The 113,150-nt window shown below is 62.1% G+C and carries 97 protein-coding genes and 1 pseudogene; 45 read left to right on the top strand and 53 right to left on the bottom strand.

Translation table 11 applies throughout. From position 1 onward, the window contains the following. The 8 genes and pseudogenes from ACZ9HU_RS17130 to ACZ9HU_RS17095 all read right to left on the bottom strand — a co-directional run. Window positions 1-95 (bottom strand): annotated as a pseudogene (locus ACZ9HU_RS17130) (electron transfer flavoprotein subunit beta/FixA family protein); the annotation flags it as partial. Between the two features lie 36 nt (window positions 96-131). Further along, on the bottom strand, window positions 132-926 hold the full coding sequence (locus tag ACZ9HU_RS17125; RefSeq protein ID WP_476106713.1) for an enoyl-CoA hydratase-related protein: 795 nt from the start codon (window positions 924-926) through the stop codon (window positions 132-134). Then, entirely contained in the window at window positions 923-2,110 is a 1,188-nt protein-coding gene (bktB, locus tag ACZ9HU_RS17120) for a beta-ketothiolase BktB (RefSeq protein ID WP_476106711.1), read from the bottom strand. Before bktB ends, ACZ9HU_RS17125 begins: the two co-directional genes overlap by 4 nt. A 21-nt stretch (window positions 2,111-2,131) precedes the next feature. Next, complete coding sequence (mmsB, locus tag ACZ9HU_RS17115) at window positions 2,132-3,019, bottom strand: 3-hydroxyisobutyrate dehydrogenase (RefSeq protein WP_476106722.1); 888 nt, start codon at window positions 3,017-3,019, stop codon at window positions 2,132-2,134. 35 nt (window positions 3,020-3,054) lie between these two features. Beyond that, entirely contained in the window at window positions 3,055-3,837 is a 783-nt protein-coding gene (locus tag ACZ9HU_RS17110; protein WP_476106710.1) for an enoyl-CoA hydratase-related protein, read from the bottom strand. Next, window positions 3,834-4,919: an enoyl-CoA hydratase/isomerase family protein gene (locus ACZ9HU_RS17105; protein WP_476106709.1), complete on the bottom strand. Its 1,086-nt coding sequence runs from the start codon at window positions 4,917-4,919 to the stop codon at window positions 3,834-3,836. The genes ACZ9HU_RS17110 and ACZ9HU_RS17105 overlap by 4 nt, the downstream gene beginning before the upstream one ends. After that, window positions 4,916-6,058: an acyl-CoA dehydrogenase family protein gene (locus ACZ9HU_RS17100; RefSeq protein ID WP_476106721.1), complete on the bottom strand. Its 1,143-nt coding sequence runs from the start codon at window positions 6,056-6,058 to the stop codon at window positions 4,916-4,918. The genes ACZ9HU_RS17105 and ACZ9HU_RS17100 overlap by 4 nt, the downstream gene beginning before the upstream one ends. A gap of 6 nt (window positions 6,059-6,064) precedes the next feature. Next, a complete protein-coding gene (locus tag ACZ9HU_RS17095; RefSeq protein ID WP_476106708.1) occupies window positions 6,065-7,561 on the bottom strand; it encodes a CoA-acylating methylmalonate-semialdehyde dehydrogenase in 1,497 nt (498 codons plus the stop codon). Between the two features lie 86 nt (window positions 7,562-7,647). Here ACZ9HU_RS17095 and ACZ9HU_RS17090 point away from each other — a divergent pair, with 86 nt between their 5' ends. Continuing rightward, complete coding sequence (locus ACZ9HU_RS17090) at window positions 7,648-8,538, top strand: LysR family transcriptional regulator (RefSeq protein ID WP_476106707.1); 891 nt, start codon at window positions 7,648-7,650, stop codon at window positions 8,536-8,538. Between the two features lie 27 nt (window positions 8,539-8,565). Here the strand turns inward: ACZ9HU_RS17090 and ACZ9HU_RS17085 are convergent, their stop codons facing one another. Next, complete coding sequence (locus tag ACZ9HU_RS17085; RefSeq protein WP_476106706.1) at window positions 8,566-8,976, bottom strand: nuclear transport factor 2 family protein; 411 nt, start codon at window positions 8,974-8,976, stop codon at window positions 8,566-8,568. A gap of 141 nt (window positions 8,977-9,117) precedes the next feature. Here ACZ9HU_RS17085 and ACZ9HU_RS17080 point away from each other — a divergent pair, with 141 nt between their 5' ends. The 5 genes from ACZ9HU_RS17080 (at window position 9,118) to ACZ9HU_RS17060 (ending at window position 12,861) form a co-directional block, all read left to right on the top strand. Beyond that, window positions 9,118-10,152: an NADP-dependent oxidoreductase gene (locus ACZ9HU_RS17080; RefSeq protein WP_476106704.1), complete on the top strand. Its 1,035-nt coding sequence runs from the start codon at window positions 9,118-9,120 to the stop codon at window positions 10,150-10,152. Window positions 10,153-10,172: 20 nt separating this feature from the next. Then, window positions 10,173-10,541 carry a Rieske (2Fe-2S) protein gene (locus ACZ9HU_RS17075; protein WP_476106702.1) on the top strand — a complete coding sequence of 123 codons (369 nt, stop codon included), beginning with the start codon at window positions 10,173-10,175 and terminating at the stop codon, window positions 10,539-10,541. Window positions 10,542-10,625: 84 nt separating this feature from the next. Further along, entirely contained in the window at window positions 10,626-11,054 is a 429-nt protein-coding gene (locus ACZ9HU_RS17070; RefSeq protein WP_476106700.1) for a nuclear transport factor 2 family protein, read from the top strand. After that, complete coding sequence (locus tag ACZ9HU_RS17065; RefSeq protein WP_476106697.1) at window positions 11,051-12,070, top strand: zinc-binding dehydrogenase; 1,020 nt, start codon at window positions 11,051-11,053, stop codon at window positions 12,068-12,070. The genes ACZ9HU_RS17070 and ACZ9HU_RS17065 overlap by 4 nt, the downstream gene beginning before the upstream one ends. Beyond that, the gene (locus ACZ9HU_RS17060) at window positions 12,070-12,861 is read left to right on the top strand and encodes a ThuA domain-containing protein (protein WP_476106695.1); all 792 of its coding nucleotides are present in this window, start codon (window positions 12,070-12,072) and stop codon (window positions 12,859-12,861) included. The genes ACZ9HU_RS17065 and ACZ9HU_RS17060 overlap by 1 nt, the downstream gene beginning before the upstream one ends. 33 nt (window positions 12,862-12,894) lie before the next feature. Here the strand turns inward: ACZ9HU_RS17060 and ACZ9HU_RS17055 are convergent, their stop codons facing one another. Both ACZ9HU_RS17055 and ACZ9HU_RS17050 read right to left on the bottom strand, forming a co-directional pair. Next, window positions 12,895-13,674 (bottom strand): SDR family NAD(P)-dependent oxidoreductase, encoded by a 780-nt coding sequence (locus ACZ9HU_RS17055; RefSeq protein ID WP_476106693.1) that lies wholly within the window; start codon window positions 13,672-13,674, stop codon window positions 12,895-12,897. 71 nt (window positions 13,675-13,745) lie between these two features. Next, the gene (locus tag ACZ9HU_RS17050; RefSeq protein ID WP_476106692.1) at window positions 13,746-16,019 is read right to left on the bottom strand and encodes a TonB-dependent receptor; all 2,274 of its coding nucleotides are present in this window, start codon (window positions 16,017-16,019) and stop codon (window positions 13,746-13,748) included. A 148-nt stretch (window positions 16,020-16,167) separates the two neighbouring features. On the opposite strand from ACZ9HU_RS17050, the gene ACZ9HU_RS17045 reads away from it, so the two are divergent. Further along, on the top strand, window positions 16,168-17,187 hold the full coding sequence (locus ACZ9HU_RS17045; protein ID WP_476106690.1) for an NADP-dependent oxidoreductase: 1,020 nt from the start codon (window positions 16,168-16,170) through the stop codon (window positions 17,185-17,187). A gap of 40 nt (window positions 17,188-17,227) precedes the next feature. On the opposite strand, the gene ACZ9HU_RS17040 is transcribed toward ACZ9HU_RS17045, so the two are convergent. Then, window positions 17,228-17,989, bottom strand: a complete 762-nt coding sequence (locus tag ACZ9HU_RS17040) for an SDR family NAD(P)-dependent oxidoreductase (protein WP_476106689.1) — start codon at window positions 17,987-17,989, stop codon at window positions 17,228-17,230. A 152-nt stretch (window positions 17,990-18,141) separates the two neighbouring features. On the opposite strand from ACZ9HU_RS17040, the gene ACZ9HU_RS17035 reads away from it, so the two are divergent. After that, window positions 18,142-18,945, top strand: a complete 804-nt coding sequence (locus tag ACZ9HU_RS17035; protein ID WP_476106687.1) for an SDR family NAD(P)-dependent oxidoreductase — start codon at window positions 18,142-18,144, stop codon at window positions 18,943-18,945. 21 nt (window positions 18,946-18,966) lie between these two features. On the opposite strand, the gene ACZ9HU_RS17030 is transcribed toward ACZ9HU_RS17035, so the two are convergent. Further along, a complete protein-coding gene (locus ACZ9HU_RS17030) occupies window positions 18,967-20,601 on the bottom strand; it encodes an AMP-binding protein (protein WP_476106686.1) in 1,635 nt (544 codons plus the stop codon). Window positions 20,602-20,757: 156 nt separating this feature from the next. Here ACZ9HU_RS17030 and ACZ9HU_RS17025 point away from each other — a divergent pair, with 156 nt between their 5' ends. Genes ACZ9HU_RS17025 through ACZ9HU_RS17015 form a run of 3 tightly spaced genes read left to right on the top strand, consistent with a single transcriptional unit; the run spans window position 20,758 to window position 23,741 of the window. Further along, window positions 20,758-21,951, top strand: a complete 1,194-nt coding sequence (locus ACZ9HU_RS17025; protein ID WP_476106685.1) for an aromatic ring-hydroxylating oxygenase subunit alpha — start codon at window positions 20,758-20,760, stop codon at window positions 21,949-21,951. Between the two features lie 39 nt (window positions 21,952-21,990). Next, window positions 21,991-23,313 carry an aromatic ring-hydroxylating oxygenase subunit alpha gene (locus tag ACZ9HU_RS17020; protein ID WP_476106684.1) on the top strand — a complete coding sequence of 441 codons (1,323 nt, stop codon included), beginning with the start codon at window positions 21,991-21,993 and terminating at the stop codon, window positions 23,311-23,313. Further along, window positions 23,310-23,741 carry a nuclear transport factor 2 family protein gene (locus ACZ9HU_RS17015; RefSeq protein ID WP_476106683.1) on the top strand — a complete coding sequence of 144 codons (432 nt, stop codon included), beginning with the start codon at window positions 23,310-23,312 and terminating at the stop codon, window positions 23,739-23,741. Before ACZ9HU_RS17020 ends, ACZ9HU_RS17015 begins: the two co-directional genes overlap by 4 nt. A gap of 39 nt (window positions 23,742-23,780) precedes the next feature. Here ACZ9HU_RS17015 and ACZ9HU_RS17010 read toward each other — a convergent pair whose 3' ends face one another. From ACZ9HU_RS17010 to ACZ9HU_RS17000, 3 genes are read right to left on the bottom strand one after another with little or no spacing between them, the layout of a single operon-like run. Beyond that, window positions 23,781-24,557, bottom strand: a complete 777-nt coding sequence (locus ACZ9HU_RS17010; protein ID WP_476106682.1) for an SDR family NAD(P)-dependent oxidoreductase — start codon at window positions 24,555-24,557, stop codon at window positions 23,781-23,783. A gap of 9 nt (window positions 24,558-24,566) precedes the next feature. Continuing rightward, entirely contained in the window at window positions 24,567-25,370 is an 804-nt protein-coding gene (locus ACZ9HU_RS17005; RefSeq protein ID WP_476106681.1) for an SDR family NAD(P)-dependent oxidoreductase, read from the bottom strand. A 2-nt stretch (window positions 25,371-25,372) separates the two neighbouring features. Continuing rightward, entirely contained in the window at window positions 25,373-26,152 is a 780-nt protein-coding gene (locus ACZ9HU_RS17000; RefSeq protein ID WP_476106679.1) for an SDR family NAD(P)-dependent oxidoreductase, read from the bottom strand. Between the two features lie 173 nt (window positions 26,153-26,325). Here ACZ9HU_RS17000 and ACZ9HU_RS16995 point away from each other — a divergent pair, with 173 nt between their 5' ends. Both ACZ9HU_RS16995 and ACZ9HU_RS16990 read left to right on the top strand, forming a co-directional pair. Then, complete coding sequence (locus tag ACZ9HU_RS16995; RefSeq protein WP_476106678.1) at window positions 26,326-27,777, top strand: aromatic ring-hydroxylating oxygenase subunit alpha; 1,452 nt, start codon at window positions 26,326-26,328, stop codon at window positions 27,775-27,777. Next, window positions 27,774-28,544 (top strand): ThuA domain-containing protein, encoded by a 771-nt coding sequence (locus tag ACZ9HU_RS16990; RefSeq protein WP_476106677.1) that lies wholly within the window; start codon window positions 27,774-27,776, stop codon window positions 28,542-28,544. The genes ACZ9HU_RS16995 and ACZ9HU_RS16990 overlap by 4 nt, the downstream gene beginning before the upstream one ends. A 40-nt stretch (window positions 28,545-28,584) precedes the next feature. Here the strand turns inward: ACZ9HU_RS16990 and ACZ9HU_RS16985 are convergent, their stop codons facing one another. Then, on the bottom strand, window positions 28,585-29,655 hold the full coding sequence (locus ACZ9HU_RS16985; RefSeq protein ID WP_476106675.1) for an acyl-CoA dehydrogenase family protein: 1,071 nt from the start codon (window positions 29,653-29,655) through the stop codon (window positions 28,585-28,587). 115 nt (window positions 29,656-29,770) lie between these two features. On the opposite strand from ACZ9HU_RS16985, the gene ACZ9HU_RS16980 reads away from it, so the two are divergent. The 11 genes from ACZ9HU_RS16980 (at window position 29,771) to ACZ9HU_RS16930 (ending at window position 40,980) form a co-directional block, all read left to right on the top strand. Then, on the top strand, window positions 29,771-30,541 hold the full coding sequence (locus tag ACZ9HU_RS16980; protein ID WP_476106720.1) for a helix-turn-helix transcriptional regulator: 771 nt from the start codon (window positions 29,771-29,773) through the stop codon (window positions 30,539-30,541). Between the two features lie 243 nt (window positions 30,542-30,784). Continuing rightward, window positions 30,785-31,129 (top strand): Zn-ribbon domain-containing OB-fold protein, encoded by a 345-nt coding sequence (locus tag ACZ9HU_RS16975; protein ID WP_476106673.1) that lies wholly within the window; start codon window positions 30,785-30,787, stop codon window positions 31,127-31,129. Further along, a complete protein-coding gene (locus ACZ9HU_RS16970) occupies window positions 31,126-32,283 on the top strand; it encodes a thiolase family protein (protein WP_476106672.1) in 1,158 nt (385 codons plus the stop codon). Before ACZ9HU_RS16975 ends, ACZ9HU_RS16970 begins: the two co-directional genes overlap by 4 nt. A gap of 9 nt (window positions 32,284-32,292) precedes the next feature. Then, window positions 32,293-33,501, top strand: coding sequence for an acyl-CoA dehydrogenase family protein (locus ACZ9HU_RS16965; protein WP_476106670.1), 1,209 nt, complete (start codon window positions 32,293-32,295; stop codon window positions 33,499-33,501). Window positions 33,502-33,538: 37 nt separating this feature from the next. Beyond that, entirely contained in the window at window positions 33,539-34,522 is a 984-nt protein-coding gene (locus ACZ9HU_RS16960; protein WP_476106669.1) for a thiamine pyrophosphate-dependent dehydrogenase E1 component subunit alpha, read from the top strand. Between the two features lie 16 nt (window positions 34,523-34,538). Continuing rightward, window positions 34,539-35,552, top strand: a complete 1,014-nt coding sequence (locus ACZ9HU_RS16955; RefSeq protein ID WP_476106668.1) for an alpha-ketoacid dehydrogenase subunit beta — start codon at window positions 34,539-34,541, stop codon at window positions 35,550-35,552. Window positions 35,553-35,563: 11 nt separating this feature from the next. Beyond that, on the top strand, window positions 35,564-36,955 hold the full coding sequence (locus ACZ9HU_RS16950) for a 2-oxo acid dehydrogenase subunit E2 (protein WP_476106718.1): 1,392 nt from the start codon (window positions 35,564-35,566) through the stop codon (window positions 36,953-36,955). 13 nt (window positions 36,956-36,968) lie between these two features. Next, window positions 36,969-37,505 carry a VOC family protein gene (locus tag ACZ9HU_RS16945; RefSeq protein ID WP_476106666.1) on the top strand — a complete coding sequence of 179 codons (537 nt, stop codon included), beginning with the start codon at window positions 36,969-36,971 and terminating at the stop codon, window positions 37,503-37,505. 4 nt (window positions 37,506-37,509) lie between these two features. Next, window positions 37,510-38,694 (top strand): acyl-CoA dehydrogenase family protein, encoded by a 1,185-nt coding sequence (locus tag ACZ9HU_RS16940; RefSeq protein ID WP_476106663.1) that lies wholly within the window; start codon window positions 37,510-37,512, stop codon window positions 38,692-38,694. After that, window positions 38,684-39,739: a phosphotransferase family protein gene (locus tag ACZ9HU_RS16935; protein WP_476106659.1), complete on the top strand. Its 1,056-nt coding sequence runs from the start codon at window positions 38,684-38,686 to the stop codon at window positions 39,737-39,739. The genes ACZ9HU_RS16940 and ACZ9HU_RS16935 overlap by 11 nt, the downstream gene beginning before the upstream one ends. Window positions 39,740-39,750: 11 nt before the next feature. Then, window positions 39,751-40,980 (top strand): cytochrome P450, encoded by a 1,230-nt coding sequence (locus ACZ9HU_RS16930; protein ID WP_476106657.1) that lies wholly within the window; start codon window positions 39,751-39,753, stop codon window positions 40,978-40,980. On the opposite strand, the gene ACZ9HU_RS16925 is transcribed toward ACZ9HU_RS16930, so the two are convergent. Continuing rightward, the gene (locus ACZ9HU_RS16925) at window positions 40,947-41,816 is read right to left on the bottom strand and encodes a 3-hydroxyacyl-CoA dehydrogenase family protein (protein WP_476106654.1); all 870 of its coding nucleotides are present in this window, start codon (window positions 41,814-41,816) and stop codon (window positions 40,947-40,949) included. The two genes, ACZ9HU_RS16930 and ACZ9HU_RS16925, sit on opposite strands and share 34 nt — an antisense overlap. Before the next feature lie 145 nt (window positions 41,817-41,961). Between ACZ9HU_RS16925 and ACZ9HU_RS16920 the strand changes: the two genes are divergently transcribed. Beyond that, window positions 41,962-42,729 carry a glucose 1-dehydrogenase gene (locus ACZ9HU_RS16920; RefSeq protein WP_476106649.1) on the top strand — a complete coding sequence of 256 codons (768 nt, stop codon included), beginning with the start codon at window positions 41,962-41,964 and terminating at the stop codon, window positions 42,727-42,729. 69 nt (window positions 42,730-42,798) lie between these two features. Continuing rightward, window positions 42,799-43,914 carry a zinc-binding dehydrogenase gene (locus tag ACZ9HU_RS16915; RefSeq protein ID WP_476106646.1) on the top strand — a complete coding sequence of 372 codons (1,116 nt, stop codon included), beginning with the start codon at window positions 42,799-42,801 and terminating at the stop codon, window positions 43,912-43,914. A 137-nt stretch (window positions 43,915-44,051) separates the two neighbouring features. On the opposite strand, the gene ACZ9HU_RS16910 is transcribed toward ACZ9HU_RS16915, so the two are convergent. Beyond that, window positions 44,052-46,367, bottom strand: a complete 2,316-nt coding sequence (locus ACZ9HU_RS16910) for a TonB-dependent receptor (protein ID WP_476106644.1) — start codon at window positions 46,365-46,367, stop codon at window positions 44,052-44,054. Between the two features lie 471 nt (window positions 46,368-46,838). Here ACZ9HU_RS16910 and ACZ9HU_RS16905 point away from each other — a divergent pair, with 471 nt between their 5' ends. After that, window positions 46,839-48,368, top strand: a complete 1,530-nt coding sequence (locus ACZ9HU_RS16905) for a carboxylesterase/lipase family protein (RefSeq protein WP_476106641.1) — start codon at window positions 46,839-46,841, stop codon at window positions 48,366-48,368. Between the two features lie 93 nt (window positions 48,369-48,461). Continuing rightward, window positions 48,462-50,180: a tannase/feruloyl esterase family alpha/beta hydrolase gene (locus tag ACZ9HU_RS16900; RefSeq protein WP_476106638.1), complete on the top strand. Its 1,719-nt coding sequence runs from the start codon at window positions 48,462-48,464 to the stop codon at window positions 50,178-50,180. Between the two features lie 3 nt (window positions 50,181-50,183). Here ACZ9HU_RS16900 and ACZ9HU_RS16895 read toward each other — a convergent pair whose 3' ends face one another. Next, on the bottom strand, window positions 50,184-50,681 hold the full coding sequence (locus ACZ9HU_RS16895; RefSeq protein ID WP_476106634.1) for a DUF3237 domain-containing protein: 498 nt from the start codon (window positions 50,679-50,681) through the stop codon (window positions 50,184-50,186). A 73-nt stretch (window positions 50,682-50,754) separates the two neighbouring features. Between ACZ9HU_RS16895 and ACZ9HU_RS16890 the strand changes: the two genes are divergently transcribed. Continuing rightward, window positions 50,755-51,825, top strand: a complete 1,071-nt coding sequence (locus tag ACZ9HU_RS16890; protein ID WP_476106632.1) for an alpha/beta hydrolase — start codon at window positions 50,755-50,757, stop codon at window positions 51,823-51,825. A gap of 66 nt (window positions 51,826-51,891) precedes the next feature. Then, on the top strand, window positions 51,892-52,896 hold the full coding sequence (locus ACZ9HU_RS16885) for a LacI family DNA-binding transcriptional regulator (protein WP_476106630.1): 1,005 nt from the start codon (window positions 51,892-51,894) through the stop codon (window positions 52,894-52,896). Here the strand turns inward: ACZ9HU_RS16885 and ACZ9HU_RS16880 are convergent. Continuing rightward, window positions 52,878-54,065, bottom strand: coding sequence for a glycoside hydrolase family 68 protein (locus ACZ9HU_RS16880; protein ID WP_476106628.1), 1,188 nt, complete (start codon window positions 54,063-54,065; stop codon window positions 52,878-52,880). The two genes, ACZ9HU_RS16885 and ACZ9HU_RS16880, sit on opposite strands and share 19 nt — an antisense overlap. A gap of 242 nt (window positions 54,066-54,307) precedes the next feature. Here ACZ9HU_RS16880 and ACZ9HU_RS16875 point away from each other — a divergent pair, with 242 nt between their 5' ends. Beyond that, a complete protein-coding gene (locus tag ACZ9HU_RS16875) occupies window positions 54,308-56,650 on the top strand; it encodes a TonB-dependent receptor (RefSeq protein ID WP_476106626.1) in 2,343 nt (780 codons plus the stop codon). 148 nt (window positions 56,651-56,798) lie between these two features. Continuing rightward, window positions 56,799-57,716: an alpha/beta hydrolase gene (locus ACZ9HU_RS16870; RefSeq protein ID WP_476106622.1), complete on the top strand. Its 918-nt coding sequence runs from the start codon at window positions 56,799-56,801 to the stop codon at window positions 57,714-57,716. A gap of 26 nt (window positions 57,717-57,742) precedes the next feature. On the opposite strand, the gene ACZ9HU_RS16865 is transcribed toward ACZ9HU_RS16870, so the two are convergent. Further along, window positions 57,743-58,000, bottom strand: a complete 258-nt coding sequence (locus ACZ9HU_RS16865; protein ID WP_476106618.1) for a hypothetical protein — start codon at window positions 57,998-58,000, stop codon at window positions 57,743-57,745. A 191-nt stretch (window positions 58,001-58,191) separates the two neighbouring features. Here ACZ9HU_RS16865 and ACZ9HU_RS16860 point away from each other — a divergent pair, with 191 nt between their 5' ends. After that, complete coding sequence (locus tag ACZ9HU_RS16860; protein ID WP_476106615.1) at window positions 58,192-59,574, top strand: HD-GYP domain-containing protein; 1,383 nt, start codon at window positions 58,192-58,194, stop codon at window positions 59,572-59,574. Window positions 59,575-59,586: 12 nt separating this feature from the next. Here ACZ9HU_RS16860 and ACZ9HU_RS16855 read toward each other — a convergent pair whose 3' ends face one another. The 3 genes from ACZ9HU_RS16855 to ACZ9HU_RS16845 form a co-directional block, all read right to left on the bottom strand. Then, window positions 59,587-62,685, bottom strand: a complete 3,099-nt coding sequence (locus ACZ9HU_RS16855) for an efflux RND transporter permease subunit (RefSeq protein WP_476106612.1) — start codon at window positions 62,683-62,685, stop codon at window positions 59,587-59,589. Continuing rightward, window positions 62,682-63,755, bottom strand: coding sequence for an efflux RND transporter periplasmic adaptor subunit (locus tag ACZ9HU_RS16850; protein ID WP_476106609.1), 1,074 nt, complete (start codon window positions 63,753-63,755; stop codon window positions 62,682-62,684). Before ACZ9HU_RS16850 ends, ACZ9HU_RS16855 begins: the two co-directional genes overlap by 4 nt. Window positions 63,756-63,827: 72 nt before the next feature. Next, window positions 63,828-64,442 carry a TetR/AcrR family transcriptional regulator gene (locus tag ACZ9HU_RS16845; RefSeq protein ID WP_476106606.1) on the bottom strand — a complete coding sequence of 205 codons (615 nt, stop codon included), beginning with the start codon at window positions 64,440-64,442 and terminating at the stop codon, window positions 63,828-63,830. 91 nt (window positions 64,443-64,533) lie between these two features. Between ACZ9HU_RS16845 and ACZ9HU_RS16840 the strand changes: the two genes are divergently transcribed. The 4 genes from ACZ9HU_RS16840 (at window position 64,534) to ACZ9HU_RS16825 (ending at window position 68,238) form a co-directional block, all read left to right on the top strand. Further along, window positions 64,534-65,979, top strand: a complete 1,446-nt coding sequence (locus ACZ9HU_RS16840) for an efflux transporter outer membrane subunit (protein ID WP_476106604.1) — start codon at window positions 64,534-64,536, stop codon at window positions 65,977-65,979. A gap of 11 nt (window positions 65,980-65,990) precedes the next feature. Continuing rightward, entirely contained in the window at window positions 65,991-66,428 is a 438-nt protein-coding gene (locus ACZ9HU_RS16835; RefSeq protein WP_476106601.1) for a PaaI family thioesterase, read from the top strand. Window positions 66,429-66,544: 116 nt separating this feature from the next. Beyond that, the gene (locus ACZ9HU_RS16830) at window positions 66,545-67,471 is read left to right on the top strand and encodes an ABC transporter ATP-binding protein (protein ID WP_476106598.1); all 927 of its coding nucleotides are present in this window, start codon (window positions 66,545-66,547) and stop codon (window positions 67,469-67,471) included. After that, a complete protein-coding gene (locus tag ACZ9HU_RS16825; RefSeq protein ID WP_476106595.1) occupies window positions 67,468-68,238 on the top strand; it encodes an ABC transporter permease in 771 nt (256 codons plus the stop codon). The genes ACZ9HU_RS16830 and ACZ9HU_RS16825 overlap by 4 nt, the downstream gene beginning before the upstream one ends. Here ACZ9HU_RS16825 and ACZ9HU_RS16820 read toward each other — a convergent pair. From ACZ9HU_RS16820 to ACZ9HU_RS16760, 13 genes are all read right to left on the bottom strand, one after another. Further along, a complete protein-coding gene (locus ACZ9HU_RS16820) occupies window positions 68,235-69,155 on the bottom strand; it encodes an alpha/beta hydrolase (protein WP_476106593.1) in 921 nt (306 codons plus the stop codon). The genes ACZ9HU_RS16825 and ACZ9HU_RS16820 overlap by 4 nt on opposite strands. Window positions 69,156-69,180: 25 nt before the next feature. After that, complete coding sequence (locus ACZ9HU_RS16815; RefSeq protein ID WP_476106591.1) at window positions 69,181-70,590, bottom strand: aldehyde dehydrogenase family protein; 1,410 nt, start codon at window positions 70,588-70,590, stop codon at window positions 69,181-69,183. 1 nt (window position 70,591) lies between these two features. After that, window positions 70,592-71,683, bottom strand: coding sequence for an NAD(P)-dependent alcohol dehydrogenase (locus tag ACZ9HU_RS16810; RefSeq protein ID WP_476106589.1), 1,092 nt, complete (start codon window positions 71,681-71,683; stop codon window positions 70,592-70,594). After that, a complete protein-coding gene (locus ACZ9HU_RS16805; RefSeq protein ID WP_476106587.1) occupies window positions 71,683-74,286 on the bottom strand; it encodes a TonB-dependent receptor in 2,604 nt (867 codons plus the stop codon). Before ACZ9HU_RS16805 ends, ACZ9HU_RS16810 begins: the two co-directional genes overlap by 1 nt. Window positions 74,287-74,411: 125 nt before the next feature. Next, complete coding sequence (locus tag ACZ9HU_RS16800; RefSeq protein ID WP_476106585.1) at window positions 74,412-75,335, bottom strand: helix-turn-helix domain-containing protein; 924 nt, start codon at window positions 75,333-75,335, stop codon at window positions 74,412-74,414. 262 nt (window positions 75,336-75,597) lie between these two features. Further along, window positions 75,598-76,719: a dihydrolipoamide acetyltransferase family protein gene (locus ACZ9HU_RS16795; protein ID WP_476106584.1), complete on the bottom strand. Its 1,122-nt coding sequence runs from the start codon at window positions 76,717-76,719 to the stop codon at window positions 75,598-75,600. A 3-nt stretch (window positions 76,720-76,722) separates the two neighbouring features. Further along, window positions 76,723-77,727 carry an alpha-ketoacid dehydrogenase subunit beta gene (locus tag ACZ9HU_RS16790; RefSeq protein ID WP_476106717.1) on the bottom strand — a complete coding sequence of 335 codons (1,005 nt, stop codon included), beginning with the start codon at window positions 77,725-77,727 and terminating at the stop codon, window positions 76,723-76,725. 13 nt (window positions 77,728-77,740) lie between these two features. Beyond that, a complete protein-coding gene (locus tag ACZ9HU_RS16785; protein ID WP_476106582.1) occupies window positions 77,741-78,970 on the bottom strand; it encodes a thiamine pyrophosphate-dependent enzyme in 1,230 nt (409 codons plus the stop codon). Window positions 78,971-79,201: 231 nt separating this feature from the next. Then, window positions 79,202-80,044 (bottom strand): HpcH/HpaI aldolase/citrate lyase family protein, encoded by an 843-nt coding sequence (locus ACZ9HU_RS16780; protein WP_476106580.1) that lies wholly within the window; start codon window positions 80,042-80,044, stop codon window positions 79,202-79,204. After that, a complete protein-coding gene (locus ACZ9HU_RS16775) occupies window positions 80,041-80,493 on the bottom strand; it encodes a MaoC family dehydratase (RefSeq protein WP_476106579.1) in 453 nt (150 codons plus the stop codon). The genes ACZ9HU_RS16780 and ACZ9HU_RS16775 overlap by 4 nt, the downstream gene beginning before the upstream one ends. Next, window positions 80,494-82,356: an acetyl/propionyl/methylcrotonyl-CoA carboxylase subunit alpha gene (locus ACZ9HU_RS16770; protein ID WP_476106716.1), complete on the bottom strand. Its 1,863-nt coding sequence runs from the start codon at window positions 82,354-82,356 to the stop codon at window positions 80,494-80,496. It lies immediately after the preceding gene. Window positions 82,357-82,360: 4 nt separating this feature from the next. Next, window positions 82,361-83,962 (bottom strand): carboxyl transferase domain-containing protein, encoded by a 1,602-nt coding sequence (locus ACZ9HU_RS16765; RefSeq protein ID WP_476106577.1) that lies wholly within the window; start codon window positions 83,960-83,962, stop codon window positions 82,361-82,363. After that, a complete protein-coding gene (locus ACZ9HU_RS16760) occupies window positions 83,959-85,119 on the bottom strand; it encodes an acyl-CoA dehydrogenase family protein (RefSeq protein WP_476106576.1) in 1,161 nt (386 codons plus the stop codon). The genes ACZ9HU_RS16765 and ACZ9HU_RS16760 overlap by 4 nt, the downstream gene beginning before the upstream one ends. Window positions 85,120-85,267: 148 nt before the next feature. On the opposite strand from ACZ9HU_RS16760, the gene ACZ9HU_RS16755 reads away from it, so the two are divergent. Continuing rightward, window positions 85,268-86,194 carry a LysR substrate-binding domain-containing protein gene (locus ACZ9HU_RS16755; RefSeq protein ID WP_476106575.1) on the top strand — a complete coding sequence of 309 codons (927 nt, stop codon included), beginning with the start codon at window positions 85,268-85,270 and terminating at the stop codon, window positions 86,192-86,194. Between the two features lie 106 nt (window positions 86,195-86,300). Here ACZ9HU_RS16755 and ACZ9HU_RS16750 read toward each other — a convergent pair whose 3' ends face one another. Further along, window positions 86,301-86,894: an outer membrane protein gene (locus ACZ9HU_RS16750; protein WP_476106573.1), complete on the bottom strand. Its 594-nt coding sequence runs from the start codon at window positions 86,892-86,894 to the stop codon at window positions 86,301-86,303. A gap of 295 nt (window positions 86,895-87,189) precedes the next feature. Further along, complete coding sequence (locus ACZ9HU_RS16745; protein ID WP_476106572.1) at window positions 87,190-88,302, bottom strand: S-(hydroxymethyl)glutathione dehydrogenase/class III alcohol dehydrogenase; 1,113 nt, start codon at window positions 88,300-88,302, stop codon at window positions 87,190-87,192. A gap of 92 nt (window positions 88,303-88,394) precedes the next feature. Here ACZ9HU_RS16745 and ACZ9HU_RS16740 point away from each other — a divergent pair, with 92 nt between their 5' ends. Then, window positions 88,395-89,270 (top strand): LysR family transcriptional regulator, encoded by an 876-nt coding sequence (locus ACZ9HU_RS16740; protein WP_476106570.1) that lies wholly within the window; start codon window positions 88,395-88,397, stop codon window positions 89,268-89,270. A gap of 44 nt (window positions 89,271-89,314) precedes the next feature. Here ACZ9HU_RS16740 and ACZ9HU_RS16735 read toward each other — a convergent pair whose 3' ends face one another. Then, window positions 89,315-89,917 carry an RBBP9/YdeN family alpha/beta hydrolase gene (locus tag ACZ9HU_RS16735; protein ID WP_476106569.1) on the bottom strand — a complete coding sequence of 201 codons (603 nt, stop codon included), beginning with the start codon at window positions 89,915-89,917 and terminating at the stop codon, window positions 89,315-89,317. A 276-nt stretch (window positions 89,918-90,193) separates the two neighbouring features. On the opposite strand from ACZ9HU_RS16735, the gene ACZ9HU_RS16730 reads away from it, so the two are divergent. Both ACZ9HU_RS16730 and ACZ9HU_RS16725 read left to right on the top strand, forming a co-directional pair. Further along, window positions 90,194-92,503: a TonB-dependent receptor gene (locus tag ACZ9HU_RS16730; RefSeq protein ID WP_476106567.1), complete on the top strand. Its 2,310-nt coding sequence runs from the start codon at window positions 90,194-90,196 to the stop codon at window positions 92,501-92,503. A gap of 145 nt (window positions 92,504-92,648) precedes the next feature. Next, complete coding sequence (locus tag ACZ9HU_RS16725) at window positions 92,649-93,785, top strand: AI-2E family transporter (protein WP_476106566.1); 1,137 nt, start codon at window positions 92,649-92,651, stop codon at window positions 93,783-93,785. A 3-nt stretch (window positions 93,786-93,788) separates the two neighbouring features. Here the strand turns inward: ACZ9HU_RS16725 and ACZ9HU_RS16720 are convergent, their stop codons facing one another. The 6 genes from ACZ9HU_RS16720 to ptsP all read right to left on the bottom strand — a co-directional run bounded on the left by ACZ9HU_RS16720 (window position 93,789) and on the right by ptsP (window position 103,094). Then, window positions 93,789-95,009, bottom strand: coding sequence for a DUF1501 domain-containing protein (locus ACZ9HU_RS16720; protein ID WP_476106564.1), 1,221 nt, complete (start codon window positions 95,007-95,009; stop codon window positions 93,789-93,791). A 20-nt stretch (window positions 95,010-95,029) separates the two neighbouring features. Then, window positions 95,030-96,448 (bottom strand): DUF1800 domain-containing protein, encoded by a 1,419-nt coding sequence (locus ACZ9HU_RS16715; protein ID WP_476106562.1) that lies wholly within the window; start codon window positions 96,446-96,448, stop codon window positions 95,030-95,032. Between the two features lie 117 nt (window positions 96,449-96,565). Then, on the bottom strand, window positions 96,566-97,897 hold the full coding sequence (locus ACZ9HU_RS16710; RefSeq protein WP_476106561.1) for a carbohydrate porin: 1,332 nt from the start codon (window positions 97,895-97,897) through the stop codon (window positions 96,566-96,568). Between the two features lie 51 nt (window positions 97,898-97,948). Further along, window positions 97,949-99,637, bottom strand: coding sequence for a PTS fructose transporter subunit IIC (locus tag ACZ9HU_RS16705; RefSeq protein WP_476106560.1), 1,689 nt, complete (start codon window positions 99,635-99,637; stop codon window positions 97,949-97,951). Between the two features lie 26 nt (window positions 99,638-99,663). Further along, window positions 99,664-100,605 (bottom strand): 1-phosphofructokinase, encoded by a 942-nt coding sequence (pfkB, locus tag ACZ9HU_RS16700; protein WP_476106559.1) that lies wholly within the window; start codon window positions 100,603-100,605, stop codon window positions 99,664-99,666. Then, a complete protein-coding gene (ptsP, locus tag ACZ9HU_RS16695; protein ID WP_476106558.1) occupies window positions 100,605-103,094 on the bottom strand; it encodes a phosphoenolpyruvate--protein phosphotransferase in 2,490 nt (829 codons plus the stop codon). Before ptsP ends, pfkB begins: the two co-directional genes overlap by 1 nt. Before the next feature lie 167 nt (window positions 103,095-103,261). On the opposite strand from ptsP, the gene ACZ9HU_RS16690 reads away from it, so the two are divergent. The 3 genes from ACZ9HU_RS16690 (at window position 103,262) to ACZ9HU_RS16680 (ending at window position 106,839) form a co-directional block, all read left to right on the top strand. Next, window positions 103,262-104,272 (top strand): LacI family DNA-binding transcriptional regulator, encoded by a 1,011-nt coding sequence (locus ACZ9HU_RS16690; protein ID WP_476106557.1) that lies wholly within the window; start codon window positions 103,262-103,264, stop codon window positions 104,270-104,272. 260 nt (window positions 104,273-104,532) lie between these two features. Then, window positions 104,533-105,519: a class 1 fructose-bisphosphatase gene (locus ACZ9HU_RS16685; RefSeq protein ID WP_476106555.1), complete on the top strand. Its 987-nt coding sequence runs from the start codon at window positions 104,533-104,535 to the stop codon at window positions 105,517-105,519. Window positions 105,520-105,828: 309 nt separating this feature from the next. Then, entirely contained in the window at window positions 105,829-106,839 is a 1,011-nt protein-coding gene (locus ACZ9HU_RS16680; protein WP_476106553.1) for a sodium:calcium antiporter, read from the top strand. Between the two features lie 137 nt (window positions 106,840-106,976). Here ACZ9HU_RS16680 and ACZ9HU_RS16675 read toward each other — a convergent pair whose 3' ends face one another. From ACZ9HU_RS16675 to ACZ9HU_RS16650, 6 genes are all read right to left on the bottom strand, one after another. Next, a complete protein-coding gene (locus ACZ9HU_RS16675) occupies window positions 106,977-107,204 on the bottom strand; it encodes an FAD-dependent oxidoreductase (protein WP_476106552.1) in 228 nt (75 codons plus the stop codon). A 37-nt stretch (window positions 107,205-107,241) separates the two neighbouring features. Then, entirely contained in the window at window positions 107,242-107,439 is a 198-nt protein-coding gene (locus ACZ9HU_RS16670; RefSeq protein WP_476106551.1) for a hypothetical protein, read from the bottom strand. 21 nt (window positions 107,440-107,460) lie between these two features. After that, on the bottom strand, window positions 107,461-107,853 hold the full coding sequence (locus tag ACZ9HU_RS16665) for a RidA family protein (protein WP_476106549.1): 393 nt from the start codon (window positions 107,851-107,853) through the stop codon (window positions 107,461-107,463). Further along, complete coding sequence (locus ACZ9HU_RS16660; protein WP_476106715.1) at window positions 107,853-108,935, bottom strand: alanine racemase; 1,083 nt, start codon at window positions 108,933-108,935, stop codon at window positions 107,853-107,855. The genes ACZ9HU_RS16665 and ACZ9HU_RS16660 overlap by 1 nt, the downstream gene beginning before the upstream one ends. A gap of 216 nt (window positions 108,936-109,151) precedes the next feature. Then, window positions 109,152-110,663: an ABC transporter substrate-binding protein gene (locus ACZ9HU_RS16655; protein WP_476106714.1), complete on the bottom strand. Its 1,512-nt coding sequence runs from the start codon at window positions 110,661-110,663 to the stop codon at window positions 109,152-109,154. Between the two features lie 53 nt (window positions 110,664-110,716). Continuing rightward, window positions 110,717-111,232 (bottom strand): aldehyde dehydrogenase family protein, encoded by a 516-nt coding sequence (locus ACZ9HU_RS16650; protein ID WP_476106548.1) that lies wholly within the window; start codon window positions 111,230-111,232, stop codon window positions 110,717-110,719. Window positions 111,233-111,340: 108 nt separating this feature from the next. On the opposite strand from ACZ9HU_RS16650, the gene ACZ9HU_RS16645 reads away from it, so the two are divergent. Beyond that, on the top strand, window positions 111,341-112,246 hold the full coding sequence (locus tag ACZ9HU_RS16645; protein WP_476106546.1) for a LysR family transcriptional regulator: 906 nt from the start codon (window positions 111,341-111,343) through the stop codon (window positions 112,244-112,246). Window positions 112,247-113,150: the final 904 nt, after the last annotated feature.

Below are 113,150 nucleotides of genomic sequence, written 5' to 3'. Positions count from 1 at the left end.
TTGACGTTGGCCAAATCAACGCCCGAACCATCCGCCTTCACTCGAGGCTTCACGTTGTAGTCAAGCACGCGCTTGATCGGCACCAAAAGCTTCATGGCATCACCTTCTCAAAACCGTTTTATACAAATATTTCAGCAACCAGAGAACTGCGGCTTGCGCTTCTCCGCAAAGGCTTTGATTGCTTCGGCAAAATCTTCCGTTTGCCCGGCAATGGATTGATTATCCCGCTCCACATTCAGCGTCGCGTCCAGCCCATTCTCCAGCGCATACGCCACCTGACGTCGGATCATGCCCATCGCTCTGGTCGGCCCCGCGGCCAATCGGGCGGCCAGCGCCTGCGCCTCGATCAGGACAGCATCTTCGGCCACAACGCGCGTCACCAACCCCGCCGCCTTGGCCTCATCGGCGCCCATACGTTCACCCAGCAGCGCCATTTCCAGTGCCCGCGCCCTGCCCGCGCTGCGCGCCACCAGCCATGTCGCGCCTGCATCCGGCACCAGACCAATGTTAACGAAGGCCAGTAGGAGATAGGCACTTTGCGCCATCACGACGATGTCACCGGCCAGCGCCACACTCAGCCCTGCACCCGCACAGGGACCGTTAAGCGCGGTCACCACCGGAATCTCCAGAGCGGCCAGTTTGCGCACAAAAGGATGGTAATGGGCATCCAGCAGCGCGCCCAGATCCTTTGGCAGGCCCTCATACCCCGCCCCATCAGGAGCAATATCGGCGCCCGAACAGAAGAACCGCCCCTCTCCCGTCAACACCACCGCCCGCGCGCCCTGCGCTACCGCGTTGTCAAACGCCGCGCACAAATCGTCAAACACCGCTGGCGTCAGCGCATTGAGCTTGTCCGGACGGTTCAATGCGATGGTCATCACATCACCCGCACGGCTAACCTTGATGAAGCGATAGTCCGTCATCATACCGCCTCGATCACCATGGCAATGCCCTGGCCACCGCCGATGCACATGGTTATCAGAGCGTATCGCCCGCCTGTACGGCGCAATTCATAGGCCGCCTTTACCGTCAGGATCGTGCCGGTCGCCCCTACCGGATGCCCCAGCGCGACGCCGCTGCCGTTGGGATTGAGCCTGGCTGGATCAAAGCCCAGTTCGCCCGCCACGGCCAGCGCCTGCGCGGCAAAAGCCTCATTGGCCTCGATCACATCCATGTCCGCCAGCGTCAGCCCCGCACGTTTCAGCGCAATCGGCACCGCCTTGACCGGACCAATGCCCATATAGGCGGGTTCGACTCCGGCATGGCCCCAACTGACAATGCGCGCCAAAGGCTTCAAACCCTTTTGCGCCACGACACCACCCGTGGCCAGCACCACCGCCGCCGCGCCATCGTTGATGCCGCTGGCATTGGCGGCGGTAACCGTACCATCCTTTTTGAACACCGGCTTCATACCGGCCAAGGTTTCCATATTGGTATCGGCGCGCGGGTGTTCGTCCATGTCGAACACGCTCACACCCTTGCGGGTTTTGATCTCGATGGGCAGGATCTGGTCCTTGAAACGCCCATCGGCAATCGCGCGGACCGCTCGGGCATGGCCCTCCACGACCAGCGCATCCTGCTGCTCGCGGGTCACATTATAGCGCGCCGCAACATTTTCCGCGGTAATCCCCATGTGATAGCCATCAATCGGATCGGACAAAGTCTGCACCAGCGCGTCCACCAGCGCCCCGTCGCCCATCTTGCGCCCCCAGCGCTGGCCATGATCGTGATAGGGGGCGTTGGACATGCTCTCTGCCCCGCCCGCCAGCGTGATCTCAGCCTCGCCCAGCTTCATCATCTGGGCCGCCGAAATGATCGCCTGAAGCCCCGATCCGCACAGACGGTTGACCGTCAGCGCCGGCGTTCCCACCGGGACGCCTGCGTTGAGCGCCGCAACCCGCGCCAGATAGGCATCCTTCGCACTGGACGGGATGACCTGGCCGAACACGACATGGCCGATATCGCCGGGTGCCACGCCTGCACGCTTCACAGCCTCGGCCGCCACCATGCCCGCCAGTTCGGAGGGCATGAAATTTTTCAACCCACCGCCAAAATCGCCGATCGCCGTGCGTACACCGGACACAATGTATATATTCTGGGCTTCCGACATAACCGGCTCCTGCATTTGCAATTAAAGTGTTTTGATAATGGCGGAAAAGTCCACGCCGCCATTGCCCGCCGCATCAAAGGCGGCATAAAGTTCTTCGGCGCGATGCCCCATCGGCACCGGCGCCCCGGCAGCCTGCGCCGCGGCCATGGCCAGCTTCAGATCCTTGAGCATCAGCGCCGTGGCAAAACCGCCCTGATAGCCATTGTCCGCAGGCGTCGTCGGCCCCACGCCGGGCACCGGGCAATAGGATGTCATCGACCAGCATTGTCCCGACGCTTTGGAGGAAATGTCATAGAAGGTCTGGAGATCCAGACCCAACCGCTCGGCCAATTTGAACGTCTCGCAAGTGGCCACCATAGAGGCGCCCAGCAGCATGTTGTTGCAGATCTTGGCCGCCTGTCCGGCCCCGCTTTCGCCCGCATGGATCACCGCCTTGCCCATTTGCGCAAGGATCGGCCCGGCCGCGGCAAAACTGTCGGCCGGGCCGCCCACCATAAAGGTCAACGTCCCCGCATTGGCCGCCGCAATCCCACCGGACACCGGAGCATCCACCATGCGATAACCTGCCGCCTCGGCCATCACCGACACTTCGCGCGCCGTGGCAACATCGATGGTCGAGCAATCCAGCAGCAGCGCGCCAACAGGCGCCTGACCCAGCACATCAGCGCTGTAGACCGACTTCACAATCGCGCCATTGGGCAACATCGAGACCACCGCATCCGCGCCCGCCACCGTTTCGCGCGCGGTGGCAAAAGTGGTGCAGCCATTGGCGCGCGCACGCTCCAGCGCCGCTTCAGCCAGATCGAAGGCCCGGACATCATGACCTGCCTTGGCCAGATTGGCCGCCATGCCGCCACCCATATTGCCAAGACCGATAAATGCAATTTTCATGCAAACCTCTCCTTTTATACGCTCCGGCCCGTTGGCCTGAAGCCTTTCGGCCTTTAGCGGCCTTTCCAGACGGGCTGACGCTTTTCGACAAAGGCTGCCATCCCTTCGGCCTTGTCCTGAGTGGCGGTGAGGATCTGGAACAGCCGCCGTTCAGTCAGGAGGCCCTGTTCGAGGCCGGTTTCAAAGGCGATATTGACCATTTCCTTGTTCACCATCGCGGCCATGCGCGGCATTCCCGCGATGGTTTGCGCCGTTTTCACCGCATCCTCGACCAGATCGGCCAGAGGCACGATGCGCGCCACAAGACCGCTGCGCTCGGCTTCCTCGGCGCCCATCATGCGGCCGGTCAGGCACATTTCCATCGCCTTGGCCTTGCCCACCGCACGGGTCAGACGCTGTGATCCGCCCATGCCCGGCGCCACGCCCAGCTTGATCTCTGGCTGGCCGAATTTAGCGGTATCGGCCGCCAGAATGAAATCGGCCATCATCGCCAGTTCGCAGCCGCCGCCCAATGCAAAACCGTTGACCGCCGCGATCCACGGCTTGCGGGTGGTGCGCACAATATACGCCTGCCAATCGGCAAAGAAATCGCCCAGAAAGAAATCGGCGGCAGGTTTTTCGGCCATTTCCTTGATGTCGGCACCCGCTGCAAAAGCCTTGTCGCCGCTGCCGGTCAACACGGCGCAGCCCTGTGTATCATCGGCCTCGAATGCGGCGAAAGCCTTGACCAGTTCGGCGCAAACCTGCGAATTGAGCGCGTTGAGCGCCTTGGGCCGGTTCAGCGTGATGAGCGTCACCGCACCGCGCGTTTCGACGAGGATCGTTTCGTAACTCATAGTGGTTTCCATTCCTCAAGTGCCGCAAGAGGCGCAAAAATATTCTCGATCATCGTGTCGGTCACGGCCTCTGCCGTTGGGGGCGACCACTGCGGCGCATTGTCCTTGTCAATGATGACCGCCCGCACCCCTTCGGCAAAATCGGGCAGCATCAGCACCCTTGCGCCGATGCGATATTCCATAGCCATATTCGCGGCGAAGTCGGGCAATGTCCGGCTTGTGGCCAATTGCCGCAACGAAACCTTGCAGGTCGTCGGGCTCTTGGTGCGGATCGTGGTCAGTGTGGTTTGGGCAAAATCGCTGTCATCCGCCTCCAGAGCGGCGAGGATGTCCTCCAGCCGGTCACTGGCAAACAGGCGGGCGATGGCATCGGCATGGGCCGCGATTTTCGCCTCAGGCGCGGGCGCGGCCATTGCATCGAGCACCGCATCGGGGGCCTCACCCGCAATCATCCGCGCCTTGGCCTGCGGCAGGTCGGCGGCGGGCAGATAATGGCTCGCCAGCCCTGCCCAGACGCATTCCGCCCCATCAAGCCGCGCGCCGGTCAGCGCCAGATATTGGCCCAGCCTGCCCGCGAGGCGCGAGAGATACCAGCCGCCACCGACATCGGGAAACAGGCCGATCCCGCTTTCCGGCATGGCAAGGCGGGTGTTCTGGGTCGCCACACGCAGCCGGGCGGGCTGGGAAATGCCTACGCCTCCGCCCATCGTAATGCCGTCCATGAACGCCACCACCGGCTTGGGATAGGTAAAGAGCAGGTGGTTGAGCTGATATTCCTCGTAAAAGAAACGCCTCCCGGCCACACCATCCTCCAGCGCCGATTGGCGCAGCAGGCTGATGTCGCCGCCCGAGCAGAACCCGCGTGAGAGTTTGGGATCACCACCCGCATCCACCGCATGGCCGATCAGCACCGCGGACACCCGATCATCCCCGCGCCAGTCGAGCAACGCGCCCGTCATGGCCCGCACCATATCCAGCGTCAGCGCATGGATCGCGCGTGGGCGGTTCAACGAGAGAATAGCTGCCGCGCCCTCGATACGAACCAGAACTTCCGGCGTGGCGGATGCGTCATCAAGGCTCACTTCAACAACTCCCGCGCAATGATCAGGCGCATCACTTCATTGGTGCCTTCCAGAATGCGATGCACACGCAAATCGCGCCAGAAGCGCTCGATCGGATAGTCGCGCAGATAGCCATAGCCGCCGAACATCTGCAGCGCCCGGTCCACTACGCTGCTGCCGGTATCGGTGGCGAAACGCTTGGCCATGGCGGCAAAGGCGGTCTTGTCCCCCGCACCCGCCGTGATCTTGCTGGCGGCGATATAGAGCAGCGCGCGCGCCGCCTCCAGCTCGGTCACCATGTCGGCCAATTGGAACTGTGTGTTCTGGAAATCGGCAATCGCCTTGCCAAACTGCTTGCGGTCCTTGGTATATTGCACCGCCTCGTCAAGGCAGCGCTGCGCCCCGCCCAGCGAGCAGGCGCCGATGTTCACCCGCCCGCCATCGATGCCCGCCATGGCGATCTTGAAACCGTCCCCCTTGGCCCCCAACAGATTGGCGACCGGCACGCGCACATCGTCCAGAATGACCTGTGCCGTGGGCGAAGCGTTCCAGCCCAGCTTTTTCTCCGGCGCGCCAAAACTGACGCCCTTCATACCTTTTTCCACCACGACGCAGGAAATTCCCCGCGCCCCGGCCTCACCTGTGCGCACCATGATGAGGTAAACATCGTTCACCCCGCCGCCCGATATGAACTGCTTGGTGCCGTTGAGCACATAATCACCGCCATCCCGCCGCGCCGTGGTCGACAGCGCGGCAGCGTCCGACCCGCTGCCCGGCTCGGTCAAGCAATAGGAGGCCAACTGCTCCATCCCCACCAGCGCGGGCAGATAGCGCGATTTCAGATCCGCGCTGCCAAAGCGGTCGATCATCCAGGCGGCCATATTGTGGATCGAGATAAAGGCGCTGGTCGCCGCGCAGCCATAGGCCATCGCCTCGATCACCAGCGCCGCTTCCAGACGCCCCAGCCCGATCCCGCCGCTCTCCTCGCCGACATAGATCGCGCCAAAGCCCATTTCACCGGCGGCCTGCATCACCTCGCGCGGGAAGTGATGTTCCTCGTCCCAGCGTGCGGCGTGGGGGGTGATCGCATCGGCCGTAAATCGGCGCGCCGCTTCCTGTATGGCCAGTTGATCCGGCGAAAGTGTGAAGGCATCCGTCATCATAGGTCAGGCCATCGTTGGAATAACAAAGGCATTGCCGCCGTCGAACGAACCGTCAGGCCATTTGGCGGTGATCGTCTTGATTTTGGTCCAGAACTTGATGCCTTCCATGCCATGCTGATTGGTATCGCCAAAGGCGCTGCGTTTCCATCCGCCAAACGTGTGATAGGCCACCGGCACTGGAATGGGCACGTTGATGCCTACCATGCCCACATTGACCCGGGCGGCAAATTCACGCGCGGCATGGCCGTTGCGGGTAAAGATCGCCACGCCATTGCCATATTGGTGCTTGCTGGGCAGCGCGAGGGCCGCTTCGAAATCGACCGCACGCACGATTTGCAGGACAGGCCCGAAGATCTCGTTCTTATAGCTTTCCATGTCGGGCGTAACATGATCGATCAGCGTCGGCCCGACAAAGAAGCCCTTTTCGTGGCCCTGCAGAGTGAAGCCGCGGCCATCAACAAGGATCTTGCCCCCTTCCTCCTCGCATTTGGCGATCCAGCCCTCAACGCGGGCCTTGTGATCGCCGGTGACGACCGGGCCGTAATGGGCATCAGGATCGCTCGAAATGCCAAGGCGCAGGCTCTCGATTTCGGGCAGCAGCTTTTCGATCAAACGCTCTGCCGTCCCCTCGCCCACCGGCACCACCACGGGCAGCGCCATGCAACGCTCGCCCGCCGAACCGAAGGCCGCGCCCGACAGATCGCGCACCACCTGATCCATATCGGCGTCGGGCATCACGATGCCGTGGTTTTTGGCCCCGCCCATCGCCTGCACGCGCTTGCCATTGCGGGCGCCGCGTTCATAGACATAGTTGGCGATGTCCGACGAGCCGACAAAGCTGATCGCGCCGATGGCGGGGTGGTCGAGGATGGCGTCCACCATTTCCTTGTCACCATGCACGCATTGCAGAATGCCCTCTGGTGCGCCCGCCTCCAGCATCAGTTCACACAGGCGGACCGGCACCGAAGGATCGCGCTCCGAAGGCTTGAGGATAAAGGCATTGCCGCAAGCAATCGCCACGCCAAACATCCACATCGGGATCATCGCGGGAAAGTTGAAAGGCGTGATGCCCGCACCGATGCCAACAGGCTGACGCATCGAATAGACATCGATGCCGGGGCCCGCGCCCTGCGTATATTCACCCTTCAGCAAATGGGGCACGCCGCAGGCAAACTCGATCACATCCAGACCGCGCTGGATGTCACCCTTGGCATCGGCGATCACCTTGCCATGCTCGCTGGCCAGCAGTTCGGCCAGGCTCTGCATGTTGTCCTCGACCAGACGCTTGAATTCAAACATCACGCGGGCGCGGCGCTGGGGGTTGGTCGCGGCCCATGCCGGTTGGGCCGCCAAAGCGGCGGCCACCGCCCGTTCCAGCAGCGCGGCATCGCCCAAGACCACCTCGGCCTGCACTTCGCCCGCCGAAGGGTTCAGCACCGGCGACCTGCGCCCGGTTGCCCCGGCGGCGGTGCCAACAATATGATGGTCAATCAGGCGCATCTGGCTCTCCTCAAAATCTTGTTGCCGATGGAGTAAACCGACAAATCTCTATGGCAACCATCGTATTTGCATCCTAAGATGCAAAAATGCAGGTCACGGACTGGAGCGATTTTCAAACCTTTTTGGCCGTCGCGCGCGCGGGCAAACTCGCCATGGCCGGTGAGGCCCTGGGCATGGACGCCACCACGGTCAGTCGGCGCCTGCGCCGCCTTGAAAATCGGCTGGGCGTCACGCTCTTTGAACAAACGCGCGAGGGTCAGATCCTGACGCAGGCCGGCGAACGGGTGCTGGTCGCGGTTGAGGGCATGGCGCAGGCGAGCCGGGAACTGGAAACAGGCAGCCCGGATTCGGGACTGACCGGCCATGTGCGGATCAGCGTTTCCGAAGGCTTTGGCAGTTGGGTCGTGGCGCCCAATCTGGGCGATATGGCCGCGCGCCATCCCGGACTGGTGATCGATCTGGTGGCCAGCAGTGGATTTCTCAGCCCTTCGCGGCGCGAGGCGGACATCGCCGTTCTTCTGTCCCGCCCCAAATCCGGTCCGCTGATCGCAGGGAAACTGTCTGATTACGCTTTGCGACTTTACGCCACCCCGGACTATCTGGCAGGCCGCCCGGCGATCCATCAGACGAGGGATCTTAAATCGGGCCATCAACTCGTCGGCTATGTCCCTGAACTGATCTATGCGCCCGAACTCAATTATCTGTCCGAGATCGACGCCGATCTGGTTGCCAATCTGCGCTCCACATCGATCCTTGCCCAACATCGCATCCTGGCGGCATCGGGCGGCATCGGCGTTTTGCCCTGCTTTATGGGCGACGGCGATCCCGCACTGGTCCGCGTCCTGCCCGATCAGGTGATTATCCGCAGCTTCTGGCTGGTCACGCATAAGGACACCCATAGCCTTCAACGCATTCGCGCCGTTCACACTTGGCTGACCGAGACGACCAAGGCCAGACACAAACTGCTCATGCCTTGATGGTGCGGTCAGGCGATCGGGCAAGGCTCATTGTGCCTGAACCCGCGCCTTGGCGGCAACCGCGGCGTGGATGGTGGCCGGGTCGAAATAATAGGGTTTGATCTGGCAACATTTGCCATCGCGAAAGCGAAAGACTTCGCACAATTCTGCGGGTTCCAGCGCCGGATCGGCAAAGCGCAGCGAAAGGATCGTCACGGCATGGTCCCGTCCGGCGGTGGTTTCCACCCGGTCCATCGCCACCACATCCATCATGCCCATCACCTTGACGAACAGATCATAAAGACCACTCTTGCCACGATAGGATCCCTCCATCGGCAGGCCATCGGCCTCGATCGCCACGAAATCATCGGTCAGACGCTCTGCCGCCGCGTCCCACTGGCCGGTGCCGGTCAGTTCATAGAGTTCATCAACGAAAGCGATCATCTCGTCCGGGGTCATGGCGGCATCCTTTTTGTTCTTGTTCGATCTGGCCCCATCATCGCCGTTGATGGGACGATCACCACCTAGCGAAAAGGCTAGAGGCCATCGGGCCGCCACGCGCCCTATCAAGCGGTAACAAAACAAACAGGATGCCCCGCCATGGCCTTACCCCCAACCCTTCCGGCGTTTGCCCGCCATATCATCCTGCGCCGCCGCCCGGTCGGCGTGCCGACCCCGGATTGCTTTGCCTTGTCGCAAACCCCGATGCCCCGGCCCGGCCAAGGGCAGATGCTGGTGCGGATGCTGGTCGGATCGGTCGATCCGGCGATTCGCGGTTTTCTCGATGACCGCCCCTCCTATCTGCCCCCGGTTGCGCTTGGCGCGCCGGTCAATGGCATGTCGCTGGGCCAGATTGTGGAATCGCACCATCCCGACTGGCGGGTGGGCGACTATGTCCGGGTCTTTGCCACATGGTCGGATCATTTCGTCATCGGGCCTGATGCGCTGGGGCTGGAGCGCGTAACGCCCGCCGCCAATGTGCCGCTGCGCAGCTATATGGGCGCGCTGGGCCCGGTGGGGCTGACGGCGTGGGTGGGCCTGTTTGCCGTGGGCGAGGCCAAAGCGGGCGAGACGGTGCTGGTCAGCGCGGCGGCGGGCGCCACGGGCAGCACGGTGGTGCAGCTGGCCAAGGCGGCGGGGTGCCGGGTGGTGGGCATGGCGGGCGGCGCGGACAAGGCGCAGGTCCTGCGCGAACTGGGCGCGGATGCGGTGGTGGATTATCGCGCCGTCGAGGGTGATCTGGGCACAGCGCTGGATGCGGTCGCGCCCGAAGGGTTCGATGTCTATTTCGACAATATCGGCGGGCCTACCCTCGACGCGGTATTGCCCCGGATGCGTGAAAAAGGGCGCATCCCTCTCTGCGGCATGATCGCGCAATATAATGATGCCGACCACCCCTATGGCGTCCAAAACCTGTGGCAGATGGTGGTCAAGCGTGTGACGATGCGCGGTTTCCTGACCTATGACCATGCCGACAGGCTGGGTGAGGCACAGGCGATGCTCGACCGGCTGCACAAGGCGGGGCAACTTCGCCCGCTGGAAAATGTGCATTACGGCTTTGACCACTTGCCAGAAGCCTTCATCGCCTTGATGCAGGGAAAAACCATCGGCAAGACTCTGGTGGAAATAGCATAATCGGGAAAGGAAATGCACGAGTGAGCGATGTGGTCTGGCACCGGCTGGGCGCCGAAACCGAGATCGGGGATGGGCAGATGGCGGATGGACAGATGACCGTCCATGCCGTCGGCGGATGGCAGGTGCTGCTGGCACGCCATGATGATGGATGGGTGGCGCTCAACGACCGCTGCACCCATGCCGCATCGCGGCTGTCCAACGGGCGAATCCGGCGCGGAGCGATCATGTGCCCGCTGCATGGCGCGCGTTTCGATCTGGCCGATGGGCGCTGTATCGGCGGGGCCTATCCGGCGGTGCGCCAGTTTGATCTGCGCGTGGTCGATGGCATGGTCGAGGTCGCCGTGCCCGCCCGCCCGCCGGGCATGGATGAAACGCCGGTCGAGGTCTGAACGCGCGCGCCTGTGCAATGCGCTAGGCGCGCGGCACGGTGCGAGGCCCTATGATCGCGTGAAACAAGAAGTGGGAGAGCATCCATGCCCTTTACCGGCCCTGCCGAAGACCGCCTTGCCCTGCGCGAATTGCTGGAAACCTATGCCGACGCCGTCACGCGCTGCGACGCGCAGGCATGGGGCGCGACATGGGCCGATGATGCTCAATGGTCGCTGCCCGACTATCCCGAAATCGGCACCACCCATGGCCGCGAAGCCATCGTCGCCATGTGGGTGGAGGCGATGAAACATTACCCCGGCATCATGTTCGAGGCATGGCCGGGCAGCATCGAAGTGCATGGCGACAAAGCCGTGATGCGCTCCTATACGGCCGAGGTCTATGACTGGCCCGATGGCGTCCACCGCGACCGGGGGCAATATGACGATGAATGCATCAGGATCGACGGGCGCTGGTATTTCAGCCGCCGCACCTTTCGCAATATCCATCGCCAGATCGGCCCGAAAGGTCTGTGATCGCAGCCATGGCGCGCAACCGCTATTGGCGGCTCGATGCCCATCCCGACGGGCATGATTATGCCGCCGCCCTGAGCCTTCATGAGGAAACGCCAGCCCCTCTGGTCGAGGGCCAGGTGCAGGTTGCGGTTGATTATCTCTCGATGGATGCGGGCACCCGGATGTGGATGACGGGCCGCACCGATGGCTATCAACCGCCCTTGGCCTTGGGGGCAACGATGGTCGGGCTGGTTCTGGGGCGTGTGTGCGAAAGCCGCGATCCCGACTTTGCCGTGGGCGATCTAGTGCGCGGGTTTGGGCAATGGGCCGAACTGTCCGTGATGGTTCCCTCGCTGGCCGGGCTGGAGCGGATCGCAGAGCCTCTGGCCGATCCGCGCGATCCCTTTGGCGTGCTGGGGCTCAATGCCTGGACCGCGCATATCGGCGTTTGCGATGTGGCGCAGGTCAAGGCCGGACAGTGGCTGGCCGTATCGGCCGCGGCCGGGGCGACCGGGGTGATGGCCTGTCAGATCGGCCGCAATCTGGGCGCGCGCGTGGTGGGGATTGCGGGCGGACCGGCCAAGTGCCGTTATCTGCGCGAGGTGATCGGGGTTGACCGCACCATCGATTATCGGGGGGAAGATGTAGCGGCAGCACTCTCGGACATAGACGGCGGCATTCATGCCTATTTCGATAATGTCGGCGGGCCGCTGCTGGATGCGGTGTTGCCCAATATGGCGCATTATGGGCGCGTGGCGGTCTGCGGCATGGTGGCGGCCTATGGCGGGGCGCCCTTGCCCGGCCCGGCGCGTTTCGATCAAGTGTTAATGCGGCGATTGCGGATCGAGGGTTTTTTCATCCCCGATGTGCTGGCCGCGGGCGGAGCCTTCCCCCCGATTCTGCGCGAATGGGCGCGCGATGGGCGTCTATCCATGCCCTTTGACCAGAGCGAGGGCATCGAGAATGTCCTGACGGCCTATGGACGCATGATGCGCGGAGCCAACATCGGCAAAACCATTGTGAAAGTGAGCCGCTGATGCCGATCATCCGCCACCATGCCCCTTTGCGCGCGCTGGTCGCGGTGCGCGGGCATCCGTTTGACCGCACCGCTTTTGATGCGGTGTTTCAGGCCATGGAAGGGGTTTCGGCCACGATGGTCGATCAACCCGCCGCCGCGCTGTTGATGAACCCGGACGGCATGCGCGATTTTGATGCGCTGGTGCTTTACGATATGCCGGGGCTGGATTTCGAAGCGGATGCACCGCCCGCCTTCATCGATCCCTCGCCCGCCTTGCAGGTCGGCTTCCGCGCCTTGCTGGAACAGGGCAAGGGTGTGTTGGCGCTCCATCATGCGCTGGCCGGATGGCCGACATGGGGCGATTATCACGAATGGCTGGGTGGACAATTCCTCTATCGCCCTGCCCATGTGCGAGGAGCGGACAGGCTGGACAGCGGTTATCGCCATGATGTGGCCTATCAGGCCAGCGTGATGCCTCATCCGATCACGGCGGGCCTGCCCGCCAGCTTTACGATGCAGGACGAACTCTATCTGGCCGAAGTGTTTACCGATTTGGTCGAGCCGCTGATGACCAGTGATGCCGACTTTACCCGCGATCACTTCTGGTCGGCGGATCTGGCGGTGCGGGGACAGATGTTCTGTCGCGATGGCTGGGATCATCCGCCCGGTTCATCGCTGATCGGCTGGACCAAGATGGCGATCAACAGCCGACTGGCCTATCTGCAACCGGGCGATGGGGTGGCGGCCTATGACAATCCGCATTACCGGCGGCTGGTGGAAAACGCGCTGCGCTGGGTGGCCGGGCAATAAGGTGGCGGGCGCCGCAACGCCCGCCTTGAGCCTTTAGCGAGCCGTCATCCCGCCATCGACCACCATTTCTGCGCCGGTGATATAGCGTGCCTCGTCCGAGGCGAGGAACAGGTTCATGTTGGCAATGTCATCGGGCGCGCCCATATAGCCCATCGGGATCAACGCCATGGTCGCATCATAATTGGCCGCATTGTCTTCAAGAGCCACGCCCTGAATATTGGTGGCGATCATGCCGGGATGCACCGAATTGCACCGTATGCCATCGCCCGCGCCTTCCAGCGCCACAACCTTGGTCAACAGACGCACCCCGCCCTTCGACGCGGCATAGGAGGCGCAGCCCGGCACACCGATCAACCCGGCCACCGAAGAAATATTGATGATCGAGCCGCCACGCGCTTTCCCGTCATCGCCAGCCCGACGCATCATCGCCATGGCCCGCTTTGCGCCCTGGAATACGCTGGTCAGATTGACGTCGATCTGGCGCTGCCAATCGGCGGTGCTGACCGTGTCCATCATGCCCAGAACCGCGATCCCGGCATTGTTGACCAGAACATCGAGCCGCCCCTCCGCCTCGTCAATCGCGGCCATCACCCGGTCCCAATCCGCCTCGCTGGTCACATCCTGATGCAGCGCCACCGCATGGCCGCCCGATGCACGAATGCCTGCGGCAACCTTTTCCGCGCCGTCCAGATCACGGTCGGTCAAATAGACGCGCGCGCCTTCCTGTGCAAAGCGGACGGCAGTGCTGCTGCCCAATCCGGGCACCGATGCCCCGCCCGTCACCAGCGCCACTTTGCCTTCTAGCCGTGCCATATCGAATCTCTCCTGCTTGGAAAAAGGGCGGCACGAGATACCCCGCGCCGCCCCTTATTTTCATCTCAATATCAGAACTTTACGCCCAACGTCGCGCCATAGGTGCGCGGTTCAAGCGCCGAGGCAAAGGACCACAGGCCCGCCACGGTAAAGGCCGCCGTGGTCGTGCGCGTATCGGCCAGATTGCGGCCAAACACGCGGACATAGGCATCGGCCCCCTGCATTTTGAAATTGACGGTCATGCTGGCGTCAAGCAGGTCTTGTGTAGCGGTACGGACGCGGGCGTCATTGCCGTTGACGATAACCTTGGTCACCGTGGTGCCCGACATCACAGGTGTCAGCCCGCCCAGCGAGATCTGCGAATCGTACGGATCGATATGGCGCAGACCGACGGTTGTCACCACGCTGCCAAAGCTGGTTTTGGCCATATATTCGGCATTGATCGAACCGGAGAATTTGGGCGCATAGATCAGCCGGTTATTGGAATAATCGAAGGGTACAATCGCCCCGTTATAGATATTGCCGACCACGAAATTGCGGAAATGCGAATCCATGATCGATGCACTGGCCGTCAGCTTCAGCCCGTCCATGGGCCGCAAGGTGGCGTCCATTTCCAAGCCCTTGATGGTCGCGCCGCCCACATTGCTGGTAATCGTCTGGTTGCCGGTGGGGCCGCCGGGGATTGTGGTGTTCTGCTGCATGTTCTTGTAATCGGAAATGAACCCGGCCACGTTGAATTGCAGCATGCGATCGAGCGCATCGAATTTCGCGCCGATTTCATAGGAATCGACCGTTTCGGGCTGGAACGGCGTGCTGGCGGTGGCCGCCGTGGCGGCGCGGGGGCTGAACCCGCCCGAACGATAGCCGCGCGACCAACTGCCATAGAACATCATGTTTGCGTTGGGGCGATAGTCGACGCCGATCTTGGGCGTAAACTTGGAAAAGCCCCGCTTGCCCGATCCGACCAGACCGCTGGTGGCAAAACTATTGGTCAATTGCTTGTCGTCATGGCTCCAGCGGCCGCCAAACGAGATGCGCCATTTATCCGCAACCGCCCAGTTGAAGTCACCAAATGCGGCATAGCTTTCGGTCTTGCCATAGACGCTTTGCGCGTTGGTATCGAACACGCAAGGCGGCGTATTCGGGCTGAAGCCAAACACACGCGAGCATTGTGTCAAATTATAGTTAGACGTGAAATAGAAGAGGCCGACCACGTAATCGAAGCCCTCAAACAGCTTGCCCGCGCCGCGCAATTCCTGACTGACCTGGGTGTAGCGCTGGCGACGATCGACGTAATAAAGGTCGGTCGAGGAACCGTCAAAGTCCTGCGTCTGATATTCCTTGCTGTGGCGCCATCCGGTGATCGAGGTCAGCTTTACCCCGCCCACATCGTAATTCATTTCCAGCGTGGCGGCGGGGGCCTTGTAATTGCTGGTCGCGCTCTGACTGAAGGTCGTATAAATGCCCGTAGTATTGTTGCGGTTGCATTCCTGTGCCGGTTCAAACGCACAGAACAGCTCGCTGCTGTTGGCGATATTGGCGACGACCGGATCGAAATTCTGGACCGTGTTTTCCAGCGTCAGGATCGCATCAAACGTAGAATTTTCCGGCCGATAGCGCAGGGCCGCGCCGAAATTGTCGCTCTTGCTCCACCCGCTGGGCTTCTTGGTGGTGACGTTGTTATAGAACCCGTCGGTCTGATTGTGGAAATACCAGAATTTGGCGCCAAGCGAGGAACCATTGCCGACATTGACCACGGCCTTGGTGTTCCATGTGTTCCACTGGCCATAGGAACCTTCGATTTTGACCCCGTTCTTCATCGTCGGCTTTGTGCGGCGAATGTTGATGACGCCGCCGATGGTGTTGGCACCAAAGAGCGTACCTTGCGGCCCGCGCAGCACTTCGAGCTGTTCGATGTCGAAGGCGTCTTGCAACTGGCCGGTGTTGGTGCCGATGGTCACGCCATCGACCACCACACCCACGGTCGGGGTCTGGCTCTTTTCGATATCGGCATAGGTCAAGCCGCGGATCGACAGATTGGCGGCCTGCGCGCCGGAGTTCTGTTGGGTGATAAGCAGGCCCGGCGCCGAGCCGGTCAGATCGCCGATATTGGCCGAAGCCTTGTTGTCCAGCATTGCGGCATTGATCGCGGTGATGGCAACCGGCGTTGTTTGCAGCGTTTCGGAACGGCGCCGCGCGGTAACGATGATCGCATTGCTGTCAACCGGAACAACGCTCACCTGCGCCCCCGCCGTTTGTTGCGCCAGAGCCGCCATGGGCATCCCCGCCAGACACGAACCGATCAATAGCGCGCCAATTGTGCGCCTTGCAAAGATGCTCTGCATGTCTTTCCTCTCCGTGGATTGTCGAAGGGGTATGCCCCTTTCCTTCCGGCGCAAACTAAGCTTGGGATGGCAAACGAACCTACTGCAACAAATCATAGGTGCATGCAGACGCGTTTGGTTCACATTCCCGCCAGAGAGAGGATGACCCATGCCCAATACTGAAAACCGCCGATTTCTGTTGGTAAAGCGCCCCTTTGGCACGCCTGCACGCGATGATTTTCAACTGGTGCGCGAAGCGGTGCCTCATGCGCCCGAAGGCGGCATGGTGGTGCGCAACCGCTTCATTTCGCTCGATCCGGCCCAGCGCGGATGGATGGATGACGCGCCCAGCTATATGCCGCCTATTGCGCTGGGTGATCCGGTGCGCGCGACAACCGTTGGCGTGGTGGAGGAATCGCGCAATCCCGATTTTGCGCCCGGCGACTGGGTGCTGGGCCTCAACGCGATTGAAGATTTCTCGATAGTGTTGCCCGGCGGCTTCACCAGCCGGATCGATGTGGGCATTGTCGACCGGCCATCGCGCTATCTTTCGGCGGTGGGGGCGGTTGGGCTGACGGCCTATTTCGGACTGCTGGATGCCGGACAGCCCCAAGTGGGCGAGACGCTGCTGGTGACGGGCGCGGCCGGTGCGGTCGGTTCGATGGTGGGCCAGATCGGCAAGATCATGGGAATGCGGGTGATCGGCATTGCGGGCGGCGCGGAAAAATGCCGCCGTCTGGTGCGCGATTACGGCTTTGATGCGGCCATTGATTACAAGGACAAATCACAGGCCCAAATCGCGGCGGAAATCACCGAGGCTGCGCCGCAAGGCATTGACATCCTGTTTGAAAATGTCGGCGGCGAAGTGATGGACGCCGCCATGCTCAACCTCGCGCTGCATGCCCGCGTTGTGCTCTGCGGCCTTATCAGCGAGTATAACAGCGCCGAAAAAGTCGGCATGCGCAACCTGTGGCAGGTGATCGTCAAACAGGCCACCATCAAGGGCTTTCTGATCGCCGCCTATGTCCCCCGCTTTGCCGAGGGCGGCGCGCAAATCGCCCAATGGATTGCCGAGGGCAAATTGCGCGTGGACGAGGATATTCAGTTCGGGCTGGACAATGCCTATGATGCCTTCATGCGCCTGTTCACCGGGGCCAATACCGGCAAACTGGTGCTGGAACTCGATTGATGGCGGGGCGATCACCCGGATGTGATCGCCCCGCCCCCCGTCAGAACTGGATTCGTTTGGTATAGCCGCCATCGACCACGATGTTGGTGCCCGTGGTGTAGGATGACGCCGGGCTGGCCAGAAACACCACGGCGCGCGCCACTTCCTCTGGCCCGCCCCAACGGCCCAGCGCGAATTGCGCCAGTGTTGCGTCATGAAGTTCGGGCATCATCCCCTCAATCGCCTCCCAATTGCCGCCGGGGAATTTGATCGGGCCGGGCGAGACGGCATTCACGCGGATGCCCTTCGGCCCCAGAGCCTGACTGAGCTGTCCGGCATAGACGATCAACGCGCCTTTGAGCGCATTATAGCCCTGCGGAACGATAAAGGTTTCCAGCCCCGCCGTGCTGGCGGTGATGACGATGCTGCCCGCGCCCGATGCGGCCAGATGCGGTTCAAGCACCTCGACCCCGATGACGGCGCCCATGATGTCGTAATCAAGGCCCTTTTGCCAATCGCCGGTCGCGCCCGCGCCGCTGGTGGAAATCATCGGCACAAATATGTCGCAGCCGCCCAGAGCATTCGCCGCCCCGGTCAGCCATGCACGATAGGCGTCATGGCCCGATTCCATGTCAAAGGCCGAGCCAAACACCTTGCCGCCATGCTTTTCGAGGCTGGCGACGGTTTCGGCCACCTGATCGGCGTTGCGCGAACAGAAGGCGACATCGGCCCCTTCGGCGGCGAACAATTCGACGCTGGCGCGGCCAATACCCCGGCTGCCCCCGGTCAGAATGACCTTTTTGCCCTTTAGTCCCAGATCCATGTTCGTAAATCCTCTCTGCCGCGCCACAGCAGCGCCGGTGACAGGGTGACCTTGCGCATCCCTCCCCCGGCCTGCCACTCGCCTTTTGGAGAGGAATGGCGGACAGGCCAGTGTGATAGCAAGGGGCAACCAAGACAAAGCGAGGGGATAAAATGGGCCGATTGACAGGCAAGCGCGCCATCGTTCTGGGCGCCAGCAGCGAAGGCAACATGGGACAGCACATCGCCCGCCGCTTTCTGGACGAGGGTGCCAGTGTGATGGTCGCGGGGCGCAAGGAGAGCGTGCTGGCCGAATTTGCCGGGGCCAATGGGTGTCACTGGGCCACCTGCGACATCACCAGCGCCGAGAGCCTGGCCGAGATGGCCGATGCCGCCGTGGCGGCGATGGGGGGCGTGGATATTGCGGTCAACGCCACCGGCTGGGGCCTGCTCAAACCCTTCCTCGACACTACGCGCGAGGAATTGGATGCGATGACCGATCTGCAATACATAGGCCCCTATCAATTCTTTCAGGCCATGATCCGCAAGATGGCGCGCAGCATGGGCGGCAGTGGCGGCTCGATCATCCAGATCAGCAGCGCCACCGCCACAATCATGCTCAACGACCACGCCGCCTATATGGGCACCAAGGCGGGGACTGATCACGTCATCCGCTGTGTCGCCCATGAATTTGGCATCGAGGGCATCCGGGCCAATTCGATTTCGCCGGGCCTGACCGAAACGCCGATGACGGCGGATGCCAAGACGGTGCCGGGCCTGTTTGACTGTTTCGTGGCGGGCTATCCGCTGGGCCGGATCGGCACCAGCGATGATATTGCCGCCGCCGCCGTCTTTCTGGCCAGCGACGAATGTTTCATCACCGGCGAGAACCTTCAGGTGAATGGCGGGCTGACCCTGCGCCGCAACCCCACGCGCGAAGAAATGGGCGCAGCCATCGCGGCGGCAACAGGGGGATGAGGGACAAGGCCGGGGGAGGTTTCAGCCCCCGGCCTCCTGCCCGATCCGCTGGGCGATATCCTCGCGCAACTGGTCTTTGCGGATCTTGCCCGAGGCGGTGCGCGGCAGGCTTTCAACCATTTCGAAACGCTCGGGTATCTTCTGCTTGGCCATCCCGCTTTGCGCGACATGCTCGGCCAGTTCCGTGGCCTGTGCTGCGCCCTGCACGACAACATAGGCGCAAACCCCTTCGCCAAGACGCGGGTGCGGCATGGCCACCACCGCGCAATCGGCAACGGCGGGATGGGTCAGCAAGACCTGCTCGATCTCGGTGGCCGAGATGTTTTCGCCGCCACGGATAATGAGGTCTTTCTTGCGCCCGGTGATGGTCAAACCGCCGCGCGCATCGCGCAGGCCCAGATCGCCGGTACGGAAATAGCCCTGCGCGTCAATGGCCTCATCGGTCTGGGCCGGATCGGCATAGCCCACCATCATCGCCGGGCCCCGCGCCAAAATCTCGCCCTCCTGTCCATCGGGCAAATCATGGCCCGCCTCGTCCACGATGCGCACCAGATAATCAACGATCCGCCCGTCGGTGGCGGCGGCAAGGTCTGGATCTTCGGGCCAGCCAAAGGTGACCAGCGGCACTTCGGAACTGCCGAAAACGCGGAACGGGGCGCAATGGGCAAAGGCCCTGCGCGCGCGGGCGATGACTTCGGGCGCGACCGCCGCACCGCCACAGGCAAAGAAGCGCAAGGAGGGCAGCCTATCGCCCGCCGCCAGCGCCGCTTGGGCCAGTTCGACCAGAAAGGGCGTTGCCGCCACCGTGCCCACCACCTGATGACGGTTGATCAGCGCCAGCGCCTCATCCGCATTCCAGCTTTCCATCAGCACAGTTTGCGTGCCCACGACAAAGGGCATCGCCAGACCATTGGCATAGCCCGAAACATGCGTCACCGGCGAAGGCATCAACATCACATCGCCCCGGCCCAGCCCCCAATGGGCCGCGCTCTGTTCGATGATGCGGCCAAGCGTGGCATGGCTGTGGAGCACGCCTTTGGGCCGCCCCGTGGTGCCTGATGTATAGAGCACCATGCTGATGCTTTGGGGATCAATGGCTTCGCGGGCAGAGGGCAAAGCTGCGCCCGCCTCGATCAACGCGGCGTAATCATCGCCTCCCTCGCCCCGCACGGTAAAGATATGTGTCAGTTCGGGCAGATCGGCCTGAACCCGGCGGGCCATGGCAAGGTAATCCACCTTGCGGAAGGTATGCGGCACAAAGATCGCCCGCGCCCGGCAATCGCCCAGCATGATCCGCATTTCGGCATCGCGATAGATCGGCACAATCGGGTTCAGCACCAGCCCCGAAAGCGCCGCCGCCATATTCAGCGCCGCCGCCTCGCGCCAGTTGGGCAATTGGAACGCCACCACATCACCGCGCACCAGCCCCCTTGCCCGCAACGCCGAGGCCAGTGCCATCGCCTCAGCCCAGACCTCGGCCATGGTCATCGCCCCGTGCGGGTCGATCAGGCAAATGTCGTCGGCGCGGCTCTGCGCCCAATCCTGCGCCCGATCGGCGATGGTGCGGTCCGGCCACAGGCCTTGGCGCGCAAACGCATGCTGATGCGGCGCGGGCATATCCGGCCAATGTCGGGGATTCTGATCGCTATTGCCCATGAACCTCTCTCTTATTTAGGTGTCTTTTGGATCCGCCCGTCGGGCCTGTCCACTTGGTAAAAGAGTGAGGAACCTGTCACCTGTCCCAGCTTGGCAGCACCTTGCGCCTGCGGCAGTCTGATGTCCGAAAACCCCGCATGAGGGAGGAGAGGATTGATGAACACCCATAAGGTGGACCGCCGCCAGCGGATCGGCGATGTTGCGGAAATCATGCTGGATTATGTGGAACACAAAACCACCTATCAGGCCCAGTCGACCGCAAGGGTGCGCACAGCCAGCTATACCGACCCCGATCAGTGGAAAGCGGAAATGGAGCTGATTTTCCGCCGCGTGCCGTTGATGTTGGGCTTTACCGCCGAAATGCCCAAGCCCGGGGATTACAAGGCGATGGAGGCGATGGGCCTGCCCGTGCTGATCAGCCGCGACAAGGGGGGCAAGGTGCGCGCCTTTCTCAACGTCTGTTCGCACCGGGGGGCGCCGGTGGCATCGGAAGGGCGGGGCAATTGCGCGCGCTTCACCTGCAAATATCACGGCTGGACCTATGGTCAGGACGGCAAGCTGATCGGCCTGTCGGAAAGTGCGACCTTTGGCGATGTGGACAAGGCCGGGTTGGCCTTGCGCGCCCTGCCCTGCGAGGAGCGGGGCGGCATGATCTTCGTGTGCCTCACGCCCAACGCGCCGATGGATCTCGACCGCTATTTTCAGGGGTTTCTTGAGGATTTCGAGGCGGTCGATTTCGCCAACTGGGCCTATCTGGGCAGCCGTGTGATTGAAGGGGCCAATTGGAAGATCGCCTTTGACGGCTATCTCGAAGGCTATCACTTCGCCTCGCTCCACCCCAACACAATCGAGCCGCGCACCCCGTCCAACCGCACATTCTATGAAGGTTTCGGCCCCTCGATGCGCATCGGTTTTCCCCAGCATCGCATCGCCGAGGCGCTGAAAGACGTCCCCCGCGATCAATGGGGCGATCAGGAAAACAATGGCTTCGACTTTGTGCGGATCCTGTTCCCCAATGTCTCGGCCTTTCTGGCCCCCGAAATCACGCAGGTCGCCCAGCTCTTTCCGGGGCCGACGCCGGACCGGAACCGCACCGTCCTGCATTATCTGCGCCGCGAACCCGTGCGCGACGATGCCGACCGCGAAAGCGTTGAGGGCATGATGAATTTCTTTCGCGATGTAACCTATCAGGAAGATTACGTCATCGGCATGGAGATCCAGAAAGGTCTGGAAAGCGGCGCGCATGACAATCTGACCTTTGGCCGCAACGAGCGGGGCAACCAATATTTCCACGAATGGCTCAATTGGTATTTGCAGGACGATCCGACCCTGCCCGAACCAGTGATGTGACCCACGCGCCACGGCCCAGGAAACGGAACAAACCATCCCATGACGCTTCATGAAAACAAGTCGCGCTATTCGCCCGAATTCGATGTGGCCGTGCGCGGCGATACGATCACGGCGGATCGCTATATCTCGCCCGAATGGATGAAAAAGGAACACGCCAACCTCTGGCCCAAGGTCTGGCACCTTGGCGGCATGTTGGCCGAGCTGGAGGAAGAGGGCGACTTTATCCGCCACGATTTCGGCAAGGAATCGGTCATCATGGTCCGTCAGGGTGATGACACGATCCGCGCCTTTTACAACTCGTGCCCGCATCGCGGCAACCGGCTGGTGCTGGGCGATGCCGGGCATATGCCGCGCATCACCTGCGGCTATCACGGGTGGCAATTCACCCCCGACGGCGTGTTGGCCAAGGTGCAGGACCCCGATGACTTCCCCGATGGCAATCCCTGCGGCAAGGTTCACCTTTCATCTTTGCGCTGCGAGACTTGGGGGCCTTTCGTGTTCTGGTGCATGGACGATGACGTCCCACCCTTACGCGAATGGATGGCACCCTTGCAGGACCGTCTGGCCAATTACGGCCTCGACAATTGGGTGCGGGTGCTCAAACTGTCCTGCGATGCCAATTTCAATTGGAAAATCATCCGCGACAATTTCAACGAGAGCTATCACCTGCCCACCATCCATCCCGAACTGGCCACTTTCATCAACGATGGCCTGCCCACCACCTTGTTCGAAATGTATGAGAGCGGGCACAATTCGATGTGGATGATCGGTCATCAGGCCACCACCCGCGCCGATTATCACAGCGCCGAAGTGCCAGCCCCGCTCGACGATATTGCGCGGGCATGGGGCATCGACCCGGCCGATTACAACGGCCACACCGGCGATATCCGCGCCGCCGTGATCGAGGCGAAACGCCGCCTTGGCCCGGAACGCGGCTATACGATGTATGCCGACATGACCGATCAGCAATTGGTGGACTATTTCCACTGTACGCTGTTCCCCAATCTGACGCTGACCATGTCGCCCGAACAGTTGCAGGTCCTGCGCACAGAGCCGCATCCCACCGACCCGGAAAAGTGTATTTTCCAGCATTGGGTGCTGATGCCGCCCATCAAGGGCATGAAGGAAGTCGTCACGCCGATCGGCACCGTTCCCCTGCGCCATGACGCGGTGGTGCGCCACAGCACCTATGGGGACGGCGTCTCGCTGGGCTTTGTCGCGGATCAGGATCTCTCAATCGGCACGACCCAGCAGCAGGGCCTTAATTCGCGCGGCTTTAAGGGTTGTTTCTTGCCCGCGCAGGAAAAGCGCATCCAGCGCTTTCACGAATTGCTCAATGACTATGTCGAGGGCCGCCGATGACCTGCCCCCCTGCCGAACGTTTCGCCATCGCTGATCTGGTCAACGCCTATGCGCTGGCGGTTGACCGGATTGGCGATGCCGATGGCGTGGCCGCGCTCTTCGCGCCCGACGGCGTCTATGACCTGACGGCCTTGGGCATGGGCGAAATTGCGGGGCGCGACGGGGTACGCGCTTTTTTCGTCAATGCCTTTGCCGGCATGGCGCAAAACGCCCATTTCATCAGCAATATCGTGGTCACCGCTTATGACGCCGCAGGGGCCGCCCAGGTTCAGGCCTATGGCCATGCCTTCAGCCTGGGCAAGGACGGCAATCTGCTGGAGGTCAAGGCGCGCTATGCGTTTGATCTGGTGAGGCGGGGCAATGGATGGCTGATCGCGCGGCTTGGCATGGCCATGCTGCTGCCCCCGGTTGTCACGCCGCAGGGGTGAAGAAAAGGCCCGGTCGGATCGCTCCGCCGGGCCTAATTTCTAACTCATGCAATACCCGCCATCCATCATGAACTCGCTGCATGTCACGAAACTGGCCGCGTCAGAGCAGAGATAGACCACCCCGCCCGCCATCTCTTCGGGCCGCCCCAACCGCCCGATGGGATGGGCCGCCACCACGCCCTGCATCGAGGCCTCGATCGACGGCACCGCGCCCAGATCGACATAGCGCTGCATAATGGATTGCAACATCGGCGTGTCAATCCCGCCGGGATGCACGCTGTTGGCGCGGATGTTGTAGCCAAGGGCCGCGAATTCGGCGCCCATGCACTTGGAGAGCATTTTGACCGCCGCCTTGCTGGTGCAATAGGCCCCGTTAAAGGGCGCGCCCTTGATGCCGCCCACGCTGGAAAAATTGACAATCGAGGCACCGCTGGCCCGCGCCTTGCCGCCTTCTTTCAGCAAAGGCAGCAGTGTCTGCACGCCCACGATCACGCTTTCCACATTCACCTGATGGATGCGCCGCCATTCCTCCAGCGGGGTTTCCTCGATGCTGGCAACAATGCTGATCGCGGCCACATTGACCAGCGCATCGAGACGGCCATATTCGCACCCCACCAGATCGGCCACCGCCTGCCAATCGTCCACATTGGTCACATCATGGGCCAGCGCATGATCGGCCCCGACATCGCCGGGCGCGGACATATCGGTGGCCACCACCGTTGCCCCCGCCTCCTTCATCGCGCGCACCACTTCGCGCCCGATGCCGCCGCGCGCCCCCGTCACCACGGCCACCACATTGTTCAACGAAATGCTCATCACGACCTCCTATTGCGCGGTCCAGCCGCCATCGACCACCAGTTCGGCCCCCGTCACATAGCTGGCGTCTTCGCTGGCCAGAAACACCGCTGGTCCGGCCAGTTCCGATGGTTCGGCCAGACGGCCGATCGGCGTTGCCCCCTCCATCGCGGCCACCAGATCTTCCGGCTTTTGGGCAAAACCCTTGTCCACCCAACGCTGAAACCCGGCGTTGAGCAAAGGCGTTTTGACAAAGCCGGGATGGAGCGAATTGGCGCGGATCGGCATGCGCTTGGTGGCAAATTCAATCGCGATGCCCTTGGTGAACAGACGCACCGCGCCCTTGCTGGCATTATAGGCCGAGACTTCGGAATAGCCGACGATCCCCATGATCGAGCTGACATTGATGATGCTGGCCCCGCCCGCGACATCGGCCCCGCTCTGCGCCATCAACGGCACCAGCGCGCGCGTGCCCAAAAACACCCCGTCGACATTGACCGCCATGATCCGCCTCCATGCTTCAAGGCTGAGCGTTTCAACCGCCCCCGTCAAATCAATCCCGGCATTGTTGACCAGAATATGCGCCGCGCCATACGCGCTGCGCATATGCTCGGCGATGCCCTGCCACGATGCTTCATCGGTGACATTGGCGCTGATATAGGCGGCTCGATCACCCAGCCCTTCTAAGGCGGCACCCACCGCCTCGCTGCCCTGCGCATCAAGATCGGCCAGCAGAACCTGCGCCCCTTCGGCCACGAACCGCGTCGCAATGGCAAGGCCTATGCCCCGCAACCCGCCCGTGACCAGCGCAACGCGTCCATCCAGCTTACCCATCGTCAAACTCCCATCATGCCGGCGGTGGTGGCGCCATCGATTGTGATTTCTGCGCCCGAAACAAAGGCGGCCTCGTCGCTGGCCAGATAGGCCACAAGGCCCGCCACTTCCTCGACCCGCGCCATGCGGTTCAGAGGCGCCATGCCTTCATAGATTGCGCGCACAGCGGCGGGATCGGGCATGCTTTCCATGATGTTGCGGATGAGGTCGGTTTCCACCACGCCGGGCAGGATGGCATTGACGCGGATGCGGTATTTCTTTTGCCCGCAATAGACCGCCGCCGATTTGGCCAAGGCCACCACCGCCGCCTTCGTCGTCGAATAGGTGACGTAATTGCCAAGGGGCCGCGCGGCATTCATGCTGGAATTGATGATGATCGAGCCGGTTGCACCCTCATTTTTCGTCATCGCGCGGATCGCATGTTGTACGGTCAGCATCACGCCGGTCTGGTTGATCCCGACCAGCCTGCTCCATGCCTCGATGGAGACATCCTCGATGCTGGCGTCGCCCTGTTCGGTGCCCGCATTGGCAAAGGCGATGTCGAGCCGCCCATAGGCCCCCAGCACCGCGTCGATCAGCGCGGGCCATGCGTCGGCATCCTCGACCCGGTGGCTGACGAACATTCCGCCAACCTCGCCCGCCAGCGCCTCGCCAATGTCGGCCTTTGATCCGGTGAAGACCACTTTGGCTCCTTCGGCGGCCAGACGCCGCACCGCGCCTGCGCCGATCCCGCTGGTGCCGCCCGTCACAAGCGCAACTTTTCCTTCCAGCCTGCTGGCCACTGATCGCTCTCCTAGGATTTATGCTCTTAGGCCCCATCATGCCCGATTAACGCGCGAACGAAACCTATGCTTTCAGCAAGGTGACTTGCCCCTGCCGACCATAATAGACCATGATCGGCATAACAGCCGGGCGCCCTCGACCCGGCACGAGAGGACAGGACGGCACACCACCCATGGCGGACAGCGACCCCACCACCACACGCATCAAACCGACCCCCGAAAGCTGCGGCTTGCCGGTGTCCGAGGGGATAAGCTGGCTGGAACTGATGGCGCAGGATTCGCGGCCCGCGCCCAATGTGCTGACCACGCCATCCTATCAGAACCGGGGCAGCAAGCCCTTGGCCGCCGCGCGCTATACCAGCGAGGATTTTGCCCGATTAGAGCGCGAGCGTATGTGGCCCCGCGTCTGGCAATTTGCCGCGCGCGAGGAGGATCTGCCCGAGGCGGGCGATTATGTGGTCTATGAAAACGCGGGTCGCTCTTTCCTGATTTCACGTCAGGATGATGGATCGGTGCGGGCCATGCACAATGTCTGCCTGCATCGCGGCCGCAAATTGCGGACCGAAGACGGCCATGCCGACCGCTTCGTCTGCCCCTTCCACGGCTTTGCCTGGAACAAAGACGGCAGTTTCAACCACATGCCCTGCAAATGGGATTTCGCCCATCTGGAGGAGGCCAACCTGTCGCTGCCCCCGGTCGAGGTGGGCCAGTGGGGCGGCTATATCTTCCTGCGCGAAGAGCCGGGCGGGCAGAGCCTTGAGGAATACCTCGCCCCCCTGCCCGAACATTTCAAGCGCTGGCGGCACGAGGAATGCACCACCGTCATGTGGGTGAGCAAGGAAGTGCCCGCCAATTGGAAAGTGACCGCCGAAGCCTTTATGGAGGCATGGCACACCATCGTCACCCATCCCCAGCTTTTGCCCTTCACCGGCGATTGCAACAGCGCCTATTGGACATGGGGCGATCATGTGAACGTCAATCTGGTGCCCTTTGGCATCATGTCGCCCCATCTGGACCCCAGCGCCCACAACCAGCAGTGGATCGTGGACGAATTCGTCAAATATAACGGGCGCAGCGGCGACAATTATGACGCGGGCGGCGATCCCTATTACGTCGCGGTCCCCGAAGGCATGAGCGCGCGTCAGGCGCTGGGCGCCAAGATGCGCGCGGCCTATACCGCCCAGACCGGCTATGACCATTCCGACGCCACCGATGCCGAATTGCTCGACGCGCTGGTGTATAATGTGTTCCCCAATTTCGCGCCTTGGGGCGGGTTCATGCCCAACATCGTCTATCGCTGGCGCCCTGGAAAAACGCCCGACACCTGCATCATGGAGGTCCGCATCCTGATGCGTGTAAAAAAAGGCGAGAAACATCCGCGCGGCGTGCCGATGAAATTCCTGCGGCTTGACCAGAAATGGACCGAGGCTCCCGAACTGGGCATTCTGGGCGATGTGTTTGAGCAGGATATGGACAACCTGCCCTTTGTTCAGGAAGGGCTGCATGCGTCCAAAAACGGCATCGTCAATCTGGGCAATTATCAGGAAATCCGCCTGCGCCAGTTTCAGCAGACGCTGGACAAATATCTGGGCATTCCCGAAGGCAGCGATGGGGCGGGCGCATGAGCGAGACGCATCCAAAGCGCGTCAATTGCGTGCTGATCTGTGGCGGGGTGTGGCACGACATGGACTTTGCCCGGCTTGAACTGCTCAAGCTGCTGGGCGAAGATCCCGCCATCCGCACACGCGTGTTTGAAGATTATGAGAATATCGCCGCCATCGAGGCTGCCGACATCATCATCACCTATACTTGCGATGTCACGCCCTCGCTGGCCGCGCAAGAGACGTTGAAAGCATGGCTGGAGCGCGGTGGGCGCTGGTATGCGCTGCATGGCACCAATTCGGTGCTGCGGCTTCTGTCCGACGGGCCGGGTGCGGGGCTTTGGGACGCCCCGCGCTGGGCGCCGCTGTTCATGGACCTGCTGGGCGGCCAGTTCATCAGCCACCCGCCCATCGCGCCCTACCTTGTCGAGGTGGCCGATCCCACCCACCCTCTGGTGGCCGGGGTGGAGCCGTTCGAGACGACGGACGAGCTATACCATCTGGAAACCCACGGCGATCTGCATGTCCTGCTCGACACATGCTGCACCCAGCCGGGCACCGGCTTTGTCGAGGGGGACAGCGCGCCGGGGCGCCATCCGGTGTTTTACATCAAGGATCACGGCAAGGGCGCGGTGCTTTACCTGACGCTGGGCCATTGCCGGGGGCATTATGATCTGCAACCGATGCTCGACTGGTGGCCAAGCGTGGATCGCTGCGCATGGGATCTGCCGGTGTTCCATGATCTGCTGCGGCGCGGGCTGGGCTGGTTGAAGGAACCGCTCTCCGCATAATCGAAAACCCCGGTGAGGCCCTCCTCACCGGGGTTTTGTTTCAGGCCGCTTCCTGCGCGTAACGGTCAAGCTGGGCCAGCGGATCTTCGGGCCAGCGCGAGAGCAGCACCAGCCGCTTATGCCCATGGCCGATCGAGAGTTCATCGGTCACGCCCATGCCGCCATGGAACTGGATCATATCGTGCCCCAGTTCCACCGAGACCTGGCTGATAAAGGCCCGCGCGCCGTGGACGGCCTGGGCAAATCCGGCCTGTCCTTCGGCCACCAACGCGGAATTGATCAGCGCCTTGCTCTGCTCCAGAGCGGCATAATGGGCGACCATCCGGTGCTGGATCGCCTGAAACCGGCCCAGCGCGGTGTTGAACTGGCTGCGGGTGCGCAGATATTCCAGCGATTCATCAAAGATCCGCTGCATCACCCCCACCGCCTCGGCGGCGCGCGCCAGATCGGCCAGCGGCATGATCGCATCGAGCAGGCCCAGCCCGCCGATAAGCTGATGGCTGGCGGGCACATCGTCAAAACGCAGCAGCGCGGCCAGACTGCCATCAATCATCCGCCACGGCGTGATCGACAGGCCCGGCGCATCGGCGGCCACCAGATAGAGTTCGACGCCCTGATCCCCGACCGCGCTGACGATATAGGCATCGGCGCCAAGTCCTGCGGGCACACAATGCTTTTCGCCGCTGATCCGCATGGCCTTGGCGCTGGCCGCAACGCCGCGCGTGGCGCGCTCGCTATGGGCCAGCGCGACGCGGCGGCGGCCGCTGCACAGATCATCGGCCCATTGCCCCGCCAGCGACTCGTCAGCGCCGCCCAGCAACAGGCGCGACCCCACCAGCACGCTTTCGCACAAAGGTTCGACCACCAGCCCCCGGCCCAGCGCCATGAACAGCGTGACCATCGCCCCGGCGGTCAATCCCAGCCCGCCATGTTCGGGCGCAATGGGGGCCGCCATCAGGCCAAATTCGCCCATCATGTCCCAGTTTTCCTGACTGAAACCATAGGTTTGCGCCTGATAGGTCCGTCGCCGCTCGATGTCATAGCGCTCCGCGGCAAAACGGTCGGCCAGAGCCTCAAGCATCGTTTCTTCTTCGCTGAGATCGAAATTCACAGTTTTGCTCCCTTGGCCGATAATCTAGCACTACCGTCAGGCCAAAAACGCTGCGAAAAAGGCTAGGAAGCCTCAACGCCAGAACAAAAGAAGGCAAAGCGAAATGGTACTGGAGATGGATGCCCCAAGTCTTGAATGGGTTGACGCCGTGCGAATCGCATCGCCCGACCAGATCCGACCCGCCGCCGAAGCGCTCAACCGCATCGCGCTGGATTGCGGGATGCAGGTCGCCCCGGCCCACAGCATTGCCGACAAGCGCACCCCGGTGGATACCGAGGGCAACGTGTTGGCCCGCGATGTGTTCGGCTGGACCAGCGAAAAGGCGTGGTGGCGCAATCCGCGCATCGCGCTGGATTCGCCGATCACCTCGGCGTGCCGTTTCGAGAGCGAACCTTTCTGGCTGAATGAGAAAGGATTTCGGACAAGGCAGGCCAACCGATATCTGAGCGCCATTGATCTGAGCAATTTTGAAGCCCGTGCGATGACCAAGGCCGCGATTGTCGTGCCGGTCCATCTGCCCTTTGGCCAGATCGGCGCGGTTTCGTTCAACCCGCTCGACCAGTCGATCACCGACCTTGCCGACATGTTTGAACGCTATGGTGACATCTTCGGCCTGCTGGGCCGAACCTTCATCGCCAGCTATGTCAACACAATGGGGCTGGCGCAGGCTTTGCCCGCCACCTCACGCCTGTCAAAACGCGAGGTGGAATGCCTGCGCTGGGCCGCGATCGGCAAGACCGATCTGGAAATCAGCATGATTATCGGCCGCAGCCGCGCCACGGTGCGGTTTCATATCCATAATGCCTCGATCAAGCTGGACGCGGTCAATCGCAGCCAAACGGTCTTCAAGGCCGCGCAATTGGGCTATATTTCGCTGCACAAGTAATGGCCGCGCCCATATGGCCAAGTTTTGCGCCCCACGCCGCGGCGGTCGTGGGGCCAAACGCGTTTGTGTCCGCACCCAAGCGACCAATCGGGCCTGTAAACTGTATCAGCCTAGCGTTTTGAAGAGTCGCCAGCGGGCGCATCGGCGCGCTTTATCAAGCCATAAGGAATCACGGGAACAAAGAGGAGAGCCACCCTGTCAGCCGACGCAGCCCTGTTTATGCCGGATGCCCCGCTGCATCTGATGGGAGGACGCCATCGGCAGAGCGGGCGGATCACGTTTCCTCATCCCGGCGACGGGTTTGATGCGGTGGCGCTGCCTTCGCGCGGGACGCTCTGGTCCTATACGGTGCAGCGGTTCCGTCCCAAATCGCCGCCCTATGCCGGGCCGGAGTCGTTTGAGCCTTGGGCGCTGGCCTATGTCGAATTGCCCGGTGCGGTGATTGTCGAGGCGCGGCTGGTCGATGTCGAATTTGATGCCATCCGCATCGGCATGGCGCTGGAACTGACCAAGGTGGCGCTCGATCCCGCAGCATTCGCGCCCGTCTGGCTGCCCGCCTTTCGCCCGGTGGCGGAGGATGGCCAATGAGCGCGGCCACCAATGTCTGCATCATCGGCATCGGCATTCACCCCTTTGGCCGCACCGATGGCGCCTCAGGGCTGGATCAGGGCGCCTATGCGGTGCGCGCCGCGCTGGCCGATGCGGGCGTGGGCTGGGGCGATGTCCAATTCGCCTATGGCGGATCGGATGCGGCGGGCAATCCCGACACGATGGTGGATCGCCTTGGCCTGACGGGCGTGCAATTCATCAATGTCAAAAACGGCTGCGCCACCGGCGGATCGGCGCTGTTTTCCGCGCAAATGGCCATTCGCTCGGGCGAATTCGAACTTGGGCTGGCGGTGGGCTTTGACAAGCATCCGCGTGGGGCGTTCAACGCGATGCCCGCCGAATATAACCTGCCCGAATGGTATGGCGCGGCGGGTTATATGGTGACGACCCAATTCTTTGCCGCCAAGATCATGCGTTACATGCATCTGCATGGCATCAGCCGGCGCACGCTGGGGCTGGTAGCGCAAAAGGCCTTTGCCAATGGGGTGCATGCCCCGCACGCATGGCGGCGCGAGGAGGTGGCGCTCGACACGATCCTGAATGCGCCGATGGTCTCGGACCCTTTCACCAAATATATGTTCTGTTCGCCCGGCGAAGGCGGGGTGGCGCTGCTGCTGGCCAGCGAGAAGAAGGCGCGGGAACTGGGCATCAAACCGATCCATCTGGCCGCCGCCACCATGCGCACGCGCCCTCCGGGCAGCTTCGAGGTCTTTGCCCCCAGCATCGAGATCGGCGGCGGGGTCAACACCGCCACCCGCCTCGCCTCTGCCGCAGCGTTTGAAAAGGCGGGCATCGGGCCGGGCGAAATCAACGTGGCCCAATTGCAGGACACAGAGGCGGGGGCCGAAATCATGCATATGGCCGAAAACGGCTTTTGCGCCGATGGCGATCAGGAACAATGGATCGCCGAGGGACGCACCGCCATCGGCGGCACGCTGCCGATCAACACCGATGGCGGCTGCCTTGCCTGCGGCGAACCGATCGGCGCCTCGGGCCTGCGTCAGGTCTATGAAAATGTCGTCCAGTTGCGCGGGGTGGGCGGCGGACGACAAGTCCCCGCCGCGCCCCGCACCGCCTATAGCCATGTCTATGGCGCCCCCGGCGTTTCCGCCGTCACCATTTTGCACACGTAGATTGGGGCCATGAACCTAGAACTATCCCCTGATGAACTCGGCTTTCGCGAAGAGGTTCGCGCCTTTCTGGCCACGCATCTGACGCCGGAAATTCGAGAGGGCGCGGCGGCCACACCCTCGGTCTTTGTCGAACCCGACATTGGGCAGACGTGGAACGCGATCCTCAACGAACAAGGCTGGCTGGCCTATCAATGGCCCAAGGAATATGGCGGCACAGGCTGGACCCCGGTACAACGCTATATCTTTGAAAAAGAATGCGCCGAGGCGGGCGCGCCCAACCTGACCGTGCTGGGGCTGAAACTGGTGGCGCCGGTCATCTACACCTTTGGCACGGCGCAGCAGAAGGCCCATTACCTGCCCCGCATCCTGTCGGGCGAGGATTATTGGTGTCAGGGCTTTTCGGAACCGGCCAGCGGATCGGATCTGGCCAGCCTGCAATGCCGGGCGGTGCGGGATGGCGACCGCTATATTCTCAACGGATCCAAGATCTGGACCACCCATGCCCATTGGGCCAACCGGATGTTCTGTCTGGCCCGCACCGATGCCAGCGGGCACAAGAGCACCGGCATTTCCTTCTTCTTGGTGGACATGAACCAGCCGGGGATTTCGGTTCGCCCGATCCTGACGCTGGCGGGCGACCATGAGGTCAATCAGGTCTTTCTGGAGGATGTCGTCGTGCCCGCCACCGATCTGGTCGGCGCGGAAGGCGATGGGTGGAAGCTGGCCAAGTTTCTGCTCGAAAATGAACGCGGTGGTTCGTGCCATGCGCCCAAGCTGGCCTATGACCTGCGCCGGATCTGCGCCGATGCCGCCGATCAGCCTGATGGCGCGGGCGGCGCGATGGCCGCCAATGCCGATTGGCGACGGCGCGCGGCGCGGGCACGATTGGGGGTGGAATCACTGGAGATGATCGAGCTCAAGATCCTCTCCGAAATCGCGCAGGGTCGGGCGCCGGGGCCGCAAACCTCGCTGGTCAAGCTGCTTGCCTCCAACCTGCGGCAAGAGATCGACCTGATGGCGATGGATCTGCTGGGCCTTGCCGGGCTGGAACTGGACACGCGCCGCCCGCTCTATGGCCCCGATGCGCCGCCCCCCGTTCACAGCCGCCAGACACAGGTTGCCGCCGCCCGTTATCTCAACAGTCGGGCATGGACCATTTTTGGCGGGACCAACGAGGTTCAGGCCAGCATCATCGCCAAGACGGTGCTAAACCTCTAGTCCATTCAACAAGATAACAAAACGCCGGGAGCCGGAAATGCAATTGAGCCGAGAAGCCCTGCTGGCCGCCTATCGCCAGATGAAGATCATCCGCGAATTTGAAGAGCGGCTGCATGTCGAAATCCAGACCGGCGAGATTGCCGGTTTCACCCATCTCTACTGCGGCCAAGAGGCCGTGGCGGTGGGCGTGTGCGAACACCTCTCCCCTGCCGACAAGATCGTTTCGACACATCGCGGCCATGGCCATTGTCTGGCCAAAGGCTGCGATGTGAATGACATGATGAAAGAAATCTGGGGCAGCCGCGAAGGCCTGTGCAAGGGCAAGGGCGGGTCGATGCATATTGCCGATGTGACCAAGGGCATGCTGGGTGCCAATGGCATCGTGGGGGCGGGCGCGCCGATTGCGGTGGGCGCGGCGCTGGCATCGCGGGTCGATGGGCCGGGGCCGGACGGGCTGAGCGTCGCCATTGCCTTTTCCGGCGACGGCGCCTGCAATCAGGGCACAACCTTTGAGGCGATGAACCTTGCCTCCGTGACAAAGGCGCCCTGCATCTTTGTATTCGAAAACAACCATTATTCCGAACACACCGGCGTCTCCTATGCGGTGGGCACCAATCAGGACATCGCCAGTCGCGCCGAGGCCTTTGGCATGAAGGCATGGCGCGCGGACGGCACCGATTTCTTCGCCGTCCATGACACGATGCGCGAGGTGCTGGATTACGTGCGCGCAGGCAATGGCCCGGCGGCGGTGGAATTCGATACCGAACGCTTCTTTGGCCATTTTGAGGGCGACCCCCAACGCTATCGCGGGCCGGGCGAACTCGACCGTATCCGCGCCACGCGTGATTGCCTCACCAAATTCCGCGCCTCGGTGACGGGCGCGGGCGTGTTGGCCGATGCCGATCTGGACGCGTTGGACGCCGATGTGATGGGCGCCATCGAGGGCGCCGTCGCCGCCGCCCGCGCCGCCGACCGGCCCACCGCCGAGGACATTCTGGCCGACGTCTATATCGCCTATTAAGCGCGGGAGAGATTTGATGAGCAATATGATGTACCGCGCCGCCGTGCTCTCCACCATCATGGAGGAGATGGAGCGCGACCCCAATGTGGTGGTGCTGGGCGAAGATGTCGTGGGCGGCATGGGGACCGAGGGCGGCCCCGAAGCCATCGGCGGCATCTGGTCCACCTCGACCGGGCTGTATGATAAATTCGGGCCGACCCGCGTGATCGACACGCCGATTTCGGAAAGCGCGATTGTCGGCGCGGCGGCGGGTTTGGCGCTCTCGGGCAAAAGGCCGATTGCCGAGTTGATGTTTGCCGACTTCATCGGCGTCTCGCTCGACCAGATCTGGAACCAGATCGCCAAATTCCGCTATATGTTCGGCGGCAAGACGCGATGCCCGGCGGTGATCCGCATGGCCTATGGCGCGGGATATAATGCCGCGGCACAGCACAGCCAGAGCGTGCATCAGATCCTGACCGGGATGCCGGGGTTGAAGGTGGTGATGCCGACCACGCCCGCCGATGTGAAGGGCCTGCTGCGCACCGCGATCCGCGACGATGATCCGGTGATCTTTCTCGAACACAAGGCGCTTTACGCCACCACCGGCGAGGTGCCCGATGATCGTGATTTCATGATCCCCTTTGGTCATGCGCGTCTTTCGCGCGCGGGCGGCGATGTTACGATCATCTCCTCCGGCCTTTTGCTTGGCATGTGCGAGGCGGTGGCGGACAAGCTGGCGGGCGAAGGGATCGGCTGCGATGTCATCGACCTGCGCACCACCAGCCCGCTGGATGAGGAGACCATTCTCGACAGCGTGGAGGTGACGGGCCGCGTGGTGGTGGTGGATGAAGCCCCGCCGCGCTGCGGGCTTGGCGCGGATCTTTGCGCGCTGGTGGCCGAAAAGGCCTTTTCCAGCCTCAAGGCTCCGCCGCTGCAGGTCACCCCGCCGCACACGCCCATCCCCTTCGCCCGCGAATTGGAAAGCGCCTATCTGCCCTCGGTCGACAAGATCGAGGCGGCGGTGCGCCGCGTGCTGGCATGGCGATAAGGGAGGCGATGATGCCGGACATCCGCCCGTTCTGTATGCCCAAATGGGGCATCGAAATGACCGAAGGCACGCTGGCCGACTGGAAAGTGGCCGAAGGAGAGGCCTTTTCCCGTGGCCAATTGCTGTGCCTGATCGAAACCGCCAAAATCACCAATGAGGTCGAGGCCGAATATGACGCCGTCTTGGCCCGCGTGCTGGTGCCTGCCGGGGGCGAGGCGCAGCCGGTCGGCACGCTACTGGCCGTGACCGCACAGGCCGGGACCAGCGCGGAGGAGATCGACGCCTTCATCGCCGCGTTCCGCCCCGCCAATGCGCCGGTCAATCCCGGCGCGGCGGCGCAGGATAATCCCGCCTCGACCCCGCGCCCGATCCAGACCAACCGCGCCATCAGCCCCGAAGCGCTGAAATTGGCGCAGGCGAGCGGGCTGGACATTGAACCGATCGAGGGTTCGGGCCGGAATGGCCGCATCACCCTGCAGGATGTGCAGCAGGCGCTCAAGGCTCCGGCAAATCCGATGCTGTCGGGTGCGCTGGTGGTGGCGGTCGAGGATGGCAAGGCCTTTGCCTCGCCTCTGGCCCGGCGGATTGCCGCCCAGCATGGGATCGACCTGTCGGGCGTGACCGGAACAGGCCCGCGCGGGCGCATTTCCAAGGCCGATGTGCTGGCGCTGGTCGATAAGCCGGTGCCGACGCCGGGCGCGGCCTTTTCGGCCGTGCCCAATCCGCCCGCCATCATCCCCTTCGACCGCGTGCGTAAAGTGGTGGCCCAGCGCCTGACGCAGGCCAAGCAGGAGATCCCGCATTTCTATCTGCGCTCCAGCGCGCGGCTCGATGCATTGCTGGCCCTGCGCAAGACGGCCAATCTGGTGCTGGGCGCGCGTGCCTCGATCAACGACTATCTGGTGCGCGCCGCCGCTTTGGCGCTGGTCCGGCATCCCGATGTCAATGTGCAGGTGCACGGGTCAACCATCCACCGCTATGCCCATGCCGACATCGCCATTGCGGTGGCCGGCCCCCATGGCCTGGTCACCCCCATCGTGCGCCAGGCCAACCGGCAAAGCGTGGCCCAGATCTCGCAGGCCACTAGCGCTTTGATCGACAAGGCCAAGGCCGGGCGGCTTTCGCTGGGCGATATGGAGGGCGGGACTTTCTCGATCTCGAACCTTGGCATGTTCGGCGTGGAGGAATTTGCCGCCATCATCAATCCGCCGCAGGCCGCGATCCTTGCCGTGGGCGCGGCGGGGCGGGCGCCCTGTGAAAAGCCTGATGGCAGCATGGGTTTTGAGACCCGCCTCGCGCTGACCCTCTCGGTCGATCATCGCGCGATTGACGGCGCGGCGGCGGCCCAGTTCCTCGCAACGCTCAAGGGGCTGATCGAAGCGCCCGAAGCCCTGTTCGCCTGAAAGGATCATCATCATGGCCAAGCGTGGCCCGCTTACCGACATCGGCCCGATTTTTCAGATGGCCTATCTGCCATCCGATTTTGACGCCGCCATCCGCCATTGGACGCAAGTGGTGGGGGCCGGTCCCTTCTTTATCATGGAAAACATCCAGATTGCCGACATGACCTATCTGGGCCAGCCCAGCGATGCGGTGATCTCGGCGGCATGGGGCTATTGGGGCGACATGCAGATCGAGTTGATCCGCGCGGAAAATGACGCGCCCTCGATCTATACCGGCGAATATGCGGTCAAGGACCGGCTGCACCATGTATGTGTTGCGGTGGACGATATTGACGCGGCGCGCGCGGCGTTGAACGAAGCGGGCGCGACGATCCTGATCGAGGGCAAGGTCGGGGAAAGCGGCGCGGTCATCTATGCCGACGCGGGCGGCGGGCCGGGCAATGTCATCGAATATGTCAAGCTGATGGAGGGCGGAGCGGAATTGTTCGCCATGATGCGCGAGGCCGCCCGCGACTGGGACGGCAGCGAACCGCTGCGCAGGCTGGGTTAAGGACATGGTGACACAGCGCGCAGCCGAAATCGCGGCAAGGGTGGAGGATTTCGTCCGCACCCGGATCATCCCCTATGAGAGCGACCCGCGCCGCGACCATCACGGCGCGCCGCTGGACGAACTGGTCTATGAAATGCGCGATCTGGCGCGGGCCGCCGGGGTTTTGACCCCGCATATCCTGCCCGATGGGTCGCATCTGACCCAGCGCGAAACGGCTATGGTGCTGATCGCCTCGGGTCTGTCGCCGCTGGGGCCGCTGGCCTGTAACACGATGGCGCCCGATGAGGGCAACATGTATCTGATCGGCCATGTGGCCTCTGCCGAACTGAAGGAGCGCTTCCTTCGCCCGCTGGTCGAAGGGCGGGCGCGTTCGGCCTTTTTCATGACCGAACCGGCCGAACTGGGCGGGGCGGGTTCGGACCCTGCGATGATGATCACCACCTGTCGGCGCGATGGCAACCACTGGGTCATCCATGGCAAAAAGCGCTTCATCACCGGGGCGCAAGGGGCCAGCGTCGGCATCGTCATGGCCAAATCCGAGGAGGAGGACAGCAAGGGCGGCGCCTGCATGTTCCTGGTCGATCTGCCCGATCCGGCGATCCGGATTGATGATGTGCCCAATACGATCGACACTTCGATGCCCGGCAGCCATGCCGATGTGACGATCGACAATCTGCGCGTGCCCGCCGATCAATTGCTGGGCCATGCGGGCGACGGGTTCAAATATGCGCAGGTGCGCCTGTCCCCTGCCCGGCTCTCACATTGCATGCGCTGGCTGGGCGGCTGCATCCGCGCGCATGAAATCGCCAGCGATTATGCGAACCGCCGCATGGCTTTCGGTAAACAATTGATCGACCACGAGGGTGTGGGCTTCATGCTGGCCGAAAACATGATCGACATCAAACAGGCCGAATTGATGATCGACTGGTGCGCAGGCGTGCTGGACACGGGCAGCCTTGGCACGGTGGAAAGCTCCATGGCCAAGGTTGCGGTGTCCGAGGCGCTGATGCGGATCGCGGATCGCTGTGTTCAAGTGATGGGCGGGACGGGCGTGACCGACCGCACCATCGTCGAACAGGTCTTTCGCGAGGTGCGCGCTTTCCGCATCTATGACGGCCCGACCGAGGTTCACAAATGGAGCCTTGCCAAAAAGATCAAGCGCGATTGGAAACACGCCCATGGCGGATAAGGCCGACATCGCCGCCGCCAACAGCGGGGTGGGCGCCATGCGGACACTGTTCGATGTGGGCGCGCTGGAAAGCTGGGCGGCGGCCCATCTCGACGGCTTTGGCGGGCCGATCACGGTTGAACAGTTCAAGGGCGGGCAATCGAACCCGACCTATCGGCTGACCACGCCCGGCGCGCGCTATGTCCTGCGCCGCAAACCTGCCGGGCCGGTGCTGAAGGGCGCGCATGATGTGCTGCGCGAGGCGCGGGTGCAGCAGGCGCTGGCGGGCAGCGATGTGCCGGTCGCACGCATCCATGCCGTGTGCGAGGATGAGAGCATCATCGGCAGCGCGTTCTACATCATGGATATGGTCGAGGGCCGCGTGTTCTGGGACGCCGCCCTTGCCGATTTGCCCAAGGGCGCGCGGGCGGCCTATTACGATGAAACCAACCGCGTCATCGCCGCACTGCATAATGTGGATTACGGCGCGGTCGGGCTGGGCGATTACGGGCGCCCCGGCAATTATTTCGCCCGTCAGATCAAACGTTGGAGCGAGCAATATCTGGCCGATGATCTGGCCGGGCGCGACCCTGTGATGGATGAATTGGTAGCATGGTTACCCGGCGCCATTCCGGACGGCGATGAAACCAGCATCGTCCACGGCGATTTCCGCATCGACAACGTGATTTTCCACCCGACCGAGGCGCGCATTCTGGCCGTGCTGGATTGGGAACTGTCAACGCTGGGCCATCCGCTGGCCGATTTTGCCTATCACGCGATGGTCTATTCGATGCCGCCCGATATTGTCGCGGGGCTGGGCGGGGCCGATCCCGTGGCGCTGGGCTTGCCCCCGCTTGAGGATTACATCGCGGCCTATTGCCGACGGACCGGGCGGACCGGCATCGACAATTGGAACTTCTATCTGGCCTTCAACTACTTCCGTCTGGCCGCGATTTTCCATGGCATCAAGGGACGCGTCCTGCGCGGCAATGCCAGCAATGCGCAGGCCGCGCAAAGGGCGCAGGCCTTTCCCAAACTGGCGCGCCTTGCCCATTCCTTTATCTAGAAAGCCACGTCATGGCCACCATTCCCGCGCATATCTCCGCCGATCTGGTCGTCGATTTCAACATCTTTGATCCGCCCGGCGCAGAGGTTGATTATATCGCGGCATGGCAGGCGCTGCGCCGCCCCGGCGGGCCGGGACTGGTGTGGACAACGGCCTTTGGCGGACACTGGATCGCCACCGATGGCGCGGTGATCCGACGCCTCTGGGCGGACGGCCAAAACCTGTCGAGCCAGGTTCTGGCCGTGGTGCCGGGGCTGGGCGAGGTGATGCAATTGATCCCGCTGCAAAATGACGGGGCCGAGCATAAGGCGTTTCGCAATCCCATCATGAAGGGCTTTGCCGGACGCCATATTGCCGCGCTGGAACCGGCGGTGCGCGCGCTGGCGCAGGAATTGATCGCGGGCCTCGCCCCGCGCGGCTCATGCGATTTCATGCCCGATTTTGCCGAGATCTTTCCGGTCCACATCTTTCTCTCGATGCTGGGCGTGCCGGTTGAGGATCGCGAAAAGCTGCGCCCGCTGGGCGCGCAACTCACCCGGCCCGATGGCACGATGAGCGTGGTCGAATTGCGCGATGCGGTGGATGATTATCTGCGCCCCCATGTCCAGCAAAGGCTGGCCGCGCCGGGTGATGATCTGCTCAGCCGCATTTTGGCCGAGCCGGTGCAGGGCCGCGCATGGACGCTGGACGAGGCGCTGCGCATGGCACGCAATATCCTGTTTGCGGGGCTGGATACGGTGGCGGCGATGGTGGGCATGGTGGCAATGCACCTTGCCCGTTATCCTGCGGATCAGCGCCTGCTGCGCGCCCGGCCCGATTTGATCCCGGCGGCGGCGGATGAGTTGATGCGCCGCTATCCCTCCGCCTCGGTGTCGCGCAATGCGGTGGCCGATATTGACGTCAACGGCGTCACCATCAAAACGGGCGACATCGTCTATCTGCCCAGCATGCTGCACAATCTCGACCCGGCCTGTTTCGACCAGCCCGAGGTGGCGCGCTTTGATCGCGGGCTTAATCCCATCCACCACACCACCTTTGGCGCAGGCGCGCATCGCTGCGTGGGCGCCGGGCTGGCGCGGATGGAAATGATCGTGTTTCTTCAGGAATGGCTGGGCGCGCTGCCCGAATTTGCCATCGACCCAGCGCGGCCCGTCACGATGAAGGCTGGCAATGTCGGCACCTTGACCAGCCTTCCTCTGATCTGGGATCAGCGCGTGGGAACGGGCGCGTCGCCGGAGTAATCATAGAAGCCCCGGCCCGTCTTTCGGCCATACCATCCGGCCTCGACATATTTTTGCAGCAAGGGCGCGGGGCGGTATTTGCTGTCGCCGGTGGTGCGCAAATAGACCATCATGATCTCATACAGCGTATCCAGCCCAATGAAATCAGCCAGTTCGAGTGCCCCCATCGGATGGGCCAGCCCCAGCTTCACCCCGGCGTCGATGTCAACGATACTGCCCGTGCCATTGCCCAGCACAAAGATCGCCTCGTTGATAAAGGGTACAAAGATCCGGTTGACGACAAAGCCGGGATCATCCTGCGCCAGCACCACGGTCTTGCCCAGCTTTTCGCCAAAGGCGCGGGTGCGCGCGGTGATGTCGGCGCGGGTGGCGAGGCCGGGAATGACTTCGACCAACGGCATCACCGGCACCGGATTAAAGAAGTGCATGCCGATAAATCGCCCCTGATCGGGCGCGGCGCGCGACATGCGGGTGATCGAGAGCGAACTGGTGTTCGTGGCCAGCACCGCATCGGCGCCCAGCACGGCGGCGGTGCTTTCAAAAATTTTGAGCTTGATATCCTCGCGCTCGGTGGCGGCCTCAATAATGATGTCGGCCGCCGTCATGGGGGCGATATCGGCGACCGGCGTGATCGCGTCGAGAATCGCGCCCGCCCGCGCCTCGTCCATCTTCCCCTTGGCCACCAACCGGTTCAGCGCCTTGCCGATCCCGGCCTTGCCCTGCTCGGCCCGCGTCAGGCTGACATCGGACAGGAACACCTTGTGCCCGGTCTGCGCGGCGGTCTGGGCGATACCCACGCCCATCTGACCTGCGCCGATCACGCCAACAATCTGCATGTTTCTCAACCTTTCATGGCCATGTGTTGAACCAGAGGTAAGGCGCGCATGCGACCTGCAACACTGCCTCAAAGGATAGGGGGCAAGCGCGCCCCGCCATGCCAGAATTACCCCGGCCGCACAGATGGCAAACGGGAGAAGGGCAATGCGAAACAGGCTGAATGGCAAGGTGGCCTTGGTCACGGGCGGCGGCATGGGCATGGGCGCGGCCACGGCACAGGTCATGGCCGGATATGGCGCAAGCGTGATGGTGGCCGACCGCAATATGGATGCGGCGCGCGAAACCGTGCAATCCATTCTGGATGCGGGCGGGGCGGCTGCGGCGCAACTCTGCGATGTGGCCGAGGAAGATCAGGTGGCCGCGATGGTTGCGGCCTGTGTTGCCACCTATGGCCGCCTTGATTGCGCGGTCAACAATGCGGCCATCGCGCCCGATCTGTTGCCGATTGCCGATGCCGACATGGAGGTGTGGGACCGGGTGATCCGGGTCAATCTGCGCTCGGTGATGCTTTGCATGAAATATGAGATCCGCCAGATGCTGGCGCAGGGCGGCGCGGGCGCCATCGTCAATATCGCCTCGGTCAGCTCGGTGCGGCCTCTGCCCGGCAATTCGGCCTATGTCGCGGCCAAACATGGCGTGATCGGCCTGACCAAGACCGGCAGCGTCGAATATGCGCCCAAGGGGATCCGCGTGAATGCCGTGATGCCCGGCGCCATCGACACGCCGATGCTGCGCCAATCGCTGGCCGACACCGGCTATACCGAGGCCGATTTCGCCCCCGCGCTCAGTCTGTTCGGCCGGTTTGGCCGCCCCGAGGAAGTGGCCGAGGCCAGCGCATGGCTGTGTTCGGATGCGGCCAGCTATGTCACCGGCCACGCTCTTGGGGTTGAGGCGGGGTATCTGACACGATAAGCCGTCAAGGGCCGCCCGCTTCAGGCTTACCGGAACCGTTCCACCACCGTGATTTTTCGGAGATATGCAATGCTGCCACCCACCACCCGCGCGCTTGTCACCACTTTGCGCGAAGACGCAAGGATGGTGGTCGAACTGGTCGAACAGCCCCTGCCCACGCCCGGCCCGGACGATGTGGTGGTTCAGGTGGAGGCGGCCCCGATCAACCCTTCCGATCTGGGGCTGATGTTCGGTCCGGCACTGATCGCTGAGGCCACCTATGGGCCGGGGCGCGTTGAGGCCCCGGTGTCGCCCGCCGCCATGAAGGCACTTGGCGCGAGGATAGGTCAGCCGTTGGGCATCGGCAATGAAGGCGCAGGGATCGTGGTGGCCGCAGGCGCCAACGCTCAATCCTTGATCGGACAGCGTGTGGCCGCCTTTGCCGGGGCGATGTACAGCCAGTATCGCGTCATCCCGTCCGCCGATTGCATGGTGCTGCCCGAAGGGGTAAGCCCGCGTCAGGGCGCAGCCGCCTTTGTCAACCCCTTGACGGCGCTGGCCTTTATCGAAACCATGCGGGCCGAAGGGCTGTCCGCCATGGTCCATACGGCGGCGGCATCCAATCTGGGCCAGATGCTGGTGCGACTGTGCCTTGCCGACGGTATCCCGCTTGTCAATATCGTGCGCAGCGCCCAGCAGGTTGAATTGCTGCGTGCCATGGGGGCGCAATATGTAGTGGATAGTACCAGCGCCACATTCTCTCAAGAACTTGAGCAGGCGTTGACGGAAACCGGCGCGCGGGTTGTCTTTGATGCCATCGGCGGCGGGCCGTTGCTGGGCACGATCCTGACCGCGATGGAACGGGTGGCAACGGCTGATGGTGCCTATTCGCGCTATGGCTCGACGCAGGTGAAGCGGGGATTTGTTTATGGCGCGCTGGATATGGCGCCAATCAGCCTGCCGCGATCGCTCGGCTTTGTGTGGGATGTGTCGGGCTGGTTGCTCGTGCCGATGATGGAACGGCTCGGCCCCGAGGCCAGGGCGCGAATGTATGGCCGCGTCGCGGCGGAACTGACGACGACCTTTGCTTGTCATTACAAGGGTGAATTGTCGCTTGCCGATGCCCTCTCGCGTGAAGCTGTCACTGATTATACAAGGCGCGCAACGGGCAGCAAGTTCCTGATCCTGCCTTCGGCCCCCGTGTGATGAACGGGTCGATTGGCGTGTAACAGCGCGATCCTTTTGCGGCAGCGGCACGCGCGCGAACTGCGGATCTTGAACGCCCCCGTTGCCGAACGTCCGACAACGGGGGCAATGTCTGGCTCCCTAAAAGCGCGGGAGGATCAGAACTTGGCGTCCACCGTCACACCCACCGTGCGCATCGCCTGCGTGGTCAGCCATGCGGTCTGATAGCTGCCATTGTTGGTGATCGCGGTGACAAAGCGGGTGTTGAACAGGTTACGGGCAAAGACCGCCGCGCTCCAGCGTCCATCGGCGTCGCGAATGCCGATCTGGCCCCCGGCGATACCATAGCCGCGCTGCGCGGTGAGTGCATCGCCATTGGCGCTGAAGTTCACCGAACTGCGATAATTGTAATTGGCCCGGATAAAGCCGGTCATGCTGGCACTGACGGGCACGTCATAGCTGGCATTGACCGAGAAGGTGAATTTGGGGCTGTTAGGCAAAGTGCGTCCGGTGTTGTTCATAAAGCTGGTCGCCGGAACTGTGGTCGATGTGCCGGGAATGGTGGTGCTGGTGAAACACCCTGGCTGGCTGGTGTAATTGCAGGTGCCGTTGGGGAAATAGGCAAAGATGGCGTCGATAAACGCCATGTTGCCACCAATCGTCAGCCGCTGGCTCGGGCGGGCGGTAAAGTCCATTTCCACCCCACGCGTGCGCACCTTGCCCGCATTGGCGATCTGAAGAATGGCCAGATTGGTGCCGTTAAAGATAAAGGGCGTGGCCACCTGTGTCTGGAAATCCTGAATATCGGTGTGGAACGCGTCGATGTTAAACACCAGCTTACGGTTGAACCACGCGGTCTTCAGGCCCACCTCATAATTGGTGGGGATTTCCGGGTTTGAAAACAGCGGTTGGCCCAAAGCATAGCCGCTGACCAGACCGATGCCCGGCCCCTTATAGCCGCGCGAATAGGTAGCATAGGCCATCACATCGGGCGTGATCTTATATTCCATGCCCAGCTTATAGCTGAAATTGTCGGCCTTGCGGTTGCTGGGATAATTGGTCTGATTGAACGACAAAGGCGCCGCGCCGGGAAAGGCATTGTCGGTCGGGCTGACCAGTGTGCGGTTGTAATTGACCATGGTCAGATCGTCGTGAGTATAGCGCCCTCCGACAATCACTTTCCACTTGCTGGTCAGATTGATATTGCCCTGGCCAAAGAGCGCGTAGTTGAGCGTTTGAATATCGGGCTGGGCCTTGCGGCTGAAAACGGCGTTGGTCGCGGGCAGCCCAAGTTGGCCCTGCTGCGGATAGGCGGCCTTCAGGTTCTGATTGAAGTAATAAAGCCCTACCACATAATCGAGCAGTCCCCGCTTTGGCGAAGCAAATCGCAATTCCTGCGTCAACTGCTGCTGGGCCTCATCGGCACCATTGATCGGAAAGAAGGGCGTGTCGGTAAAGCCGGTGTCGGTGTTGTCATGGATCAGCCAACGCCGGAACGCCGTGATCGAGGTCAGCGTATAATCGCCAATCGATTTGTTGAGTTCCGCCGATGCGCCCCATTGCACCATGTTCAGATAGACCGGCCCGCCAACATTGGTCTGGCGATTGTTGAGGCTGGGTACAATGTTGTAGGCGTTCAGGCGCGAAACAACATAGTTCGTCGGCGAGGCACCCACCGTGCCCACGATAACCGATTGGCAACAGGCCGAATTGTGCTGTCCCCAGTCAAACGAGAGAAGGGCAGAAAAGTCATCGCTCGGCTTATAAAGCAGCTTGGTTCGGAAACCGCCCTCGGATTGGCGACCAAGCGTTTTTCCGGTGTATACGTTTTTGATGAAACCATCGCGGTGGTTGAAATAGCCGTTCACGCGCCATGCCAATTTATCATTGACCGGAAGGTTGACCATCGCCTCCAGCTTGGTTTCATTGTCGGTGCCATAGGATGCGCGCGCGCTGGCTTCAAATTTCTGGACCGGGTTCTTCGTGCTGATCGACACGACGCCCGCCGAACCGCCCTTGCCAAACAACATGCCTTGTGGTCCGCGCAGAATGTCAACCTGCGCAATATCGGCCAGATCGCCCGTGCCCATGCCAGGGCGGCCCAGAACCACGCCGTCCACCACCACGCTCACGCTTTGTTCGGTGCCATCGGCAAAGGCGAAAGTGCCAACGCCACGAATGGCAAAACCTTCCCCGCGCACGCTGTTTGACTCCGCGAACTGAACGCTGGGCGCCAGAAAACGGATGTCGGTGATGTTACTCAGATTGGCCGCTTTGAGAACTTCTCCGCTCACCGAACTGACCGCGACAGGAACATCCTGAAGGCGCTCACTGCGCTTTTGCGCGGTCACGACAATGTCGACAACCCCTGCGCCCTGCTCTCCCTTGGCGGGCGCGGCGGCGGCGTGCCCCACCCCCGGCATGCCCAACGTCAACGCGGCAAGTGAAATCGACAAAGCGAGTTTGGTTTTCATAGCGTATCTCCCAACAAATATTGTTTTTTCATATAGTTGAAAGGAAAGCCCGCCGAATATTTGCCGCGACGGCAGGTAAAGCGGCACACGCTTCCCTTTCAGAAATCTCTCATCCCACGGCACACGCGTGACGTATGCAATTATTGCTTGTTTTTAGAGTTTGCGCATACCTTATGCCGCCACTCGCGCATTCAGGTATTTCAGAGTCAGCGTACTGTCAAACATGAATCTCATAATTGTATGCGCAATATTACGATAATCCATAAATTGCGCACAAAACCCTGCCGTCAAACCATAGCCATCTGCAAAATACCCCATATCCCCGACGACAGACGCCAGTTTTGTATACAAAATTAAAATTTCCTCTTATTCCGACCTCAACGAACAGGAATCCGCAACGATAAAAAAAGCGCACCTTTGGCCTCTTTCCAAACCTTGCGCACAGCTCCCTCCATCAGAAAGGCGCCCGAAATGACCTATCGGATCAACCGCAGAACCATGCTCGGCCTGCTGACCTCGGCCCCGCTCGCGGGTCCGTTGCACGGCGCCGGCGCCCAGCGACTGACCGTCGCCACCGCGCAAGGGTTGGTGCGAGGCAGAGTCGAAGGAGGCATCCGTATCTTTACCGGCATCCCCTATGGCCATGCGGCACGCTTCAAACCCGCCGTCATGGCCCGCAAACGGCGCGATGTGCTGGATGCCACCGGCCCTGCGGCCGTCGCCCCCCAATTGCCGGGCATGACGCCCTTGCCCGGCCGAATGAGCGAGGATTGCCTCCATCTCAACATCTGGGCACCGGCATCGGCGGGGCCGCATCCGGTGCTGGTGTATATACACGGCGGCGCCAATGAAGCGGGATGGAGCGGAGAAGCGCTGACGGCGGGCGATCGCTTTGCCGATGACGGTGTGGTTTGCGTAACGGTCAATTACCGGCTCGGCGCTTTGGGCTTTATGGAATTGGGCGGGCTGCTCGGCGCCGATTATGCGGGCAGCGCCAACCTTGGCGTTACCGATCTGGTGCTGGCTCTGCGTTGGGTTCGGGCCAATATTGCCGGTTTCGGCGGCGATCCGCGCCGCGTTACCATTGCGGGCGAATCGGCGGGCGGGAAAAATGTCGGCACTCTGATCGGCATGCCGATGGCGGATGGACTTTACGCCCGCGCTGCCCTGTTCAGCGGCGGCGCGCAAACGGTGCACAACCGCATGGAGGCAGAAAATTTTGCCCGCCTCTATGCGGAAAAGCTGGGCGGTTCGGACAAATTGCTTACGGCGGACATGGATCATATCCTTGCCGCGCAATCATCGGCAAAATCGGCATGGCCGGGTAATTTCCCATTCCGCCCGATGGTCGATGGCCACACCTTGCCGATGGTCCCACTCGACCGGATCGCATCGGCAAAGGCACCGCCGATCCCGATGCTGATCGGCAGCAATGCGGATGAAAGTCGGCTGTTTTTACCGGCCAATCAGGCCGCAGGACCCTTGCGCACGCAATCCGTGGCCAATGAAAGCATGGCGCGCATGGCCGCTCTCGATCAGGCCTATGCTGCTGCTTTTCCCGCACTGACCGACGCTGAACGTCATTGGCGACTGTTGACGGCGGAGGAATATGGCATGCCCGGCCTGCGTATCGCACAGGCCCATGCGCGACGCGGGGCCAATGTCTGGCGCTATCGGCTGACCTATCCGGCGCCAGGTGGCCCCTTCAAGGGGCTTTCGCCGCATGTCCTCGATGTTCCCTTCACGTTTGACCATCTGAAAGCGCCCGGGATTGTTGCCTTCTTTGGCCTTTCCAATGCGGACCAACCGCTGGCCGATGCCATGCACAGCGCGATGGTCAGCTTTGTGCGAGGCGGTGCGCCAAAGGGCGCTGGCCTTCCCCTGTGGCCGCGCTACATGCCGGAGGAACGGGCAACAATGGTCCTCGATAAAACGTCGGTTCTGGCTCATGATCCTGACCGGCAGGAGCGCCTGATATGGGAAATTGCTGAACGAGGATAGGCAAGGCGAACTGCGCCGGAGCCACGCAGTCATGTCACCATGGCATGATGCAGCGCCCCTTGCACAAACGTTTGCTCATGCTATCATCCGGCCATGCGACACAGCCTCCTCATTTCCGCCGCGATACGGTCAGGCCTGTTCCTGACCGGCTGCGCCATCACGTTCAGCTCCGCTCAGGCAGCGAGTGCCACAGGCTGCACCGCACTGGCCCAAGCCCCCCTGACCGATCTGGTGATAGAGAGCGCCCGTCACAATGCCGCAGGCCCCGGACCGACCAGCCCGGTTCCCCCCGGCGTCACCCCGCCTCCTGCCCCGATCCTGCCCGCCCATTGCGAGGTGATCGGCCACACCGAGCAACGCGTGGGGTCCGATGGCCAGCATTATGCCATCCGCTTTCACCTGCGCCTGCCCGAGGCATGGAACGGCAGCTTCTTCTTTCAGGGCGGCGGGGGCAGCGATGGCGAGTTGGGCGATGCGGTGGGCGGAATGGGTGTCTCACCTCCGGCTCTGGCGCGCGGCTATGCCGTGTTGTCGCAGGATTCGGGCCATGACAATATCGCCAATTTCGACCCCAAGCGTGGCGGCACTTTGGCCTTTGGCTTCGATCCTTTGGCCCGCGTCAATTATGGCCATGCCTCGCTGCAAAAATCGGTGCTGGCCGCGCGCAAGGTGATCGCCGCCCGTTATGGCAAGGCACCAAAGCACAGCTATTTCGTCGGCTGCTCCAAAGGCGGTCAGGAAGGCATGGCGCTGGTCCAGCGATACCCCAGCCTGTTTGACGGCGTGGTGGTGACGGCGCCGGGCATGTCGCTGCCCCGCGCCGCCATTGGCGAGGCGTGGAACACCAAGAGTTTTGCTTTCTCGGCCGCCAATGGCCATGGGCCGCTGACCCCGCTCAACATTGCGCAGGGGTTTTCCGATGGCGATTTCGCTTTGGCCCGCAAGGCAATGCTGCGCGCCTGCGACAAGCTGGACGGGTTGGCCGATGGCATGATTCTGGCGGTGGGCCAATGCACCTCGGCACGGGTTCTGCCCGCCATTAACGCCATCCGGTGCAAAGGCACCAAGACCAACGCCTGCCTGACCGGCGAGCAGATCACCGCCCTGCAACGCGTGCATGACGGCCCGCGCAACAGCCGCGGCCAGAGCATCTATGCCGGGTTCCCATGGGATGCCGGATGGGGCGCGGCCGACTGGCGTATCTGGCAATTGGGGACCGCCGACGGGCGCGTTCCCTCGCTTAATATGCTGATGGGAGCGGGCGCGCTGGCCTCGGTTTTCTCGGTGCCGCCGCAGGCTTTGGCCCCCGGCGCAGAAGGCGGGCTGGCCTTTCAGATGGCGCTCGATCTGGACCGGGCCGAACAGGGCATTCTGGCGCGCGGCGGTGATTTCGTCACATCGGGATGGGAAGATGTCTCGGCCCGCTCGACCGACCTATCGGGCTTTCTGGGCCATGGCGGACGATTGATGGTGCTGCATGGCGGGTCGGACCCGGTGTTCTCCATCGCCGACACGCTGGATTGGTATCGCGCGATGCTGGCGCGGGGCGGCCGTGCGGCGCGGGCGGGCACGCGCTTTTTCGCCGTGCCGGGCATGAACCATTGCACCGGAGGCCCGGCCACCGATCAATATGCCGCCTTTGACGCCATGGTCGCATGGGTTGAACAGCATCGCGCGCCTGAAAAGATTATCGCCCACGCAGGCCCCACCTCGCCCTTTCCGGGCCGGAAACGCCCGCTTTGCGCCTTTCCCAAAATCGCCCGCTATCGCGGCGGTGACCCGGAAAAGGCGGAAAGCTTCACTTGTAGCTGACGCCTAACGCGCCCGATAGAAACGGATCACCACCGAGGGATGGGCCGGATCCTTGCCCCCTTCCAACCGGCTGATCCAGGCGCCATGGTTAAGCCAGCCATAGCGCCCCATCGGCGCCTCAAACCGGGGCTGGGTAAAGGCGGGCGTGAAAGGCTGGCCCTTTTCAAGGCAGAACTGGCCATGGTTGACCACATTGAACATCACGCCATCGTCGGTTTGGAGGAAATAATCAGCGTGCAGGCTGCTGCACCCCGCCGATGTCTGCAATTGCCAATCCCATCCGCCCGGCACGACCTTGCCCTTGATCGCGGGGCCGGAAAACGTGCCGCCGATGATGGGTATATAGCCGCGCTGACCAAAGGCGGTGCCGCCGACATCAACACGCGGGGCCAGCAGGACCTCGGCCTCAAACATGAATTCCAGTTGCGGCGCGGGTTGCGCCGCCACGGCCACCGGAGCCAGCGTCAGGGCCAAAGCGGTGGCGATTTTCAGAACAGGCACGATAGAGTCTCCCAACAGCTGTGATTGTCAGCTATGGTAAGGCAAACGTTTGTGCATTCCAAGGATGACTGAGATGGACAAGAACATTTTCGCGCCCGATCGCCGCACCGCCATGCGTATGATGGCGGGCGCCGCCGTCGCCCTGCTACCGGGCGGATCGCTGTGCGCCAAGGAAACGGGCGGGGCTGCCGGGCTCCCCTTTGTCGATCCGGAACTGCGCGAGGCGGCCAAACAGATCATCGCCATGACCAGCGGCTTCTATCCGATGGGCCCGTCCAAATTGCCCATGCTGCGCGGGCCGATTGCCAAGGCGGCCCTGCCCGAACATCCCGCCGTGCCAATCCGCACCGCCATGGCGCCCGTCGGCAAGGGGTTGGGCGAGGTGAAGCTTTATGTGGTGAATGAAAAGCCGAACGCCGCGCCGCGCCCGGCCATTCTGCACACCCATGGCGGGGGTTTCATCACCGGCTCGGCTTTGCTGGAAATCGGCGGACTGATCGATCTGGCGCGCGAATTGGATTGCGTCATCGTCTCGGTTGAATATTCCCTCGCGCCCGAAGCGATCTGGTCCGTTTCAATGGAGCAGACCTATGCGGGCCTGCTCTGGCTTTACCATAACGCCGCCGCGTTGGGCGTGGACCGGGCGCGGATCGCGGTGGCGGGCGAAAGCGCGGGCGGAGGCCATGCCGCGCTGCTGGCGCAAACGGCCCGCGACCGCGGCGAAGTGCCGGTGGCCTTCCAATGCCTGATCTATCCGATGCTGGATGATCGGACCGGATCGACATGGCATCCCGCGCCAGGGCTGGGTTGTATCGGGTGGGATGGCGATGCCAACCGCTATGGCTGGCGCGCCTTTTTGGGCCAGACGCCGGGTCAGGCCCAGGTGCCCCGCCGCGCCGTCCCCGCCCGCGCCGCCAGCCTTGCCGGTTTGCCCCCTGCCTTTATCGCGGTGGGCTCCATCGACCTCTTCACCCGCGAGGACATCGCCTATGCCGAGCGATTGACGGCCAGTGGCGTACCCGCCGAACTGCTGGTTCTGCCCGGCGCGTTTCATGGGTTTGACAAGGTGATGCCCGGCGCATGGGTCTCGCGGCAGGTTCTGGCGGCGCGGTCGGCCGCCTATCGGCGCGCATTTGGGATTTGACCCGGTTTTGCTTGCCCGAACGGAGCGCGGCGATAGAACGACAGGCGTGAACATGGAGCCAATGGATTGAACAGCCCGACCAATATCAAACAATTGGCCGAACTGGCCGGGGTTACGGCGGGCACGGTGTCGCGCGCGCTTTCCGGTTCGGGCCGGGTCAGCCCCAAAACGCGTGAGCGGATCATCACACTGGCGCAAAAGCTGGGTTATCAGCCCAATCAGTTGGCGCGCAACATGCGGATGCGCAGGACCTGCACGGTGGGCATGCTGGTGCCGCTGGGCCATGATGATCTTCAGCATCTGTCCGATCCATTCTTCAACACGATGAGCGGCTATTTGGCTGATGCTCTGGCCGATCAGGGCTATGACCTGCTGCTTTCGCGCGTCATCCCGTCCGATGGGCGCTGGATCGAGAATTATGCGCGGTCGGGCCGGGTCGATGGTGTGCTGATCATCGGTCAATCCAATCAGCTGGCGGTGATCGAGGCGACTTCGCTGGCCTATCACCCCATGGTGGTGTGGGGCGGTCAGGTTTCGGGGCAACACCATTGCTCGGTGGGATCGGACAATCGCGCGGGCGGGATGATGGCGGCGCGACATCTGATGGAGCGCGGCTGTCGACGCATCGCCTATATGGGGCCGGTCGAAGGGCCGGAATTTGGCGCCCGACTGGATGGCGTGCGACAAGCGCTGGCCATCGCCGGGCGGGGCGAGGAATTGCAGATTATGCCTTCGCATTGCGAACCGGCGGCGGCCTATGACGATGCGCTGGGTTTGCTGCGCGCCTTGCCGGTGATGCCCGACGGCGTGGTGGCGGCATCGGACGTGACCGCAATCAGCGTGATCCGCGCGCTTGGCACAATGGGACTGCGCGTGCCCGAACAGGTCAAGGTGATCGGCTATGACGGCCTGCCGCTGGGCGAACTGGTTTCGCCGCCATTGACGACAATTGACCAGCAGTTGCGCCATGGCGCAAGGGTGATGGTCGATCTCCTGCTCAAACGCATGGCGGGCGAGCCGACCAGCAGTGTGCTGATCGACCCGCACTTGATTCAGCGTGAATCGACCTGAATCCGGCTGGTGTCGCCCCTGAGTTCAAGGGTGAACCATGGCGCCAGAGTGCCGCCAAAGGCGCGGCGGCGGCCTTCGGCATCCGATGGTGCGCCGTCCGGCGCTACACCGGGCAGGTCGGCAAAGCTGGTCACGCGCCCGTCGCCCAAGACCCACCAGCTATAGGCCTGCCACGGGGCTTCCTCCGGATTGCCCGCCACCAAAGTGTCGCCATTGATCGGGCGGAACGGCCCCAACGGCCCCTCGCCCACCACGCCATACAGCCCCGTTGGCCCCTGCGGCCCATCCTCGGCAAAGACTTTGCGCTGGGTGGACCAAAAGAGGTAATAATGGCCTCCCTGATAGCGCATATGGGGGCGCTCCAACTCATTGTTCAGCCCATCGCCATCCACCACCGGGGGCAGCAGGCGCCACGGCCCATCCGGCCCGGCGAGCGAATGGGCCACACCGATCACCCCATTCCATGGCGAGGCGGAAGCCGCTTTTGACGCTGTGAAGAAAAGGAAATGCTCGCCGCTGCGTGGGTCTTGAAAATAGCATGGATCACGGAAAGCCTTGATCGTGCCTGCGCCGCCCGCGCTACCGCGCACTTTCAGATAGATCTCGCCATCGGCGGCGGCGACTTCGGCGGGTTCGCTCCAGTCAAGCAGGACGGGCCTGTCGCCATGCCATTGGAGCACACCCTGCGTCACGAACAGGCGCTGTTCAAAAGTGGGGCTTGCCTCATCGCGGCGGCCTGCTGCGGTAAACCAGCAGCGTACGCGGCCATCGTGGGCGTCAAATAGCGCGCTGCCCGACCATTCGCGGCTGCCCGGCGTATGGCCATCGGGAAAAGCGGGGCCGCAATCGGTCCAGCCTGAACCGTCCGCCGCCTCAAGAAGAAGGTGGATACGCGCAATGGCATGGCGATCTTCGGGATCGGGCAGAACCGGGGCGGCGAGCGCCAGCCACAGCGCTCCTTGCGCAAAGGTGTGTGCATGGCCTTCAAGGTTCTCCACCGGCCACATATCCCAAATATCCAGACCGGGCAGGCGCGGGGCGCAGTGGCCCGATATAAAGGCAGGGATTGTATTTTCTGCGGTTGGATACAGTCCCGCCACATGGGCGACGGTCCAGCAGAAGGTCAATGGGTGAGGCGAATCGGCCACACATTGCAAACGTTTGTCCATAAAATTCCCTCCCTCATCACGGATTGCCAGAGATAAGCACCATTTATCAGCAAATTAGGCCAAAAATTGCACCATCCATGAGCGGAATTGACGCTTGAAAATTCCCACTAGGCAACGAATGCTATCGATTGTAACAGATGCTCAATCGGTTGCGCAAGAGCAGCGACTCATTGCAGCAGCCGTCAGGAGAGTGGCGCCGCACCCGGCGCCAAAAAACACAGGTATGATCCCGGGAGGACGCCATGAAAAATTCCGCCATTCTACTCACCAGCGCCGCGCTGATTCCTTTGGCCACCCCTGCTTTTGCGCAGAATGCCACGGCGGCAAACGACCAACTGACCACCGAAATCGTAGTGACCGCGCAAAAGAGCAGCGAAAAGATCTCCAAAGCGCCGATCGCCGTCAGCGTCGTTTCACAGGCCGCGCTTGATCGCCAATCCATCACCAGCGCCGATCGTCTGGTTTCGACCGTACCCTCGCTGCAACTCAGCCAGAACGGCTTTTCCATTCGCGGCATCGGCAGCAACAACGGTTTTTCGGGCTATTCGACCGTCGCCACCCAGTTTGACGGGATCTACAATCCCTCCTCGGTGGCGCTGGGTCTGGCCATGTTCGACATCGGCTCGGTCGAGGTGCTGCGCGGGCCGCAGGGCACCGTTTATGGCCGCAACGCGACGGCGGGCGTGGTCAACATCAACACCGCCGATCCGGGCAAGCATCTGGGCGGCAGCGCCAGCCTGCAATATGGCCGCTTTAACGACATCCGCGCACAGGCGGCGGTCGATCTGCCGGTCAGTGATACGTTTGGCCTGCGCATTGCCGCCTTTCGACAGGTGAACGATGGCTATGGCCCGCAACTGGGCACCGCGCGTTTCGACCAGACCGATCTGGGCGGCGTGCGCCTGACCGCGAAATGGGCGATCACGCCCACGCTGACATGGCGCGTGTCGGGCTCTTATGCCGAAAACAACGGCACGGTTCCCGCCGTCTATCTGCGCAATTACAATTACTATCCGCAGGCCAATCTGAACACCGGCAGCTTTGGCCCGGTCACGATCGTTCCGACCCGCTTTGACACGGTCAATCCGGGGCTGGATCAGGTCCGCAACAACCGCATCAACGTCAAGAGCTATGATGTACGCTCCAAGCTGATGTGGCAGGCGACCGACAGCCTCAGCCTGACTTGGCTGGCTGGCTATTCTTCGCTGGTGAACAATGGTGTGGCGGCGGCCTCGGGCGTGTTTTCGCAGGAATATGTCAACCACAAGACCAACAGCTGGTCGCACGAACTGGACGTCAATTTCCAGCGTGGGCCGGTCAAGCTGGTGGCGGGCGCCTATATCTATCAGGACGAGATCCCCTCGGGCCAGCGCCTGCTGCATGCGGGCAACACTGCGCCCGCGCCCTTTGCCGGCGTTTACAACATCTTTGGCCCGCTGGTGGCCAGCACCGGCAATCAGATCGGCACGATCAACGCGGTGGACGTGGTCAACACCTATTCGGGCGAAGGCAGCAAATCGCGCGCCCTGTTTGGCCAGGGCACTTTCTCGCTGACCGATCGCCTGCGCGCCACGGCGGGCGTGCGCGCCACGTGGGATGATGTGAACGGGCGCGAACAGCAATTGGTCTGCCCCGGCGCCACTGTCACCCGCGCCACGCTCAACGCCTCGGCCTGCCCCGGCGGTTTTGCCATCGCCTATACCGATGATCGGGGCCGCGCCGAGGCCAGCTTCAGCAAGGTCAGTTGGAAGGCCGGGCTGGATTATGACCTGACGCCGGGCATTCTGGCCTATGCCACGGTTTCGACCGGCTATCGCGGGGGCGGCCTGCAATCCAGCGGCAATCCGGTGGCCTATCGTCAATACGCGCCCGAAACCGTGACCAATTACGAAGCGGGCCTGCGCGCCAAATTGCTGGGTGATCGCCTGTTCATCGGCCTGACCGGCTATCAGATGGATTACAAGAACCTTCAGGTTTCCTCCATCGTGGTCGATCCCGTGCAGGGACCGATTGCCGTCACCACCAATGCGGCCAAGGCGCGTATTCGCGGTGTGGATCTGGAAACATCGTATCGTCCCACACGGAACGACACATTCTCGGGCTATGTGGCCTATATGGTGGCGGAATATCTCAGCTTCCCCGGCGCGTCGGACAATTTGCATTCGGCCGATACGATGTACAACATCTTTGCCCCGATCCTTGGCTATGCGGCGATCCCCTCGGCCTCGGCGGATTATTCGGGCAAGCGTTTGACCAATGCGCCGCAATTTTCCGCCCGCTTCAGCTATGCCCACAGCTTTGATCTGGCATCGGGCGGCAAGATCACGCCCTCGGTCGATTTCTATGCCCAGTCCAAGACCTTTGCCAGCAGCGACAATGCCGTGCAGGGCCGCATCGCGGGCTATACCAAGACCGATCTCAACCTGCGCTATGACGAACCGAGCGGCCATGCCTATATCAACCTGTTCATGAACAATGTTGAGGACCGCCGCATCGCCACCACTGTCGTCCCGGTGTGGAGTTCGACCACGGCCAGCTATGCCCCGCCGCGCACCTATGGCGTGCGTATCGGCTTCAAATACTAAAACCATCTTGGCAATATGCGGCGCGTCGATCATGCTGATCGGTGCGCCGTTGCCGTGCCCACAAAACGTGTGACGAAAGGAAATTCCCCTGCTCTGGAACCGACGCCGCACGATACAGGCCGGATTTGCCGCCCTTGCCGGAGCCGCCATGACGAAGCCCGCCCAAGCCGCCGCACCTTTGATGATCCCCCAAGGAAGCGGCCCCCTGCCCGCGCCATGGCAAAAGGCGCAGCCTTTGCCGCTGTGGCCCAACGGCGTGCCGGGTAAAGGTTTCGCGCCGCGTGTACGTCCCGCCGACTGGCCGCAAACCTTTCTGAGCAATATTGCCGAGCCGGAATTGCGCCTGTTCCGCGCCGCCCGACCCAATGGCAAGGCCTTGCTGGTCATTCCGGGGGGCGCGTATAATTTCGTCTCGATCCGCAATGAAGGCGCCGATGTGGCCCGCGTGTTCAATGCGGCGGGCTATCATGTCTATGTTCTGGTCTATCGCCTGCCGGGCGAAGGCTGGGCCGACCGCGCCGATGTGCCGTTGATGGATGCACAGCGCGCCATGCGCGTGATCCGTTCGCGCGCCGAGCAGGACGGGGTTTCGGACCCCAACATCGCCGTCATCGGTTTTTCCGCCGGGGGCCATCTGGCCGCCTCGCTGCTCACCGGGTTTGAAGAAAAGCTGGCCCCGCCGGTCGACGCCATCGACGGGATGGATGCGCGGCCCCATGCCGCGATACTGGTCTATCCTGTGATCAGCATGACGGCGCCCTATACCCATGCCTGGTCGGCGCAAACGCTGCTCGGCCCGGCGCCCGATCCGGCCCTTGTCGCACGCCGCTCGCCGGTTCAGCACGTTTCGGCCCAAACGCCGCCGGTGTTTCTGGTCCATGCGCTCGACGATGATGCGGTGCCTTATCAGAACAGCCTGATGATGGCAGACGCTTTGACGAAGGTGGGCCATGCGCCCGAAATGCATCTGTTTGCCGAAGGAAAGCACGGTTTCGGCATCGGCCCTGCCAATGGCTCGGCGGGACAATGGACGAACTTGGCGCAAAAATGGCTGGAACGGCTTTAACAGCCGCGCCAGGTACGTGACGCGAATTATTGATCCGCGGGCATTCCCGCCGCAGCCGCGGTGATATTGGCCTCAACCTCGGTCGCCTGCGCGATCAGGTTGCGCAACACTTGGGCTGTGTCTTTGAGCAAGGCGGCAGTGATCGGACGTTCGCCATTGACGAAACGACGCAAAGCCCGTTCATCGATGCCAAGCCGCCGCGACGCCGCAGCCACCCCGCCAAACACCTGAACACAATGGGCGAACTGATCTTGCAGATCCTGCGGTGAAGACGGCGTCGTCACAAAGACCCCTTTCGGTCAAATGGGCAATGAATAAACACCGGCTCGATGCCCAACCGGCGCGCGCGCGTCAACCGCTGGGCGACAAAGATCTGTGATCTGGCGGCCGGCCTGAATTTGGCCGCAATGCAGGCAACGCAGTATTAATCCCATCAAGTTAGGGTAGCACTTCATAAGATTCAGGACCTTTCCAGATGCGCCACGCATTTTCCTCCGACTTCGACTTGTCCTCCTGCGGTTCGACCTCGCTGAGCGAAATCTTGGCCGCCTTCTCTTACGCGCTCGACCTGACCGAGGGACAGCCGGAAGGCCATTCTCTGCGCAGTTGCTGGATCGCCAGTCGTATCGCTCAGGCGCTCGGCCTGTCCTCGGCTGAACGGCGAACGGTTTATTATGCCACGCTGCTCAAGGATCTGGGCTGTTCCAGCAATGCCGCACGTATCGCCGAAATCTATCTCGCGGACGATCGCAGCTTCAAACATGATTACAAACTGGTTCCCGAAGGCCTTGGCCCCACGTTGCGCTTTGTGTTCAGCCGCACGGGCCGTGGGCAGTCGCTGGCCGCACGCGCACGTGCTATCGCCACGATCCTGAAAGACGGCACCAACATCGCGCGCGACCTGATCCAGACGCGCTGCACCCGTGGCGCCGATATCGCGCGCCGCCTGCGTTTCCCAGAGCCGGTGGCAGAAGCCATAGCCGCGCTTGATGAACATTGGGATGGCAGCGGAAAACCGCAGGGGCAAAGCGGCGAAGCGATCCCGCTCGCTGCGCGCCTTGCTTTGCTGGCGCAGGTGGCCGACGTGTTCCAAAAGGCCGCCGGGCCGCAGGCGGCATTGGCCGAGGTGGCGGCGCGGCGCGGCACCTGGTTTGATCCAACGCTCGTCGACAGCTTTCTACGCCTCGGTGCCGATCCAAACTTCTGGCAGGAAGTCAACGCGCCAACGCTGGAGGCACGGATTGGCGCGTTTGAACCGGAAGATACCCGCATCGCGGTCGATGAAGATTACCTCGACGACATTGCCGAAGCGTTTGGCGCCGTGATTGACGCCAAAAGCCCCTACACAGGCGGCCATTCGGGCCGCGTGGGCCATTATGCGCATGGGCTAGGCCACAAGATGGGGCTGGCGTCGCAAGAGGTTCGCCAATTGCGTCGTGCCGCCATCCTGCATGATGTGGGCAAGCTGGCGGTATCCAGTCGGGTTCTGGAAAAGCCCGGAAAGCTGGACGATGCGGAATGGATCGAAATGCGCAGCCACGCCTCACACACCATGGCCATTCTTTCACGGATCGGCCCATTGCGTGATATGGCCTCGATCGCGGCGGCGCATCATGAAAGACTGGACGGCAAGGGTTATCCGCTGGGGTTGAATGAAAGGTTGATCGCGCAGGAAGCCCGGATCATTACCGTCTGCGATTTCTATGACGCGCTGACCGCCGACCGGCCCTATCGCGCCGCTCTTCCGGTCGAAAAAGCCTTGTCGATCATGGAGGCCGAAGTCGGCAAGGCAATCGATGGAAACTGCTTTGAGGCCTTGCGCGACCTGGCGCGGGATGAGGGCGCAAACGGCGGGTGAACGCGACAAGTTTCATGCCGCAGCCTCGATGCGCTCTGCGGCGGGCGGCAGGATGCGGAACCACAGCGCATAGAGCGCGGGCAGGAACACCAGCGTCAGCACCGTACCCCCCAGCGTGCCGCCAATCAGCGTGATGGCCATCGAGCCCCAGAACACCGAACTGATCAGCGGCACAAAGGCCAGCACCGCGGCCAGCGCGGTCAGGATCACCGGGCGGGAACGCTGGACGGTGGCTTCGACAACGGAATCATACTGGCTCATGCCCGCCTCCTGATTGTCGCGGATCTGGCCGATCAGGATCAACGTATTGCGCATCAAAATGCCCGCCAGCGCGATGAGGCCCAGAATGGCGTTGAACCCAAAGGGCGTGCCGGTCAGCAGCAAAGTGGGCACCACCCCGATCACGCCCAAAGGCGCGGTCAACAGCACGATCCACATGGCCGACAGGCTGCGCACCTGAAGGATTATGACGATCATCATCGCCGCGATCATGATCGGAAAGATCGGCGCCAGCGCGGCATTGGCCTTGGCGGCCTCTTCAATCGAACCGGCCATGTCGATGCGATACCCGGCGGGCAGGCTCTTGATGATCGGTTGCAATTTGGCCAGCATCGCGGTGGAGACGTCGGGGGGCTGAAGCCCGTCGGCAATGTCGCCGCGCACGGTGATGGTGGGCACGCGGTCGCGGCGTTGCAGGATGGGGTCCTCCATGCGCACCTCGATCTTGCCGATCTGACTGACGGGGATGCGCTGGCCCTGTGCGCCCACCAGCGTGTAATCGCCGATGTGGGCCGGATCGAGTCTTTTCCCGCCCGCCGAGCGCGCCACGACATCAACCGTGCGGATGTCTTCACGCGCCTGACTGACGGTCACGCCGGTGAGCAGGAACTGCAACTGATTGGCCACATCGCCAGATGTCAGACCCAGCGCCTGCAACCGGTCCTGATCCAGCACGAAATGCAGCGCGGGAACGCGGTCGCCCCAATCGGCATTGACCGTGCGCATCATCGGATCGGCCTGCATCACCGCCTGCACCTGCGCGGCAATGGTGCGCACCGTAGCAAGGTCCGGCCCGTTGACGCGGAAAGCCACGGGGAAAGGCGAAGGCGGGCCAAAGACCAATTGCGTCGCCCGCACCCGCGCGGCAGGGGCCAGACCATTGGCCGCCGCCTGACGCAGGCGCAGTTTCAAGGCATCGCGGTCGGCCTCCTTGCCGGTGCGCACTATGATCTTGGCGAAGGAAGGATCGGGCAATTCGGGCGAGAGCGGGACATAGAAGCGCGGCGCGCCCTGCCCCACATAGGTCGTGACAATGCGCGATTCCGGTTGCTGGCGCAGCCAAGTTTCCACCTGCCGTGCGGCCTCACTCGTCTGGCCGATGGCGGTGCCCTTGGGCATCTGCACCTCGACCAGCAATTCGGGCCGGTCGGAGGTGGGGAAGAACTGCTTCTTCACCGGCCCCATACCCACGCCCGCCACCAAAAACGCCCCAAAGGTCGCCCCGGCCACCAGTTTCTTGCGCCGCACCGCCCATGCGATGATACCGCGCACCTGATGATAGCGCGGCGTTTGATAGATGGCGGCATGGCCTCCCTCCACCGGCTTGATCACGGGCAGCAGTTTGACGCCCATATAGGGCGTGAAGATCACCGCCACGAACCATGAGGCGATCAGCGCAAAGCCGACAACCCAGAAGATGTTGCCCGCATATTCGCCCGCCGTGGACTTGGCAAAACCCACCGGCATCAGGCCGATCACCGTGACCAGCGTGCCCGCCAGCATGGGCGCGGCCGTATGGCTCCACGCATAGGCCGAGGCGCGAATGCGGTCATAACCTTCCTCCATCTTCACCACCATCATCTCGATGGCAATGATCGCATCATCGACCAGAAGGCCCAGCGCCAGGATCAGCGCGCCCAGCGTGATGCGGTCAAAGGCGCGTCCCGTCGCCCACATGATCAACAGCACCACCGCCAGCGTCAAAGGCACGGCGGCGGCCACCACAATCCCCACGCGCCAGCCAAGGCTGATAAGGCTGACGATCATCACGATGATCAGCGCCTCCATGAAGGTGTGCATGAACTGATCGACGGCATCGCGGATGTTGACCGACTGGTCGGTCACATTGCTCAACGTCATGCCCAAGGGTAATTGCTGGCGGATCTTGTCGGTCTCGGCGGCCAGCGCCTTGCCCAGATCGAGCCCGTTCCAGCCCTCGCGCATCACCACACTCAGCATCAGCGCCGACTCGCCCTCGCTGCGAATCAGGAAAGTGGCGGGATCTTCATAGCCTCGCTCGACCTTGGCAATGTCGGACAGGCGCAAGGTGCGACCATTGGCGATGATGGGCAGGTCGCGGATTTTGGAGAGGTCATCAAATGCGCCATCCAGACGGACGACGACCTGCTGCGCCTTGCTTTCGATCGAACCGGCCGGCGTCATCAGGTTCTGCTTGGCCAGCGCGTCAAAGATCGCGCGGGGCGAGACACCCAGCGTGGTAAGCCGCTCCTGCGCGAATTCGACATAAATGCGCTCGGGCCGCTCGCCCAGAATCTTGACCTTGTCGACGCCGGGCACATGCAGCAATTGCTGACGCAGCCTTTCGGCTTCGCGCGCCAGATCGCGCTGCGGCACGCCTTTGGCTTTCAACGCATAGAGACCAAAGCTGACATCGCCAAATTCATCATCAACAAAGGGACCGACCACGCCTTGCGGCAACTTGCGCGCCTCGTCCGAGATCTTTTTGCGCGCCTGATAGAATTGTTCCGGCACATCCTTGGGCGGCGTCTGGTCACGCAAAGTCAGTGTGGTGAAGGCAAGGCCGGGCCGGGTAAAAGTCTCGCTGCGGTCATACCAGCGCAATTCCTGAAGCCGCTTTTCCAGCGGTTCGGCCACCTGATCCTGCATCTCCTGCGCGGTGGCGCCCGGCCATGCCGTCACCACCGTCATCACCTTGATGGTAAAGCCCGGATCCTCGGCCCGGCCCAATTTCAGGAAGGCAAAGACACCGGCCAGAATAATCGCAATCAGGAAGAACAGCGTCACCGATTGTTCGCGCACGGCCAGCGCAGAGAGGTTAAACCCACCCTTGGTTTCCGACCCGCCGCTCATTTCGCCGACACCCGGACGGCCTGGCCGTCATGCAACATATGCGCGCCCATCGCGACGATGCGCTCGCCCGGCCTTAACCCGGCGTCGATGGTCGCGGTTTCCTCGGCCAGCGCGGCAATATGGACCGGGCGCCAATGGACCGACGGAGCCGTACCATCGCGCAGCACCCAGACCCCCGCCCCCTTGCCCACATCGCGGATTGCGCCCAGCGGCACCTGCGTCGCCACCATATGGCCCGCCTGCGCCAGAGAGATCGTGACGGTGGCCCCCAACGGCGCCTGTGCGGGCCCGCCATGCAGGACATAGCGCGCCTCAAAGGTGCGCGTGGCCGGATTGGCTGCGTCGGACAATTGACGCAGCGTGGCCGAGCCTTGGGCGCCGTCATAGGTGCGCGCTTTGGCCGGAGAGCCAATGGTCGGGCGCACCGTTTCGGGCAATTGTACCAGCGCCTCTCGCGGGCCGGAGCGGGCAAGGCGCAGGACAATCTGGCCCGCACCAACCACCTGCCCCGGTTCGGCCAGCGTTTCGACCACCGTGCCATCCGCATCGGCCACCAGCAGGCTGTAGCCCGCCGCATTATGCGCAACCCGCGCCTGCGCCTCTGCTGCGGCCAGTTGGGCGCGGGCGGCATCGGCGGCGGCCTTGGCCTGATCATAGGCGGAGGCAGACACCGCCCCCGCCGCAATCAGATCGCGCAGGCGCCGCTCATCCGCCGCGGTTTGTGTGGCGCGGGCGCGGGCGCCCTGCACCGTTTCCTGCGATGCACGGGTGGCCAGCGTCAGATCGGTGGGGTCGATCCGCATCAATGGTTGTCCGCGCCGCACGGTCTGCCCGGCCTGGACCAATCGCTCGGTAATCTTGCCCCCGACGCGAAACCCCAGATCGCTTTGAACGCGCGCGGCAATGATGCCGGTAAATTCATGCGCGGCATCGCCCGCCGCCGCCGGCGCGATCACCCGCACCAACGGCGGCTGGGCGCGCGGATCAGGGTCGGCGCCGTGGCAGGCCGAAAGTCCAAACGCGGGCAGGGCCAGCAGGGCGAGAGCAGATTTGCGATACCGATTCGTCACGCACGATTCCTCCAACGAGAGAGGGATCATGTGTACTCATGTAACCTTTTTGTCAATTGGTCACATTTTGCATCAAGGAGCCAGACTCCGCAGGATCAGGCCGCACACCTCGACCTGCGCATCGGGCAGCAGGTCCAGATTGCGCTCCAAATGCAGCGGATCGATAAAGGGCATCATCGCGTAAAAGATGCTGCGGCAGGTCTCGTCGAGCGGGGTTTTTCGCTCAAACTCGCCATTCTCGCGCCCTTCTTTGACGATCTCGATCAGCATGGCCTTGAGCGTCGCCGTATAGGTCCGCGCCGAAGCCCATTGCTCGGACGCCGAGAGCGCGGCAATCTCATAGATCTTGCGGTCATCGAAAAAGAGTTGCAGGCTTAGATTTACCAATGTCTTGAACATACGTCTAAATTTTTCCGTCGCACTACCCCCTTCATCAATCGCGGCGCGCGCCTCGCCCACCAGTTGATCCAGCCTGTCGGTGCAGATCGCCTCGCCAATAGCCTGCTTGGATTCAAAGAAGCGATAGATATAGGCCTTGGAAAAGCCGATTTCCTTGGCCAGGTCGGAAACCGTTGTCTTGCCATAGCCATAGCGGGCAAAACATTCATGGGCCGCCGCGATGATCTGGTCGCGCACGGTGTGTTCGGCCGGGCCGCGCGGGGCGGTATCGGTGGGTGCATTGGTCATGGCGCAACCATAGTCTTCACGCTGCGCATTGACAACGTGTAACCAAACAATATATTAGTCACAAACCAACCGTCGGCGCTGCGAGGAAGAAATGCGGCCTTTAACTTTGATCCTGCCTGCCTTTGGCGCTCCTCTGCTGCTGGCCGGTTGCTCCGCCGGCCCCCGCTATGACCGGCCGGTTTCCGCGCTTGCCCCCGCTTTTCACGGCGAGGCCGCCGTGGCCTCGCGCCATGGTTCGGCCCAAACCGCCGATCTGGCCGACTGGTGGCGCACGTTCAACGATCCGCTGCTGACCAGCCTTGTCGAACGGGGGCTTGCGCAAAATCTCGACCTGCAACAGGCCGCTGCCCGCGTGTTTCAGGCCCGCGCCGCGCTTAAAAATGCCAATGCCGCCCTGCTCCCGTCGGCACAGGTCAGCGGACAGGCGGGGGAAACCTATCAATCGCTGCAAACGCCCATCGGCCGGATCGGCAGCGCCTTTCCGGGGTTCCAGCGCTCCAGCGAAACCTATGAGGCGGACCTTGGCGCAAGCTGGGAAATCGACCTGTTCGGGGGCCGCGATGCCGCGCGCGATGCCGCGCGGGCCGATTGGCAGGCCAGCGAAGCGGGCGCGGTGGCGGTGCGCCTGTCGGTCGCGGCGCAGATCGCCAACACTTATGTCACGATCCGCATGCTTCAGGCGCGGCTCGATGTGGCCCGCGCCCAGCTTGATACGCAGCAGCGCCTCGTTGATCTGGTCGCCCTGCAATATCGCAAGGGCGTCGCGGCGGAATTGCAGTTGCGGCAGGCCGAAGGCGCGCTGGCGCAGGTGCGCGGCTCGATCCCCGCATTGAACAATCAACTGGACATGGCGATGAACGCGCTGGATGTGCTGATCGGTGTTCAGCCCGGATCGACCCGCGCCGAACTGACGGCGCAGGCCCCCATCCCCGCCCCACCCGCCATCGCCACAGCGGGCGGCCCCGCCGCCATGCTGCGCCGCCGCCCCGACATTATCGCGGCGGAAAGGATGCTGGCCGCCTCCAACGCGCGGATCGGGGTCGCGGTGGCCGAATATTACCCGAAATTCTCACTCAGCGGACTGGTGGGGAGCGCCACTACCGCCACGGGCGGCCTGTTCACCGGCGGCGCGACACAGGCCAATGGTGTCATGGGCCTGCGCTGGCGCCTGTTCGACTTTGGCCGGGTGGATGCCGAGATCCACGCGTCCAAGGGGCGCCATGCCGAGGCACTGGCCGCCTATCGTCTGGCCGTGTTGCGCGCCTCGCAGGATGTCGAGGATGCTTTCTCGACACTGGTGCAACAGGAGGCGCGGGCTGCATCGCTCCACGATGGCGAAGCCTCGCTGACGCGTGCGCGCGATGCTTCGATGGCGGCCTATAAAGGCGGGATGGTCAGCCTGATCGAGGTGCTCGATGCAGACCGTCGCCTGCTGGAGACAAGCGACGGCGCGATACAGGCACGGGCGGCGGCAACACGCGGCGCCATCGCCTCATTCCGCGCACTGGGCGGTGGATGGAACCCGCCAGCCATATAGGAGGAACAACCATGACCACATCACCAACCGGCCTTGAACAGGTCAAAACCTTGCTGGCGGCGGGCAAACAGCCGCCGCTGGGCGAAAAGCTGGGCATCGCTCTGGTCGAGGCCGATCATGGCCATTGCGTGTTTGAAGCCACCCCCGATGGCAGCGCCTATAATCCGATGGGCACCGTGCATGGCGGTTTCATCGCCACCATGCTGGACAGCGCCTGCGGCATTGCCGCGCACACGGCGCTGCGGCCCGGCCATGCCTACACCACGCTCGAACTCAAAGTGTCCTATATCCGCCCCCTCACCGCCAAAAGCGGCACCGTGCGGGCTACGGGGCGCCTGCTCTCGATCGGGGGCCGGGCCGCTTTCGCCGAGGCCAGCCTGCACAATGGCGAGGGACAATTATGCGCCACGGCCACATCCACCTTGCTGGTTTTCGAACACCGACCCTAGGCGTCTTCAAATATTTGGCCGCCGGGCGCGGGCCGGTATGGACTTCTGGTGCGGGCGCGCCATCTTGGGCGCGACGGCCATTCGCGTCGCCCCCACCCCCCCGACAAGGAGGCTCCATGCCCCCGATCCTTTCGATCACCAATCTTGGCAAGCAATACAAGTCCGGCCACAAGGCGCTTGATGGCGTCGACCTGACGATTGAACGCGGCGAAATCTTCGCGCTGCTCGGCCCCAATGGTGCGGGCAAAACGACCCTCATCAGCATCATTTGCGGCACGGTCAGCCGCACCAATGGCGCCATCGCCGTGGCCGGTTTCGACATAGACCATGACCGCCGCGAAGCCCGTCAGCGCATCGGCCTGGTGCCGCAGGAGATTGCGCTGGATATGTTCTCGACAGTGCTCGACACGGTGCGTTTCAGCCGGGGCCTGTTTGGCAAGGCGCCCGACCCGGCCTATATCGAGGAGATCCTGCGCGACCTCTCGCTGTGGGACAAGCGCCATGCGCGCACCATGGAGTTGTCGGGCGGCATGAAGCGCCGCGTGATGATTGCCAAGGCGCTGAGCCACGAGCCGGAACTGCTGTTCCTTGATGAACCGACCGCGGGGGTGGACGTCAATCTGCGCCGCGACATGTGGGCGTTGGTGCGACGCCTGCGCGAGCGGGGCGTGACCATCATCCTGACCACGCATTATATCGAGGAAGCCGAGGAAATGGCCGACCGCGTGGGCGTCATCAACCATGGACGACTGTTGCTGGTAGAGGACAAGGCGGCGCTGATGCGCAAGATGGGCAAACGGCAATTGACGCTGACGCTCCAGACGCCATTGGCCGCCATTCCCGCCGAATTGGCCGAATGGTCACTGACACTGGCCGAGGACGGGCTGCACCTCACCTACAGCTTTGACGCCGAGGCGGAAGACACCGGCATGCCCGCCCTGCTGCGCCGCCTTGGCGAATTGGGCCTTGCCTATCGCGATCTGGACACCAGCCGCAGTTCGCTCGAAGACATATTCGTCAATCTGGTGGAGGAAGCAGCATGAGCGGGGTCAACCTCCACGGCATCTGGGCCATATATCGCACCGAAATGGCCCGCGCGATCCGCACCGTCTGGCAAAGCATCGCCACGCCCGTCATCACCACTGCGCTTTATTTCGTCGTCTTTGGCGGGGCCATCGGCTCACGCATGAGCCATGTCGGCGGGGTGGGCTATGGCGCCTTCATCGTGCCGGGCCTCATCATGCTCAGCCTGCTCACACAAAGCATCTCGAACGCATCGATCGGCATCTATTTCCCCAAATTCACCGGCACGATGTTTGAAATCCTCTCCGCGCCCCTCAGCGCCGTCGAAGCGGTGATCGGATATGTTGGCGCGGCGGCCAGCAAGTCGGTGGTGATCGGCCTCATCATTCTGGCCACTGCCACCTTTTTCACCGATGTGCGCATCCTGCATCCGGTGTGGATGGTCGCCTTCCTGCTGCTCACCTCGCTCACCTTCAGCCTGTTCGGATTTCTGATCGGCATCTGGGCCAAGAGCTTTGAACAGCTGGCTATTATCCCCTCGCTGGTCATCACCCCGCTCACCTTTCTTGGCGGCGCGTTCTACTCCATCGACATGTTGCCCCAGCCTTGGCGCACGGTCAGCCTGTTCAACCCGGTGGTCTATCTGGTCAGCGGCTTTCGCTGGAGCTTCTACGGCCTTGGCGATGTGGGCGTCGGGGCCAGCCTTGGGTTCACCGCCGGGTTCATGGCGCTGTGCCTGATCGCGCTGACATGGATCTTTCGCACCGGATGGCGCCTCAAGCCCTAGGGCAGAAGCGCTAGACCTGCCGCAAGGATAGCCTCAACATCCTGTTGGGCCGAGGGCAATGCGCCACGCATGTTGACAAAACCGTGGATCATGCCCTCGGCCTCCAACTGGACCACCCTGGCCCCCACTGCCCGCGCCCGGTCGGCATAATGGCGCCCGGAATCGCGCAAAGGGTCAAGGCCCGACATCTGGATCGCCAGCGGGGTTGGGGGGATCGGCCCGCGCAGAAGATTATAGCGCTCGTCAAGGGGCGGCGCGGCGCAAAGCGCGTCGAACCAGTCCATCGCGCTTTGGGTCAACATATAGCCATCGCCCAATTCGCGAACCGAGGGCCAGTCGCGCCCGGCCCCGACAAACGGATAGATCGCCCATTGCGCCAGCACCGGCAGATCGGCCGGCATCGCCCCCAACCGCTGGGCGACAAGGATCGACATATGCCCGCCCGCGCTGTCGCCGCAAGTCACAAGGCCCGTCAACACACGGCACAGCGCGGCCGGTTGGGTCGCGGCCCAACGCGCCACGGTTTCGGCATCTTCGGCAAAGGCGGGAAAGGGATGTTCAGGCGCCAAACGATAATCCACCGCCAACACCGGCAGATCACAGCGTCGGGCAACAAAGCGGCAAAAGGAATCGTGGCTGTCCAGATCGCCAAACACAAAGCCGCCGCCATGGAAATAGAGGATCAGCGGCCCCGCCTCGCGTGTCTCGCGCATGTCATAGAGCCTGAGAGGGATCTCGCCGCAGGCAAGATCCCGCACCACCGCCAACGGTTCAGGCGGCAGATCCAGCGCCTGCCCCATGGCGCGAATGGCCGCGCGCGCCTCGGCCACGGGCAGCTCGTTGATGGCCGGATCGCCGCTGGCCTGTCCTGCGGCCAGAAAAGCGGCGACATCGGGGCGTACAAAGGGCTGTGTCATGGTCTGTCCTCTCGGCTGGGCCGTTTCAACCCTTGGCGACGTTGATGATTTTGGCCTGTGTGAATTCGATCAGACCCTCCATGCCCTGCTGACGCCCGATGCCCGATTGCTTGGCCCCGCCGAACGCCACGTCGAAAGGCAGATCGAGATGACGGTTGACCCAGACCGTGCCACTGTCGATCCGCATGGCCACCTGTTCGCCGCGTTCGGGGTTGCCGGTCCAAATCGTGCCGCCCAACCCATAGTCGCTGGCATTGATGGCCGCGACCGCCTGGTCCAGATCGTCATAGGCCAACACCGGAAGAACCGGCCCGAACTGTTCCTCACGCACCAGCCGCGCATCATCAGGCAAGTCGCGCACGATGGTGGGGGCGATGAAATAGCCCTCGCGCTCAATCGGTGCGCCTCCGGCCACGATCCGGCCCTGCTCGCGCGCCTCGGCCAGATAGTCGACCAGCTTGGCATATTGCGCGGCGTTCTGGACCGGGCCAATCTGGCTGCCCTGATCCAGCCCGTCGCCCACCACGGCGGCGCGCGCCAGATCGCCCAGCGCATCGCACAGATCATCATAGATCGCGCGCGGGGCATAGACGCGCTTGGCCGCTAGGCACACCTGCCCGGCATTGACCATGGCCGCGCCAAAAATCGCGGGCGCCGCAGTCGCCACATCGGCATCGTCCAGCACCAGCGCCGCATCATTGCCGCCCAGTTCCAGCGTAAAGCGCTTAAGCGTGTCGGCCGTGCTGGCCAAAACCTTCTTGCCCGTGGCGGTCGATCCGGTGAAGCTGACATGGGCCACGCCCGGATGACTGCTCAAAGCCGCGCCCAGATCATTGGCATCGGCCAGCGTCTGAAACACGCCCGGCGGCAGAATGTCGGCGGCCACCTCACCCAGCAAAAGCGTGGTGAGCGGGGTGGATGGCGCGGGCTTGGCGATCACCACATTGCCGGTGATGAGCGCCGGCGCCAATTTGACCACCAGCAGGATCAGCGGGAAATTCCACGGCGTGATCGCCGCCACCACGCCCAGCGGGCTGTGATGCTGGGTGATACGCTCGGTTGGTGTGTCGCGGATGACATGGGGGGCGATTTCCTGCGCGGCAAACCAGCGCAGCCCGGCAATCGTGCCACCCACCTCGCCACGCGCCTGATCCAGCGGCTTGCCCTGTTCCATCGTCATCAGGCGCGCGAATTCCTCGAACCGCGCCTCAACCGCGTCGGCAAAGCGTTCGATCAAGGCCCGCCGCTCGGCATAGGATCGCGCGGCCCAGCCCGGAAAGGCACGGCCCGCCGCCGCAACCGCCGCATCCAACTGGCCCTGATCCGCGCGCGGGGCGGTTGCAAAGGCGCGGCCCGTGGCTGGATTGATGACGGGCATCTGTCCCGCTCCATCCACCAGACGTCCATCAATCAACAGGCGAAACGCTTGATCCATATTACATTCTCACAATCGGTTTGATCACCGCGCCGCTTTCACCGGCCGCAATGGCCTGTGCGATATCGGCGAAGGGATAGAATTGAACAAGGCGCTCGAACGGAAAAATTCCTTCGCGCCAATAGCTAATCAGTTGCGGGATCAGGCTTTGCGGATCGGCCGAGCCTTCGACAATGCCGCGCACGATGCGCCCGCCGCTCATGAGAAAAGCGGCATCCAGCTTCACCTGCGCGCCGGGCGCAAAGGCCGCCAGCAAGCCCGCCTGCCCCTGTGGGCCAAGCGCCATGATCGCTTCCTCGATCAGGGGCACATGGCCGGTGGTGTCCAGCACATGGTCCAGACCCGCCAGCCCATGTTCGGCAAGGCTTTGCCCATCGGCCACCACGCCCCGCGTCGCCCCCAGCGAAAGCGCCAGCGCCACGCGCGAGGCCGAACGATCCACCGCGATGATGCTGTCCGCACCCCGGATGCGCGCGGCCATGATCGCCGCCATGCCCACCGCCCCTGTGCCCAGCACGGCAATGCTCTGCCCCGCACACACATCCAGCGCATTGAGCACCGCCCCCGCACCGGTCAGAAAGCCGCAGCCCAGCGGCCCCATCAGTTCAAGCGGCAGGTCGTCGTCCACCTTCACCGTGTTGCGCCCATGGGCAATGGCATGGGTGGCAAACGAGGACTGGCCAAAGATGTGGCTGTGGACCGGCCCTTGTTCGTCGTGGATTGCGGTGGAACCATCATCACGCGTGGCCAGAAAGTTGCGCGGGAAAAACGCGTGGCAATAGGCCGGCGCGTCATGGGCACAGGACGGACAGGCCCCGCAACTGGCAAAGGAGAGCACCACCGCGTCGCCGGGCGCCACATGGTCAACCCCCGGCCCCACGGCCACCACATGGCCCGCGCCCTCATGGCCCAGCACGACCGGCAAGGGCACCGGCAAATGGCCGTCGCGCATCACCATATCGGTGTGGCAAACGCCCGTCGCCACCAGTTTGACCAAAACCTCGCCGGGGCGCGGATCGTCGATGATGACCCTTTCCAGCCGGGGTGCCTCGCCCGCCACTCTTGAAACGGCGGCTGTTGCTGGCGTGCCCATCAGAACTTCATCCCATAGCGCAAGTACCATTCACGCGGGCGGTTATAGGTGCCAAAGGCCGTGCCCGCCGCGATGTTCAGCCCGCCGCTGGTCAGATAGCGGGTGTCGGTCAGATTGGTCCCGCCCAGTGTGAGCGACCATTTGGCGTCCGGGGCGTTATAGGTCATGCTGGCGTTGAACATATCGTTGGTGGGGCGGCGCAGCAGCAGGGCGCGGGCGATGTCGTTCCACACCTCGGTTGTGTGGGTCCAGTCGCCCAGCACCACAAACGACCCGCCATTGCCCAGCTTCATCTCATAACGGGGCGAGACATTGATCTTCCAATTGGCCGTCTTGGGTAAAGGCGCGCCGACATAAATGCCCGCCTGAATGCCCGGAATGGGGCTGGCATTGACAAGGGCAGCAGGCAGCAGCGCGGTGTAATGGGCATCAATATAACCCACAGCGCCATTGATGGTCAGGCCCCGCACCGGGGCGGCCACGACCTCCAGTTCCAGCCCCTTGATCCGCGCATCGCCCGCATTGGCGATGGTGGGCGAGGTGCCGATCTGGATGTTGAGCTGAACGCCCTTATAGTCGGTGGTGAAGGCGGCCATGTTCACTTGCAGATGGCGGTCGAGCAGGCTGGATTTGATGCCCGCCTCGATGGTGGTGGCTTTTTCCTCGTTGAAATCGGGCGCGACATTGCCCTGCGGGTTGGTCAGGCGCGTGGTCCAGCCGCCGGTCTTGTAACCCTTGGACCACGAGCCATAGACCATGATGTCGCGCGAGGGATGGAGTTGGACCCCGAGCTTGGGCGAGAAATTGGAAAAGCTCTTGCGGTTGACGCCCGGCACATAGACCTGCACCGGATTGGCCGGATTGGGATAGGACAGCGCCGCATAGCAGGGCGGCCCGCCCGCCGCGACCGGGGGCGCCAGAGGGAAATTGCCATAGGGCGCAATCGTGCCATCGCCCGCCGCACAGCCGAACAGCTTGTAATTGCCGCCGTTCAGATCCTGCTGCCCGCCTTCAAACAGCTTGCGCTCCTGCGTATAGCGCCCGCCTGCGGTGAAACCGATCAGGTCGGAGGGGCGGAAATCGATCTGGCCAAAGAGCGCCCAGTTTTCGGTGTTGAACTTGTTGGGGCCGTCCACCTGAAGCAGGCCTTCGGCAAAGTTCACATAGTCATGCAGGTCGCCCTTTTCCTTGAAATAATAGGCGCCCAGCACATAGTTCAGCTTCTTGTCGAACGCCCGGCCCAGCAATTGCAGTTCCTGGCTGAATTGCCACTGGTTCTGGGTAAAGCTCAGTTCAAGGAAGGAGAGCGGCGAGCCGTCGGCATCCACCCCGCCTTTCCAGTTGGTCTGGCGATAGGCGGTGATCGATTTGACGGTCAGGTTCGGGCTGACCTCGGCCTGCACCGTGCCGCCAAGGCCCCATGCCGTCAGCTTGGTAAAACTGGGGCCGCTGGCATAGCTAAGATCTGGGTTGGCGATCAGGAAGCGCGAATCCCACGGCAGCCGATCGTTGAGCGGGTTGCCATCGGTGTTGACGCTGCCAAGGCCGGCCAGTTGATATTGCGGATTATATTGGGTGCCGCGTGGGCCGCACAGGGCCTGCGCATTGCGCGCGGCAATCTGCGCCGGGGTGCTGGCGATGCAGAAATTGTAAAGGCCCGCAAACAGATAGCCCGTGGTCGAGGTGGGGTCAAATGCAGTGCCGGGCAGATTGGTGGTTCCGGCAAACGGGCCGGGCACATTGGGGAACACGCCCAGCAGTTTGGTGGCCTGCGCCGGGCTGTCCTGACGCGTATAGTCGCCGGTGAATGTGGCGGTGATCGCGCCGCCATTGTCCCATTTCAACTTGCCACGCATGCTGACGCTGTTGTCGCCGCCCTCGCGTGAGCCATTGGCATAATCGGCATTGGCAAATTTGGTATAGGCATCCGAATTGCCCGCGCGCTGGTCGGGATAGGGGATGCGCTTCAAAAAGCCCTGACGGTTGATGCCCGATACGGTCAGCGAGGAAAACAGGCTGTCGGTGATCGGCACATCGACCGTTGCGCGCAGCTTGACCATGTTGAAACTGCCGGTGGTGGCGTCAAAGCTGCCCTTGAACTCCTCGCCGGGATCATGGGTGACGATGCTGATCGCGCCACCAATGGTGTTGCGGCCAAAGAGCGTGCCTTGCGGGCCTTTGAGCACTTCGACCCGCTCAACATCGGGCAGGTCCTGATTGGCGCCCACCGTGCGCGCCAGATAGACGCCATCGAGATAGATGCCCACGCCCGGATCGATGTTGAAGGCAAAGTCATCCGACCCGATGCCGCGGATCGTGGCCGAGAGCACCGCCGATGAGCCCGAAAACGGCGTGCCCCCATCCAGATTGACATTGGGCGCCAGCGCCGAGAGCGAGGCGATGGACGTGACCGAGCGTTCTTTCAGCGCCGAGGCGGTGAAGGCGCTGATGGCGATCGGCACGTTCTGGACATTTTCCGACCGCTTTTGCGCGGTGACAACGATCTCGCCAATGGCGGGTTCCGGTGCGGCTTGCTGGGCCATGGCCGGGGCTGCGATCAGCGCGGCGACCATAGCACTGGTGATCATCAGGTGATGTCGCATGGTTTTTCCTCTCCTGTTGCGGCGCTTTGGCCGCCTTTGTTGAGGAAAAGCTATCACCCATAACATTGGCCGTCTTGAACGCGCGGCCACATTTCACTTGAACGAACGACTATGCTGCCCGGCCGCTACCCCCGGAAACGGCCGAGATAACCGCTGGGCGTTTCGCCAAAGCGTTCGCGGAAACGGCGGCTGAAATGGGCCGCATCGGAAAAGCCCAATTCATAGGCCACATCGGTCAACGATGCCCCGCGAAGCCCCTTGCGCAGACGGTCGGCCGCCAGAGCCAGACGGCGGGTGTTGATATAATCGCTGGCCGTGGTGGCCATTTCGGCAAAGACCATCTGCACATCACGCGTCGGCACGCCAAGGCTTTGCGCGATGGAGCCGGTACGCAAAGCCCCATTGGCCAGATTGTCCTCGACAAAAGCCAGCACGCGTTCACGCAGGTCCATCCCGCATTCGCGCAGGCTTTCGCGCGATTGCATGGCATTGACCAACAGCCGCATCAACACCTCGCCCAAGGCATCGCTTTGCGAAGGCGCAAGGTCGTTGGTCCAGTTCTGGGCAAAGAACGAGGCGATAAAGCCGCGCAACATCCCCAACGAGGGCATGCTGTGCCGCAGGATCAGGCCGGGGCTTGCGCCGAATTGCGACAAAACGTCCCATGGAAAATCGATCACAAACATCGCATTGCGGTCGGAAATCTCGATGCCATAAGGCTCATCGGGCGCGCAAAAGGTCAGATCGCCGGAAAAGAGCGCGGCATGGCGCCCGCATTGCTCCGTCGCGCTGAAGCCCTGCGACTGGAAATGGATCAGGCCGCGCTCGCCCCCGGCATGTGGCGCGTTGCTCGACCAGCGCCGCACCGAAGCGCGCTGGGATTGGGCGAGGCTGACCCCGAAGTCACCCAGTCGGCATCCCGTCCAACTGGCATCAATGTCGCGCGCGCCATCGACCGTCATGCCCGGAAACATGTCCGCCACCAGATTGTTCCAATAATCCAGCCGCTCATGGGCGCAAACCGAACGCGTGGCGTGTTCTTTGAGCATTGTGATCTCCCATTCTCATACGCTTTCTGCCGGCGTATTTTATCCCGTTCATGATCGCCTTGCGTGTGATGCGAAACGGCGCTGCTTTGGCCAGCTCTCCGGTTGCGAGACATCATTGGCATCATTCAGGACTGTATCGATTTTGGTCTTAAGATCGTCCGGCGCCGTTCGCTTGTAAAGAGGGTTCGCAAGTGAGCGGATCAGACCGACGCTTTTTCCCTACCTTTTGGTGCTGTGAATTGCGCTTGGTGATACGCGGGCGTTATCGGGCATTTTCACCTATGAACAGCATGGCGGGATGCTCCAGCATCCGCTTAATCCGATGGATAAACATTGCGGCATCATGGCCGTCGATAATCCGGTGATCAAACGAACTCGACAGGTTCATCATCTGGCGCAAAGCCATGAATTGCCCCTGCGCCACGGGCCGGGCAACCATCCGGTTCGGGGCGATTATGGCCACTTCGGGCGCGTTGATGATCGGCGTGGTCGCGACACCGCCCAGCGCTCCCAGAGAGCTGATCGTAAACGTCGACCCGGTCAATTCCTCACGCCCGATTGTCCCGTCACGCGCCGCCTGGCTCAATCGCGCCACTTCATCAGACAATGCCCATAGCGAATGCGTTGCGGCATGTCGGATGACCGGAACCATCAGGCCAGCCTTGGTTTGAACAGCGATACCGACATGGACATCGCCATACTGGCGCAAGATATCGCGCTCATCATCGAAATGCGCGTTGAATTGGGGGAAATCTGACAGGGTTTTGACCAAGGCCCGGATAAAGAACGGCAAGAGCGTCAGCTTTCCCCGCCCTTCTGTGTTCAATTCGGCCCGCAAGGCGTCCAGTTCAGTCAGGTCGCATTCCTCTACATAGGTGATCTGGGGAATGCGGCGATGGGCTTCCTGCATCCTCTGGGCAATCTTCCGCCTCAGACCCGTGATCGCTATTTCTTTGACGAGCGATGGTTCGACGGATTGGCCGTCTTTCCCGGCGGCCATGGCGTCCAGATCAGCGGGCGTGATCCGCCCCATCGGCCCGGTGCCGGTCACACGTTCCAGCGCAATGCCCAATTCTTTGGCGCGATGGCGGGTTGCCGGGGCGGCCAGGGGCGCATGATGCGACGGCTCTCCCATCGCCGTTTCGGCCAAATCCAGATCGACCAGAACACCGCCCACGGCCATCATTTGACCGACCGCGCCGTGAACCGCCAAAACCGTCCCGGCAACCGGCGATGTCATTTCCACCGTCGCCTTGTCGGTCATCACATCGACAAGGTTCTGGTCCTCTTTCACTTTGTCGCCCGGCTGGACATGCCACGCCACGATTTCTGCCTCGGCAATGCCTTCGCCAATGTCGGACAGGCGGAATTGGTATAAAGCCATGGATCAATACTCCATCGCGCGGCGCAGGGCGGCCATGACGCGCGCCGGGCCGGGGAAATAGTCCCATTCAAAAGCATGAGGATAGGGCGTGTCCCAACCGGCCACCCGGTCAATCGGCGCTTTGAGATAATCAAAGCACCTCTCCTGAACCAGCGCCGACAATTCACCGCCAAACCCGCCAAAGCGTGATGCTTCGTGCAGGATGATACACCGCCCCGTCTTTTTGACCGATGCCGTCACCGCATCAATATCAAGCGGCACAAGCGAACGCAGATCGATCAGTTCCGCATCCACGCCCGCCTCCTCAATCCCGGCCAGCGCGACATGGACCATCGTGCCATAAGCCAGAACGGTGACATCGCGGCCTTCCCTCACCAACGCCGCCTTGCCCAAGGGGACGCGGTAAAGCCCAGAGGGAACCTGCGCCATCGGGTGATCGGCCCATGTTTTCAGTGCGCGCTCATGGTGGCCGTCAAAGGGACCATTATACAGCCGCTTGGGCTCCAGCATGATGACCGGGTCATCATCCTCAATCGCCGCGATCAGCAATCCTTTGGCGTCATAGGGATTGGAAGGAATCACCGTTTTAAGCCCGACGACATGGGTGAATATCGCCTCCGGGCTTTGGCTATGCGTCTGGCCCCCGAAAATGCCGCCGCCATAGGGCGTGCGCACAGTCAGTGGCGCCCAGAACTCCCCATTGGAGCGATAACGCAGGCGCGCGGCTTCGCTGACCAATTGATCAAAGGCGGGCAGGATGTAATCGGCAAACTGGATCTCGACCACGGGGCGCAGACCATAGGCGCCCATGCCAATGGCGGTGGCGATAATGCCGCCTTCGGCAATCGGCGTATCGAAACATCGGGTCAGCCCATGCTTGGCCTGCAATTTGTCGGTAACGCGGAAAACGCCGCCGAAATAGCCTACGTCTTCGCCAAAGATCAGGACATCGGGGTCCTGCCCCAGTTTTTCATCCAGCGCGCTGTTGAGCGCCTGAACCATGTTCATCACCGGCATGGCGTCAAATCCCCAATTCGCGGCGCTGTTCGATCACGCGCCAGTCGGGTTCCTTGAACACATCGTCAAACATCGCGCTCAATTCCGGCTTGGACTGGCCCAATGTGCCGATGGCTTCGCCCTGACGGACGGCGGCGCGCACTTCTTCATCAAGGGTCGCCATCATCGCATCGTGGCGATCCATGTCCCACGCACCGCAGGCAATCAGATGATCCTTCAACCGATCTATCGGGTCGCCCAGTGGCCATTCCCTTGCCTCCTGCGCAGGGCGATATTTGGCCGGATCATCGGCGCTGGAATGAGGCGCGGCGCGATAGGTGAACAATTCGATCAATGTCGCGCCAAGGTTCAGCCGCGCCCGCTGCGCCGCCCATTGCGTCGCGGCCCATATGGCCAGAAAGTCATTGCCATCCACCCGCAACCCCGGAATGCCATAGGCCAGAGCCTTGGCCGCAAAGGTGGTTTCATCCGCCCCTGCAATGCCGGAAAAGCTGGAAATCGCCCATTGATTGTTGGTCACGCATAGGATGACCGGCGCACGGTACACACTGGCAAAGGTCAGGGCCTCGTGGAAATCACCCTCGGCGGTCGTTCCTTCACCGACATAGCCCAGCGCGATCCGGTCATCGCCTTTATAGGCCGAAGCCATCGCCCATCCGACCGCATGGCCAAACCGGTTGCCCAGATTGCCCGAGATCGAATAGAAGCCATAGTCCCGCGCCGAATAGAGGGTCGGCAATTGCCGCCCACGTAACGGATCGACCGCATTGGAAAATATCTGATTGACCAGATCAACCAAGGGATAGTCCCGCGCCATCAGCCAGCCCAGCACGCGATATGTCGGAAAACACATATCACGCGGGTCCAGCATCATGGATTGTGCGACGCCTATCGCTTCCTCGCCGGTGGATTTGATATAAAAGCTGGTCTTGCCCTGACGATGGGCGCGGAACAACCTGTCGTCAAACACGCGCGTCAAAGCCATCGCGCGCAGGCCTTTCAGCAAGATCTCAGGCTCCAGATACGGGTTCCACGGCCCAATCGCCCGATGATCCTCGCCCATCACGCGGATAAGCCCGAAGGGCATGTCGCGCATCGTTGCTTCACCCGCATCCACTGGCGGACGCCTTGTTTCACCGGCCGCGGGAAGTTTCATGCCGCCAAAGGCGGGGTCGTCGCCGGGCCGCGCCAAAGGCTCCGGAATATGCAGGCTGAGCCGGGGTTGATTGTCCATATCCTCTCCTTGGCCTTTTATCCCGCGGCAAGGATGGATCCCTGGCTCTTCGGGAATTTCAGCTTCTTTTGAAAGTATCACGCGCCGCCCCAGAGCGCGTTTCGACCCTTGCAATTCTCTCCTTAACTGCGCCGGATTTTCTCTGAATACTGGCGCTTTTTGTGATCAGATTCCTCTTCTCCTCCCCTGTCAACGGGCTCTTCTAATCAGGCAAATCGGGGGTATTTTGCGCTATCTCCCGAAAGGTGCCTCGCCTGCTCGCGCAAGAATATTTCGCGCCTGTTTCAGATGCGGCGCATCGATCATGTGCCCGTCGAGACTCAGCACCCCGGCACCCGGTTGCGCAGCAAAGGCTTCGACAATCGCCCGCGCCTTTTCCACCTGATCGGAACCGGGCGTAAAAGCCGCGTTGATCACCGGCACCTGATCGGGGTGCAGCGCCAACATGCCGGTAAACCCATCATAGGCCCCACGCGCGGCATAGGCCGCCAACCCATCCAGATCGCGGATCGCGGGATAGACCGTTTCAATGGCCGCAACCTCTGCCGCATGGGCGGCAAACAAGGCCATCGCGCGCACCATCTGATAGGGCGCCGTATAGGCCCCATTGGGCAGCCTGCTGCCCAAGGCGCCGACAGAGGCGGACAGGTCCTCTGCGCCCCATGTCAGGCCGCAAAGCCGATCCGAAACCTCGCCATAAGAACCAAGGCCAAAGATCGCGCGCGGTGTTTCCGTTGCGATGGGCAGGATCGGCATCCCCGCATCCAGACCATCCGCCAACCGCCTTACCGTTTCAGCGCCCAGCGCCTTGGGCAGGACCACGCCATCTGCGCCCCGCAACGCGGCCAGATCATCCTCCAGCATCCCGCTGTCCACCGGATTGATCCGCACAAAGCGCGGCAAAGCGCCAGGGCGCGCCAGATAGTCACCCACCGCCGCCCGTGCCTCTGCCTTGCGCATAGGGGTAACCGAATCCTCAAGGTCCAGAATGATCGCATCGGCCCCGCATCCCGCCCCCTTGTCAAAGCGGTCGGGGCGATCACCGGGGACAAAGAGCAAGGAGCGCAGCCTCATGCCGGCCGCTTTTGCAACAGGGCTGTGCGCAAACATTGGCACACCATTTCATCACGCTGGTTCCACAATTCGTGGCGAAACGTGACAAGGCCCGCCATGGGCCGCGACCGGCTTTCGCGCAGGTCCACCACCTCGCTGCACGCCCGCATCGTATCGCCCAGAAAGACCGGCTTTGGCATCACCACCCGGTCATAACCCAGATTGGCCAACAGCGTACCGAGTGTCGTTTCGCCGACCGTCAGCCCAACCATCAGGGCGAAGGAGAAAGTGCCATTGACCAGAATCTGGCCAAATTCACTGGCCCGCGCCGCCTCGGCGTCAATATGCAGGGGTTGGGGATTATGCGTCATGGCCGAAAACAGCAGATTGTCGGTTTCGGTCACCGTGCGATGGATGGGGTGGTCGATCCGGTCGCCGATCTGCCATTCCTCGAAATAGCGTCCGCTCATCTAGACCTCCTTGACGGTCAATTCCGTCGCCAAGATTCGCGCCAACACCATGCCTTCCTGAACCTGCGCACCCGCGACAAAAGGCAATTCGGCCACAACACCGTCAAAAGGCGCGGTCAGCCCATGCTCCATCTTCATCGCCTCCAACGTCATCAGCTTCTGGCCCTTGCGAACCTGCTGCCCTTTGGTGACTTCGATGGCGATGACATGGCCCGGCATGGGCGCCAAAATCGCGCCATCGCCCGTCCCGCCATCCGGGGCCGGCGCGGATCGGAAAGGCGTCATGGCCCAGCTCTGGCCATGTTCACAAACCAAGACATGCGCAACGGGCAATTGGTTCAAATTGCCCTCCCCCGCGTGCAACTCAACATCTATCGGTTGGCCGTCCAACATCACTCGCGCCGTGGCTTGACGCGGGGCATTCAGCCGAAACCCTTGCAACGCCCCGCCGCCGCCCAATTGCGCGACGGCTTTGGCGAGCACCTGTCTGCCCGGCAAATGGTCAGGCATCAGCCCATCCCCCACGCGCGCGATCATGCCGGTGTCATGTTTTGCCGTTGCAAATTCGCTATGTCGCAACGCCTTGACCAGAAACCCGGCATTGCTGCGCAAGGGCCAGACCACCGCGCGATCCAGCGCCTCGGCCAGTTTGCACCGCGCCTCGTCCCGCGTCGTGGCATGGGCGGTCAATTTGGCAATCATCGGATCGTAATAGGGCGAAATGACGGTGCCGCGCTCGACACCTGTATCAACCCGCAAATCCCCGCCTAATTCAAAAGCCTCAATCCGGCCCGTCGAAGGCAGAAAACCGCGCAAAGGATCTTCGGCATAGATCCTCGCCTCCATCGCCCAACCGTGGATCGACAAATCTTCCTGTTTCATGGGCAGAGGCTCTCCCGCCGCCACGCGCAATTGCCATTCGACCAGATCAACGCCGGTAATCGCCTCGGTCACGGGGTGTTCGACCTGAAGTCTGGTGTTCATTTCCATGAACCAGATACGGTCGGGGCGCAGGCCATCACTGGCATCGGCAATGAATTCGACCGTTCCCGCGCCCACGTAATCGACGGCGCGCGCTGCATCGAGCGCGGCCTGACACACGATTTGGCGCATGGCTGCGTCCATGCCGGGGGCTGGTGCTTCCTCGATCACCTTTTGATGACGCCGTTGCAGCGAACAGTCGCGTTCGAACAGATGCACCATATGTCCATGCCGGTCGCCAAAGACCTGCACTTCGATATGGCGGGGGCGTTCAATGAATTTCTCGATCAACACGCGATCATTGCCAAAGGCGGCCAATGCCTCGCGGCGACAGGAGGCCAGCGCATCGGGAAAATCGGATGGCTGGGCGACCAATCGCATCCCCTTGCCGCCGCCGCCCGCAATCGCCTTGATCAGAACGGGATAGCCGACAAGACCCGCCTGCGCCGCCAGATTATCCGGGTCCTGATCCTGCCCCAGATAGCCCGGCGTCACGGGGACGCCGGCGGCGGCCATCCGCGCCTTGGCCTCATCCTTTAGGCCCATGGCGGTGATGCTGTCGGGGTCGGGGCCTACCCAGACAAGCCCCGCATCCATCACCGCCCGCGCAAAATCGGCGTTTTCCGACAAAAAGCCATAGCCGGGATGCACCGCATCGGCCCCCAACGTCAAAGCCGCCTCGATAATACGCTCGCCGCGCAAATAGCTGTCGCGAGCGGGCGCGGGACCAATGCGCACCGCCCGGTCCGCCATCCGCACATGCAGCGCATCGGCATCCGCATCGGAATAGACCGCGACGGTTTGCATCCCCATGCGCCGTGCCGTCCGCATGATCCGACAGGCTATTTCGCCTCGGTTGGCGATAAGGAGCGAGCCGATCATCCCATCACATCCGAAACAGGCCGAATTGCGCCCGATCCGGGATCGGCGCATTCAGCGCAGCCGCAAAGGCAAGACCCAACACATCGCGTGTCTGGGCCGGGTCGATGATGCCATCATCCCACAATCGAGCGGTGGCATACCATGGATTGCCCTCCTCCTCATACTTGGCGCGGATGGGTGCCTTAAAGGCTTCGGCCTCCGCGGGCGTCCATGTCGCCGCATCCCGATGGACCGTGGCCAGAACGCTGGCCGCCTGTTCGCCGCCCATCACCGATATACGCGCATTGGGCCAAGTGAACAAAAACCGTGGACCATAGGCGCGCCCGCACATGCCGTAATTGCCCGCACCAAAACTGCCCCCGATCATGACGGTGATCTTGGGCACGCTGGCCGTCGCCACGGCGGTCACCAGTTTGGCCCCATGGCGAGCGATGCCCTCGGCCTCATATTTGCCGCCCACCATGAAACCGCTGATATTTTGGAGGAACAGCAAGGGGATCCGCCGCTGACAGGCCAGTTCGATGAAATGCGCGCCCTTGATCGCGCTTTCGCTGAACAACACGCCATTGTTGGCCAATATCGCCACCGGCATGCCCCGGATATGCGCAAAGCCGCAAACCAGAGTGCCGCCAAAAAGCGGCTTGAATTCGTGCATCGCGCTGTCATCGACGATGCGGGCGATCACTTCGCGCACATCATAGGGCGCGCGAACATCCTGCGGAATGATCCCGTAAATGTCGCATGGGTCATATCGGGGCGGACGCGGTGGTTGCAGGTTGACCGACGCCATAGTCTGAGGCGCAAACGTGCCCGCAATATCGCGCAGGATGGTGATCGCGTGATCATCATCTTCGGCCACATGATCGACCACGCCCGATTTGCGCCCGTGCAGATCGCCCCCGCCCAGTTCCTCGGCGCTGATAATCTCGCCCGTCGCTGCCTGTACCAAGGGCGGTCCGGCCAGAAAGATCGTCCCCTGTCCGCGCACGATCACGGTTTCATCGCACATGGCCGGAACATAGGCACCGCCCGCCGTACAGCTGCCCATGACGCAGGCGATCTGGGGAATGCCGCGCGCGGACATTTGCGCCTGATTGTAAAAGATCCGGCCAAAGTGATCGCGGTCGGGAAAGACATCGGACTGATGCGGCAGATTGGCTCCGCCGCTGTCGACCAGATAGATGCAGGGCAGATGGTTTTCGAGCGCGATTTCCTGCGCCCGCAGATGCTTTTTGACCGTCATCGGGAAATAGGTGCCGCCCTTGACCGTGGCATCATTGGCCGCAATCATCACCTGTCGCCCGGCCACGCGCCCTATCCCTGCAACGATCCCCGCGCCCGCGACGTCCCCGCCATACAGGCCATGAGCCGCCAACTGCCCGATTTCCAGAAACGGACTGCCCGGATCGAGCAGCCGGTCGATCCGATCACGCGCAAGCAATTTGCCGCGTCCGACATGGCGGCGGCGCGCATCCTCCCCGCCGCCCATTGCGGCGGCTGCGACATCGGCGCGCAATTTTTCGGCCAAGGCACGGTGATGCGCGTCATTGGCGCGAAATACCTCGCCATCGCGGGTGATTGTGGTTTCAAGGGTAGGCCCGGTCATCGGCCAATCCCAATCAATTCACGCCCGATCAACATGCGGCGGATCTCATTCGTCCCCGCACCAATATCGAGCAATTTGGCATCGCGCAAAAAACGCTCCACCGGCCAGTCTTTCGTATATCCCGCCCCGCCCAGCGCCTGCACCGCCTCCAGCGCAACGCACACCGCATTCTCGCTGGCCAGAAGGATGGCGCCGGCGGCATCATGTCTGGTGGTGTGGCCCGCATCGCACGCCCGCGCCACCGCATAGACATAGGCCCGCGCCGAATTGAGCGCGACATACATGTCGGCGACCTTGGCCTGCATCAGTTGAAACGCGCCGATGGGCTGCCCAAACTGCTGACGCTGGCGGATATAAGGCAGAACGACGTCAAGACATGCCTGCATGATCCCCAATTGCACCCCGGCCAGAACGGTGCGCTCATAATCAAGGCCGCTCATCAACACACGAACCCCGCCATGCAGCGGGCCGAGCACATTTTCATGCGGCACATGGCATCCATCAAACACCAATTCGGCGGTGGGCGACCCGCGCATGCCCATCTTGTCGATCTTTTGACCGATCGAAAAACCCGGCATGGCCTTTTCGATCACAAAGGCCGTGATCGCTTCGCCCGTCTTGGCATAGACCACCAAAGTGTCGGCGCAGGTGGCATTGGTGATCCAGAATTTCGTGCCATCCAGCACAAACCCGCCATCGCATTCCCGTGCGCGCAGTTTCATCGAGACAACATCGGACCCCGCCCCCACCTCGGACATGGCCAGAGCGCCGACATGTTCGCCCGAAATCAGTTTGGGCAGATAGCGGGCCTTTTGCGCATCATTGCCCCAGCGGGCGATCTGATTGATGCACAGGTTCGAATGAGCGCCATAGCTAAGACCGACCGAGGCAGAGGCGCGGCTGATCTCCTCACACGCCACCACATGTTCCAGATAGCCCAGCCCCAGCCCGCCCCATTCGGGCGCGACCGTGATGCCATGCAGGCCCAATTCGCCCATCGCCGGCCACAATTCATCGCGTGGAAACCAGTCCTGCGCATCCATCCGCGCGGCCAGTGGTGCAATGCGCGCCGCCGCAAAACGAGCCGTGGTGTCACGGATCATCTGCGCGTTCTCACCCAGCGCGAAATCAAATTCGCTGGCTGGCCGCTCGCCCATAGGCCTCTCCTGCTTTTTATCGTTGCGGCCAGTTTACCACTGTGCCGAGGCTTTCGCTACTCAATGCCATGGTCTGATTGAGCAATTGGTAACACCGGCATAGAGGGCCAACACGAGCAGGCGAAAAGCATGACGCGTTGGGGATTTCATGATTGATCTGAACGATTTCGCCTTTTTTGCGGCGGTTGTCGAACATGGCGGATTTTCCGCGGCGTCACGCGCAACCGGCGTCGACAAGGCGCGCCTGAGTCGCCATGTCGCGGCGCTGGAGGAAAGGCTTGGCGCCAGATTGCTGCAACGCTCGACCCGCAGCATAGGGCTGACCCAACCGGGCAAGAGCTTTTACGAGGGCTGTTTGCTGGTGATGGATGGCGCGCGTGTCGCATTTGACAGTGTGCTGGAATTTCAGAAAGAACCAACGGGCACCATCCGGATCGGCAGCCCGGTTACGTTGGCGCAAAACTATCTGGCGCCAATCCTGCCGGGATTTCTCAAGGCTTTTCCCAAAGTCTCGGTTCTGGTCGAGGCGACCGACCGGCTGATCCACCCTCTGAATGAAAGTTTTGACGTCATTCTGTCGATCCAGCCCAAACTGCCCGACTCCACCAGCCTTGTGGCGCGGGAAGTGGGGCGGATCCGGCGAATACTGGTCGCCAATCCGGGCTTTCTGGATGGTGCAGGCATGCCTCTTGTGCCGGAAGATCTGAACTCAATTTCCGTCATTGCGCGCTTGACCGACATGTATGACGAAGCCGCGCGATGGACGATGGTCAATGATGATGGGCAATCACACCGCGTCGATCTGCACCCGCGGCTGATCAGCGGGGATCTGCAGGTTCAGTTGCAGGCCGCAAGGGCGGGCATCGGTATTGCGCTCCTGCCCGAACCTCTGGTGGCTGCATCTCTCAATGATGGAGAATTGGTCCGCGTGATGCCCGAATGGTTCACGCCGGAATATAGTGTCCATCTGATCTATCCGACCCCGCGCGGCATCTTGCCCTCTGTGCGTAGCTTCATCGATTTCGTCATGGCCGAAATGAAAGTCGACAGGACGGTGTTCGTGGGCCAGCGATAGGGGGGAGGCGGCGCTGGCCCACGAACGGGCGGTCTGTGGTCCGGGCGGTATTCCGTTTCCCGGATGGGGTGTGGGGGGAGACGCCACAGACCGCTCATTCAGTTGATCAGAAGTGGTAGGCGACGCCTGCCAGAACCTGATGGCGGTCCAGCTTGCCCGCGCCTTCGCTCAGATCGGAGTAGCGATATTCAAGGCGGGCCGAGATCTTGTCGGTCAGCTTGCGCTCCACGCCGCCGCCCAGCATCCAGCCGTCACGGTCGCTCGAATTGGCCAGATTGCCATTGGGCGTGGCCGCAAATCCGCCAATCAGCGTGTTCGTATAACCACCCCGGACATAGGCCAGGGTCTTGGGCGTCACCAGATAACCGGCGCGCAGCGAGAGATCGACCGAGCGCTTGGGCGAAATCGCGGCCATGCCATTGCCAAAGCGCGAGCTGATCGGGAAGTTCAGTTCGGCCTGTGCGCCCACCACAATGCGAGGATAGACTTCCTTGTCATAACCCATGAAAACGCCCAGCGTACCGGTGTCGCTTGATTGAGTAACCGGGGTTGTGCCAATGGCCGTATTGGGGTTGCGGGCATCATTTTCTTCCCAGCCACCCTGAACACCGACAAACGGTCCGGTAAAGCTTTGAGCATGGGCCGCAACCGAAACAGACGACAGCGCGATGGCGACAGTGACAAGAACAGTATTCTTCATAAATTCCTCCTGCGCCCGCCACTTCTTGTTTTTGATAGCTTCGGCTATTCTCTTGATCAGCCGTTTTACTATCAGGCTTTTGCAGCGGGTGTGACGCGCTAATGCTCTTGTCAGAGGAAAGTGATAAGCCAGCAATTGCGTGAAGCATTGTTGTCGTGATGTCGATAATCGCGGTCACATGTCGCCATGTCATCCGCATTGCCCGCAAAATTGCGCACAAAGAAAATGGCGCCAGAACCCGGCCAGAATGAGCCGGGCACCGACGCCATGTGACTTGCGGGTGTTGGGTATGGTTTTAGAACACTACGACGCTGCGGATCGACTTGCCCTCATGCATCAGATCGAAGGCCGTGTTGATGTCTTCCAACCCCATGACATGGGTGATCATCGGGTCGATCTCGATCTTTCCGGTCATGTACATGTCGACGATCTTGGGCACATCGGTGCGGCCCTTGGCCCCGCCAAAGGCCGTGCCGCGCCAGTTGCGGCCCGTCACCAGCTGGAACGGGCGGGTTTCGATGGTCTTGCCCGCTTCTGCCACACCGATGATGATGCTGGTGCCCCAGCCGCGGTGGCAAGCTTCGAGAGCGGTGCGCATGACCTCGGTGTTGCCGGTGGCATCAAAAGTGTAATCCGCGCCGCCATCGGTCATCAGCACGATCTTGGCCACAATATCCTCGCGGCTCATGCCCCGCGTGTTGAGGAAGTCGGTCATGCCAAACTTGCGGCCCCATTCCTCGCGGGCCTCGTTGATGTCCACGCCGATGATCTTGTTCGCGCCGGCCAGACGCGCGCCCTGAATGACGTTGAGGCCGATGCCGCCGAGGCCAAAGACCACAACATTGTCGCCCACCTGCACCTTGGCGGTGTTGACCACCGCGCCAACGCCCGTGGTCACGCCGCAGCCGATATAGCAGGCCGACTGAAACGGCGCGTCCTCGCGGATTTTCGCCACCGCGATTTCGGGCAGAACGGTGAAGTTCGAAAAGGTCGAGCAGCCCATGTAGTGAAAGATCGGCTGGCCCTTATACGAAAAGCGCGTCGTGCCGTCGGGCATCAGCCCCTTGCCCTGTGTCGCGCGGATCGCGGTGCACAGGTTGGTCTTGCCCGACAGGCAGCTTTTACACTGGCGGCATTCGGGGGTGTAGAGCGGGATCACATGGTCGCCGGGGACCACGCTGGTCACGCCCGGGCCCACTTCGCGCACGATCCCTGCGCCTTCATGGCCCAGGATCGAGGGGAAGATACCTTCGGAATCGAAACCATCCAGCGTGTAGGCGTCGGTGTGGCAAATGCCCGTCGCCATGATCTCGACCAGCACCTCGCCAGCCTTGGGGCCTTCGAGATCGACTTCGACGATTTCGAGCGGCGTTTTGGGCGCAAAGGCAACGGCGGCGCGGGTCTTCATGGGCAATCTCCTATTTGAACGATTGCCTCTACATAATTCGCCATAATGGGATAAAGGGCTTCTGTGGAATACATTAATGCACAGGTGCAATAATGAATGCGTGGGAAGGTATCGAAGAAGCCGTGATGGTGGCCCAATTGGGCAGCTTTGTCCGCGCCGCCGAAAGATTGAACACCGCCCCGTCCAACGTCAGCCGCGCCATCGACCGTCTGGAACAACGGCTGCAAACACGCCTGTTCACGCGCACCACACGCGTGGTCAAACTGACCGACAGCGGGCGGATCATGGTGGCGCAATTCGCCCGGCTGGTGACAGAAAGAGACGAGGCATTTGCCTCATTGGAAAGCGGCAACGACCCGCACGGCAATTTGCGCATCACCTGTCCCGTTGCCATGGGTGAACGCTTTATCGCCCCCGTGATGCGGCGCCTGTGCCGCGATCACCCACAGCTTTCGATCCATCTAGACCTGACCAACCGCGTGGTCGACATCCTGACCGAAGGCTATGATCTGGCCATTCGCACCGGGGCTTTGACCGACTCCCGCCTCATCTGCACCCAGATTGCTCAGCGGCGTTTTCTGACCTGCGCCACGCCCGCCTATCTGGAAAAACATGGCACGCCGACCAAAATCAGCGATCTGGCCCAGCATGAATGTCTGGTCGGCACCTCGGAAGATTGGCATTTCCGCCAGAACGGCGAACATCTGCGCTGGCGGGCGCAGGGCAGGTGGCAATGCAACAACGGTAATGCCATTGTTGCGGCGGCGCTGGATGATATGGGCATCTGTCATTTGCCCGAATTCTATGTTTCGGAATACATAAAGAAGGGTCAGATCGTACCCATCCTTGATCAATTCCGTCATGCGGATGAATCGATCTGGGCTGTCTATTCGTCCCGCCGCCATCTTTCCGCCCGAATTCAGGCCGCGATCGAAGGATTAAGGAAAGGCATCCCGCGGGTTATCTGATGCACAGGAATGATGGGAACGCCAAACCTGCGATCTGACCGGGCTTAGGGCCGCGCCGCGTGGCCGGAATTCGGCCCAACCTGCCCGCCGGATTTCACGCCGAACGAGGCCAACATGCGCCACCCTTCGTCCCATCGGCCAAGGCCGCTGGCCGCGTTGATATGGCCCATCGCGCCCGCATCGCGAAATTGCGCGCCCCACATGCGGGCCAGAACCCTGGCCGCCGGTTGCCCGCAATAAGGGTCATTGCTGCTGGCCAGAAGGATGGCGGGGAAAGGGAGCTTGCCCGAAGGCGTGGGCGAAAATGTGCTGACCCGCGCATCCAACGGAAAAAAATCAACCTCTGGCGGCGCGACCAGAAGAGCGCCCGACACCAGCTTCGCCGCATCCGGCTCCATCATGGCCCAAGCCGCCACCGCGTGACAGCCAAGGCTGTGCGCCGCCAGAACCACCGGCCCCTCAACGCTGCGGATGGCCAGATTGAGTTGGTTGACCCATGAATTGCGATGCGGCTTTTCCCATTGCCCCAGATTGACGCGGAAACATCCCTGATGCGCCTCCTCCCACAGGGTTTGCCAATGGTTGGGGCCCGAATTGCCAAGGCCGGGAACCGTCAGGACAATAGGCGCATCGGATTGGGCAGACATGATCGACTCCATTCACGGACAATAATGTCTATCGATATAGTTGAGTAAATGCGCATCACCACACATTCCCGCTTGCCCGCCCCATAGCCTAAATTGTCCCCCCCATCACAACAGACCGCAGCGCGCAGCGGCATTGCCCTTTGCCCGATTGAAGTCTAGCCAAGGCCGAATCTATATTTCATTGGATATAGATTCGGCCAGCAGGTTCGGGGAAATATCAAACATATGGTTCGCTCGTCGAAATTCGCGTTGCTTTGCGCTGCCTATGTGGCGGCCATGCTCCTGACCTCCTCCCACGCCGAGGCGGCCGATGAAGGCACCGCAATTTCGCCCGACGACATAACCGTAACCGCCCGCCGCCGCGCCGAACGGGCGCAGGATGTGCCCGCCGCGCTTTCGGTGGTAACGGGCGACCTGCTCAACGCCACGCGGACCGTCAACCTGCAACAGGTTTCCACGCTGGTCCCCTCGCTCAATTATTCCAGCGCCAATCCGCGCAACACCGCCTTCACCATCCGTGGCCTTGGGTCGAGCGTCGTTTCGGTCAGCCAGGCCAATGACGGGCTGGAACCGGGTGTCGGCTTTTACGTGGACGAGGTCTATCACGCCCGCCCGGCCACCGCCGCCTTCGATTTTGTTGACATCGACCATATCGAAATTTTGCGCGGGCCGCAGGGCACGGTCTTTGGCAAAAACACAACGGCGGGCGCCATTTCCATTGCCACCCAAAAGCCCAGCTTCACCTTTGGCGCCGAGGCCGAGGCCAGCTATGGCCAGCAAAATTTCCGTCAGGTGAAGGGCGCTATCACCGGGCCCCTGATCGCCGACCGAGCCGCTTTCCGCCTGTCCGGATCGATGACCAAGCGCGACGGGGTGATCTGGAACCATCGCTATGGCACCTATCAAAACAGCATCGACAATGCCGCCCTGAGAGGTCAAATCCTGCTGACCCCTTCTCCCAATCTGACGATCCGCCTGATTGGCGACTGGTCCAGTTTCAAGGGCGAATGCTGTACCCAGGTCTATGTCCGCGTGGCGCCGACGCTGAAACCGGCGGCCCAGCAATATGCCGCATTGGCTGCGGGACTGGGTTACGCCGTCCCCTCCACCAATCCCTATTCGCGCGTCACCGATATTGACGCCGCCGTCGGCACCAATACGCAGGAAGGCGGCGCCAGCATGATCGCCGAGCTGAAAAGCGGACCTTTCGCCATCACCTCGGTCACCGCATGGCGGTTTTGGGATTGGGACGCGGCCAATGACCGCGACTACACCGGCATCCCGGTCCAGATGACCCAGCATATTCCCAGCCGGCAGGATCAGGTCAGTCAGGAAATCCGCCTTACCAACGCCCATCCGGGCGTGATCGACTATGTCGGCGGCCTCTACTATTTCCATCAAAAGATCGTCGGCCATCCCATCAGCATCTATGGCCCGCAGGCCACCTACTGGCTGTTGCCTTCGGGGCGCCCGTCCAACCTGCTCGACGGCTATGGACAGGATGGCACCACCGATTTCCATTCCGATTCCATGGCCATATTTGGCGAGGCAACATGGCACGTCACGCCGCGCCTCGCGTTGACCGGGGGCCTGCGCGAAACGTGGGAAACCAAGCACGGCACCTATAACACCAATGTCAGCGGCGGCCTTGCCACCACAACCGCTTCGTTGGTGAATGACAAAGCATCGATCCTGCGCGCCCAATATTACGCCGCCAGCGTGTCGGAAGAGGGCCTTTCGGGACGCATCAATCTGGCGTGGAAGGCAACGCGCGATCTGCAATTCTATATCAACGGCGCCAGCGGGCAAAAGTCGGGCGGCATCAATATGTCCGGCCTGCCCGTCTATCCCGCCGGCGTCACCGGACATGCCAGCGGCGACCCCATTCTTTCCACCGCCGTCATCCGCCCGGAACGCAATTTCACATGGGAGGCGGGCATCAAAAGCCAGTGGTTGAGCGGCAGGGCCACACTCAATCTGACGGCGTACTCCACCGTGGTCCACGACTTTCAGGCCAATGTGGTGGACAATGCCGCCGTTGTCGCGCTGCGCTCCTATCTGGCCAATATTCCGCGCGTCACGGTGCGCGGGGTGGAGGCGGACGCCAACTGGCGGGTGGCGCCGTGGTTTTCCCTGCGCGGGTCGCTGGCCTATGCCGACGGGCGATATGCGTCCTATCCGGCGGGGCCGTGCCCGATTGAATTGACGGGTTCATCGACGGCCTCCTGCAATCTGACGGGCAAGAGTCTGCCGGGTCTGCCCAAATGGACCGGCTCGCTGGGCGGCGAGGTCACGCATGATCTGGGGCAAAGCCAGCTCTACATCCGCGCCGATGCGACATTCCGCTCCATGATCTATGGCGAGGCGAGCGACAGCGCCTATACGACCATTGCCGGCTATACTCTGGTCAATGGATCGGTCGGGGTTCGGGTCAATGCCCACTGGGGCGTTGAGCTATTCGCGCGCAACCTGACCAAGGCCAATTATCTGCAAAATGTCACGGTGCAGGCGGGCAACAGCGGCCTGATCGTCGGCACGCCCGGCGATCCGCGCATGTTCGGCATCACCTTGCGCGGCAAGGTCTAATTTGCCCCCCGTTCGGCGGGAGGCTCCCCACCCCCCAGCCTCCCGTTGAACGGCAATCATGCACGGCCATGGCGGCGGGCTAAAAAACATCCCTTTTCCAATTCATCCTTGGCGCGCCGCGCACCGTTGGGCTAAACCTTTGGGGATGGAAGATGAACCCCAGAACGCCCCGCCCGGAACATGGGTTTCGCCAAAGTCGCAATCGCTCTCACGCGAACAAAAGATCGCGGCCATTCTGGCAATAGGCTTGCTGGTGATGGCGGGGTGGTGGACGCTTCACCTGTTTTTGCATGCGGTGGGTTGGGGCTGTATTTTCGCCGTCTCGCTCTGGCCGCTATATCAACGCTGTGTCCGGCGCTGGCCCGGCGGCAAGGCGGTTTTGTTGCCCGCCCTCTTTACTCTGTCGATCCTGCTGATCTTTGTGATCCCGCTGGTGATGGTGGCCAATGCGGTGTTTCACGATGCGGTTTCGCTCTCGCAATGGCTGGCCGTGGCGCGGGCACAGGGCATTCCGGTGCCCGACGCCTTGCATCACCTGCCCTATGGCGAACAGATGGCGGCATGGTGGCAATCGGCCCTGAGCACGCCGGAGGGTATCAGTCGGCTCTCGCATCATGCCGGGCCTTCTTCGGGACTTTCGCTGGGTACGGGTGAAAAGATCCTTGGTGGGCTGCTGCACCGATTGCTGCTCTTGGGCTTCATGCTGATGACGCTGTTCTTTCTGCTGCGCGATGGTGAAAGCGTGGCGCAGGGCTTACGCCGGGGCACGCGCCGCGCCTTTGGCCTGCCGGGCGAAAATGTGGCGGATCAGGCGGTTCAGGCCATTCGCGGGACGGTCAATGGACTGGTCATCGTCGGCTTTGGCGAAGGGTTGATCCTTGGCGTGCTTTATGGCCTGACGGGGGTCAGCCATGCCGCGTTGCTGGGTCTGATCACGGGGCTGCTCTCGGCCATCCCCTTGGGCGCCAGCGTGGCGGTGATCGCGGCCTCGGCCATTCTGGTCGCCATGGGACAGATGATCTATGCGGCCATTGTGGGTGTTGTCGGCCTGTCGCTGGTTTTTATCGCGGATCATTTCGTGCGGCCGGTGTTCATCGGCGGATCGACGCGCCTGCCGTTTCTTTGGGTGCTGCTGGGTATTTTGGGCGGGGTGGAAAGCTGGGGCCTGATCGGACTGGTGATGGGGCCAGCGGTTATGGCGGTGCTGATGCTGTTGTGGCGCGAATGGATCGGGGCGGTCAAAGGCCCGCTCAACCCGGTCCGCGGCAAAGATGCGGCCTGATATTCACAGCAATCGCAGATCGGCCACCGCGGCACCGGGAAAAACGATGCCCAGTTGCCGGGCCGACAGCCCATATTGCCGCGCCAATATCCCTCCGATCAACCCGCGATAATCGGTCAGCACCGGCAGATCGCGCCCCTGATTGAGTGTGTCCGGGGTGATCTTGACCTGATCGCCCGCCATCCGCCCGCCGGCAACCGCGCCGCCCATCACCCAATAGATGCTGCCGTGCCCATGGTCTGTGCCCTTGTCGCCATTTTCGCGAAAGGTGCGGCCAAATTCGGATATGACCGCCACGGTCGTCTGACGCCAGGCTTCTGGCCCGATCGCCTCGACAAAACCGGCCAGGGCGCGGCCCAATTCGCCGATGCGATTGGCCAGATTGCCGGTGACACCGCCTTGATTGACATGCGTGTCCCAACCTCCGACATCGACGAAGGCAAGGTTATATTGATCACGCATCAATCGCCCGATCCGCCGGGCGGAAAGTTCAAAGCCCTTGGCGCTGATGGCGCCGCGCCCTGCAGCTTCCATCTCGCTGCGGATCGATTGGAACACGGTGTCGCGCACGGCAAAACCCTGCCCAATGGCCGCCTCCAGATCGACACCGCCTTCGCGCTGTCCCCGATACATGGCCTTGATCAAATCACTCTGGCGATCATCAATCGAAGGCTTGGCGCCGGCATTGCCCAACGCGATATTGGGCACAACCGGTCCGCCGCGAAAACACAGCGGCAATTGGTCGGTAAAGGCGATGGGGTGATCCGCCCCCAGAACCCCCGCCAGACGCCCCATAAAGCCCGACTGATAATCACGCCGCCCGTTGATATTTTGTCCCAGTTCGATGGAGTCCTGCGTTTCGAAATGGCTGCGGCTTAGATCATCGGTTCCGGCAAAGGGGACGAAGGCAATCTGGCCCGCCTGCCACAAAGGCAGAATGCTGTCTTTAAGCGCAGGGTGCAAACTCCAATCCGCGTCCAGCGGCAGGGGCGCATCGGGATTGGCCGGATCCGGGCGGGACAGGGCAAGCGTTGGCCGTGCCTCGTGATAGAAATCGCTGCTGGTCGGGATGATGATATTGGCCGCATCATAGGCACCGCGCAGAAATACCACCAGCAACCGGCTGTCCCGTGCCGCCGGCGTGGCATAGGCACGCACGCCCAGCAGCATGGGCGCGCAAATGGCGGCGTTTCGGATCAGGCTGCGGCGTGTGATCATCGGCATGACGCGTCTCCGGCCAGTGTCTATCGGCGCATGAATTCGGGTGAGGACAGGAAGAGCATGTTCCATTCCGCCGGGCTTTTCGCCTGATCCAGCACGGCGCGGGTTTGCGCGCTGAAGGTTTGATCCATACCCACCTGCTGCATGGGGGGAATGGCGGGCTGATAGGGCGCTGTCGGATCGGCGGGGCGCATCAGGCCCGATGAACCATTGCCGATGGATTTGGCGATTTCGAAACGCACCTCCATCTGTCCCGGCCCGGTCCAAGACGATGCGGACAAGGGATAGCCATCAGGCGTTTGTCGGTCATAGAGCCCCTGCCCCATCCGGTTGAGCCAGCGGATCATCGGATCGACATTGAGGACAACGTTCCCGCCCGCCCCCGAACCATAGGCGTAACGGACCGCCGACACGACATAATGGACCGGATCCTTGAACGCATGACCCAGCGAGGCTTTATAAGCGGGCGCACCCTTCATTGCGCGCAAAACCGCCGCAATATCGCCATCCGACTGGCGCCATGCCGCAACCATCGCATCGACAGCGGCGGGGGGCGGATTGTCCCCCATGAAATAGATCGCCATCCGGGTGGACAGACGCCGCGCGGTCGCAGGGTGACGGGCAATCAGGTCAAGAGCCTGCTCCACCTCGGCGAAACCGGCTCCTTTGATCGTGTGACCAAGAAATTGCTTGGTGCCGAAATCGTGGCGGGCGGGATTGAATTCAAACAATCCATCGCGAAGATAGAGAGCCTGCCATTCCGGCTTCATCCGGGGCGGATCGGGACGCAGCCGAACGCCCACACCGGTCAATATCCGCGCCAGTTCCTGAACATCCTTCTGACTATAGCCAGAGCCGACGCCCATCGTGTGCAATTCCATGATCTCGCGGGCATAATTCTCGTTGATATGGCCCACCGCGTTCTGGTCATTGTCCAGATAGCGCAGCATCGCGGGATGCCGCAAAGTCGCCTCCAGCAAGTCGCGGAAACGGCCAAGAGCATGGCCACGGATCACATCCTCGTAATCACCCACCATCGCACGGATATCCCGCTTTTGCGCATGAACGTTGAACTGGTTGAACCAGAACCACGTCATCTGTTCGCGCATCTGATCGGGGGAATAGAGGTCGCGCAGCAAGGAGCGTGTGGCTGCCTCTCGCGACAGGTCATTCAGCGTCTGACGCCATGCCTTTTTCGCCGCCTCACGCGTGGGCGCATCGGTGATCTGATTGGCCGCGCGGTTTTGCGCGTCCATGTCGATGACCAGTTGCGCCATCGGCTCCTGGCTGATCCGCATGGCATCAATGCGCGCCTGCACCGCCGGGGGCAAAGCCGGGCCAACGGGTTCGGCAATGTCGGGAGCCCATCCCCACGTCTCGCGATTGAGCTGCGCCATGCCGCCCGCCGCATCTGCGGCACCGGCAGAGGGCGCGGCCAACATCACCAAGATGCAAGCGTGTAAAGCGAGCATGCGGCGCATAAGGCAGTCCTCGTTCGTCCTATCCGTCGCTATTTCTGCATCGGATTGGATGAGCGAGGGATGAACCCGATTGTCAGCTTAGCGGATCATGCCCATCAAAGTGGGCGCATCGACCGTAAACTTGAAACCAAAGACCAGCGCATTGCCAATATCCCGGTTGCGGAATGGCGCGCCGGTCTGATCCGGGTTCACGATATATTGGATATTGGGCGAAATGCGGATCGCCGGGTTGATCTGCGCGCCATAGGCCAGTTCCATCATATATTGGTGACGACGGATATTCCCATCACCCCCCGCCGCGATCCGGGCCGCACGCATGCGTTCAATGGCCAGATCGCTGAATTGTTGATCATTGATAAGGAAGCCCAGCGTATCGGCATCGCGCCCGCGGAATGTGCCGGTCTGCAACAGGCCCAGTTCCAGAAAGCGACTTTCCTCGACCCGCCCCGACAGATTGGCCATGGCCACGCCGAACAGGGTCAAACCACGCTTTGACGACGGATCAGGGCGCGTCAGCATCTGATCAAAGCGGAAATAGATACCCGAACGGCCATGCAATGTTGCCGCCGGTTGCCCACTGATGATCGCAATTGCCCCATTCGCATCACGCAGGGGATCGGAATAATCCCCCCGGTCGATCCATCCGCCAAGGATATAGTGCCCCGGCAAACGCGTCTTGCCCGCATCATCGCCATAGCCGGCCTCCCAAGGCACCACCACGCCGGTGGCGTTGCGGGTGGAAAAGCTGAAGCCATTGTCATTGGCCTGTTTACGGTCTGGGTTCACCTCATAGGCGCCGACATGGACGAACAATTGCGGGGTCAGATGGGCCTTGGCATGAACCATCCAGCTTGATGCCGGAAAATAGGTGAAATTGCTGTTCTTGAACACGAATGTCGGATTGCCGCAGGTCGAATTCGTTTGGAAATTGCAATAGATCGGCGAATTCAGGAAATGAATATTGGCCTGACTGCGCCCTGCCTCAATGTCCAGGCGGCCATTCAGCAATTTCTGCTCATAGGTCAGGATGGCCAGATGGGTGTTTTGCGTCCCCCACACTTCCTGAACCGAGGTGTTATTGCCGATGGCGATATTCGACAGGCTTTTGCCGTGGCGGTTGGTGACGGCAAAATGCACGGTGCCGCCGCCGATGCCGACAATCCGGTCCATGTCGAAATCGGCGCCCATATAGACCTGTCCGGTATAGGCGCTGGCCCGGCGCAGACCGCCCGTGACATTGCCCGCCGCTTCGCCGGTATAGCTGAGTGAAAGGGTGATGCCTTCATCGGCCAGAGGTTGTACCGGCTTGACGGATGCTTCCTGCGCCATAGCAGCAGGCACATTCAGAACAGACAAGGAGAGGGCGATGACGCCTGCACAGCAGGCGCCCTTAAGAGTTTTACGCAGCATAGAATTATCCTCGCGCGCCGGATCTTTCGGCGAAGGTCAGAAGATGAAGGTTCAGGCCTCGGTCGACGCCGGTGCCCGCTTGAGCAGGCCCACCAACAGCGTCGTCACCCCCGTCCCCGCCGCAATGGCCAGCGCATAGGCGGCCAAATGGGTCACCGCGCCGGGAATGGGCAAGACAAAAACACCGCCATGAGGCACCTTGAGTTCAACACCAAAGGCCATGGAAATCGCGCCCGCGACCGCAGATCCGGCCATCAGCGCCGGGATGATGCGAAACGGATCACGCGCGGCAAAGGGGATCGCGCCCTCGGTGATAAAGGCAAGGCCCAGCACGCCCGCCGCGCCGCCCGCTTCACGTTCCTCGGCGGTAAAGCGGTTGCGGAACAGGAATGTGGCCAGCGCGATGCCCAAAGGCGGCACCATACCGGCGGCCATCGTGGCGGCCATCGGCGTATAGACCTGGCTCGACACCAGTCCGACCGAAAAGGCATAGCCCGCCTTGTTGACCGGACCGCCCATGTCAAAGGCCGACATCGCGCCAAGGATCACGCCCAGCAGGATCGCGCTGGAACCCTGCATAGAGCGCAACCAGTCCGTGAGGAAAGCCAGAGCCGCAGCCACCGGCGCCCCCACGGCATAGATCATCACCAACCCCGTCAACAACGAGCCCAGCAAAGGCAGGATCAGCACCGGCTTTAACCCGGCCAGATTTTTGGGCAGGCGGATCAGGCGATTGAGCCCATCCACCCCGTAACCGGCAATAAAGCCCGCCGCGATCCCGCCAAGAAAGCCCGCGCCCAGATTGGCCGCGATCATCCCGCCGATCATCCCCGGTGCAATGCCCGGACGATCCGCCACCGAATAGGCAATGTACCCCGCCAGTGCGGGCACCATCAGCGCAAAACCAGCCTTGGCCCCAATTTCAAACAGCGCATGGGCCAATGTCCCGGCGGCGGAATCGTCATTGGCATGGATCCCGCCAAGAGCAAAGGCCAGAGCAATCAACAAACCGCCCGCCACAACAAAGGGCAGCATGAAAGACACGCCTGTCATCAGATGTTTGTAAGGTCCGGCGCGCTCCTTGGCGCCGCTTGGCGCGGCCTCATTATCGGCTTGCGCCCCGCCCTGCACCTGCGCCTCGGCCAGAGCGCGTTCGATCAGGCGCGCGCCTCCGGTGATGGCCGGTTTGGTGTTGCTGATGAAAACACGCTTTCCGGCAAAGCGGGCACGGTCCACCTCGCGGTCGGCGGCGATCAGGACCACGTCGGCCTGAGCAATCTCATCGGCGGTCAACGGATTGCCTGCGCCCACCGACCCCTGCGTTTCAATGCGGATCGGATAGTCCAATTGGCGCGCGCCTTCGGTGAGGCCTTCGGCGGCCATGAATGTATGCGCAATGCCCGTGGGGCAGGACGTGATCGCCACGATGCGCGGCTTTACCGTCGGTGTTTGACCACCAGATCCCCGAATAGCGGCGGCTGGATCGGAAAGCACAGCGTCCAGCGTCAGACAGATATCCGCACGCTGGGCCAGAGCATCATCGGCCGCGCCAACAAACAGCAGCGCCAGATCCTGTCCGTTGTCGTCCAGCGCGCTTAGATCCACTGCCTGACGCTCGCCGCGCACCGCGACCTCGATCAAACGCCCTTCGGTCCGCGCCGCCTTGCGCAAGGCTTCTGCGGCCAGCAAGGCCTGCACATCGCGCCCACCGGCATCGATCACGGCAAAGAGTTTTCTCATTCTACCCTCGTCCCAATATGAATGCGTTAAGCCATGGTCAGCGCGCAGATCGAAACCTCCTGCGCCAACGCACGTACCGCGCCCAGCGCGGGAAGATTGGGGCCCATCATGCCCAGTTTACCCACCGCAAAGGCCGTCGCCCGCCGCGCCAGAGCCTCCAGCCCCAGCCCATCGGCCAGCGATGCCGCCAAGCCGGCCACCATGGCGTCGCCCGCGCCAACCGTGCTGGCCACGCCACCGATGGCCATTTGCGCGCACAAAGCGCCCTGTGCCGAAACGAACAAGGCGCCCTCGTCCCCCATCGAAATGACGACGAGTTCAACGCCCCGGCGCCGCAAATCTTCGGCCACGGCCAGAAGGCTGTCGCGGTCCATGGCCGGATTGCCGGTCCACGCCGCCAATTCGCTGCGGTTGGGTTTGATCACATGGGGCAAAACCCGCGCATCCAGCGCGTGTTTGAGCGGAAGGCCGCTGGTGTCGAGCAGAACGCGGCAACCGCGATCACGCAATTGCCCCACCAATCCGGCATAGACATCGGGCGGGCATCCGGGCGGCAGACTGCCCGACAGCGCAACCAGATCACCGGAACGCACCGCCACGCAAAGATGGCTGATGACTTTTTCGACAAGGGCTTCGTCAGCCGCCATGCCGTCCATGTTGATGTCCGTGGTGCCGGCATCATCCACCAGCTTGAGATTGACCCGCGTCGATCCGGCCACGCGAATAAAGTGGTCATCAATACCCTTGGCCGCGAACAGCGCATCAAAGGGCGCGGCATTGTCCATGCCCAGCAACCCATAAACCGCGACATCCGCGCCCCAATCGGCCAGACAACTGGCGACATTGACGCCTTTGCCCCCGGCGTTTTCACGCACAGCGCGGGCATGGTGGACCTCGCCCGGAACCAGATGGTCCAGCGTGACGGTTTGATCGATAGCAGGGTTGAAAGTGACAGTGTGGATACGCATCACGCATCACCCCCGTCCAGCGCACGGACTTGCGCCGCGCCTTCCATCTCCAACGCCCGCTTGGCCAAGGTTTCCAGCGCGGTCTTGTCGCTGGCACGGATGCGGGCCTTGACGGCGGGAATGTCGCGCGGGGTCATCGACAATTCACTGACCCCCAAACCAACCAGCAGCGCCGCACCAAAGGGATCGCCCGCGATCCCGCCGCACACGCCCACCCAACGGTCATGCGCCTTGGCCCCTTCAACCGTCATGGCGATCAGGCGCAACACGGCAGGATGCAGACTGTCGGCCTCGCTGGCCAGATCCGGGTTTTGGCGGTCGATGGCCAGCGCATATTGCGTCAAATCATTGGTGCCGATGGAAAAGAAATCAGCATGGGCCGCCAGCGCCTTGGCCTGAACCGCGGCGGCGGGCACCTCAATCATGATGCCGATAGGGACAACGGGGGCGCCCTCCTCGATACGGATCGCCTCGCAACGTTCGCGAAGGCGGATCAATTCCCATGCCGAGGTGATCATCGGGAACATGATCGACAGATCCCCACCCGCCCGCGCCGCACGATAGAGCGCCCGCAATTGCGGATCGAGCAGATCGGGGCGGCGCAGCAGCAAACGCGCGCCACGCACGCCAAGGAACGGGTTCTCCTCCTTGGGCAGGTCGAGATGCGGAACCTGTTTGTCCCCGCCGATGTCCAGCGCGCGCACGATCAATGGCCGATCACCCAAAGCGTCGATCATGGCGCGATAGATTTCTTCCTGCTCATCTTCACCCGGACTTTCGCCGCGTTCAAGGAACAGGAATTCGGTGCGCATCAGGCCCACGCCCTCGCCGCCCTGAACCAGTGCAAACTCGACCTGATCGGGCCGGTTCACATTGGCCGCGACGATGATTTCATGGCCATCGGTGGTGATCGCAGGACGGCTGCGTTCGGCGGCTTCGGCGGCGCGCTTATCGGCGATATCAGCCATCCAGCGACGTGCCGATTCCAGATCCTGCGGCGAAGGGTCCAGCCAGACGCGCCCGCTGTCGCCATCGACAATCACCGTCGCGCCCGGCTCCAGCGAGAGGAGGTCCGCCCCGCCCGCCACAATCGAGGGCAAGCCCAAGGTGCGGGCCAGAATGGCGCTGTGCGACGTCGGCCCGCCCAGTGCCGTCGCCAAACCGGCGACGCGCGATATATCCAGCGTTGCCGTATCCGAAGGCGACAGGTCCGATGCGATCAACACGCAGGGTTCTTCGGGTAGATCGGCAAGCGAACCGGCCGAAAGCGAGGAGTCAATCGCGGCCAGAACGCGGCGCCCCACGTCATGCAAATCCGCCGCGCGCGCCGCCAGAACCGGATTGCCCAGAGCCGACAATTGCCCCGCAATGCGCCCCACGGCCTGATCCCACGACCATGCCACCCCGTGCCCTTCGACCATCAACTGACAGGTCAGCGTGATGAGGTCCGTGTCATCGAGAAGATCCGCCTGCGCCTTGAAAATCGCGGCCTCTCCCGCGCCAAGGCGGCGCGTGGTGTCATCGATCAGCGCCTTCATCTGCGCCCGTGTCCGCGTCAACGCATCATCCAGCATCGCCCCGCCCGCGACCAAATCCACCGGCTCATCCGGCACGACCAGTTCAGCGGCGGCAAGGATATGCACCTTGCCGATTGCAAGACCGGGGCTGGCCGCGACACCGGCAATGGCTTTGGCATCGCCCGCCGGTTTCCAGCCCCGAACCGGGGCACTGGCCTTGGCTGCGGCGCGGGCGGCATCTTCTTTCTCACGCGAAGTCAGACGGCGGATCGCCTTGGCAAAACTTTCCAGTTCGGCCTTGGCATTGGGGCCTTCGGCGGAAATGACCACGGCATCGCCCAGTTTCAGGCCAAGTTGAAGCAAAGACACCAGGCTGCGCGGATCGGCGGTTTCACTGCCATGGCGAACGCGCAATTTGACCGAAAGACCGCGCGCCGCCTCCACCCATGCCGAGGCCGGGCGCGCATGCAGGCCCGATGGATAATCGACAACCCAATGCGCCACCTCCGCAAAATCCGCCACCGGGGCCGATGCGTCGGCCGCCGCGCCGTCTTCCTGAAGCGCGCGGGCGATTTCTTCGGCATCATCGGTCGCGATCAGGCGGGCGATGCGCGGCTCGTCCTGAATTAACCGCGTCAGGCGGCGCAGGATCGCAATATGGCTGTCCGAATTGGCGGCGATGCCCACGACCAGATGTGCGACCTGTCCGGGGTTCCATTCGACCCCTTCGCGCAATTGCAGGATCGCAATGCCGTCATGGCGAACCAAACCCTTGTCCTCGCCCAGACCATGCGGGATGGCAACGCCGGCGCCAAGAAAGGTGTTGGCGACCGCTTCGCGACGGACCATGCTGTCTTCGTACCCGGCGGCCACGCAACCGGCGGCGACCAGCAATTGGCCCACCTGACGAATCGCGTCATCCTTGTCGGCGGCCTGCGCATCGACGCGCACGAGCCCGGAATTCCGGGACATGATGGCAGAGTCGGGAAGCATTTCAGAATCTCTCCAGTTCTCACGTTGGGCGCAGAAAACGTTTTCTCACAACTTTTGTCAAGAGCCCTTGCGTTTTGCGGCACAATGCGGGCATGATAGAGGGGAGGAGAGGCCATAGGGCCGTTGAAAAGTGAGAACGTTTTCTGATGGCCGTCGGTATCAAGGATGTCGCAAGGGTTGCCAATGTCTCGCCCGCCACGGTTTCGCGGGTGTTGGCCGGACGGGCGGTTGACGCGGAAATGCAGGCGCGGGTTCAGGCTGCCGTCATTACAACCGGCTATCGCCCCAATCTGGCCGCGCGACGCCTGCGTTCGCAACATACCAACACAATCGGCCTGATCATGGCCGACATCCGCAACCCGTTCTTTACCGCCGTGTCACGCGCCATTGAGGCCGTTGCCGCGGCCAAGGGCCTGCGCGTCATCTTGTGCAATACCGATGAAGACCCGGCCAAGGAGGCGATGTATCTTGAATTGATGCAGCAGGAGCGCGTCACCGGGATCATCCTTGCCCCTTCACGGCAACGCGTGGCCAGAGCGGGTGATCTCGCGCTCGATTGCCCGGTGGTGTTGATCGACCGCGCCATTCCCGGCGCGCGCGAAGATTGTGTGCTGCTCGACAATGAATCCATGGCGGGCCTGTTGGTCGAACATCTCTACGCACAGGGCCACCGCCGCATCACCGGCCTGTTCGGGGCCAGCAGCAGCACCGGGATCGAGCGCCGCAACGGATTTGAACGCGCGGCGCAAGCGTTGGGCATGGAGGTTGAGGCCCTGTCGATTCCCCATGCCACGGGCGACGCCGAAAAGGCGGTCGTGGATATGCTCTCGCGCTCGGACCGCCCCGATGCTTTGGTGGCCAGCAATGGCGTGATGCTGATATCGATTCTGCGCGCCCTGCGCTCGCTCGATCTGGAGGTGCCGCGCGATATTGCCCTGGCCGGTTTTGACAATAGCGAGTGGATGGAACTGATCGGCGACGGTTTGACCGTCATTGAACAGCCCGTCGATGACATTGGCCGCACCGCCATGGCCATGCTGCTGGACCGGCTGGAACATGCCGATGCGCCCATGCGCAAGACCGTTTTATCGGGCAGGCTGATCGCGCGCGGCTCCAGCGCCCGCGCCTTTGCACCCAACTCTGCAACAGGACGCTGATATGCCCGCAAACGCCCTATCGGTCGGGCCGCACAGGAATCGAGGTAAAATGTGATTTGCGGCGCAGAGGTCATTGTTTTGCAAGCGGTTGAGCAATTTGTGCTCTATACAGGGATGCGGCCCAATCCGGCCACCATCGCCAATGCCGCCAGTTTCGCCCATGGCCCCGATCTGGCCAGGCTGATTGGCGCCCTATCACAGGAAAAGGTTCGTTGATGATGACAGATGCAGGTGGCAATCCGGGGACTGGCCCTCGACAGATGACCCTCTCGCGCTTTCTGATCGAACAACAGCGTATGCCCGGTTGTCCGTGCCCGGCCGAACTGCGCCTGTTGATCGAAACGGTGGCACGTGCGTGCAAGGCAGTGGGCCATGCCATCGCCAAAGGCGCGCTGGGCGATGTGCTGGGCGCCTTGAGCAGCGAGAATGTGCAGGGTGAGGTTCAGAAAAAGCTGGACGTGATCGCCAATGACCTGCTGCTCGACGCCAATGAATGGGGCGGGCATCTGGCCGCGATGGCGTCCGAAGAAATGGAAACCATCCACCGCATCCCCAACCGCTATCCCAAGGGCGAATATCTGTTGCTGTTCGATCCGATCGACGGGTCCAGCAACATTGACGTCGATCTTTCGGTGGGTACGATCTTTTCGGTGCTGCGCGCGCCCGAAGCCTGCGCGGGGCGGGATGTGACCGAGGAGGATTTCCTGCAACCGGGCAGCGAGCAGGTCGCCGCCGGTTATGCGCTCTATGGGCCGCAGACGCTATTGGTGCTGACCATCGGCACCGGGGTGTATGAATTCATGCTGGACCGCGAAGTCGGTTCATGGCGCTTGACCGACGGCCCGATGCAGATTCCGGCGGGCAACAAGGAATTTGCCATCAACATGGCCCGCCGCCGCCAATGGTCCCCCGCCGTCAGCCGCTTTGTCGAGGAACGCATTCAGGGATCGGAAGGCCCGCTGGGCGTCGATTACAACATGCGCTGGACCGCATCCATGGTGGCCGATGTTCACCGTATCCTGAAACGGGGCGGTGTGTTCCTGTATCCTGCCGATCATCGCACGACGGGCAAGGCGCGCCTGCGCCTGCTTTATGAAGCCAATCCGATGAGTTTCCTTATCGAACAGGCAGGCGGGGCGGCAACCGATGGGTACAAACGCATCATGGATGTCTCGCCCAACGGTTTGCATCAAAGAGTGGGCGTTGTCATGGGCGATGCTGAGGAAGTGGCCGCCGTCACCCTGTAATGATAGGCCAAAGGGGGGCGGCTTCGTCAAGTCCCGCGACAATCGCGTTTCTCCACTGCCATGGCCAGCGTCCATGGCAGGCCACAGACTTGACAGGCCGGCCTCAACTTGCCAAGGCGCGGCCACTTCTTGGGGAGTAGTCGCCCGCATCGACAGCGGGGTTCGCGTCAACAAACTTGGCCAATCGCATGATCGGTTGTCCATGGCGCGCACGGCCCAACCGGCTTGACGAGACCATGAATGGGCGAGTGTCCGGGGCCGGATGCTGGCTGCATTCATGTGTTCCGTGTCCGGCCCCGGAGAATTTTGATGCCCGCCTTAATCCTCAACATTGCCATGCTGATCGGCTCGGCGGTGGTGATCTATCTGGCCTGCGAATTCTTTGTGAATGGCGTAGAATGGGTCGGCCAGAAGATGAATTTCGGCTCCAAGGCCACCGGCACAATCCTTGCCGCCTTTGGCACGGCGCTGCCCGAAAGCATTGTGACATTGATCGCGGTGGCGTTCGGGGCGACGGCGGCGTCCAAGGAACTGGGCATCGGCGCGGCTCTGGGCGGGCCGTTGGCGCTTTCGACCATTGCCTATGCAACGGTGGGGCTGACATTGATGGCTTGTGGGCGACGGCTGACGCCCTCAGTTGCGTTGCGCAATGATTTGCGCCACCTTTCACGGGATCAGGCGTGGTTTCTGGTCGTGTTTGCGGCCAAGATTGCGCTGGGCCTATTCGTTTTTGCATGGAAACCATGGCTCGGTATCGCCTTCCTTGCCGCTTATGCGCTCTATGTCCGACAGGAAATGCAGGCCGAGGGGGACGAAGAGGGCGAAGAACTCGAACCGCTCAAAATTCAGCCCCGCCGCGATGAACCCTCGGGCGCGATGGCGGCAATACAGACGCTGGGCGCTTTGGTCGTGATCTTCTTTGCATCGCGCAGCTTTGTCGGACAGCTTGAATTGCTCGGCCCCGCGCTCGGCCTCAAACCGCAATTGCTCGCCCTGCTGCTCAGCCCGATTGCCACCGAATTGCCCGAAACCATGAATGCCATCATTTGGGTGCGGCAAGGCAAGTATCGCCTCGCGCTGGCCAATATCACGGGCGCGATGATGATACAGGCGACCATCCCCACCGCCTTTGGCCTGTTCTTCACCCCGTGGCATTTGAGCGCCCCGCTGCTGATCGCGGCGGCGGCCACGATGGTGGCGATTGCGGTGATGTTTGCCCTGTTCCGCCGCGGCTCGATCACGCGCGGTGCCTTGGCCAGCATGGCGCTGCTCTACATCGCTTTTGCCGCGATTCTGATCGCATGGCATATCACGGGCTGATACGGGAATGACCTGCCCCCCCGGAACGATCCCTCGTTCGCTAAACTGGTGGAGAGCCAGAGCTTTACAAATGACGCAGCCACGCACAGCGCCAACTTTAATCTAGGAAACTCCCAGAATGTGTCCGGCTCGCCCGCCTAATCTACGCCTCGAATTGAGCCAAAGGTTCTCTGGCGGCACCAACCCCACGTGCGGCTCGATTGTTCGCAGGCGACGTGGCCCTTTTCCACCAGCGCCACGCGCAGGCCCCGCCGCGCCAGATAATAGGCCGATGCCGTACCCACGATACCGCCCCCGATCAACGCGACATCGACCGCATCGGGCAGATGTTCATCGTTTTTGACCGGTTGAACAACAGGTTGCATTTCCTCACCTCTCATCACGCGACGGCCAACCATTTCATCACAGATATTTCAGCCACCAAATGACCTTGCGGGCCTTCTTGAAATTGGAAAACCAGCGGGTCGGGAAATATAGCAGCCATGTTAAACACACAGGGTCGAGCAGCGCATCAATGCTCTGCAATCGGGTGGCCGTTGCGGCGCGGGCGGTTTTTACAGGCGTAGTATCGGTCACATTCCATTCAATGGCAGCCATCATGCCCTCCTGACAATAAGGGGATCAGCCGCGCAGGGCCGCCACCGCGTCGATTTCAACCAGATAGCCGTAATGCAGTTCAGGCACCGGCACGACCGTTCTCGCTGGCCGCGCATCGCCCAGCATGTCAGCATAGACCCGGTTGAATTCGGGCCAATTTTCCACGCCCACGATATAGGCGGTGACCCGGCACAGATCACTGGCCCGGCCGCCCGCCGCCTCAAGGATGGCCAACATATTGGCGATGGCCTGCCGGGCCTGCGCGGCAAAGCCCATGTCGTCCAGAGGGGCCTTGTCAGCCCGGATCGGCAATTGGCCTGAGACATAAAGCATGTCGCCCGCGCGGATTGCCTGAGCATAATGGCCCGCCGGAGCTGGTGCCTGATCGGTCAGGATGGGAGTAAGTGCCTTTTCCATCACCAACCTCCGAAACGCTGCCACTGGCCGGTCACAAGATCCGACCCGCCATGCACCACATTATAGGTCCGATGCTGCGCCCCGGTGGCACAGGCATGATTGGGCAACACCCGCACGCGCTCGCCGATGGCCAGATCGGGCAATTGCCCGTCCGAACCGGGGCGGAGCGTGATGATGCCATGCTCCTGATTGGCATCGGCCAGAATGAGATCGGGATAGGGGTTGCCCGCCAGATCGCAGACCACGCCATAGCCCTGATTGACGGCCTGTTTGGCGGTGCCGCGATCCTGCGACATGGCCATCCATCCGGCATCGATCAGTATCCAGCCCTTGTCGCGCTGATGGCCGATCACCGTGCCCATCACCGAAAGGGCGATATCATCGACATGGCAAATGCCGATACCCGCCATCACCAGATCGAAAAACACGAAGACCCCGGCCCGCACCTCGGTCACGCCGGTCAGGTCGAGCGCATGATGGGCCGTGGGCGTCGAACCGATGCTGACCACGGGGCAAGACAGGCCCGCCCCGCGCAGGATGGCCGCAGCATCGACCACGCTGCGCCTTTCGGCCTCGGCGGCCTGTTGCAATGCCTCCTGCCCGCGCGCGGCATAGCTGCCCCCGGCATGGGTGAGGACACCGCGCAGCTCGCCGCCATCGCTCAACGCCCGGCCGATTGCCACCAGCCGCGCCGCGTCATCGGGCAGCACGCCGGAACGATGCCCATCGCAATCAATCTCGATCAACGCCGGAATGGCATCGCCGCTCTCGCGTGAGGCCTTGGCCACCGCCTGCGCCTGCTCCACCGTGTCCAGCACAACCGCCAGATCGACGCCCCGGCGCCGCAATTCAATCACCTTGGCCAGTTTCCACGGCGCGATGCCCACGGCATAGATGATGTCGCGCACCCCGGCATCGGCAAAGAATTCGGCCTCCTTCAGGGTCGAAACCGTGGCCGGCCCCTGCGTGCTTTCCATCACCTGCCAGGCAACCTCGACCGATTTGGCCGTCTTGAGATGCGGCCGCAAGGTCACGCCATGGGGCGCCAGCCTGGCGCGCAGGCGAGCGATGTTGCGCGCCATCCGCTCGGCGTCGAGCACGAGGCACGGGGTTTCCAGTACGCCAAGGCGCAGCGAAGTATCGCTCTGGCGCGTCGGCTCAAGAAGGGTCGGCTCGGTCACCTTTGATGTTCCTTGCTGAATGGGCGGGGCTGGTCTTGTCGGGCCATTGTGTCGGCCTCGCCGCGTGGACGCAATTAATGGTTTATGCATGATAGATTAAGTTTGAAATTAATTCCGTCAGCTATCCCACCAGACATGTTCGGCAAAAGTGTAGCCCATGAACCCGCCCAGCGGGACCGGATAGAAGCCCCGCAACCGCCGGTCATGGCCATCGAGCAGGCTCATGAAAACCGGGATCACGCTGCCGCAATGCTCGTGGACCAGCCCCTGCATCTCGCCATAAAGCTGCCTGCGCCGCTGGTGGTCGGTCTCGCCCCTCGCCTCGATCAACAGCTTGTCAAAGCGCGGATTTTGCCAGCCGGATTCGTTCCATGTGGCGTCCGATTTATAGAACAGGCTGAAGATCATGTCGGCGGTCGGGCGCGGGTTGCTGTTGCCGAAACACAGCGGGTGCTTCATCCAATGGGTGGACCAATAGCCGTCGGCAGGCACCCGGTTGACCGCCAGATCAAGGCCCACGCGCGCGCCATATTCCTGAAGGATCGAGGCCATGTCCACCGACCCTTCGGCGGCGGGCGAGGCATAGACCGGCAGGCGGATGCCGCTCAGGCCCGAGCGCTGGACATGCCATTTGGCCCGGTCCAGATCGAGGCCGGTCTGAGGCAGGTCGTCGCGGAAATAGGGGTGGTTCGGCGGGATCGGCTGGTCATTGGCGATCGTGCCGTAATTGCGGAAAAGGGCGCGGTTGATCAATGGTCGGTCCAAAAGGTGGCGGATCGCGGCGGTGAAATCGGGATTGGCGGTGGGAAACCGATCCTGACGCGCGATCAGATTGGTGTAGAGGCCCGATTTCGTCTCGATCACGCCATGCGCGGGTGAGGCCAGAATGCGCCGGGTCGAGCGTGGATTGACCGCATTGATCAGTTGCACATCGCCCGCCAGCAAGGCGCTGACGCGGCTGACCTCATCGGGAATGGCGATCAGTTCGATCTCGTCGAGATAGGGTCTGCCCGCTTTCCAGAAATTGGGATTGCGCCGAACCACCGTGCGGATGCCGGGCCGGAATTCGGACATGCAAAAGGGGCCGGTGCCATTGGCGGTGTGTGGATCTTTGTGATCGGCATCCAAAATGAGGAAATGCGACTGGGCCAGAATGACCGGCAAATCGGCGTTCGGCCCGGTCAGCGTGATGCGGACCTCCATCGGGCCGGTGGCCCGCACATCGGCAAACTGGCGCGCGATGTCGGCCATTTTCGAACCGATCCCCGGGTCCTTGTGGCGCAGCAACGAATGGACGACATCCTTCGCGCTCAGGCTCTTGCCATTGTGAAAGGTCACGCCCCGGCGCAAGGTAGCGTGCCACACCTGCTGATCCGCGCTGGTCAGGCTTTGCGCCAGAGCGGGCTGCGCATTCAAATGCCGGTCCAGCTCGGTCAGCCCGCTGTAGAGCATGAAATGCCGGACATAATCGGTGTTGAGCGCGCCGCGCGCGGGGTCCAGCGTGTCGCCGATCGAGATGGATGTGCTGGCCACGCGGATGCGGCCGCCCCGTTTGGGCTTGGCATCGGCATCGAGCAGGACTGGGTCGGCAGGCGGCTTGCCCAGAAACCGCCCGGCGACGACCGCCATGCCCAGCCCTGCAACGCCGCCCAGCGCCACGCGTCGGTTGACAGGCCCGCCGATCACTGCGGAAAAAAGCCCAAATTAGCCTTGGTTTCGAGATATTCCTCCAAACCGCAGCGACCATATTCGCGACCGTTGACAGCCTCGACCGCCAGTTGCTCTACCTCGGCCAGACGGTGTTGCGGCACCAGCATCAATGTGGGGGCGCTGCAGGATTGGCCGACATAGCCCATGCCCGCCGCCACGCCCAGCGGTACCACGCGGGCGAAATCGGCATCATCGAGCAGGATGTTAAGCGATTTGCCTCCCAGTTCGTGCGTTACGCGCTTGACGGTCGGTGCGGCGGCCACCACATCACCCGTGCCCGTCACCATGTTGAACACGCCGGGGGGCGTTCCCGCCTCCTCGATGATTTGGGCCGGCGCCGGGGCCACATCCTGTGGGCCGCAGGATGTCACCGTGCCGATCTGCTGCTCGGTCACCGGGTTGAACAAGCGGATCGGTTCGCCCGGCGCGATGGGGGCTTTCCATGCGCCATGGAGATGGATGAAATCACAGGAGGGCAAAGGCATCATCAGCCGGTCTTTCGCGCATCAGGGTTGGGTTGCTTGCGGGGCGATGATATGGCAAGCCATGAATATCTCAATTAACGCGATCTACATTCTTCATTAAGACGAAACCTAATGATCACCACCGAAGATCTGATCTTCTTTCAGGTTCTGGCTCGATCCCCGTCTCTGGCCGAGGCGGCGCGCAGCCTCAATGTCACTGCCCCGGCGGTAACGCAGCGGTTGCGCGCGCTGGAGGCCCGCGTCGGGGTCAGGCTGGTCGATCGCAATTCACGCGGGCTTAGCCTGACCGATGAAGGGGAACTGATCGCTTCGGAAGGGCTGGCAATCATCGGCGCCATCGAGGATCTGGCCGAGAGGCTCGCCTCGCGCACCAGCCAGATCCGTGGGCATTTGCGCGTGGCCGCCCCCTATGGCTTTGGCCGGCGTTATGTCAGTCCAGTCGTCGAAAGTTTTGCCAAGGCCCATCCAGCCACCACCGTCACCCTCGAACTTTCCGACAGCCCGATCCGGCAGGTCAACGAAAGCTGGGACATTGTCGTGCATATCGGCGCGCTGCCGGAAAGCGACAGGCTGGTGACGACGCTGGCCCCCAACCGCCGGATTCTGTGCGCGGCACCCGCCTATCTCGAAAACGGCCCGCCCTTGGCCACGCCCCATGACCTGATCGATCACCGGTGCCTTGCTCTGCGCGAAAACAATGAGGACGTCACGCTGTGGCGCTTGCGGCATGAGGGCAAGGAGCCGACGACCGTGCGCATCAAACCCGCCATGTCCAGCAATGACGGCGAAATCGTGCGCGACTGGGCGTTGGCGGGGCTTGGCGTGATGGTGCGTAGCGAGTGGGATGTAGCCGGGGATCTGGCGGCGGGACGGCTGGTGGAAATATTGCCCGGATGGGCGCTACCCTGCGCCGATGTGGTGGCGTTGGTCCACGCGCGCAATGGGCGCAGCGGGCGGGCAAGCGCCTTCCTCGACGACTTGCGCAATGCTCTGACAAAGGTGCCGTGGCGTACTTAAGATCGCTTCCTGATACAGTTGTGGGGGAAACTATATCGAGGAGATGGGAAATACACCGCCACGGATAGAGGTCTATCGCCAAGGCTGTATTTGGCCTTTATTTCGCCCAGCCCTCAGATACCCCATATCCGACGCGCGATCACTCCCTGATTTTCGTAGTATAGGCAGCAGCCCATAAGGCCAAGCTGCGTTACGAACAGCAACATTGAGGGGAGCACAAGATGATCGCAGATCGCAAAGCCGCAGGGCTGGATCGCCGCACCGCGCTGGGACTTGGCGCGACCGGCTCGGCACGCTCAACCTCTTTGCCAACGGCGCGAAGGTGAGGCAATTTGAGGATCTGCCCGCAGACTTCCAAGCGCTGCTGGAAAAGCACTATCCCAAGATCGCGGCCGATCCAATTGCCGCGCTCGACGCAAAGCCCTCGGTGGCGGGCTGATCGAGAGCGACATAGACGCTGGAATTAGGCTTGCCGATCCGTGGAGTGGTCGATCCGTTGAAGACGATAGAGACGGAGTTGGCGAGCACCGGCAAACATGAGCAAGAAGAATTTGCCTTTGATGACCGGCCTAAAACAGCCTCTATGTTGCCAATCAACAATTTATACAGAAAAATCTCCTTAAATCGATTTATTTTTTCACAAATAGGAATATTGAATTTAACTTATCAACGAATTATTTATTCTCTCTTCGAAATTTCCATCCAAATCCTCCAATAAGCCCATGATAGACGCAGTCGATTATAGATGATTGACGCTGTAAATTTGACTGTCGCCCCAAAATTGGTCAGAGCAATCACAAATATAAATTGACCAATTCGGGAACCTGACCCCCATGAAAATCACCTCCGCCCGCGTTATTGTCACCTGTCCGGGGCGCAATTTCGTCACGCTGAAGATCGAGAC

Source organism: Novosphingobium sp. Sphag1I (assembly GCF_056279125.1).
Note: the sequence above shows the minus strand (reverse complement) of the source record. Positions and strands in the feature narration are given on the sequence as shown.

What these genes read in the sequence shown, in the direction of transcription:
- ACZ9HU_RS16770 (WP_476106716.1), bottom strand. Translation starts at nt 82,356, where the DNA reads ATGATCGGCTCGCTCCTTATCGCCAACCGAGGCGAAATAGCCTGTCGG.
- ACZ9HU_RS17080 (WP_476106704.1), top strand. Translation starts at nt 9,118, where the DNA reads ATGGCCTTACCCCCAACCCTTCCGGCGTTTGCCCGCCATATCATCCTG.
- ACZ9HU_RS16860 (WP_476106615.1), top strand. Translation starts at nt 58,192, where the DNA reads ATGCGCCACGCATTTTCCTCCGACTTCGACTTGTCCTCCTGCGGTTCG.
- ACZ9HU_RS16880 (WP_476106628.1), bottom strand. Translation starts at nt 54,065, where the DNA reads ATGGACAAACGTTTGCAATGTGTGGCCGATTCGCCTCACCCATTGACC.
- ACZ9HU_RS17045 (WP_476106690.1), top strand. Translation starts at nt 16,168, where the DNA reads ATGCCCAATACTGAAAACCGCCGATTTCTGTTGGTAAAGCGCCCCTTT.
- ACZ9HU_RS16970 (WP_476106672.1), top strand. Translation starts at nt 31,126, where the DNA reads ATGAGCGCGGCCACCAATGTCTGCATCATCGGCATCGGCATTCACCCC.
- ACZ9HU_RS16955 (WP_476106668.1), top strand. Translation starts at nt 34,539, where the DNA reads ATGAGCAATATGATGTACCGCGCCGCCGTGCTCTCCACCATCATGGAG.
- ACZ9HU_RS16975 (WP_476106673.1), top strand. Translation starts at nt 30,785, where the DNA reads ATGGGAGGACGCCATCGGCAGAGCGGGCGGATCACGTTTCCTCATCCC.
- ACZ9HU_RS16715 (WP_476106562.1), bottom strand. Translation starts at nt 96,448, where the DNA reads ATGTTGGCCGCGCCCTCTGCCGGTGCCGCAGATGCGGCGGGCGGCATG.
- ACZ9HU_RS16830 (WP_476106598.1), top strand. Translation starts at nt 66,545, where the DNA reads ATGCCCCCGATCCTTTCGATCACCAATCTTGGCAAGCAATACAAGTCC.
- ACZ9HU_RS16805 (WP_476106587.1), bottom strand. Translation starts at nt 74,286, where the DNA reads ATGCGACATCACCTGATGATCACCAGTGCTATGGTCGCCGCGCTGATC.
- ACZ9HU_RS16810 (WP_476106589.1), bottom strand. Translation starts at nt 71,683, where the DNA reads ATGGGCACGCCAGCAACAGCCGCCGTTTCAAGAGTGGCGGGCGAGGCA.
- ACZ9HU_RS16720 (WP_476106564.1), bottom strand. Translation starts at nt 95,009, where the DNA reads ATGCCGATGATCACACGCCGCAGCCTGATCCGAAACGCCGCCATTTGC.
- ACZ9HU_RS17095 (WP_476106708.1), bottom strand. Translation starts at nt 7,561, where the DNA reads ATGCGCCTGATTGACCATCATATTGTTGGCACCGCCGCCGGGGCAACC.
- ACZ9HU_RS16845 (WP_476106606.1), bottom strand. Translation starts at nt 64,442, where the DNA reads ATGACCAATGCACCCACCGATACCGCCCCGCGCGGCCCGGCCGAACAC.
- ACZ9HU_RS17055 (WP_476106693.1), bottom strand. Translation starts at nt 13,674, where the DNA reads ATGGCACGGCTAGAAGGCAAAGTGGCGCTGGTGACGGGCGGGGCATCG.
- ACZ9HU_RS16950 (WP_476106718.1), top strand. Translation starts at nt 35,564, where the DNA reads ATGCCGGACATCCGCCCGTTCTGTATGCCCAAATGGGGCATCGAAATG.
- ACZ9HU_RS16735 (WP_476106569.1), bottom strand. Translation starts at nt 89,917, where the DNA reads ATGTCTGCCCAATCCGATGCGCCTATTGTCCTGACGGTTCCCGGCCTT.
- ACZ9HU_RS16780 (WP_476106580.1), bottom strand. Translation starts at nt 80,044, where the DNA reads ATGAGGCTGCGCTCCTTGCTCTTTGTCCCCGGTGATCGCCCCGACCGC.
- ACZ9HU_RS16675 (WP_476106552.1), bottom strand. Translation starts at nt 107,204, where the DNA reads ATGCAACCTGTTGTTCAACCGGTCAAAAACGATGAACATCTGCCCGAT.
- bktB (WP_476106711.1), bottom strand. Translation starts at nt 2,110, where the DNA reads ATGTCGGAAGCCCAGAATATATACATTGTGTCCGGTGTACGCACGGCG.
- ACZ9HU_RS17035 (WP_476106687.1), top strand. Translation starts at nt 18,142, where the DNA reads ATGGGCCGATTGACAGGCAAGCGCGCCATCGTTCTGGGCGCCAGCAGC.
- ACZ9HU_RS16905 (WP_476106641.1), top strand. Translation starts at nt 46,839, where the DNA reads ATGACCTATCGGATCAACCGCAGAACCATGCTCGGCCTGCTGACCTCG.
- ACZ9HU_RS16725 (WP_476106566.1), top strand. Translation starts at nt 92,649, where the DNA reads ATGGAAGATGAACCCCAGAACGCCCCGCCCGGAACATGGGTTTCGCCA.
- ACZ9HU_RS17070 (WP_476106700.1), top strand. Translation starts at nt 10,626, where the DNA reads ATGCCCTTTACCGGCCCTGCCGAAGACCGCCTTGCCCTGCGCGAATTG.
- ACZ9HU_RS17020 (WP_476106684.1), top strand. Translation starts at nt 21,991, where the DNA reads ATGACGCTTCATGAAAACAAGTCGCGCTATTCGCCCGAATTCGATGTG.
- ACZ9HU_RS16935 (WP_476106659.1), top strand. Translation starts at nt 38,684, where the DNA reads ATGGCGGATAAGGCCGACATCGCCGCCGCCAACAGCGGGGTGGGCGCC.
- ACZ9HU_RS16645 (WP_476106546.1), top strand. Translation starts at nt 111,341, where the DNA reads ATGATCACCACCGAAGATCTGATCTTCTTTCAGGTTCTGGCTCGATCC.
- ACZ9HU_RS16945 (WP_476106666.1), top strand. Translation starts at nt 36,969, where the DNA reads ATGGCCAAGCGTGGCCCGCTTACCGACATCGGCCCGATTTTTCAGATG.
- ACZ9HU_RS16960 (WP_476106669.1), top strand. Translation starts at nt 33,539, where the DNA reads ATGCAATTGAGCCGAGAAGCCCTGCTGGCCGCCTATCGCCAGATGAAG.
- ACZ9HU_RS16775 (WP_476106579.1), bottom strand. Translation starts at nt 80,493, where the DNA reads ATGAGCGGACGCTATTTCGAGGAATGGCAGATCGGCGACCGGATCGAC.
- ACZ9HU_RS16900 (WP_476106638.1), top strand. Translation starts at nt 48,462, where the DNA reads ATGCGACACAGCCTCCTCATTTCCGCCGCGATACGGTCAGGCCTGTTC.
- ACZ9HU_RS16670 (WP_476106551.1), bottom strand. Translation starts at nt 107,439, where the DNA reads ATGATGGCTGCCATTGAATGGAATGTGACCGATACTACGCCTGTAAAA.
- ACZ9HU_RS17110 (WP_476106710.1), bottom strand. Translation starts at nt 3,837, where the DNA reads ATGAGTTACGAAACGATCCTCGTCGAAACGCGCGGTGCGGTGACGCTC.
- ACZ9HU_RS16750 (WP_476106573.1), bottom strand. Translation starts at nt 86,894, where the DNA reads ATGAAGAATACTGTTCTTGTCACTGTCGCCATCGCGCTGTCGTCTGTT.
- ACZ9HU_RS16910 (WP_476106644.1), bottom strand. Translation starts at nt 46,367, where the DNA reads ATGAAAACCAAACTCGCTTTGTCGATTTCACTTGCCGCGTTGACGTTG.
- ACZ9HU_RS17030 (WP_476106686.1), bottom strand. Translation starts at nt 20,601, where the DNA reads ATGGGCAATAGCGATCAGAATCCCCGACATTGGCCGGATATGCCCGCG.
- ACZ9HU_RS16890 (WP_476106632.1), top strand. Translation starts at nt 50,755, where the DNA reads ATGGACAAGAACATTTTCGCGCCCGATCGCCGCACCGCCATGCGTATG.
- ACZ9HU_RS17040 (WP_476106689.1), bottom strand. Translation starts at nt 17,989, where the DNA reads ATGGATCTGGGACTAAAGGGCAAAAAGGTCATTCTGACCGGGGGCAGC.
- ACZ9HU_RS16730 (WP_476106567.1), top strand. Translation starts at nt 90,194, where the DNA reads ATGCTCCTGACCTCCTCCCACGCCGAGGCGGCCGATGAAGGCACCGCA.
- pfkB (WP_476106559.1), bottom strand. Translation starts at nt 100,605, where the DNA reads ATGCGTATCCACACTGTCACTTTCAACCCTGCTATCGATCAAACCGTC.
- ACZ9HU_RS16940 (WP_476106663.1), top strand. Translation starts at nt 37,510, where the DNA reads ATGGTGACACAGCGCGCAGCCGAAATCGCGGCAAGGGTGGAGGATTTC.
- ACZ9HU_RS16765 (WP_476106577.1), bottom strand. Translation starts at nt 83,962, where the DNA reads ATGACCGGGCCTACCCTTGAAACCACAATCACCCGCGATGGCGAGGTA.
- ACZ9HU_RS16835 (WP_476106601.1), top strand. Translation starts at nt 65,991, where the DNA reads ATGACCACATCACCAACCGGCCTTGAACAGGTCAAAACCTTGCTGGCG.
- ACZ9HU_RS16980 (WP_476106720.1), top strand. Translation starts at nt 29,771, where the DNA reads ATGGATGCCCCAAGTCTTGAATGGGTTGACGCCGTGCGAATCGCATCG.
- ACZ9HU_RS16915 (WP_476106646.1), top strand. Translation starts at nt 42,799, where the DNA reads ATGCTGCCACCCACCACCCGCGCGCTTGTCACCACTTTGCGCGAAGAC.
- ACZ9HU_RS16760 (WP_476106576.1), bottom strand. Translation starts at nt 85,119, where the DNA reads ATGGGCGAGCGGCCAGCCAGCGAATTTGATTTCGCGCTGGGTGAGAAC.
- ACZ9HU_RS16680 (WP_476106553.1), top strand. Translation starts at nt 105,829, where the DNA reads ATGCCCGCCTTAATCCTCAACATTGCCATGCTGATCGGCTCGGCGGTG.
- ACZ9HU_RS16650 (WP_476106548.1), bottom strand. Translation starts at nt 111,232, where the DNA reads ATGATGCCTTTGCCCTCCTGTGATTTCATCCATCTCCATGGCGCATGG.
- ACZ9HU_RS16755 (WP_476106575.1), top strand. Translation starts at nt 85,268, where the DNA reads ATGATTGATCTGAACGATTTCGCCTTTTTTGCGGCGGTTGTCGAACAT.
- ACZ9HU_RS16785 (WP_476106582.1), bottom strand. Translation starts at nt 78,970, where the DNA reads ATGGACAATCAACCCCGGCTCAGCCTGCATATTCCGGAGCCTTTGGCG.
- ACZ9HU_RS17005 (WP_476106681.1), bottom strand. Translation starts at nt 25,370, where the DNA reads ATGGGTAAGCTGGATGGACGCGTTGCGCTGGTCACGGGCGGGTTGCGG.
- ACZ9HU_RS17025 (WP_476106685.1), top strand. Translation starts at nt 20,758, where the DNA reads ATGAACACCCATAAGGTGGACCGCCGCCAGCGGATCGGCGATGTTGCG.
- ACZ9HU_RS16710 (WP_476106561.1), bottom strand. Translation starts at nt 97,897, where the DNA reads ATGCTGCGTAAAACTCTTAAGGGCGCCTGCTGTGCAGGCGTCATCGCC.
- ACZ9HU_RS16840 (WP_476106604.1), top strand. Translation starts at nt 64,534, where the DNA reads ATGCGGCCTTTAACTTTGATCCTGCCTGCCTTTGGCGCTCCTCTGCTG.
- ACZ9HU_RS16820 (WP_476106593.1), bottom strand. Translation starts at nt 69,155, where the DNA reads ATGACACAGCCCTTTGTACGCCCCGATGTCGCCGCTTTTCTGGCCGCA.
- ACZ9HU_RS16870 (WP_476106622.1), top strand. Translation starts at nt 56,799, where the DNA reads ATGACGAAGCCCGCCCAAGCCGCCGCACCTTTGATGATCCCCCAAGGA.
- ACZ9HU_RS17125 (WP_476106713.1), bottom strand. Translation starts at nt 926, where the DNA reads ATGATGACGGACTATCGCTTCATCAAGGTTAGCCGTGCGGGTGATGTG.
- ACZ9HU_RS17100 (WP_476106721.1), bottom strand. Translation starts at nt 6,058, where the DNA reads ATGACGGATGCCTTCACACTTTCGCCGGATCAACTGGCCATACAGGAA.
- ACZ9HU_RS16740 (WP_476106570.1), top strand. Translation starts at nt 88,395, where the DNA reads ATGAATGCGTGGGAAGGTATCGAAGAAGCCGTGATGGTGGCCCAATTG.
- ACZ9HU_RS16655 (WP_476106714.1), bottom strand. Translation starts at nt 110,663, where the DNA reads ATGGCGGTCGTCGCCGGGCGGTTTCTGGGCAAGCCGCCTGCCGACCCA.
- ACZ9HU_RS16815 (WP_476106591.1), bottom strand. Translation starts at nt 70,590, where the DNA reads ATGGATCAAGCGTTTCGCCTGTTGATTGATGGACGTCTGGTGGATGGA.
- ACZ9HU_RS17090 (WP_476106707.1), top strand. Translation starts at nt 7,648, where the DNA reads ATGCAGGTCACGGACTGGAGCGATTTTCAAACCTTTTTGGCCGTCGCG.
- ACZ9HU_RS16795 (WP_476106584.1), bottom strand. Translation starts at nt 76,719, where the DNA reads ATGGCTTTATACCAATTCCGCCTGTCCGACATTGGCGAAGGCATTGCC.
- ACZ9HU_RS16930 (WP_476106657.1), top strand. Translation starts at nt 39,751, where the DNA reads ATGGCCACCATTCCCGCGCATATCTCCGCCGATCTGGTCGTCGATTTC.
- ACZ9HU_RS16800 (WP_476106585.1), bottom strand. Translation starts at nt 75,335, where the DNA reads ATGCTCAAAGAACACGCCACGCGTTCGGTTTGCGCCCATGAGCGGCTG.
- ACZ9HU_RS16665 (WP_476106549.1), bottom strand. Translation starts at nt 107,853, where the DNA reads ATGGAAAAGGCACTTACTCCCATCCTGACCGATCAGGCACCAGCTCCG.
- ACZ9HU_RS16705 (WP_476106560.1), bottom strand. Translation starts at nt 99,637, where the DNA reads ATGAGAAAACTCTTTGCCGTGATCGATGCCGGTGGGCGCGATGTGCAG.
- ACZ9HU_RS16965 (WP_476106670.1), top strand. Translation starts at nt 32,293, where the DNA reads ATGAACCTAGAACTATCCCCTGATGAACTCGGCTTTCGCGAAGAGGTT.
- ACZ9HU_RS16790 (WP_476106717.1), bottom strand. Translation starts at nt 77,727, where the DNA reads ATGAACATGGTTCAGGCGCTCAACAGCGCGCTGGATGAAAAACTGGGG.
- ACZ9HU_RS16995 (WP_476106678.1), top strand. Translation starts at nt 26,326, where the DNA reads ATGGCGGACAGCGACCCCACCACCACACGCATCAAACCGACCCCCGAA.
- ACZ9HU_RS17085 (WP_476106706.1), bottom strand. Translation starts at nt 8,976, where the DNA reads ATGACCCCGGACGAGATGATCGCTTTCGTTGATGAACTCTATGAACTG.
- ACZ9HU_RS16825 (WP_476106595.1), top strand. Translation starts at nt 67,468, where the DNA reads ATGAGCGGGGTCAACCTCCACGGCATCTGGGCCATATATCGCACCGAA.
- ptsP (WP_476106558.1), bottom strand. Translation starts at nt 103,094, where the DNA reads ATGTCCCGGAATTCCGGGCTCGTGCGCGTCGATGCGCAGGCCGCCGAC.
- ACZ9HU_RS16745 (WP_476106572.1), bottom strand. Translation starts at nt 88,302, where the DNA reads ATGAAGACCCGCGCCGCCGTTGCCTTTGCGCCCAAAACGCCGCTCGAA.
- ACZ9HU_RS17010 (WP_476106682.1), bottom strand. Translation starts at nt 24,557, where the DNA reads ATGAGCATTTCGTTGAACAATGTGGTGGCCGTGGTGACGGGGGCGCGC.
- ACZ9HU_RS17060 (WP_476106695.1), top strand. Translation starts at nt 12,070, where the DNA reads ATGCCGATCATCCGCCACCATGCCCCTTTGCGCGCGCTGGTCGCGGTG.
- ACZ9HU_RS16660 (WP_476106715.1), bottom strand. Translation starts at nt 108,935, where the DNA reads ATGGCGCGCAACATCGCTCGCCTGCGCGCCAGGCTGGCGCCCCATGGC.
- ACZ9HU_RS16690 (WP_476106557.1), top strand. Translation starts at nt 103,262, where the DNA reads ATGGCCGTCGGTATCAAGGATGTCGCAAGGGTTGCCAATGTCTCGCCC.
- ACZ9HU_RS16990 (WP_476106677.1), top strand. Translation starts at nt 27,774, where the DNA reads ATGAGCGAGACGCATCCAAAGCGCGTCAATTGCGTGCTGATCTGTGGC.
- ACZ9HU_RS16875 (WP_476106626.1), top strand. Translation starts at nt 54,308, where the DNA reads ATGAAAAATTCCGCCATTCTACTCACCAGCGCCGCGCTGATTCCTTTG.
- ACZ9HU_RS17015 (WP_476106683.1), top strand. Translation starts at nt 23,310, where the DNA reads ATGACCTGCCCCCCTGCCGAACGTTTCGCCATCGCTGATCTGGTCAAC.
- ACZ9HU_RS16685 (WP_476106555.1), top strand. Translation starts at nt 104,533, where the DNA reads ATGACCCTCTCGCGCTTTCTGATCGAACAACAGCGTATGCCCGGTTGT.
- ACZ9HU_RS16925 (WP_476106654.1), bottom strand. Translation starts at nt 41,816, where the DNA reads ATGCAGATTGTTGGCGTGATCGGCGCAGGTCAGATGGGCGTGGGTATC.
- ACZ9HU_RS16855 (WP_476106612.1), bottom strand. Translation starts at nt 62,685, where the DNA reads ATGAGCGGCGGGTCGGAAACCAAGGGTGGGTTTAACCTCTCTGCGCTG.
- ACZ9HU_RS17050 (WP_476106692.1), bottom strand. Translation starts at nt 16,019, where the DNA reads ATGCAGAGCATCTTTGCAAGGCGCACAATTGGCGCGCTATTGATCGGT.
- ACZ9HU_RS16920 (WP_476106649.1), top strand. Translation starts at nt 41,962, where the DNA reads ATGCGAAACAGGCTGAATGGCAAGGTGGCCTTGGTCACGGGCGGCGGC.